At 66.1% G+C, this 113,658-nt stretch carries 109 protein-coding genes and 1 tRNA gene (2 of these 110 only partly in view); 50 read left to right on the forward strand and 60 right to left on the reverse strand.

Annotated elements, in window-relative coordinates; genetic code table 11:
• The 16 genes from BLV92_RS11935 to BLV92_RS11995 all read right to left on the reverse strand — a co-directional run.
• Nucleotides 1-320, reverse strand: the beginning of a protein-coding gene (locus BLV92_RS11935) for a S49 family peptidase (RefSeq protein ID WP_090545120.1). It extends 568 nt beyond the left edge of the window; 320 of the gene's 888 nt are visible here — the first part of the coding sequence; its start codon is at nt 318-320; the stop codon falls past the left edge of the window.
• A complete protein-coding gene (locus BLV92_RS11940) occupies nt 317-1,969 on the reverse strand; it encodes a phage portal protein (protein WP_090545122.1) in 1,653 nt (550 codons plus the stop codon). Before BLV92_RS11940 ends, BLV92_RS11935 begins: the two co-directional genes overlap by 4 nt.
• Nucleotides 1,969-2,238, reverse strand: coding sequence for a gpW family head-tail joining protein (gene gpW / locus BLV92_RS11945; protein ID WP_090545124.1), 270 nt, complete (start codon nt 2,236-2,238; stop codon nt 1,969-1,971). The genes BLV92_RS11940 and gpW overlap by 1 nt, the downstream gene beginning before the upstream one ends.
• Before the next feature lie 2 nt (nt 2,239-2,240).
• Nucleotides 2,241-4,352: a terminase gpA endonuclease subunit gene (locus BLV92_RS11950; protein WP_090545134.1), complete on the reverse strand. Its 2,112-nt coding sequence runs from the start codon at nt 4,350-4,352 to the stop codon at nt 2,241-2,243.
• A complete protein-coding gene (locus tag BLV92_RS11955) occupies nt 4,345-4,920 on the reverse strand; it encodes a terminase small subunit (protein WP_090545136.1) in 576 nt (191 codons plus the stop codon). Before BLV92_RS11955 ends, BLV92_RS11950 begins: the two co-directional genes overlap by 8 nt.
• A 6-nt stretch (nt 4,921-4,926) precedes the next feature.
• A complete protein-coding gene (locus BLV92_RS11960; protein ID WP_090545138.1) occupies nt 4,927-5,718 on the reverse strand; it encodes a hypothetical protein in 792 nt (263 codons plus the stop codon).
• A gap of 171 nt (nt 5,719-5,889) precedes the next feature.
• A complete protein-coding gene (locus BLV92_RS11965) occupies nt 5,890-6,513 on the reverse strand; it encodes a hypothetical protein (protein WP_090730093.1) in 624 nt (207 codons plus the stop codon).
• Nucleotides 6,514-6,729: 216 nt separating this feature from the next.
• On the reverse strand, nt 6,730-7,152 hold the full coding sequence (locus tag BLV92_RS11970; protein WP_090545142.1) for a hypothetical protein: 423 nt from the start codon (nt 7,150-7,152) through the stop codon (nt 6,730-6,732).
• The gene (locus BLV92_RS11975; protein WP_167627030.1) at nt 7,149-7,496 is read right to left on the reverse strand and encodes a nuclease domain-containing protein; all 348 of its coding nucleotides are present in this window, start codon (nt 7,494-7,496) and stop codon (nt 7,149-7,151) included. The genes BLV92_RS11970 and BLV92_RS11975 overlap by 4 nt, the downstream gene beginning before the upstream one ends.
• Nucleotides 7,493-7,780, reverse strand: a complete 288-nt coding sequence (locus BLV92_RS32025; RefSeq protein WP_167627032.1) for a hypothetical protein — start codon at nt 7,778-7,780, stop codon at nt 7,493-7,495. Before BLV92_RS32025 ends, BLV92_RS11975 begins: the two co-directional genes overlap by 4 nt.
• Nucleotides 7,780-8,352, reverse strand: a complete 573-nt coding sequence (locus BLV92_RS31510; protein WP_143040674.1) for a hypothetical protein — start codon at nt 8,350-8,352, stop codon at nt 7,780-7,782. Before BLV92_RS31510 ends, BLV92_RS32025 begins: the two co-directional genes overlap by 1 nt.
• Nucleotides 8,349-8,882 (reverse strand): polynucleotidyl transferase, encoded by a 534-nt coding sequence (locus BLV92_RS11980; RefSeq protein WP_090545146.1) that lies wholly within the window; start codon nt 8,880-8,882, stop codon nt 8,349-8,351. Before BLV92_RS11980 ends, BLV92_RS31510 begins: the two co-directional genes overlap by 4 nt.
• Nucleotides 8,875-10,269 (reverse strand): replicative DNA helicase, encoded by a 1,395-nt coding sequence (gene dnaB / locus BLV92_RS11985; protein WP_090545148.1) that lies wholly within the window; start codon nt 10,267-10,269, stop codon nt 8,875-8,877. The genes BLV92_RS11980 and dnaB overlap by 8 nt, the downstream gene beginning before the upstream one ends.
• Nucleotides 10,270-10,303: 34 nt before the next feature.
• On the reverse strand, nt 10,304-11,383 hold the full coding sequence (locus tag BLV92_RS11990; RefSeq protein WP_090545150.1) for a replication protein: 1,080 nt from the start codon (nt 11,381-11,383) through the stop codon (nt 10,304-10,306).
• Nucleotides 11,384-11,386: 3 nt separating this feature from the next.
• Nucleotides 11,387-11,629, reverse strand: coding sequence for a hypothetical protein (locus BLV92_RS31515; protein ID WP_143040675.1), 243 nt, complete (start codon nt 11,627-11,629; stop codon nt 11,387-11,389).
• The gene (locus BLV92_RS11995) at nt 11,626-12,015 is read right to left on the reverse strand and encodes a hypothetical protein (protein WP_090545152.1); all 390 of its coding nucleotides are present in this window, start codon (nt 12,013-12,015) and stop codon (nt 11,626-11,628) included. Before BLV92_RS11995 ends, BLV92_RS31515 begins: the two co-directional genes overlap by 4 nt.
• A 257-nt stretch (nt 12,016-12,272) precedes the next feature.
• Between BLV92_RS11995 and BLV92_RS12000 the strand changes: the two genes are divergently transcribed.
• A complete protein-coding gene (locus BLV92_RS12000) occupies nt 12,273-12,557 on the forward strand; it encodes a hypothetical protein (RefSeq protein ID WP_090545154.1) in 285 nt (94 codons plus the stop codon).
• A 62-nt stretch (nt 12,558-12,619) separates the two neighbouring features.
• On the opposite strand, the gene BLV92_RS12005 is transcribed toward BLV92_RS12000, so the two are convergent.
• On the reverse strand, nt 12,620-12,877 hold the full coding sequence (locus tag BLV92_RS12005; RefSeq protein WP_090547026.1) for a hypothetical protein: 258 nt from the start codon (nt 12,875-12,877) through the stop codon (nt 12,620-12,622).
• 82 nt (nt 12,878-12,959) lie between these two features.
• On the opposite strand from BLV92_RS12005, the gene BLV92_RS12010 reads away from it, so the two are divergent.
• The 22 genes from BLV92_RS12010 (at nt 12,960) to BLV92_RS12100 (ending at nt 28,358) form a co-directional block, all read left to right on the forward strand.
• Nucleotides 12,960-13,757 carry a S24 family peptidase gene (locus BLV92_RS12010; protein ID WP_244283787.1) on the forward strand — a complete coding sequence of 266 codons (798 nt, stop codon included), beginning with the start codon at nt 12,960-12,962 and terminating at the stop codon, nt 13,755-13,757.
• Between the two features lie 425 nt (nt 13,758-14,182).
• Nucleotides 14,183-14,404 carry a hypothetical protein gene (locus BLV92_RS31520; protein ID WP_143040676.1) on the forward strand — a complete coding sequence of 74 codons (222 nt, stop codon included), beginning with the start codon at nt 14,183-14,185 and terminating at the stop codon, nt 14,402-14,404.
• A gap of 385 nt (nt 14,405-14,789) precedes the next feature.
• Complete coding sequence (locus tag BLV92_RS12020; RefSeq protein WP_090545159.1) at nt 14,790-15,068, forward strand: KTSC domain-containing protein; 279 nt, start codon at nt 14,790-14,792, stop codon at nt 15,066-15,068.
• Between the two features lie 234 nt (nt 15,069-15,302).
• Nucleotides 15,303-15,599 carry a hypothetical protein gene (locus tag BLV92_RS12025; RefSeq protein ID WP_090545161.1) on the forward strand — a complete coding sequence of 99 codons (297 nt, stop codon included), beginning with the start codon at nt 15,303-15,305 and terminating at the stop codon, nt 15,597-15,599.
• Between the two features lie 118 nt (nt 15,600-15,717).
• Nucleotides 15,718-15,954 (forward strand): hypothetical protein, encoded by a 237-nt coding sequence (locus tag BLV92_RS12030; protein WP_143040677.1) that lies wholly within the window; start codon nt 15,718-15,720, stop codon nt 15,952-15,954.
• A 173-nt stretch (nt 15,955-16,127) separates the two neighbouring features.
• Nucleotides 16,128-16,985: an ERF family protein gene (locus tag BLV92_RS12035; protein WP_090545165.1), complete on the forward strand. Its 858-nt coding sequence runs from the start codon at nt 16,128-16,130 to the stop codon at nt 16,983-16,985.
• Nucleotide 16,986: 1 nt separating this feature from the next.
• Complete coding sequence (locus tag BLV92_RS12040) at nt 16,987-17,634, forward strand: HNH endonuclease signature motif containing protein (RefSeq protein WP_090545167.1); 648 nt, start codon at nt 16,987-16,989, stop codon at nt 17,632-17,634.
• Entirely contained in the window at nt 17,631-19,247 is a 1,617-nt protein-coding gene (locus BLV92_RS12045; RefSeq protein ID WP_090545169.1) for a YqaJ viral recombinase family protein, read from the forward strand. Before BLV92_RS12040 ends, BLV92_RS12045 begins: the two co-directional genes overlap by 4 nt.
• Nucleotides 19,248-19,274: 27 nt before the next feature.
• Nucleotides 19,275-19,928 carry a hypothetical protein gene (locus BLV92_RS12050; protein ID WP_090545171.1) on the forward strand — a complete coding sequence of 218 codons (654 nt, stop codon included), beginning with the start codon at nt 19,275-19,277 and terminating at the stop codon, nt 19,926-19,928.
• A 102-nt stretch (nt 19,929-20,030) separates the two neighbouring features.
• Complete coding sequence (locus BLV92_RS12055; RefSeq protein WP_090545173.1) at nt 20,031-20,213, forward strand: hypothetical protein; 183 nt, start codon at nt 20,031-20,033, stop codon at nt 20,211-20,213.
• A 94-nt stretch (nt 20,214-20,307) separates the two neighbouring features.
• Nucleotides 20,308-20,646 (forward strand): hypothetical protein, encoded by a 339-nt coding sequence (locus tag BLV92_RS12060; RefSeq protein WP_090545175.1) that lies wholly within the window; start codon nt 20,308-20,310, stop codon nt 20,644-20,646.
• 39 nt (nt 20,647-20,685) lie between these two features.
• On the forward strand, nt 20,686-22,299 hold the full coding sequence (locus BLV92_RS32030; protein WP_167627033.1) for a DUF6745 domain-containing protein: 1,614 nt from the start codon (nt 20,686-20,688) through the stop codon (nt 22,297-22,299).
• A 2-nt stretch (nt 22,300-22,301) separates the two neighbouring features.
• Nucleotides 22,302-23,207: a hypothetical protein gene (locus BLV92_RS12070; protein ID WP_090545177.1), complete on the forward strand. Its 906-nt coding sequence runs from the start codon at nt 22,302-22,304 to the stop codon at nt 23,205-23,207.
• Entirely contained in the window at nt 23,207-23,350 is a 144-nt protein-coding gene (locus BLV92_RS31525; RefSeq protein WP_373681873.1) for a hypothetical protein, read from the forward strand. The genes BLV92_RS12070 and BLV92_RS31525 overlap by 1 nt, the downstream gene beginning before the upstream one ends.
• Nucleotides 23,347-23,904, forward strand: coding sequence for an HNH endonuclease (locus BLV92_RS12075; RefSeq protein WP_090545179.1), 558 nt, complete (start codon nt 23,347-23,349; stop codon nt 23,902-23,904). Before BLV92_RS31525 ends, BLV92_RS12075 begins: the two co-directional genes overlap by 4 nt.
• Nucleotides 23,880-24,887, forward strand: coding sequence for a DNA cytosine methyltransferase (locus tag BLV92_RS12080; RefSeq protein WP_090545181.1), 1,008 nt, complete (start codon nt 23,880-23,882; stop codon nt 24,885-24,887). The genes BLV92_RS12075 and BLV92_RS12080 overlap by 25 nt, the downstream gene beginning before the upstream one ends.
• A gap of 21 nt (nt 24,888-24,908) precedes the next feature.
• Complete coding sequence (locus BLV92_RS12085) at nt 24,909-26,789, forward strand: hypothetical protein (protein WP_090545183.1); 1,881 nt, start codon at nt 24,909-24,911, stop codon at nt 26,787-26,789.
• The gene (locus BLV92_RS12090; protein ID WP_090545185.1) at nt 26,773-27,222 is read left to right on the forward strand and encodes a hypothetical protein; all 450 of its coding nucleotides are present in this window, start codon (nt 26,773-26,775) and stop codon (nt 27,220-27,222) included. The genes BLV92_RS12085 and BLV92_RS12090 overlap by 17 nt, the downstream gene beginning before the upstream one ends.
• Nucleotides 27,219-27,437: a hypothetical protein gene (locus tag BLV92_RS12095; RefSeq protein ID WP_090545187.1), complete on the forward strand. Its 219-nt coding sequence runs from the start codon at nt 27,219-27,221 to the stop codon at nt 27,435-27,437. Before BLV92_RS12090 ends, BLV92_RS12095 begins: the two co-directional genes overlap by 4 nt.
• A 7-nt stretch (nt 27,438-27,444) precedes the next feature.
• Nucleotides 27,445-27,777 carry a hypothetical protein gene (locus tag BLV92_RS31530; RefSeq protein WP_143040678.1) on the forward strand — a complete coding sequence of 111 codons (333 nt, stop codon included), beginning with the start codon at nt 27,445-27,447 and terminating at the stop codon, nt 27,775-27,777.
• A 1-nt stretch (nt 27,778) separates the two neighbouring features.
• Nucleotides 27,779-28,018: a hypothetical protein gene (locus tag BLV92_RS31535; protein ID WP_110332664.1), complete on the forward strand. Its 240-nt coding sequence runs from the start codon at nt 27,779-27,781 to the stop codon at nt 28,016-28,018.
• A gap of 121 nt (nt 28,019-28,139) precedes the next feature.
• A complete protein-coding gene (locus BLV92_RS12100) occupies nt 28,140-28,358 on the forward strand; it encodes an AlpA family transcriptional regulator (RefSeq protein ID WP_090545189.1) in 219 nt (72 codons plus the stop codon).
• A 163-nt stretch (nt 28,359-28,521) separates the two neighbouring features.
• Here BLV92_RS12100 and BLV92_RS12105 read toward each other — a convergent pair whose 3' ends face one another.
• From BLV92_RS12105 to acs, 3 genes are all read right to left on the reverse strand, one after another.
• A complete protein-coding gene (locus tag BLV92_RS12105) occupies nt 28,522-30,540 on the reverse strand; it encodes a sodium:solute symporter family protein (protein ID WP_090545192.1) in 2,019 nt (672 codons plus the stop codon).
• The gene (locus BLV92_RS12110) at nt 30,537-30,833 is read right to left on the reverse strand and encodes a DUF4212 domain-containing protein (RefSeq protein ID WP_373864007.1); all 297 of its coding nucleotides are present in this window, start codon (nt 30,831-30,833) and stop codon (nt 30,537-30,539) included. The genes BLV92_RS12105 and BLV92_RS12110 overlap by 4 nt, the downstream gene beginning before the upstream one ends.
• A 195-nt stretch (nt 30,834-31,028) precedes the next feature.
• Nucleotides 31,029-33,011 (reverse strand): acetate--CoA ligase, encoded by a 1,983-nt coding sequence (gene acs, locus BLV92_RS12115; protein WP_090547028.1) that lies wholly within the window; start codon nt 33,009-33,011, stop codon nt 31,029-31,031.
• A gap of 335 nt (nt 33,012-33,346) precedes the next feature.
• Between acs and BLV92_RS12120 the strand changes: the two genes are divergently transcribed.
• The 9 genes from BLV92_RS12120 (at nt 33,347) to BLV92_RS12160 (ending at nt 40,955) form a co-directional block, all read left to right on the forward strand.
• Nucleotides 33,347-34,252: a DMT family transporter gene (locus BLV92_RS12120; protein ID WP_090545196.1), complete on the forward strand. Its 906-nt coding sequence runs from the start codon at nt 33,347-33,349 to the stop codon at nt 34,250-34,252.
• 236 nt (nt 34,253-34,488) lie between these two features.
• A complete protein-coding gene (locus tag BLV92_RS12125; protein WP_090545198.1) occupies nt 34,489-35,088 on the forward strand; it encodes a TIGR00645 family protein in 600 nt (199 codons plus the stop codon).
• 52 nt (nt 35,089-35,140) lie between these two features.
• Entirely contained in the window at nt 35,141-36,664 is a 1,524-nt protein-coding gene (locus BLV92_RS12130; RefSeq protein WP_090545200.1) for a fumarate hydratase, read from the forward strand.
• A 219-nt stretch (nt 36,665-36,883) separates the two neighbouring features.
• Nucleotides 36,884-37,363: a bacterioferritin gene (gene bfr / locus BLV92_RS12135; protein ID WP_090545202.1), complete on the forward strand. Its 480-nt coding sequence runs from the start codon at nt 36,884-36,886 to the stop codon at nt 37,361-37,363.
• A gap of 76 nt (nt 37,364-37,439) precedes the next feature.
• Entirely contained in the window at nt 37,440-38,294 is an 855-nt protein-coding gene (murI, locus tag BLV92_RS12140; protein WP_373681872.1) for a glutamate racemase, read from the forward strand.
• 238 nt (nt 38,295-38,532) lie between these two features.
• Nucleotides 38,533-38,778, forward strand: a complete 246-nt coding sequence (locus tag BLV92_RS12145; RefSeq protein ID WP_090547029.1) for a (2Fe-2S)-binding protein — start codon at nt 38,533-38,535, stop codon at nt 38,776-38,778.
• Nucleotides 38,779-39,016: 238 nt separating this feature from the next.
• Nucleotides 39,017-39,754 (forward strand): energy transducer TonB, encoded by a 738-nt coding sequence (locus BLV92_RS12150; protein WP_090545206.1) that lies wholly within the window; start codon nt 39,017-39,019, stop codon nt 39,752-39,754.
• Nucleotides 39,755-39,800: 46 nt separating this feature from the next.
• Nucleotides 39,801-40,520, forward strand: a complete 720-nt coding sequence (locus tag BLV92_RS12155; protein ID WP_090545208.1) for a MotA/TolQ/ExbB proton channel family protein — start codon at nt 39,801-39,803, stop codon at nt 40,518-40,520.
• Nucleotides 40,521-40,535: 15 nt separating this feature from the next.
• A complete protein-coding gene (locus BLV92_RS12160; RefSeq protein ID WP_090545209.1) occupies nt 40,536-40,955 on the forward strand; it encodes an ExbD/TolR family protein in 420 nt (139 codons plus the stop codon).
• 385 nt (nt 40,956-41,340) lie between these two features.
• Here BLV92_RS12160 and BLV92_RS12165 read toward each other — a convergent pair whose 3' ends face one another.
• Nucleotides 41,341-42,378, reverse strand: a complete 1,038-nt coding sequence (locus BLV92_RS12165; RefSeq protein WP_090545211.1) for a LysR family transcriptional regulator — start codon at nt 42,376-42,378, stop codon at nt 41,341-41,343.
• 124 nt (nt 42,379-42,502) lie between these two features.
• Here BLV92_RS12165 and BLV92_RS12170 point away from each other — a divergent pair, with 124 nt between their 5' ends.
• The 4 genes from BLV92_RS12170 (at nt 42,503) to hemP (ending at nt 44,871) form a co-directional block, all read left to right on the forward strand.
• Nucleotides 42,503-43,375, forward strand: a complete 873-nt coding sequence (locus tag BLV92_RS12170) for a pirin family protein (RefSeq protein ID WP_090545213.1) — start codon at nt 42,503-42,505, stop codon at nt 43,373-43,375.
• A gap of 132 nt (nt 43,376-43,507) precedes the next feature.
• Nucleotides 43,508-43,906, forward strand: a complete 399-nt coding sequence (locus BLV92_RS12175) for an OsmC family protein (protein ID WP_090545215.1) — start codon at nt 43,508-43,510, stop codon at nt 43,904-43,906.
• Nucleotides 43,907-43,961: 55 nt separating this feature from the next.
• Entirely contained in the window at nt 43,962-44,444 is a 483-nt protein-coding gene (locus BLV92_RS12180; RefSeq protein ID WP_090545216.1) for an SRPBCC family protein, read from the forward strand.
• A 163-nt stretch (nt 44,445-44,607) separates the two neighbouring features.
• Nucleotides 44,608-44,871 carry a hemin uptake protein HemP gene (gene hemP, locus BLV92_RS12185; protein WP_090545219.1) on the forward strand — a complete coding sequence of 88 codons (264 nt, stop codon included), beginning with the start codon at nt 44,608-44,610 and terminating at the stop codon, nt 44,869-44,871.
• A 287-nt stretch (nt 44,872-45,158) separates the two neighbouring features.
• On the opposite strand, the gene BLV92_RS32035 is transcribed toward hemP, so the two are convergent.
• The 6 genes from BLV92_RS32035 to uvrB form a co-directional block, all read right to left on the reverse strand.
• Nucleotides 45,159-45,335: a hypothetical protein gene (locus BLV92_RS32035; RefSeq protein ID WP_167627035.1), complete on the reverse strand. Its 177-nt coding sequence runs from the start codon at nt 45,333-45,335 to the stop codon at nt 45,159-45,161.
• A 36-nt stretch (nt 45,336-45,371) separates the two neighbouring features.
• Complete coding sequence (locus BLV92_RS12190) at nt 45,372-46,790, reverse strand: 4Fe-4S binding protein (RefSeq protein WP_090547031.1); 1,419 nt, start codon at nt 46,788-46,790, stop codon at nt 45,372-45,374.
• Nucleotides 46,787-47,626, reverse strand: a complete 840-nt coding sequence (locus BLV92_RS12195; RefSeq protein ID WP_090545221.1) for an FTR1 family iron permease — start codon at nt 47,624-47,626, stop codon at nt 46,787-46,789. The genes BLV92_RS12190 and BLV92_RS12195 overlap by 4 nt, the downstream gene beginning before the upstream one ends.
• Before the next feature lie 50 nt (nt 47,627-47,676).
• Nucleotides 47,677-48,009: a cupredoxin domain-containing protein gene (locus BLV92_RS12200; RefSeq protein ID WP_090545223.1), complete on the reverse strand. Its 333-nt coding sequence runs from the start codon at nt 48,007-48,009 to the stop codon at nt 47,677-47,679.
• Nucleotides 48,010-48,118: 109 nt separating this feature from the next.
• A complete protein-coding gene (locus BLV92_RS12205) occupies nt 48,119-48,667 on the reverse strand; it encodes an iron transporter (RefSeq protein ID WP_090545225.1) in 549 nt (182 codons plus the stop codon).
• Between the two features lie 301 nt (nt 48,668-48,968).
• Nucleotides 48,969-51,053 (reverse strand): excinuclease ABC subunit UvrB, encoded by a 2,085-nt coding sequence (gene uvrB, locus BLV92_RS12210; RefSeq protein ID WP_090545227.1) that lies wholly within the window; start codon nt 51,051-51,053, stop codon nt 48,969-48,971.
• Nucleotides 51,054-51,458: 405 nt separating this feature from the next.
• Between uvrB and BLV92_RS12220 the strand changes: the two genes are divergently transcribed.
• Nucleotides 51,459-52,658 (forward strand): amino acid aminotransferase, encoded by a 1,200-nt coding sequence (locus BLV92_RS12220; RefSeq protein ID WP_090545231.1) that lies wholly within the window; start codon nt 51,459-51,461, stop codon nt 52,656-52,658.
• A gap of 159 nt (nt 52,659-52,817) precedes the next feature.
• On the opposite strand, the gene BLV92_RS12225 is transcribed toward BLV92_RS12220, so the two are convergent.
• Both BLV92_RS12225 and BLV92_RS12230 read right to left on the reverse strand, forming a co-directional pair.
• Nucleotides 52,818-54,107 carry a DUF3734 domain-containing protein gene (locus tag BLV92_RS12225; RefSeq protein WP_090545233.1) on the reverse strand — a complete coding sequence of 430 codons (1,290 nt, stop codon included), beginning with the start codon at nt 54,105-54,107 and terminating at the stop codon, nt 52,818-52,820.
• 15 nt (nt 54,108-54,122) lie between these two features.
• Nucleotides 54,123-54,926 carry a 3-hydroxybutyrate dehydrogenase gene (locus tag BLV92_RS12230; RefSeq protein WP_090545235.1) on the reverse strand — a complete coding sequence of 268 codons (804 nt, stop codon included), beginning with the start codon at nt 54,924-54,926 and terminating at the stop codon, nt 54,123-54,125.
• 210 nt (nt 54,927-55,136) lie between these two features.
• On the opposite strand from BLV92_RS12230, the gene BLV92_RS12235 reads away from it, so the two are divergent.
• Both BLV92_RS12235 and BLV92_RS12240 read left to right on the forward strand, forming a co-directional pair.
• Complete coding sequence (locus tag BLV92_RS12235; RefSeq protein WP_090545237.1) at nt 55,137-56,108, forward strand: potassium channel beta subunit family protein; 972 nt, start codon at nt 55,137-55,139, stop codon at nt 56,106-56,108.
• A gap of 135 nt (nt 56,109-56,243) precedes the next feature.
• Nucleotides 56,244-57,089 carry a 23S rRNA (adenine(2030)-N(6))-methyltransferase RlmJ gene (locus tag BLV92_RS12240; protein ID WP_090545239.1) on the forward strand — a complete coding sequence of 282 codons (846 nt, stop codon included), beginning with the start codon at nt 56,244-56,246 and terminating at the stop codon, nt 57,087-57,089.
• A 15-nt stretch (nt 57,090-57,104) separates the two neighbouring features.
• Here BLV92_RS12240 and BLV92_RS12245 read toward each other — a convergent pair whose 3' ends face one another.
• The 3 genes from BLV92_RS12245 to cueR form a co-directional block, all read right to left on the reverse strand.
• The gene (locus tag BLV92_RS12245; RefSeq protein ID WP_090545241.1) at nt 57,105-57,467 is read right to left on the reverse strand and encodes a hypothetical protein; all 363 of its coding nucleotides are present in this window, start codon (nt 57,465-57,467) and stop codon (nt 57,105-57,107) included.
• 210 nt (nt 57,468-57,677) lie between these two features.
• The gene (locus tag BLV92_RS12250) at nt 57,678-57,824 is read right to left on the reverse strand and encodes a DUF3563 family protein (RefSeq protein WP_090547032.1); all 147 of its coding nucleotides are present in this window, start codon (nt 57,822-57,824) and stop codon (nt 57,678-57,680) included.
• A 302-nt stretch (nt 57,825-58,126) separates the two neighbouring features.
• Nucleotides 58,127-58,552 (reverse strand): Cu(I)-responsive transcriptional regulator, encoded by a 426-nt coding sequence (gene cueR, locus BLV92_RS12255; RefSeq protein WP_090547034.1) that lies wholly within the window; start codon nt 58,550-58,552, stop codon nt 58,127-58,129.
• A gap of 150 nt (nt 58,553-58,702) precedes the next feature.
• Here cueR and BLV92_RS12260 point away from each other — a divergent pair, with 150 nt between their 5' ends.
• Together BLV92_RS12260 and BLV92_RS12265 are read left to right on the forward strand one after the other, a co-directional pair.
• Complete coding sequence (locus tag BLV92_RS12260) at nt 58,703-58,909, forward strand: heavy-metal-associated domain-containing protein (protein ID WP_090545243.1); 207 nt, start codon at nt 58,703-58,705, stop codon at nt 58,907-58,909.
• Nucleotides 58,910-58,923: 14 nt separating this feature from the next.
• Entirely contained in the window at nt 58,924-59,853 is a 930-nt protein-coding gene (locus BLV92_RS12265) for a dTDP-4-dehydrorhamnose reductase family protein (RefSeq protein ID WP_090545245.1), read from the forward strand.
• A gap of 27 nt (nt 59,854-59,880) precedes the next feature.
• Here the strand turns inward: BLV92_RS12265 and BLV92_RS12270 are convergent, their stop codons facing one another.
• The 4 genes from BLV92_RS12270 to sixA all read right to left on the reverse strand — a co-directional run bounded on the left by BLV92_RS12270 (nt 59,881) and on the right by sixA (nt 66,469).
• Nucleotides 59,881-63,324, reverse strand: coding sequence for an error-prone DNA polymerase (locus BLV92_RS12270; protein WP_090545247.1), 3,444 nt, complete (start codon nt 63,322-63,324; stop codon nt 59,881-59,883).
• A gap of 5 nt (nt 63,325-63,329) precedes the next feature.
• Nucleotides 63,330-64,988 carry a Y-family DNA polymerase gene (locus tag BLV92_RS12275; protein ID WP_143040679.1) on the reverse strand — a complete coding sequence of 553 codons (1,659 nt, stop codon included), beginning with the start codon at nt 64,986-64,988 and terminating at the stop codon, nt 63,330-63,332.
• Complete coding sequence (gene imuA, locus BLV92_RS12280; protein ID WP_090545249.1) at nt 64,870-65,730, reverse strand: translesion DNA synthesis-associated protein ImuA; 861 nt, start codon at nt 65,728-65,730, stop codon at nt 64,870-64,872. Before imuA ends, BLV92_RS12275 begins: the two co-directional genes overlap by 119 nt.
• 277 nt (nt 65,731-66,007) lie before the next feature.
• Entirely contained in the window at nt 66,008-66,469 is a 462-nt protein-coding gene (gene sixA, locus BLV92_RS12285; RefSeq protein WP_090545251.1) for a phosphohistidine phosphatase SixA, read from the reverse strand.
• Nucleotides 66,470-66,623: 154 nt separating this feature from the next.
• Between sixA and BLV92_RS12290 the strand changes: the two genes are divergently transcribed.
• Nucleotides 66,624-66,700, forward strand: a tRNA-Pro gene (locus BLV92_RS12290).
• 490 nt (nt 66,701-67,190) lie between these two features.
• On the opposite strand, the gene BLV92_RS12295 is transcribed toward BLV92_RS12290, so the two are convergent.
• The 3 genes from BLV92_RS12295 to BLV92_RS12305 all read right to left on the reverse strand — a co-directional run bounded on the left by BLV92_RS12295 (nt 67,191) and on the right by BLV92_RS12305 (nt 69,162).
• Nucleotides 67,191-67,412 carry a hypothetical protein gene (locus BLV92_RS12295; RefSeq protein WP_090545253.1) on the reverse strand — a complete coding sequence of 74 codons (222 nt, stop codon included), beginning with the start codon at nt 67,410-67,412 and terminating at the stop codon, nt 67,191-67,193.
• 282 nt (nt 67,413-67,694) lie between these two features.
• Nucleotides 67,695-67,898: a cold-shock protein gene (locus BLV92_RS12300; RefSeq protein WP_090545255.1), complete on the reverse strand. Its 204-nt coding sequence runs from the start codon at nt 67,896-67,898 to the stop codon at nt 67,695-67,697.
• 439 nt (nt 67,899-68,337) lie between these two features.
• Nucleotides 68,338-69,162, reverse strand: coding sequence for an AraC family transcriptional regulator (locus BLV92_RS12305; RefSeq protein ID WP_243842647.1), 825 nt, complete (start codon nt 69,160-69,162; stop codon nt 68,338-68,340).
• Nucleotides 69,163-69,352: 190 nt separating this feature from the next.
• Here BLV92_RS12305 and BLV92_RS12310 point away from each other — a divergent pair, with 190 nt between their 5' ends.
• Nucleotides 69,353-69,757, forward strand: coding sequence for a hypothetical protein (locus tag BLV92_RS12310; RefSeq protein WP_090545259.1), 405 nt, complete (start codon nt 69,353-69,355; stop codon nt 69,755-69,757).
• A gap of 258 nt (nt 69,758-70,015) precedes the next feature.
• Nucleotides 70,016-71,023: a LysR family transcriptional regulator gene (locus BLV92_RS12315; RefSeq protein ID WP_090545261.1), complete on the forward strand. Its 1,008-nt coding sequence runs from the start codon at nt 70,016-70,018 to the stop codon at nt 71,021-71,023.
• 78 nt (nt 71,024-71,101) lie between these two features.
• On the opposite strand, the gene BLV92_RS12320 is transcribed toward BLV92_RS12315, so the two are convergent.
• Nucleotides 71,102-71,971, reverse strand: coding sequence for a LysR family transcriptional regulator (locus BLV92_RS12320; protein ID WP_090545263.1), 870 nt, complete (start codon nt 71,969-71,971; stop codon nt 71,102-71,104).
• Between the two features lie 79 nt (nt 71,972-72,050).
• Between BLV92_RS12320 and BLV92_RS12325 the strand changes: the two genes are divergently transcribed.
• Both BLV92_RS12325 and BLV92_RS12330 read left to right on the forward strand, forming a co-directional pair.
• Nucleotides 72,051-73,517 (forward strand): MFS transporter, encoded by a 1,467-nt coding sequence (locus tag BLV92_RS12325; protein ID WP_244283788.1) that lies wholly within the window; start codon nt 72,051-72,053, stop codon nt 73,515-73,517.
• A 432-nt stretch (nt 73,518-73,949) separates the two neighbouring features.
• Complete coding sequence (locus BLV92_RS12330) at nt 73,950-74,819, forward strand: DMT family transporter (RefSeq protein WP_090545267.1); 870 nt, start codon at nt 73,950-73,952, stop codon at nt 74,817-74,819.
• Between the two features lie 103 nt (nt 74,820-74,922).
• Here BLV92_RS12330 and BLV92_RS12335 read toward each other — a convergent pair whose 3' ends face one another.
• The 5 genes from BLV92_RS12335 to BLV92_RS12355 all read right to left on the reverse strand — a co-directional run bounded on the left by BLV92_RS12335 (nt 74,923) and on the right by BLV92_RS12355 (nt 83,825).
• Nucleotides 74,923-77,310, reverse strand: a complete 2,388-nt coding sequence (locus BLV92_RS12335; protein WP_167627037.1) for a TonB-dependent siderophore receptor — start codon at nt 77,308-77,310, stop codon at nt 74,923-74,925.
• A gap of 241 nt (nt 77,311-77,551) precedes the next feature.
• Nucleotides 77,552-78,541 (reverse strand): FecR domain-containing protein, encoded by a 990-nt coding sequence (locus BLV92_RS12340; protein ID WP_090545271.1) that lies wholly within the window; start codon nt 78,539-78,541, stop codon nt 77,552-77,554.
• 24 nt (nt 78,542-78,565) lie between these two features.
• Nucleotides 78,566-79,072, reverse strand: a complete 507-nt coding sequence (locus BLV92_RS12345; protein ID WP_090545272.1) for a sigma-70 family RNA polymerase sigma factor — start codon at nt 79,070-79,072, stop codon at nt 78,566-78,568.
• 213 nt (nt 79,073-79,285) lie between these two features.
• Entirely contained in the window at nt 79,286-80,989 is a 1,704-nt protein-coding gene (locus tag BLV92_RS12350) for a Na/Pi cotransporter family protein (protein ID WP_090545274.1), read from the reverse strand.
• Nucleotides 80,990-81,023: 34 nt separating this feature from the next.
• Nucleotides 81,024-83,825, reverse strand: coding sequence for an HAD-IC family P-type ATPase (locus BLV92_RS12355; RefSeq protein ID WP_090545276.1), 2,802 nt, complete (start codon nt 83,823-83,825; stop codon nt 81,024-81,026).
• Nucleotides 83,826-84,217: 392 nt separating this feature from the next.
• On the opposite strand from BLV92_RS12355, the gene BLV92_RS12360 reads away from it, so the two are divergent.
• On the forward strand, nt 84,218-88,012 hold the full coding sequence (locus BLV92_RS12360; RefSeq protein WP_167627039.1) for an autotransporter domain-containing protein: 3,795 nt from the start codon (nt 84,218-84,220) through the stop codon (nt 88,010-88,012).
• 194 nt (nt 88,013-88,206) lie between these two features.
• On the opposite strand, the gene BLV92_RS12365 is transcribed toward BLV92_RS12360, so the two are convergent.
• A complete protein-coding gene (locus BLV92_RS12365) occupies nt 88,207-88,410 on the reverse strand; it encodes a hypothetical protein (RefSeq protein ID WP_090545280.1) in 204 nt (67 codons plus the stop codon).
• Between the two features lie 186 nt (nt 88,411-88,596).
• Entirely contained in the window at nt 88,597-89,337 is a 741-nt protein-coding gene (locus BLV92_RS12370; protein ID WP_166676673.1) for a replication initiation protein, read from the reverse strand.
• 423 nt (nt 89,338-89,760) lie between these two features.
• On the opposite strand from BLV92_RS12370, the gene BLV92_RS12375 reads away from it, so the two are divergent.
• Entirely contained in the window at nt 89,761-90,783 is a 1,023-nt protein-coding gene (locus tag BLV92_RS12375) for a DnaJ C-terminal domain-containing protein (protein ID WP_090545284.1), read from the forward strand.
• A gap of 114 nt (nt 90,784-90,897) precedes the next feature.
• Here the strand turns inward: BLV92_RS12375 and fliG are convergent, their stop codons facing one another.
• Nucleotides 90,898-91,896, reverse strand: a complete 999-nt coding sequence (gene fliG, locus BLV92_RS12380) for a flagellar motor switch protein FliG (protein ID WP_090545286.1) — start codon at nt 91,894-91,896, stop codon at nt 90,898-90,900.
• A 533-nt stretch (nt 91,897-92,429) separates the two neighbouring features.
• Here fliG and BLV92_RS12390 point away from each other — a divergent pair.
• Nucleotides 92,430-93,182 (forward strand): hypothetical protein, encoded by a 753-nt coding sequence (locus tag BLV92_RS12390; protein WP_143040680.1) that lies wholly within the window; start codon nt 92,430-92,432, stop codon nt 93,180-93,182.
• 39 nt (nt 93,183-93,221) lie between these two features.
• The gene (gene tssA, locus BLV92_RS12395; protein ID WP_090545292.1) at nt 93,222-94,784 is read left to right on the forward strand and encodes a type VI secretion system protein TssA; all 1,563 of its coding nucleotides are present in this window, start codon (nt 93,222-93,224) and stop codon (nt 94,782-94,784) included.
• Between the two features lie 55 nt (nt 94,785-94,839).
• On the opposite strand, the gene BLV92_RS12400 is transcribed toward tssA, so the two are convergent.
• The 12 genes from BLV92_RS12400 to tssG form a co-directional block, all read right to left on the reverse strand.
• Nucleotides 94,840-98,784: a type VI secretion protein IcmF/TssM N-terminal domain-containing protein gene (locus tag BLV92_RS12400; RefSeq protein ID WP_090545294.1), complete on the reverse strand. Its 3,945-nt coding sequence runs from the start codon at nt 98,782-98,784 to the stop codon at nt 94,840-94,842.
• A complete protein-coding gene (locus BLV92_RS12405) occupies nt 98,781-99,485 on the reverse strand; it encodes a DotU family type IV/VI secretion system protein (RefSeq protein ID WP_090545296.1) in 705 nt (234 codons plus the stop codon). The genes BLV92_RS12400 and BLV92_RS12405 overlap by 4 nt, the downstream gene beginning before the upstream one ends.
• A 1-nt stretch (nt 99,486) precedes the next feature.
• Nucleotides 99,487-100,875 carry a type VI secretion system baseplate subunit TssK gene (tssK, locus tag BLV92_RS12410; protein ID WP_090545298.1) on the reverse strand — a complete coding sequence of 463 codons (1,389 nt, stop codon included), beginning with the start codon at nt 100,873-100,875 and terminating at the stop codon, nt 99,487-99,489.
• An 8-nt stretch (nt 100,876-100,883) separates the two neighbouring features.
• Nucleotides 100,884-101,606, reverse strand: a complete 723-nt coding sequence (gene tssJ, locus BLV92_RS12415) for a type VI secretion system lipoprotein TssJ (protein ID WP_167627042.1) — start codon at nt 101,604-101,606, stop codon at nt 100,884-100,886.
• Nucleotides 101,607-101,655: 49 nt separating this feature from the next.
• The gene (locus BLV92_RS12420) at nt 101,656-102,426 is read right to left on the reverse strand and encodes a hypothetical protein (RefSeq protein ID WP_090545302.1); all 771 of its coding nucleotides are present in this window, start codon (nt 102,424-102,426) and stop codon (nt 101,656-101,658) included.
• 16 nt (nt 102,427-102,442) lie between these two features.
• Nucleotides 102,443-102,838: a DUF4150 domain-containing protein gene (locus BLV92_RS12425; RefSeq protein WP_090545304.1), complete on the reverse strand. Its 396-nt coding sequence runs from the start codon at nt 102,836-102,838 to the stop codon at nt 102,443-102,445.
• A gap of 10 nt (nt 102,839-102,848) precedes the next feature.
• Nucleotides 102,849-103,523, reverse strand: a complete 675-nt coding sequence (locus BLV92_RS12430) for a DUF3540 domain-containing protein (protein ID WP_090545307.1) — start codon at nt 103,521-103,523, stop codon at nt 102,849-102,851.
• 18 nt (nt 103,524-103,541) lie between these two features.
• The gene (locus BLV92_RS12435) at nt 103,542-104,543 is read right to left on the reverse strand and encodes a pentapeptide repeat-containing protein (protein WP_090545309.1); all 1,002 of its coding nucleotides are present in this window, start codon (nt 104,541-104,543) and stop codon (nt 103,542-103,544) included.
• Nucleotides 104,544-104,566: 23 nt separating this feature from the next.
• Nucleotides 104,567-107,281 carry a DUF2169 family type VI secretion system accessory protein gene (locus BLV92_RS12440; protein ID WP_090545311.1) on the reverse strand — a complete coding sequence of 905 codons (2,715 nt, stop codon included), beginning with the start codon at nt 107,279-107,281 and terminating at the stop codon, nt 104,567-104,569.
• Nucleotides 107,282-107,284: 3 nt separating this feature from the next.
• Nucleotides 107,285-110,020, reverse strand: coding sequence for a type VI secretion system Vgr family protein (locus BLV92_RS12445; protein ID WP_090545313.1), 2,736 nt, complete (start codon nt 110,018-110,020; stop codon nt 107,285-107,287).
• A gap of 89 nt (nt 110,021-110,109) precedes the next feature.
• Complete coding sequence (tssH, locus tag BLV92_RS12450; protein ID WP_090545315.1) at nt 110,110-112,746, reverse strand: type VI secretion system ATPase TssH; 2,637 nt, start codon at nt 112,744-112,746, stop codon at nt 110,110-110,112.
• Between the two features lie 45 nt (nt 112,747-112,791).
• On the reverse strand, nt 112,792-113,658 hold the 3' portion of the coding sequence (gene tssG, locus BLV92_RS12455; protein ID WP_090545317.1) for a type VI secretion system baseplate subunit TssG. The gene runs 117 nt beyond the window's last position; only the last 867 of its 984 coding nucleotides appear in the window; its start codon lies off the right edge, out of view; its stop codon occupies nt 112,792-112,794.

Raw genomic sequence — 113,658 nt, forward strand, 5'->3', positions numbered from 1 at the left:
ATGCCGTCGTAACCCGTCATGCCGGAGTACGGCCGCAGCGTGCCGAGTTTCTGCACGAGCGTTCCCTGCACAGGAATGATGGCGATCCCCTCGCAGACCTCGTACGGCTTCCACTGGGCCGGCTCAGCGTCCGCGTCCATGTCTTCGAGGAACGCCTGAGCGCCGCCGCCCGCAAGCTGGATGACATGCCCGTCGGGACGGAAGAACTTCGCAATGCCGAAGCGATCGGCCAGCGCCGCCATGACGATCTCGGCCTTCTGTGGCGCGATGGCGATCGGCACATTGAAGAGCCGCGTCGCGAGATGGGGAAAGTTCGTCATGCTGCCTTCGGTTCCTCGGGAGGTTCATCGGTCCGCGACGCCAATTCCTGGCCGCCCCAGTCCGGCAGCGGAATGTCGCGCCGGCGAAACGCCTCGATCTCGATCTGCCGCTGGTCGAGCATTTCCTCCCAGTCAAAGCCCTGCTCGGCCGCTTCCTGCTCGAGCGTCGTGAGCGCCGCGTCCATCTTCAGGATCGAGCCCTGCGGTTCCTTCACGGGATCGACCCAGCCGCGCGCCGGCCCAAGCCATGAACACGCCGCATAGGCGGTCTCGGCTTCCAGATAGTCGGGCGCGCCGTTCGGCAGCGGCAGTTCGCCGTTCTCCATAACCTCGCGCAGCCACACCGCGTACATCGGCGTCGCCGTGCCGGCCGAGAACTCCAGCCGCCGGCGCACGAGCGTCTTCCAGCTTTCGAGGAGCGCAGCGCGCGCGCTCGAATAGGTGGTACGCGTCCAGTCGCCGGTGATCTGCTCGATCGAGACGCCGAACTGCGTCGCGAGCGCGCCGAGCATCTCGTGCGCGAAGTCGACGAAGCCGCTGTGCGGATGCGCGGCTGTCACCGTCTTGATGTCTTCGCCGGGCGCAAGCGCGGGAATGCGTGCGCCGTTGAACATTGCCGGCCGTTCTTCATTCCAGGTCGAGCGCAGCGACTGGTAGAAGCCCAGTTCGTGATCGTCGCCGAGCGCATCCTGAACTTCCGACGGGTCGTACGGACTCGTCACATAGGTGCCGATCGTCGCCGCCAGCGCCGCGGCCTGCAGCTCGATGCCGTAGTAGCGCGCGAGCATCTTCGCGTGCGCGAGCACCGGCGCGAACGCGCTCATGCCCCGGTTCTGGCCCGCGCGATCGCGCTCGAAATCGTGGATGACACGGCGCCAGCCGTCTTCATCCTCGCGCAGCACGCGCTCCCACTCCATGCTTTCGACGGCGTTGTACCAGTCGTTCTGGTGCGCGCGACGGATGTGATACGCGAGCGGCACGCCGTCGTCGTCGATCTCGACGCCGCCGCGCAGGTGCTTCGTGTCGACCATCTGCATCGGATTCGACAGGCGGTCCGGATCCACGACGAGATAGCTCGTCGCGTACCGCGCAGCGCCCGCGCCGATGCGCTCGGGCATCCAGTAGTTCACGACGAGCGCTTCGCCGTCGACAAGCTTGTGACGCAGCGCGAGACGCAACTGCTGCGAGACGGTCAACTGACGCGTGACGTCGTTGTAGCGGCCGAGGTCGTTCGTGTACATGCGCCAGCGCGCTTCGACCTCGCTGCGAAATTCAGCAGCCCACTTCATGTCGAATGCCGCGCCGCTGAGATAGCGCAGCGCGCGGTAATCCGGCTTTGCCATCAGGCGCAGCGATGCGCCGACGGTGTTGTCGAGGATCCGCGTGATGCCGCCCGACGAGCGACCGTCGTTGCGCACCTGATCGCGCGCCCGCGCGACGATGCGATCGCGGAACTGCGTGATTTCCGCGTCCGGCGAGCGGATCCACGGCAACCACGCGCCCATCTCCTGCGTCTGCCACTCGGCCGCCTGGTACGGGAAGTACCAGCGCCCGACGCCACTGGCAAGCGGCATCCCGTTCGGATACTCGCCGCGCGCCCGGCGCAGCGGCTCGCCGCGCGAGTCGACGATGGTGATCGGTTTGCTCATCAGAAGACCGGCCGGACGAAGCGCCTGCGGTTGATCCGCAGACCGGGATTGAGTGCTGCCTGGAGATCCTGAATCCACAGCCGCAGGCCGGCGAGATCGGCCTGCTGGAACGTGGCGCTGCGCGAGCCGCCACCCTGCGCATACGAGATCGACACGACCTTCCTGCCACTGCGCAGCTCGGCGTAAGCCTTCTGGGCATCAGCGAGCGCCGCCTGCAGCTGCGCGGTCGTCATGCCGTACAGCGGCGAGGAGATGTCGGTAACGGTCATGGCTATCGGAATTTCTGGATCCACGATTTGGGCTTGGCGGCCGCCGTCGGCGCAGGTTCGCGCGCGAGCTGCGTTCGCTGCGCCGGTGCTGGAGGTTGCGGCTCAGCGCGGACTTCGACTTCCGGTTTTGCCACCGTGATCGAGGTGTTCGATTCCCACGGTGCGGCCCATCCCGGCGGCCGCGCCCAGTCGATCGCGGCAAGGCCGTGCAGATGCGCGAGCACGTGCGTCATGACCATCAGGTCAAGCGCTTCATTGCGCCGCCCGCGGCTCACCTTCTCCCACCGCCCGGACTTCGTGCGCGTCTCGGCAGCGAGCTGCTCGAACCACAGATGCGGTTCCTGCTTCGAGCGCAACTCGGACGGGAAATGCACGTACCATTCGCCGGGCTCGCCGCGCTGCAGCTGGCCCGCGAGGTCATCCTTGAACAGGTTCGGGTTGAACTGCGCCTGCGGAACCGCGCCGCGCGCCGCCGCGCGGTTTGCCTGCCGGAACGTATCCGGGTAGGTCACGATGAGCCGCGGCGCGTCGAGCAGCTTCGCGCCTTTCATCGTGATGACGGTCCATGTATCCCGACCGCCGATGCGACCGAGACGACGCACCGGCGTGCGTTCTCTCGCGCGCCAGCGGCGCCATGCCATGTACGCGTGAGCTGTCACGCCCGGCAGCCCGTTCGCGTCGAAGCCGAACGCGCGGACCGGCATACGCCGACCCGATCCGTCCGACAGTGGAAAATCGACCATCAGGAGCGCGAGCAGCGCGTCCCAATCGTCCGCGGAATTGGCCGGATCGCCCGGAAGGCGACCCTGCGCCACGATCCAGCTCTCGCCGTTCACACCCCAGCCGCGCACGAGCCAGTCCCAGTGCGAGATCTGGCAGTCGGCGGCAGCGGTAATGAACCGAACGCCTTCGGGGACAGCGCCGAGCTTCAAATCAGCCTCCGCGCGCTCGGCGACCGCGTTCGCGTCGATCGAACCGACGGCCCGACGCTTCGTGTACGGAAATCCGAACTGCTTGACCGTGACCTGTCTGAGCGTCAGGTCTTCGCCGGTCGAATCGAATTCGCGGTCCGCCTTCGCTTTCGCACGCGCCAGACCGCCGAGGCCGCCAAACACGAACGGCGACATGGCGCCGACGATCCAGAATCCGGCCGTCGTGGAGTATTCGAGCTCGCCGGCGACGCGGCCGTCCTCGTCGATCTCCTGGCCGCGGCCTATCCAGCGGCCGTGCAGGTTCATGCCGTGCCGCTGGTGGTCATGGACGATGCAGCCGTTGACCGGGCAGACGAGATGCGCCTCGCGCTCGATGACGTCGAGCGGCGCGTCCTCGGGATAGCTCAGCGCCATCACCCGTTGCGCGATCGGCACGGGACTGGACCAGGCGCCGCATTCCGGGCACGGCCAGTACCAGACCCTGCGGTCCGAGTCGCCGTAGATCGCCATGATCCCGGCCGCCCAGTCCGTCTCAGGATTGAGGCCTTCGGCGCGGTCCGGGTGGCTCAGCGCGAGCAGCTTCGATTGCCGCCCGTACGTCTGGCGCCGCACGTCGAAAAGCGCGCGGATGTCGCCGATCTTGAGCTGGTAATTGTCGACCTCGTCCGCGACGATGCGCGGCGCCGACTTGTTGATGAGCGTGCTGTCCGTCGCCGAAAGGAATTCGGCCGACATGCCGGCGAAGCGCTTGAAGTGCAGCGAATTGTCGACAGCCCGCTGCCCGACCTTCGATGCCATCGCCTCGTGGGCTTCGATCATCGGGTTGATGCGCGTCTTGACGAACGCCTCGACGCCTGGGTCGGTCTGCATGTACCAGAGCAGGTTCGCCGGATCGACGTCGACCGAATGATGCAGCCAGTTCTGTGCGATCTCGGTCTTTGCGGACTGACCCGGGCCGACGACGGCGATCGTCTGGTACTGCAGATCCGTCAGGCATTCCATCGGCTCGACGACATACGGCACCTTCTCATGCCGCCAGCGACCGACATAGCCGCCACCGGTGTTCGCCAGAAACCTCTTCTGCCGCGCGTGCTCGGCGACCGATACCCGCTCGATCGGCACAAGTGCACCGAGTGCGTCCGCCGCGATGCTCGCAGCCGACGCGTACGGGAAATCAGCCATCGATGGGAGCGTTGAGCAGTCTTCGGAGATCGCGCACCGACGTCTGGCGCAACTCGTCGATGAGTTCACGAATCACGACGCCATGCTCGGCCGGCAGCCGCAGGCGCGAAACGATCGTGTCGCCCAAACCTTCGAGGCCTTTACCGAGCTGAGTCAGCACCGTAGTGAGCGTCAGCCGCACCTCTTCGGCGTCGACGAGCTCGCCGCGCGCGACGCGCAGCTTGTCCTCGAGGAGCGCTGCCTGCGCGGCGTCGCGGCGCTGCCGCTGCGTCAACTCGGCCTGCGTGAGCTTCTCGCCCTCTTCGGCGGCGTCGTCAGTTCGCGGCTTCGGCGGCCGGCCGGGCTTCACCGGATCCGCGGCGCGAGGCAGCAATTTCACGCCAGCGAGATACGACTGGACCGCCGAGACGTCGAACTCCCACTTGGCCCCCCTGCCGCCGCGGCGCCGCACCGGGAAACCGGCGTCCTTCGACAGCCGCAGATCGAGCGTCGGGCGCGACCATCCGATGATTTCGCACAGCTCGGCCTTCCCGACAAAACGGGGCGCCGACTCCTGTTCGTTCGCCATGGCCGGTCACCGTTTCGCAGAAGCGATGGCGCGCGCGAACTGCTCGCTCAGGATCTCATCGAAGCGCGACTTCACGCGCTGCTCGACGATCTGGCCGAACGGCAGACGCTCGACGTAACTCGGGATGCGTACGAAGCGGATCACCGGCTTGATATCCGAGCCGTGCGTGCCCGTCTTGCTATAGATGCCCGCCGGCAGATGCAGGTTGCGGCCGGTGCCTTTCGAGACGAAGTAGGCAACGCCGGCGATTTTCTTGTAGCCCTTCTCGCTGACGACGATGTTGTGCAAACGCTTCCTGCGCTTGTCCGTCATGTTCGCGCGGTAGCCCTGCTCGCCGAACGCCGCCAGGTACGACAGCAGCTGGACGAGAAAACTGCCCGGAATGTTCCCGGAGGCGTCGAGTGGCGCGCCCGCACCCGGGACGGCGTATGTTCCGGAGGGCATCAGGCCGCGCGCCTGCAATGCGCGTTCGAAACGCTTGTGGTGCCGTGGGCCGCCAAGAATTTCCGCCGAAAGCCATTTCTCCGGCGGGATTCCCTTGTTCGGCTCGTCGTCAATCCAGACCGTTGCGCGCAGGCTCTGCTTCGTCGCCTTCCCCACGCGCACGCTGTTGATCGTGCGCGGCACCGGGTTGTCGAAGTCGCTGCGCATCGCGTCCTGAACCGCGCCGCGCGACTCCCACGCCATCGCGTTCAACGACTGCACCGTGGCGAACGGAATCTGTTTGCGGACCCAGTCGTTCAGGCCGCGCTCGAACTCCCGCACGTTCGTCCGGACGGAGATCTCGATCGCAGCCATGGGAATAAAAAACCCGGCAGCGCCGGGAAGCCGACCACCCGCATGGTCGAGAGGAGACGGAAACGAAAAAGCCCCGCTCGGTGCTAACCGGCGGGGCTTTCGTAAGGGACACTTACCACGATTGCGAAAAAGGATAGTCTAACTGCCCCAAACAGTCAACCGCTGAAAGGTTTAACTGTAAGATTTCTCTCCAACCGCAATCAATCCGTCGCGTTCCCACTCTGGGGATAACCGCTGGATCGCCCTATTCTCCAGACTTTCGGCCGTCGTCCGAATGGTCGCCGCAGCCAGCCGTAGCGTCTTCACGCTGATCGAGTATGCTTTGGCGATTTCCTCGTACGACAGACCTTGCCGACGCCAACGCTCGTTCGTTCGGCCATACACGAGCGCTTGAATCGCCTCGATCTCGCCAATGCGCAGCAGCGGCGCGCAGTATTCGGCAAGCCCCTGCACACCCACGCTTTTCTCGCCTTCCGGCCCGGTCCTGACGCCCCATCGTGACCAGACCGCGTAACATTCCGGTCCTGGCAGGACATTGCGGATGCGATCGGTGATCTGCGCACACTGACCGCGGTATTCATCCATCGTCAACGATTCGGCCGGATCGATGTAATCGCTGCTGTGCGCGCCACCCAGGTATTCCAGCATCGCTTCCTGCTTCGTCGTACGACTCGGCAATTCCTCGAGGACGTGTCGCAGCATCTGCGCGAACGCGTTCGGTTGGCGCGCATCGACCGACATCACCAGATACGCAACATGGATGGCCTGCTCGGCCGAATTAAACATGCCTTCCATTCTTCACCTCTGCTATAGCCTCATCGTCATAAAACCTGCACCGCCGCATCTCTTGAATGTCCGTGGATGCTTTCTGCTTACCCCGGCGGCATACGAATTTCCGCGTGCCGAGATAGGCCTGTACCGTGAGCAAAGCGCAGCCGGCGCATGTGCGCTCCTGTTTGCGTTGCAGCACTAAGCACGGATCGTCGGCGTCGCGCCAGTTTCGACTCATGCTTAGTCCCACTCCACACCTTGATGCGCAGCCCATACCTGCACGCGCTGAATAAGATCGGCATACTCGCCGGCCGTGATCTTCCCGCGCGCCGTCGAGCGCCGCGTGCGCCGGATCTTTCCGCTCGCGCTCGTCGTCTCGGTCATGCCCAAGAATTCGAGCACGAGCTTTTCGTGCCACCACGCGACCGGCCGCAGTTCGCCCGTCTCTTCGTCCGGTATCTCGTCGGCGATGCGCGGCAGCATCACGCCGTGCCAGTACGCGCGCTGGCTGTCGGTCGCGTCGTGCTCCTGGGAGCAGATGATCACCATGAGCGGCTTGTCCCGGTCGATGAACGCGCGTGCGTGCGCCTTCACGACTTCGACGACATGGCGCCAGACGCCCGGACCGGTCAGCAGATAGGAGCGGTACAGACGGTCGCTCATATCACCCCCTTTGCATGTAGTCGCACGATTGAACGGATGTGGCCTTCATGCCAAGCTGCAACGACGTCGGCATACGTCATGCCGGCCGGCGGCGGTTGCTGACCGTCATACGCTGCGTCGCACGCCGTGCAAGCGTACGCACCGCAAAGATCGTCGGACTTCAACGCCCCACCTTTGCCCCCGGCGCTGCCGCGGTAGTGACTCCAGATCGTCGCGGCCGTACCGTGCATGCAGATGCCCGGCAAACGAACGAGGCATTCTTCGTCGCGCGCCGACTCGCGAATACGCTTGTTACGATAGGTGAGCGCCTTCGGGATGCCGAGGCCTGAAATTCGCGCCGTCATCGCTTCGCTCCGCGCGCGGCTGCGCAGTGCCGGCACGTAAGAAACGCGCCCGGTTCCATGAGCCGCGCTGTGCGGAATTCGAACCGCTCGTGACCGCATGCTGTCGTGACCGGCGTGATAAGCGTCAACATCCCGTCGAACGAGCAGACTCGCGGGACGTCGCGCGTGAAGTAATGGGCGGCATCGCCGAAGCCGGGCAGTACGGCAAATCCCTCCTTCCAATCGGCGCTAACAGGCGCGCCGCTGTTGATCGGAGCTGGGCGGCCGAGTGCCAAGCGTTCCATTACGCCACCTCCAGGTCATCGCGCACGTCCATCGATTGACGATAGACGCGCCCGTTACCGGTGGTCGGCGCGACGACATGACCTTTTGCTAGCGCGAATGGATCTCGGCCGACGCCGCGGCGCGTGCAACGATGCTTCCATTTTTCGGCAGGGCTGAATGGTTCCGGCATCGGCACGTTTTCGCCAGGTCCGATAGCGTAAATTGCTACCGGCTTACCGCCAGTCGAACGCTTACGCCATCCGATGATGTGAATTGCGCCGTCTGGTCCCGGATTGGCTTTGCGCAGGTGGCCACAAACAGGAGCCATACTCAGACCGGTTCGCTTGATCAACTCCGGTGCAGTGCCAGGATGTTTCTCCAGTTCGGCCTTAATCGTTGGCCATGCATAGGCCACGCGACCGCGTGCCGTCTTCGGTCGGGAGCCAAGTTTGAGCACTTTCTTCGCGTGAGACATGATCGTGCTGTACGAGCGATCACCGAGCGCCTTGATATGGCGCTTGATGCTTTCGCCAGTAGGCCAGATGTCTCGAAGCAACTGTTCCTGCTCTGGCGTCCATGAGCTGTCCATCATCGTCCCTCCATGGCAAGCGCCAGATGCAGAATCGCCAGTGCATCGGCAGTGTCGTCCTCCTCGGCCGCAACCTTGAATCCGCGCCGGCGCGCTTCGGCGATCATCAAATCCTTCTTCGCAGCGCCGTTGCCGGTCCACGACTTCTTCACCTGTCCAACGCCGAGCGGCACGAGGCGCACGCGCTGTACGTCGCACCACGCTTCGAGGTGGGCCACAAAACCGCCGTACACGTGGGCTGCGATCGTATTCGGCTTGTCCTTCGGGCCGTGAGCTTTCACGTCCTCGTAGTAGACGGCGTGCAGTTCGCCCGCAGCGTTATAGTGGTTCGCGAGCATCGCGCGGAACTTGAGCCAACGCTGGCCGGCGCCGTCGCCCTTGCGCGCACTGAGGTTCTTCGTGCCGTAGGTCAGCACGCCACCGCGCGACAAAGCGAATCCACAGTGCGTTCCGAGATCAAGCGCAAGCACATTCACCGTCGGCTCGGCCACCACGGGCGACGGCGTGTCGAATTCGGTCACGAGGTCAGTCATCGCTGAAGCCCCTCGCCTTCGTCGGCGCCGTGCGTGGCGTTGGCACATATCCCATCGCGAGATCCGCGAATTTCGCCTGTTCGTGGATGAATGTCATGTACGCAGTGCCGAGCGCGCCATTGCGTTGCTTGCCGATGATTGCCTCAGCGACGCCCTTGTCCGGCGAGTTCTCGTGATAGACCTCGTCGCGGTACAGGAAGATGATCGTGTCGGCATCTTGCTCGATGGCGCCGGAATCGCGCAGGTCCGACATCATCGGCCGCTTGTTGGGCCGCTGTTCGAGGCCGCGATTCAGTTGCGAGAGTGCGATAACCGGCACGTCGAGCCGTTTGGCAAGTTCCTTCAGGCCGGCAGAGTAGCTGCCGATACGCAGGTCATGGCGCTCATTCGGGCCGCCCGTCATGAGCTGAAGGTAGTCGACGATGATCAGCTTCAGACCGTGCTTGCGCTTCACCGCGCGGCTACGGCTCGCGATCTCCACCAACGACAGGCCCGGCGTGTCATCGATCAGCAGATTCATCTCCGACAGAACCTGAGTCGCATGGGTGAGTTTTGGCCATTCGGAGTCGCTCATACGTGAGCCGTTGCGCAGCATCTGCAGCGCCATGTCGCCCTGCCGCGCGAGCGCGCGCTGGGTAAGTTGCGCGCCTGGCATCTCCAGCGAAAACGCGCATGCGGGCCCGTGCGTCTCCGCGACGTGCTCGCCGATCGCCATCGCAAGGGCAGTCTTTCCCATCGACGGCCGGCCGGCCAGAATGATCAGATCACCGCCGTTGATGCCACCACCTAACTTGAAGTCGAGGTCTCGCAGACCGGTTGAAATCGCCTGCGGCGCCTCTCCGTGGTATTCCTGATCGATGCGTTCGATCACCGGTGTGAGGAATTGACCGATGAACCTCGGTCCTTCAGCGCGACCTTCAGACAACGGTTCAAACTTTTCCTGAGCGAAAGTGATCAGTTCTTCGGCAGTCTTGCCGTTCCGATGGAAAACTTCGGTCTGCACTTCGTCAGCCGCCGAGATCAGCTGCCGCAGCTTCGCGCGGTCGACGACGATTTGCGCGTAGCGATTGATGTTCGCCGCCCCCGGCGTGTTGCCCGTGATGGAATTCAGGTACTTGAGGCCGCCGGTCTGATCGAGTCGCCCTGACGACGACAGGGCTTCGTGGACCGTCATCACGTCCGCCGCGCGATTCGACATGATCAGCTTCGCGAGCGCCTCGAAGATGATGCGGTGCTCGTACCGGTAGAAGTGCTCCGCGCGTAATTCGCCGATCCGGTCAATCGCTTCGTTGTCGAGCATCAATGCACCGAGTACCGACTGCTCCATCTCGATGCTATGCGGCGGCACGCGCAAGTTGTTTTCGTCGAAGGTTTCGGGCACGTTCATGCTGCCTCCCGGTGGTACTTGTTCTCGAGGATCTTCATGCGGCATTCCTTGTGAATTGGCCGCCTTTCACCTTCGTAAATCCATCGCGGCCAATGAGCCAATCGAATCCACAACGCGGCGGGACATCAACGTTCTCAGCGACCCACGGAAAATAGCGCTGCCAGAAATTGGGGTCCTTGCGGCTGAAGGTCAGAAAGTCGTCGATCAAACTCGCGCGGTCTTCGACGAACACGACCAAATCGACGTTGCCGAGCCGCTCGCCCAGTGCGGCGTTGAACGCCTCGATGACGGAAATCTGCCGGGGTGTGTAGTCCACGACCAGTTCGTCCTGCCAGCAAGCCTTGTTGAGCCACACCGAGGCGTGCTTGATGAACCGTTTGACCCTCCACTGCGGCGAGCGCTTCGCTACCTCAAGGCCAGCAAGGATCTGCTCAAACAGGTCATCGTCAGGGTTCAGCTTCGTGAACGCCTTTAGGGCATCCTGCTTGTCCGTTTTACGCGGGTAAGCAGACCAGAAAATATCGAAGCGTTCGCGAAGCGAGCGCGGGAAGGTTTTTGTCTTTTGGTGGTTGTCTTTTGAAGGGTTGTCTTTTGTGGTTACCGATTCGGTAACGGGGGGGGTTACTGATTCGGTAACCCTGGGGTTACCGATTTGGGAACCCCCTTGGGGGGTCTCTAGGGTTACTGATTCGGTAACCCCAGGCATATCCGGAATATCCGGACTAGCGGCCTCTACGGTTACCGATTCGGTAACCCCTTGGGCCTCAGGTTGATCCGCTTTTGGGGTTACTGATTCGGTAACCCCCTTCCACGTTTTGTACCGCTTGTTGATACCGAGACGATGGCCGAATTTGCCCGCTTCGCGCGTCATGATCTGACGATCGACGAGGTCGCGAACTGCGACGCTTACGTGCGCTTTTGCTATGCCAGTCATTTCAGCGATCTGAGACAAACCGATGTCATCCTCTTTCTTGTTGAAGCCATATGTCTTTCTAATCACAGCCATTGCCACGGCCCATTGGCGGGCCGTGAGCCTGGCGGCGATGAGTGCGTCGAGAATCTCGTTCGCGATGCGCGTGAAGCCGTTTTCGAGCTGCGGAGATACGTCTTCCACACTTCAGTCTCGGTTGCGTTCCAGATCGAAGGAGATGTAGTTCCGCAGATACACCAGTGCGTCTCCTGCCATCCAACGGGCCGTGTCAAGCGTTTTTGCCTCGCAAATCCGATGCAACAACTCGGAGACTTCAGCGAGCCTCGGGTTCTGAATTGGGGCGTCTCCGCGCGCCGATTTCAGTCTCAGCAGACGCTCATCAAGCATCTGAGCGGTCGCGGTAGCAGCAGCTTGGGAACGGGGTTTCAAGCGGCACTCCTGTATTTGGCGAGTTCAGCCTCAAGGCGGGCGATCTTTGCGGCCGGCGAATCGATCAACTCCGCGAGCTGGCTCTTGCGCATCTCCGCGTATTGGCTGATGGCCCAGTTCGAGCAGAGATGCTGGAGAACAAGCTCCTGGTCGGTTGTGAGATACCCCTGACCGTTCTTGACCTTCGTCAGGTGTGGCGCGCTGAAGCCGAGGTATTCGGCGATCTCACTCTCGCGGACGCGCCGGATGCGCTTATCGAGGCATAGACGGATGGCGTCCCCGTAGTCGTCGCAACTCTCGACGAGCCCCTCTTCGAGCAGCCGCGGCTTCGGTATCTCCATCAATACCGGGAGCGCCAGCTGCATCAGGTCATTGAAGTTTTTCATCACCGTTAGCCATTGTTGGCCGTTGCATTAACCATTGATGCGCTGCGAAATTAAAGGCGTCCGAAGACGCCACCTAATCGCCATGTACTACTTCGATCGCCCGCTTATCGCAGACGACTTATGCATAAAGAAGCCCAGCCCGCAGGCCGGGCAAACCACGCGCGCGGGGACGCGCGAGGAGACCACCGAGATGCAAGCCGCCATCGTGGGAGAATCAGAGCCTCTGACCTCTCCAATCCACGCACAACGGGGCTCGCATGACCGAAAAAATCGAATACCTCACCCGGCGGATCGAGCAATTGGAAAACGAGAGTCGCGTGCTCGATTTCGTTCTGACCATGCTCATCGGCTATCTCGACGGCGCTCAGGTTCTGAGCGCTCAGGATTTCGTGAATCATCTGGAGACGATGCGGCAGTCGCATCGCTTGCTAAAACGGCGCCCTCTGCTAAGCGAGGAGTGCGACGAACTCCTGCAAGGCTTTCTCGGAGTTCTTGTAGGCATTCCCGGACGGTCTCGCGATACCGATCTTCCCCCGGTGTAGCCGTGTCGCCATCGCGTCGGCGACGGCGCGCCCTGATGCGTTCAATGTCGAAACGCGCCATATCACTCCCCCTCACCAGCAACGTCACCGACTGGCGGCTGCGTATCGTCGGAGGATTTCGCGCGATCGATGAGGTCAGACAAGAAAAGCTCTGGGTGCTTGACCTTTACGTCAGCCGGAATGCCGCGAAACTTCCAGTTGTGAACGCGTTGTGCGCCCCCCTTTTCGGGATAGCCAAGAAGCCTGGCGACTTCCGATGCGCCGCCAAGGCGCTCGATCATCTGCCAGTCCGGGTGCGGAGTAGGGTCGTTGGTGTCCATATCCCCCATTAAACACCATGTTTAGCCATTAAGCAAACACGGCGTGTATCAACAAAGCGTTTACTCGCGAGAGAATCGCAGCATGGAAAAAACGATGCATGAGTCGGCGCGCCGTCTTTTTGAGGCGGCGAGAAAGGTGCGCCCGGAAATCGAGGGCCCTGCCGATCTGGCACGCGCACTCAATCAGAGCGAGCAGGTGATCAACAACTGGTCACGCAGGAAAACGGGTGTCTCGAAGGAGGGAAGACTGCTTGCCCAGAAATTGCTCGGGGTCAGTGCTACATGGATCGAAGATGGGACCGGATCAATGTTGGCGGCCGAAGGGCATATTTCGGGTCAACATGGTGTGTCGGACAAAGGTCAACGAGACGATCTGATCTCCCGTTTGCTGCCCGCCGAGAAGGGTAACGTCGTGGCTTGGGAGCGGCCAGAAGATCTCGAGCCCGATGAAAACCGGGTATGGATCGACCGCTACGACTATCATTTTTCGGCGGGGACGGGGTTGATCCAATGGGAAATCAGGCAGAAGAAGGCCCTGCCGTTCGATATAGGGTTCTTCAAGTCACTCGGCTCGAAGCCTAAAGATTGCAAGTTGCTTACCGTGCGAGGCGACAGCATGGAGCCATTTCTGTTTAATCGCGACATGATGATGGTCGATTCGAGCAGGGTGAATGTGCGCGACGGGCAGGTATATGCGATCTATTTCGAGGATGAGCCCTTGGTGAAGCAGATATTCAAGCAGGTTGGCGGCGGCATCGTGCTGCACTCATACAACGCCAAGTATCCCGACCGCTTGGTACCGCCGGCAAGCATGGAGCTGATCAAGATCATCGGCGAGGTGATCTATCGGTCTGGCTCGGCAATGGCCGGCGGAAATTAACCGTGGACCGATGGCCGAAGGATACAAGTCGACTGTCTTTACGAAGGCGCTGCGGTAGCATGCCCGGCTCGTCAGATGTTGGATAAAACGACGGCGTCGGATGCTTCTAGTGCCCCGTCGTTGGTATCGAGTAGGGGCTCCTGCTCCGCGATGCCACCTGGCGTGCGCATGCATGTGATCTCGTCAAGCCACGGTGCCACACAATTCAAGTTCTCGAATTTCCCCAGTGCGGAGTCATGTGAATAACGGTAAACACCGTCGCTAACTGACGTTCCTCTCGTCCGTCTGAAGCCCGCCATGAGCGGGCTTTTTTTCGTCCCGGCATTCCTGCCTAAACAAAAAAATAAACATGGTGTTTGACTTCTTCATAAACGTGGTGTTTAATGAAGTCCAGAGCAGCACACAACACCGCGCGGGAGCGAGCCATGTCAAAGCTGAAAGTCCGGCCCAACGATTTCGCCATGTGGCTGGGCGCGCGCCTGCTCGCTGAATCGAACATCGACGGGGAGCAACCGTGCAACGCGCCCGAAACGACAATGACCTCCTCCGCGCCGCGCGGCCCGCGCTCGTTCGCGTCCGGATTGCGGTTTGCCTTGGTGTCGTCGCATGCGGGCTCGCGTACGGCTGGCTCTTCGCGCAATAGCTGACCGCCATGAAGCACTTCGAATCTAGGCGGCACTGGGAAATCGTTCTCCTCGCCACGAAGATGCTCGAGCTCGTATGCGTGAACCCGTGCGAGCCGAATCCGCTTCGCCGTGTCTGGAAGATCGCTCGAGAAACGGATTACTCGCGCATTTGCCTTCAGTAGCTGGAGGGCCCCATGCATCCGATCCTGTACGTAATCGCGGCATTTGGCCTTGTGTTTTCTTGGGCACTCGGTTGGGCCTGCGGTCGATCGACTGCACCGAATGCTCGATCAAGGATCGGTGACTGAGTTTTCGCATGCCGGACGTAGTGACGAACGTCGCGAAATCGAAACGGTTAGCGCCCTTCGGCAAGGCGGCATTCCAATCCACCCGAGAGGCAGACGACATGAACACCGCAACGCCCCTGCAGATCGACCTGAAGGAAGTCGAATCTTCGCAGATCCACTCGATCGGCTACGACGCTGCATCGAAGACGCTCGCTATCCGCTTCCGCAACCGTTCGACCGGTGCGCCGACGACGCTCTACCACTACGCGAACGTCACGCCGGAGGACTTCGTCGCGTTCGACGAAGCCGAGTCGAAGGGCTCGCACTTCGGCAAGCACATCAAGCCGTACGACGTGAAGTTCCCGTTCCAGAAGATCAACGAGAGCGCTACGGCATGAGCCGGCGTGCCGGCGCGGCCGGCACCTTCAGTGAATGGTTTTGTGCGGCGTGGAAAGACGGAGACACGCGCGGAAGGGAACCCCTCTGCGGGGCCTGAGTTGAGAGCCGGTAACGATCCGCGAGAACGCGGGGGACCCGGAGCCGCGGCAGGACAACTCTGCCAGAAGCCGGGTAGCGTCCGGCCACAGAACCATTCACTGAGGGCAAGTTCCCTGTTTAGTTTGGAGTACGTGATGGACGATTCGAATTCGAGCGAACAAAAATCAAGGCCGGCAGCCGGCTCGTGGCATGCCGAGTATTGGAGTTGCCATGCCAAGACTACCGTTCTCACGATCGATCCTACCGCAAATGTCACTGGGAAGCGTGTTATCGCCGAGTGCGACACCGAAGAAGACGCACGCCTCATCGCTGCTGCGCCGGATCTTCTCGCACTGCTCATCGAGCTTGTCGACATCGAGGGTCCGCTCCCCGGTAATGCCCAATGGAACGGGAAGGTCCGTGATGCTATCGCCATGGCAACGGGTGAATGATGGCCATCCCAACCAACAGGCACCTGGAATACGTGTCCGCGCTCTATGGCGTGCTCGTCGGCGCCAGTGCGACCCTAATCGCGGTTCTCAGCCTGTACGTCTATTTCGGAGCACCCACATGTCCCTGATCAATATCGATCTTCGCCACGTGCGCACTGGAGTGCGACTGACGCACGCGGAAATTGCCGAGGCCGCATACCTGGCGCTTTGCATCCGGACTGCGAACCGCCAGCGCGCCGCAAAAGAAGCGCTGAACCGGCGAGGCATCACGCCGCGCACTCCCATCGGCACCGGTTACGTGCCGCCGGCCGTCGCACGCGTCTTCACCCATTCGAACGTGCGGGGACTGGCGTGATGCGCCGATTCGCAAAGTGGGCGGACCGCAACCCGCTTCTGGCCGTCTGGCTCGGGCTGATCGCATGCCTCGCGCTGGTGCTTTTCGCGCACGCAATGCTCGACACAGTTCCACAGTCGTCGCGCGTTTCCGTATCCACGTCCAGCGCTACCTGAATCACCATGGAACAAGTGATGAACTCCGCCACGTTCGCCGACGTCGTCGACGTCGAAGCTGCCGAAGCTCCCGCAGTATCGGTACCGGCGCTGAATGCCAGCCGCACTGCGATTGCTGTCGCCACGCCGGCCGATTTACTCCGAATCGCAGTCGAGAACGGTGCCGATCTCGATCGCCTCGAAAAGTTGATGCAACTGCAGGAGCGCTGGGAAGCGCACGAGGCACGCAAGGCGTTCGTTACGGCCATGGCTGCCTTCAAGCGCGAACCGATCGAAATCTACAAGCGCAAGCAGGTCGGCTACAAGACGAAGGAAGGTGACTTCGTCGGCTACAAGCACGCTGAACTGTCGGACGTGACAGACGCGATTGCGCCAGTCATGGCGCGGCACGGCCTCAGCTTCGACTGGGATATCCACCAGGCAAGCGGCTCGATTACCGTCGACTGCATCGTCACGCATGTGCTCGGCCATTCGAAGAAAGTCACGATGACCGGCGCGCCCGACACCAGCGGGAAGAAGAACCTGATCCAGCAGGCGGCGAGCACGATCACCTATCTCCAGCGCTACACGCTGCTCGCGGTGACCGGGATGTCAACGAAGGATGAGGACGACGACGGCGCCGGCGGTGCCGATGAGCAGTCGGAAGATACCGCGCAGGCACAACGTGCCAACGAGCGCCCGGCCGCGCGCGCAGCGCAGTCTCAATCCGCCCCCTATGACCAGAAAAAATTCGACGCGAACAAGGACCAGTGGCGCGAATTCGTGAAGTCCGGCCGCAAGACGCCGGCGCAAATGATCAAGTTCATCGAATCGAAGGGCGCGAAGCTCACGGAAGATCAGCAATTGACGATTGATAGCTGGGCGCACGAGGACTGAGATGGCGAAGACTTCTCGACACGCTGGGGTCTCGTGGAACACCGCTATGTCCAAATGGGCCGCGCAAGTTCGCTTCAGGCGGGATCTTCACCACTTGGGATTCTTCGAGAATGAAGAAGAGGCTCATCGGGTTGTAGTCCGCTTCAAGGTAGACAACAAGATCGTCAAGGCGGATGGCTCGCGGCCTAGCGTTCTTGAGGCTTTCCGATACGACGACGGCCGTCTTGTCTGCCAATACAACCTGATGAAGCACTCCGTTGGCGACATTGTCGGGTATGTCGAGCCTGAGACCGGCTATGTGCAGATCGGGTACGGATCGCAGTCATACCGAGCCCATCGCCTTGTGTGGCAAATGATGGTCGGTCCGATTCCAGCCGGCAATGAGATTGACCATATCAATGGGGACAAGGCCGACAACCGAATTGAGAACTTGCGCATCGTGTCGCGGGCAGAGAACGCAAAGAATCTCAGTTTGCAGACTCGGAACAAGACGGGCGTTCCCGGGGTTGCTTTCATCAACAACCATTACCGGGTGACGATCGGATCGGAATATCTCGGCTACTTCGATTCTCTCGACGAAGCGGTCCAGATTCGCAAATCCGCCGAAGCCAGACTCGGCTATCACGCAAACCATGGACGGACGAAATGATTGAACGCATCACCCACGACCTTGTTCAGGGGTCTCCCGAATGGATGGAGTTCCGCCTGAAACACTTCGGCGCGAGCGAAGCCGCAGCAATGCTTGGCCTCTCGACGAAGGTCAAGCGCAACGAACTGCTGCACATGAAGTACACCGGCACGCCGAAGGAGTTCAGCGATTGGGTGCAGGAGCACATCCTCGACAAGGGGCACGAAGTCGAAGCTCTCGCGCGTCCGATCGTGGAAGAGATGCTCGGCGAGGACCTCTATCCGATGGTCTTTTCCCTCGGCCGGATGTCTGCGTCGTGCGACGGCCTGACGATGATTGAGGACACCGCCTGGGAAAACAAGCAGTTCAACCAGAGCCTGTACGCGTCGATCGAGAACGGCGTACTGCCGGAAGAGCACATGCCGCAGGCGCAACAGGTGCTGTTCGTGACCGGCGCCAAGCGACTGATCTTCACGTGCTCGGACGGCACCGAATCCGGCACGGTCTGGATGGAAGTGCTTCCGGACGCGATGTGGTTCGATCGCCTGTGTGCCGGCTGGGCACAGTTCGAAAAGGATCTCGCGACCTACGAACCGCGTGAGATTAAAGAGAAGCCGCAGGCAGAAGCGATCATGGGCCTGCCGACACTTGCCGTCCAGATCAAGGGCGAAGTGGTCGCGAGCAACCTGCCGCGCTTCCGTGCGGCGGCCGAGACGTTCATCGCGAACATCAAAACCGACCTCCAGACCGACGAGGATTTCGCGAACGCCGAAGAGACGGTGAAGTTCTGCGAAAAAGCCGAAAAGGAACTGGAGGTCGCGAAGAACGCTGCGATCGCTCAGACAGCCAGCATCGACGATCTGATGCGCACCCTCGACCATATCAAGGCGCAGTTGCGAGACAAGCGCCTTGGCCTCGACAAGTTGGTCAAGAAGCGGAAGGACGAGATCAAGACCGAGATCGTGCAGGACGGCCGTAAGGCGTACGCGGCGCACGTCGACGCACTGAACGCGGAACTCGGTGCCGTGAAGCTCGACATCGCCGCGCCGGACTTCATCACTGCGGCCAAGAACAAGCGCACGCTCGCGAGCCTGCACGAGGCGATCGACACCGCAGTTGCGAACGGCAAAATCGCCGCCGATGCCGCCGCGAAGGACCTGCGCGCGAAACTGCAATGGTTCGCCGCGCACGATGAGCACGCGTTCCTGTTCCGCGATCTGCAAACGCTTATCCAAAAGCCAGCCGACGATTTCCAACTCGTCGTGACGTCGCGCATCGCCGAGCACAAGCGGCAAGAGGCCGAGAAAGAAGATCGTCGCAAAGCCGCCGAAGCAGCGGAAGCACAACGCGTAGCTGCCGCCGCCGAAGCGGCAAAGCAGGTACAGGCGGAAGCCCCGGCCGTCGAGACGTCCAGCAAGCCCGCAGAAGAGTCGGTGGCCGCCACGCTCGCCCCGACCGCCCGCGACGGCGCAAAGGCTGCCAGCGCTCCCGCGCGCCGCATTCCGCGCCCGACTGCCGCAGACATCCTCGACGTCCTCGCCGAGCACTACGGCGCGACGCTGCAACAGGTCGCCGCCCTCCTGTCGACGATGGACTTCAAGGCCGAACTCGCGCGCTTCGAAGCGACCGCCTAAACCCCCTTCACACAAGGAATCTGCGTCATGTCCGAGTTTCGATTCTTCAAAATCAAGATGAAGGTCACCAGCGTGAATGTTCGACAGGAGTTGCACGGCGACGAGCATCGCCTCGCGATGGACATCGGTCTGGAGTTCAACCAGTCGAACCGCTCGCTCGACAAACTCGACGGCCGGCTCGTCCAGACCTTCTACTGGAAGAATCCGGCCGGCGCGCAGCAGGAAGACCTCGAAGGCGTCGAGCGCGTCACCGATTACCCGAATCTCCGCTTCGAGCACCTCGCGATGCCGGTGAAGTGGCTGGAGGAGTTCTCCGAGGGTGCGTTCCGTATCCACCACGGTGACGATGGCGCGAACGACATCGTTATGCGCGACGTCGACATCAACAACATCCGCTTCTCGGCGAAGGAAGGCGGCACTACGACGTACAGTGTGCGCATCCAGTGTCATCCCGATGAAGCGGATGTGGCGCGCGTCTGCACGGTTCTCCAGAGCGAGGTCACCGGCACGATCGATTCCGATCCCGACGATGAAGAGCCGGATACGGCGCCGCTAACGGCTAAAGAGCCGACGAAGTCCAACGCGCCGAGACGGGGCAAGAAGAGCCAGCAGGACGCCTTCGACGCTCAGCGAGTGCAGGACATCAAGAACGCGATGACGTCCCTCGACGCGTCGCAATGACCGAACGCTCTGCCGCCAGCCACGGTGTAGCGGGATGCCCCCTCCCGTACGGATCCCGGTAAGCGCTGAGCGGTAGAGCCTCATTCAAGAACGAGTGAACCTATGACCACGCAAGACGCTATCTGGAAAGCGCTGACGCGGCTCGAACACGCCGATCTGTCCAGCGTCGACCGCGAACTGCTCCGACCTGCGTTCGCCGCCATGCACGGCGCTCAGGCCATCCGTATCCCCGATCGCGTCGTCGCGCGCATCCGGCATCTGGATGCGACGCAGCCGCGCGAGTGAGAAGTCCCGTGGCGCAGCTGCCCGAGGCTGCGTCGCGTGTGTTTGGCCGCGCCTGTATGGGCGGTCCTTTTTCGCAGTCCTTTTGGAGATTGAAATGCAAAACCAGTTTCGCCAAGGTGATGTCCTCATCGAGCGCGTCGACGCGCTGCCCGATGCGCCGCTGACTGAAGTTCTCGCCGATGGCCGCGTCGTGCTGGCATATGGTGAAGTTACCGGCCACGCGCACGCGATCTATCCGGAAGCGGGTGTGCTGCCCGCAAAGCTGTGGGATGCGGACGCCGAACGCTTCCTGCAAGTGATGGAGCGCACGTCGATCCGGCACGAAGAGCATGGCGCGATCCCGCTCGAGCCCGGCATCTACCGTGTCTCCAAGTTCGGTGCAGGCACGCAGCGCGAATACAGCCCCGAGGAAATCCGCAGCGTCGCCGACTGATCGGCGCTCGACCCGACACCCCACCACCACGAGGCAATCATGTCCAAAATCGAAAAATTGACCGATGCACAGCGCGCGCGGTTCGGCGAATGGGTCGAGCGGTACATCCAGATCGGCCTGAGCACGGAACCGGCCGATTTCGACCGTGCGAACGCTGCGGCGCTGCGTGCGTACGAAAACGTCAACCTCAAAAAACCGATGATCGTCCTGCGTGTCGGTTCGCCATATGCGTGCGCGGTTGGCGGCGCGCTGGCTTTCTGGATGCTGCAGCAGTTGAAGTCGGCGAAGCCGACGAGCGTGGCTCAGGTCGGGGATCAGGTCGGGGATCAGGTCCGGGCTCAGGTCGGGGATCAGGTCGGGGATCAGGTCGGGGCTCAGGTCGGGGATCAGGTCGGGGATCAGGTCGGGGCTCAGGTCGGGGATCAGGTCGGGGCTCAGGTCTGGGATCAGGTCGGGGATCAGGTCGGGGCTCAGGTCCGGGCTCAGGTCCGGGCTCAGGTCCGGGATCAGGTCGGGGCTCAGGTCCGGGCTCAGGTCCGGGATCAGGTCGGGGCTCAGGTCTGGGATCAGGTCCGGGCTCAGGTCCGGGCTCAGGTCCGGGATCAGGTCGGGGCTCAGGTCTGGGATCAGGTCGGGGCTCAGGTCGGGGATCAGGTCGGGGATCAGGTCTGGGCTCAGGTCGGGGATCAGGTCCGGGCTCAGGTCCGGGCTCAGGTCGGGGATCAGGTCGGGGCTCAGGTCTGGGATCAGGTCGGGGCTCAGGTCGGGGATCAGGTCGGGGATCAGGTCCGGGATCAGGTCTGGGATCAGGTCGGGGCTCAGGTCTGGGATCAGGTCGGGGATCAGGTCTGGGCTCAGGTCGGGGATCAGGTCTGGGCTCAGGTCCGGGATCAGGTCGGGGCGCTCGCGCGCGATGGCCTCTACAACCAGTTCGGCGGCTCGATTTACGACGCCGAGTGGTGCGCCTTCGTCACGTTCATGCGCGACGTCGTCGGCGTGAAGGTTGATGCGAAGTTCAACGTCCACGACGAGCTGCACAAATCCTGTGGCTGGGTGTGGTGGCACCAGAACATCCTCGCGATCTCCGACCGGCCGGCCGTCATCAATCGTGATGCGCGAGGTCGCCTTCATTGCGAGAGCGGCCCGTCGATCGCCTATCGGGACGACTGGAAGCTCTACCACGTGCACGGCGTGCTGGTGCCAGCCGACATCATCGAGGATCCGACTTCAATCACCGTCCAGCGTATCGAAGCCGAAACGAACGCCGAAGTGCGGCGCGTGATGATCGAGCGGTACGACACGGCGCGCTACCTGCTCGACTCCGGTGCGCGCCAGCTGCAACGCGACGACTACGGCGTGCTGTACCGGAAGGAATTACCCGATGATGAGCCGCTCGTGATGGTGCGCGTGCTCAATAGCACGCCGGAGCCCGATGGCGAACTCACGCGCGAACAGGCGGCCGAGGCGTTCGGCGAAGCGGCGGTGCAATCGCGACTCGACACGATGCGCACGATCGGCATGCGCATCGACGTTGAGCCGCGGTTCAAAACGTATTTCCTTCGCGTGCCGCCCGATACGCGTAGTGCGCACGCCGGCGTTGCGTGGAGCTTCGGTAAGACGCCGGAGACCTATCGCCCGGTCATCGAGAGCTGATCATGTCGAAGTTCGGGGAATGGAAACACGACGATCTGTCTCATGATCTTGCCGCCCACCTGCGCGGCATGACTGATCGCCGCGTCTGGGTCGATATGCAACTGGGGCCGGTCGGCAGCACACGGCCCGATGTGTACACGATACCGTGCAGCTTCACGCGTTTTACGCCGCTCGCATACGAGTGCAAGGTGTCGCGCTCCGACTTCCTGCAGGACGTCACGAAGGGCAAGTATCTCGACTATCTGCAGTTCGCGAGCGGCGTGATATTCGCGGCGCCCGCGAACATTCTCCGAAAAGACGACATTCCACGCGGCGCTGGTTTGATGGTTCGGCATGCAGACCGCTGGAATGTGATCAAGGCTCCGACGCTGGCGAAATGCCCAGAGTTGCCGCGACAACTTTGGCTGAAGTTGCTGATGGACGGCGAGCGGCGCGACCATGAACGCGAGGCATACATGCTGAATGCGGGTCGGCGTGATCTGAACGAATGGGCTGCGGCGGCCAAACTGCGAGAGAAGTTTGGCGACGTAGTAGCCGCCGCAGTTCAGGATCACCTCAATCGCACCACAAATCGCCTCTCCACGCTTCGCGCGCAATACGACGCGGAGATCGAGCGTATGGAGCGCCGCATTCGCGACGTCCAGGCGCGGCGCGATACCGAGTTGAAATCGCTCGACAGCATCGCCAGTCAGTCGATTGCGAAACTCGCTGCTGTGGTGGGTGCCGACGCGAATCCCGAAAACACCTACGACATGCGCGAACGCCTCAACGCCATGATCGCACTCGCACAGGCTGATACGACTGTGCGCGAGTTGCGCAGCATTGTTCGATCGATGGCTGGCGCATTTCGGCGTTTCGCGGAACTCGAATCGGCATTTGATGAGCATGCCGACGAAGAGGTGCTGTGATGCAGGTCGCGAACTCCTATTTCGGGCTGCTACGGCAGGCGAGCGCCAGCCATCACGACCGCGCGATGCTCGCGAACGTCGTGCGCGACCGCGGCCGCGCTGTCGATGCGGCGTTCACGAAGACCTATCGAGGTAGCGCGTGACGGCTTATTACAACGAGATCGACCCGTACTGCGCACAGTGGCTGCGCAGCCTGATCGCCGCCGGTCATATCAATGGCGGCGACGTTGACGAAAGGAGCATTGAAATGCCAGCACCGAGGAAGGATTACACAAGAGCGGTTGACCTTTATAAAGCCGGTCTTTCGCTTGCCGACGTAGCCGAACAGTTTTCGGTGACTCGTCAGGCGATGCACAAGATCCTCGCGCGCCGCGGCGTTGAAATGCGACAGCCTAATCTGCAGCCGGTAGTTGAATGGCGTGGACGAAAGTTTACGCGTCGAGAAAACGGCTATTACGCAGAAACAACTGGTGATCGCGAATATCTGCATCGTGCGATGTGGACTGAAGCGCACGGCCCGATTCCAGAAGGTTATGAGGTTCATCACAGGAATGGCGACAAGGAAATCAACGAGCTTGGAAATTTCGAGTTGCTCAGCAGCGTAGAGCATGGGAAAGCGCACGGTTTCGCTGGAAATCAATACGTTCCGTCAACAGGCAAGAGGCCGGTTAAATGCGAGCTTTCTACAACGAAATAGACGCGTACTGTTGCGACTGGCTGAGTAATTTGATGGATGCCGGACATATCACTCCAGGCGTCATTTGCGATAAATCTATTGAGGACGTGTTTCCAGATGAGCTACGAGGATTCGACCGCTGTCACTTCTTCGCCGGGATCGGCGTTTGGGACTACGCGCTCAACCTGGCCGGATGGGGAGAGAGACCTGTTTGGACCGGTAGTGCGCCGTGCCAACCTTTCAGCGCGGCAGGCAAAGGACTTGGGTTTGCTGACGAGCGGCACCTTTGGCCGGCGTGGCACCACCTCATCAGCGAGTGCCGCCCTCCAGTTATCTTTGGCGAGCAGGTTGCGAGCAAAGACGTCGATCCTTGGATCGACCTTGTTTTCGATGACCTGGAAGCCATGGAATACGCCTGCGCAGCGAACCCTTTCCCGTCTGCGGGCCTCGGTGCGCCGCACATCCGAGACCGTACTTTCTTCGTGGCCCACGCCCACGATGCGCGATCACAAGGACGGCACGGAGTGCGCGAACGTTCCATTGAACGCATTGCTCGGACGAGTGGTGTGGCTGGCATCGTGGCCGACGCCTCAATCACGGGAAGGGGACGGCCGCGGCGCGACGCCACAAACAGCGCTGAAACGGTTCGCCAAGGGCAAGCGCAATCTGGACGATGCGGCACAACTAGCGGCGTGGCAAACGCCAACGTCGATCGACAGCCGGCGCGGGGATTATCAGTACGACCAAGGGCGGAAAGACAGGATGCGCTTCTCGAATCAGGGCGTAATGCGGACCGCCTTCCCGGCCCGACTAACGGCTTCTGGCGAGTTGCTGATTGGCTCCTCTGCCGGGATGGAAAGTGGCGGCCAGTTGAACCCGGCACATTCCCGCTGGCTCATGGGGCTCCCGCCCGAGTGGGACGACTGCGCGCCTACGGCAACGCCATCAACGCGGAAGCGGCGGCAGCGTTCATCGCAGCAGCCGACGAAGCCCTGACCGCCTGACTACCGCATAGAGGAACCACCATGGACAAGAAATACGGCGGCTACACCGCCGCAGAACTGCGCGAGTTCATCGAGCACAGCGAGAACAACGGCGAGGGCATCGACGCGATCACCGGAGACGACGACTGCACGAGCGCGACGGTCATCCGTGACCTGCTCAAGGAAGTTGATACCCTGCGCGAGGCCGCGAAAGGCGCTGCGGTAATCGCCAACACGGCCGGTGCGGAAATCCGCGATCTACGCGCCGCGCTCTCCGCTCCCGCAGAGGCGACGCAAGCTGTAGCGGCGACGGAAGGCTGGAAGCAAGGCGTTGAGGCTGTGGCGAAGTTGCTCGACAAAAAGGCCGACGACTACGCGCAGCAGTACGGCCACGACGACATGGGATCGCTGTCGTTCGGTTCCGGCGCGCACGCCGCCGCAAAGCGCGACTACCATTGGTCGCTGATCGAACTGGCCGAGGAAGTGCGCGCCATGCTCGCCGCCGCTCCGCAGGCTCCAGTAGCAGATGCTGCGCGGGCCGAGCCGGTCTGTGATTGCGGCGTTCAATGTCGCGATTACGGGCAGAACACTTGCCGCTATCACACGGAAGACGTGCCGCGCGCGGTCAACGCCCCCGCCTGCTGCGCCGGAGCGTCGGGCGCCGAACGCGCAGCGCTAAAGCGCGCGATGGATTTGCTCGACGCAAAGCTCGGCGATACAGACCCGAACATTGAAGGGATGACGCAGGAAGAAGTCGAAAATACGTATCCTGTCCTCGCTGCAATGCAACTCCTATCGAGGCTGTATACCGCAGCCCATCCCGTCGCCGACGCTGCGGTAGCGCCGTCGATGGCGAAGGACGACGATTTCGTGCTGGTCGAGCGCAGCCTCTTGGGGGCGGCCTGTTCGGCAATCGACAAGAAGCGCGATGCGCCCGTTGTGCTCGCCAAGCTCCGACAAGTTGCCATGTCGCATGCCGCCCCTTCGCCTACCGTCGCAGCAGATGCGGCAGCGCATAGCCTGACCGTAGAGGACGTGGAGCGCCAATATCGGGACGGTGTACATATCGGTAGCGGCCTGCCGCGCGCGACGTGCCCCTGTGGTTTCTGCATGACGCATCGACACGGCTTCAATCAGGGTGACTCCGCCCCTACGGCCCCCCACGCCGCCGATACAGGAGCGTCAAGCAGCGTGGAAAGGCTTTTCGCCATCCAGCGCGGATTTGCTGCGCTCGCAGATGCTGCCGCGCAGCCCGACGAGCGCGCGGCGTTCGAGCAGTTGAATGGGCGGTGGCAGTCGATGACGCCGTTCGATGTGTTCTGCGCTGGCTGGCAAGCCCGCGCCACCGCACCGCAAGCCACGGTGATGGGCAATGGATGCAAGCCCGGGGGTTGCAGCGCCATCGGGTGTGATGGCGGCCACTACTGCTTTCCGCGCGCAGCAGTAGCGCAAGCCGGTGCGACTCAGTGGGCCGCGCTCACAGACGAGGATCGGCAGGCTGCGTTCGAATCGCTTCCCGACATGCTCGAAGGTTTCATGAAGAAGTGGGGATGGCTGAACTTCGCAAAGGAGATCGAGCGGCGATGCAGGGCGAAAAATGCTCGTCCGGCAGAACTGACAAGAAGTGTGACGCTGACGAAAGAGCAACTTCGGGCCATCCACGATTGCGCCGACCGGCTCGAAGGCTGCATTTCCTACGGACAGAGCAGTTTCGATTCTCCGCCGGAGCCGCAGAGCCAATGGGACTATGAGTCCATGCAGGTTGTGATGGAGGTGCGCACCATTCTCGCCGCCCATCCCTCTACCGGAGAGGGTGAGCCGCGAGAGAACGTCCAGCACCCCGAGTCCGAGCCGCGCCAGCCCTACGAATGGCGCGACACCGGGCCGCTCGAAACGGGAGGCGACCATGCCGATCAAGCCTGAGAACCGTGGCCGCTATCCGGCGAACTGGGGCGAGATCCGGGCACGCATCCTCGCGCGAGCCGGAAACTGCTGCGAGCAGTGCCGCGTCGCCAATGGTGACCTGATCGTCCGCGGCATCGACAAAGACGCCGGCACCTTCCAGCGCTTCGAGGGCGACGGTGAAGTCTATGCGGCCGACGACGGCCGGCTGCTCGGACGTTGCAGGGCATCCGAATACTGCGGCAACCGCTGGACGCGCGTCGTGCTGACGATCGCCCATCTCGACCACGTACCCGAGCACTGTGACGACGGCAATCTGAAGGCGTTATGCCAGCGGTGCCATCTCGCATACGACGCCGAGCACCACGCTGCCACTGCGCGTGAGACGCGTCGGTCGCGCAAGGCTATCGGCGACCTGTTCGCAGGGCCGCTCGAAACAGGAGAGGCGGGATGACCCGACAACTGAAAGAAGCGCTTCCCGACGGCGAATACTGGGCCACATGCCGCGAGCGGAACGAAATCGCCGCGGCCCTGAACGGACACAGCAAAGTCTTTCCGCAGGCACGTGTGATCGTCAAAGACGGTTGGGCGAGCTTCTATCGCGATGGCGTTGAAGTGTGGGCATGCAATCCGGTGTATGCGAAGTCGAACTTCATCATTCAGGCGTAGAAAGACCATGACTGACAAAGAAATCGATGCAGTGGTTGCGGCTCTCCGAAATATGGCAGAACAATCGCAACGTCTAACGCAAACCGATGTGCACGTTGTCGGAAGCGTCGAACTGAAGGCGATCGACGCTATCGCTGCGCTGCGCGCTCGAATCACCGATCTTCAGCAGGATGCGGCGCGGTATCGCGTTTTGCGAAAACCCGGCGCTCCTGAAAACGGAACTGTTTTCGCATGCGTCTACGTCCATGCGCCCGGAACAATTCCGAGTCAGAAGGTCGTGGTGAATGAGGAACTTGATCGCGCGTGCGATGCCGCCATCGACGCCATCGGAGCAAAGTAGCATGAGCACCCGCACCCTTCTAGAAATCAATCACGACTTCCTGCACAACCTGCGACGGCATCCCGAGATTCTTGGAGAAATCATGGCCGAGTTGGTCGGGAGCGTACATGGTGCGGCGCTCAACGAGGCGAATAGCCGTGGCCATGCGCTTGACCTCGGACACGGCGTGCGGCTCGTGTTGCAGCGGCACCACTCAAATGACGCGAGCGTCAAGACAGAATACGCCGAGGTGAGACTGTGAACGAATCCCCCATCCTCTTCAGCGGACCGATGATCCGCGCGATCCTCGACGGCCGCAAGACGCAGACGCGCCGCGTCGAACTGAATGCGGCGCTTGCCGCGGCTGAACGGGAGCTAACGCCATGAAAGCCATTCGCATCAAGCAGGTGATCGAGAAAGTCAGCCTGAGTCAGTCGACGATCTACAAGATGATCGCCGAGGGCGGCTTTCCGAAACCCTTCCAGCTCGCGCCGAACCGGGTGGGCTGGCTCGAGGAGGATATCGACGCGTGGCTGGCGGTCAAGGCCGGACGGAAGGCGGAATCGGAGGATTTGCGGGTCGCAGAATCGGCGCCGGCATAAACAGGGGTGAGAACTGGGGTCGGCCGCAAATCCGCGTGGGGGATTCAAACCCAGCAAGGCTTTGCGGCCTGCGTCGGTCGTCCCGTCTCTCCGCCAGAAAAAAGAAGTCCCGCAAGCTTGTCGCTTCGCGGGACTTTTCATTTTCAGGCAAGCCGCGTACCCCTCACGGATGCCGAATATAATCCACCAGCGCGACCATATACCGGTCCGGCTTCCGGTCCGCGAGACTCACCGCGATCGCCGCCAGGAACCCCGCCGGCACCCCGAACACGCCTGAACTGATCGGCTCGATCCCGAACCACCGCCGCCCTTCGAACCCGGTCAACTGCGTGAAGAACGGATACGTCGAAACGATGTAGTACACGCAGACTCCCAGCCCCGCGACCATCCCCGCCACCGCGCCGAGCCGCGTCGTGCGCTTCCAGAACACGCCGAGCACCAGCACCGGAAACAGGCTCGACGCCGCCAGCGAAAACGCCGCGCCGACCAGGAACAGGATGTTCCCCGCGTTCAGCGACGCCACCCACGACGCGAACAGCGCAACCCCGAGCAGCAGGATCTTCGAGATCGTCACGCGCCGCTGGCTCGACGCCTTCGGATCGACCATGTGGTAATACACGTCGTGCGACAGCACGTTCGAGATCGTCAGCAGCAGTCCGTCCGCGGTCGACAGCGCCGCCGCCAGCGCCCCCGACGCAATCAGCCCCGACATCACGTACGGCAGCCCGGCAATCTCCGGCGCGGCGAGCACGACCATGTCCGGCTGCATCTGGATGTCGCTCCAGCGCACGAGGCCGTCGCCGTTCACGTCCGCGATGCTGATCAGGTACGGCTCGATGCGCCGCCACTGCATCACCCAGTGCGGCAGGTCGTCGAACCGCTGGCCGACGAGATGCGCAAGGATCTCGTACTTCATCAGCACCGCGAGCACCGGCACGGTCAGATAAAACAGCGCGACGAAAAACAGCGTCCACCCGACGGAGCGCCGCGCGGACGCCACCGATGTCGTCGTGTTGTAGCGCGTCAGGATGTGCGGCAGGCTCGCGGTGCCGAGCGACAGGCACAGCAGCAGCGACAGGAAGTTGCGCAGGTGGATGCGCCGCGCGTCCGCGCTGTCGTCCGGAAACGGCTCGTGCATCGGCACGGGCGGCGACGCGCGTTCGAGCAGGTCGTCGCGCTGCTGCGTCCACGCGGCCCGCGCGGCTTCGGCGTCGCGCGGAAAGGCGGCCAGTTGCCGCTCGACGGAATCGATGTCGCGCAGCGGCCCGTTGCGCCGTCTCAGGTCCACGAGCGTATCGGCAAGCCGCGTCTTCTCTTCGACATACGACTGCGGCAGCGTATCGAGCTTCGTCTGCCACGCGGCCGCGCGGCGCCGGTAGGCGTCGCGCACGTCGTGTTCGGCGGGCGCGTCGCGCACGGTGCGCTCCAGCGTCTCGACCCGCTGCATCAGATGCCCGTAGTTCAGTTGCGGCAGCCAGCCCAAACCGTCGCGATGCGCGATCAGCGACACAGGGATCAGCATCGCGGCGATCAGGATGATGTACTGCGCGACCTGGGTCCACGTGACCGCGCGCATCCCGCCGAGGAACGAGCACACGAGAATGCCGGCGAGTCCGCAGAAGATGCCGATCGCGAAGTCCACGCCGATGAAGCGCATCGCGATCAGCCCGACGCCCTGGATCTGCGCGACGAGGTACACGAACGAGCAGATGATCGTCGCGAGCACGGCGAGCGCGCGCACGAGGTTGCTCGAAAAGCGCGTGCCGAGAAAATCGGCGATCGTGTAGCGCGCGAGCTTGCGCACGTAAGGCGCGAGCAGGAACGCGACGAGGCAGTAGCCGCCGGTCCAGCCCATCAGGTACGCGAGTCCGTCGTAGCCGCTCGCGTACAGCGAGCCGGCGAGGCCGATGAACGACGCGGCGGACAGCCAGTCGGCGGCGGTCGCCATGCCGTTGAACACGGACGGCACGCGCCGTCCGGCAACGTAGTATTCGACGAGGTCGGACGTGCGCGACAGCAGCCCGATCACCGCATAAACGGCGATCGGCACGAACAGGAACACGTAGCCGATCCACATGCCCGGCCCGGTCTTCAGTTCGATGCGCCACATCACGAACACGAACGCGAGGAAGCCGAGCGCATAAAACGCATACGAGCGGATCAGCCGATGCGCAAGCCTCATCGCTGCTGTGCCTGGCGGACGGCGTGGTCGGCGTCGAGCGCGGCCTGCAGCACGCGGTCGGCGCGCTGCATCAGCACGATATAGAGGGCGACGAGCGCGACGTACACGAGAATCGCCCCCTGCGCGCCGATGTAGAACGGCAGCCGGAAGCCGCCGAAACGCACGTCGCCGAGCCGGTGCGCGACGAGCGGCACGACAAACGACACGACGAAGCCGATCGTCATCAGCACGGCGATCAGCACGAGATTGAAGCGCCAGTAGCGCCGATGCGCGAGCGCCATCGCGTCGCTCACGAGCGGCGGCTCGGGCAGGGGATGGGGATTCTGGTCGGGGGATGCGTGCGGCGCGGCCATGCGCCTGTTTAACAAAAACGCGTGGGGCCGGCAATCAGGATTGTCACTGCGGGGATGGCCGCCGCGAAAAATATCGCGGCGGCGGCCTGCATTGCGCGGCTCTGCGCGGCGCGAAGCCGCGCAGAGCCTCAACCGTTACAGCGATTCGCCGAGCTGGTCGAGGATCGCCGGGTTCTCCAGCGTCGACACGTCCTGGGTGATCGCCTCGCCCTTCGCGAGCGAGCGCAAGAGGCGGCGCATGATCTTGCCGGAGCGCGTCTTCGGCAGGTTCTCGCCGAAGCGGATGTCCTTCGGCTTCGCGATCGGCCCGATCTCCTTGCCGACCCACGCGCGCAGTTCGTTCGCGAGCTTCACCGCGTCGTCGCCGACCGGCCGCGCGCTCTTCAGCACGACGAACGCGACGACGGCCTCGCCGGTCGTGTCGTCCGGGCGGCCGACCACCGCGGCCTCCGCGACGATCGGATTCGAGACCAGCGCCGACTCGATCTCCATCGTGCCGAGCCGGTGACCCGACACGTTCAGCACGTCGTCGATGCGGCCCATGATCGTGAAGTAGCCGGTCTCCTTGTCGCGCACGCTGCCGTCGCCGGCGAGGTACAGCTTGCCGCCGAGTTCGTCCGGGAAATAGCTCTTGCGATAGCGGTCCGGGTCGCCCCACACGGTGCGGATCATCGACGGCCACGGCCGCTTCACGACGAGGATGCCGCCCTGCCCGTTCGGCACGTCCTGGCCGGTCTCGTCGACGATCGCGGCCATGATGCCCGGCAGCGGCAGCGTGCACGAACCCGGCACCAGCGGCGTCGCGCCCGGCAGCGGCGTGATCATGTGGCCGCCGGTTTCGGTCTGCCACCACGTGTCGACGATCGGGCAGCGCGAACCGCCGACCTGCTCGTAATACCAGATCCACGCTTCCGGATTGATCGGCTCGCCGACGGTGCCGATGATCCGCAGCGACGACAGGTCGTAGCTCTTCGGATGCACCTTCGGGTCCGCGTCGGACACCTTGATCAGCGAGCGGATCGCGGTCGGCGCGGTGTAGAACAGCGTGACCTTGTGCTTCGCGATCATGGCCCAGAAGCGCCCCGCGTCCGGATACGTCGGCACGCCCTCGAACACGACCTGGGTCGCGCCGATCGTCAGCGGGCCATACGCGATGTAGCTGTGGCCGGTGATCCAGCCGATGTCGGCGGTACACCAGAACACGTCGTCCGGCTTCCAGTCGAACGTCCACTTCATCGTCTGCGCGGTCCACAGCAGGTAGCCGCCGGTGCTGTGCTGCACGCCCTTCGGCTTGCCGGTCGAGCCGGACGTGTACAGGATGAAGAGCGGATGCTCGGCGCCGACCCATTCGGGCGCGCAGGTCGCGGACTCCGCCTCGGCCGCTTCGTGCATCCACACGTCGCGCCCTTCGGTCCAGCCGACCTTGCCGCCGGTGCGGCGATAGATGAACGCGGTGTGCACCGCTTCGCAGCCGCCCATGGACAACGCTTCATCCGCGATGCTCTTCAGCGGCAGCGCCTTGCCGCCGCGCATCTGCTCGTCGGCGGTAATGAGCGCGACCGCGCCGACGTCGACGATCCGCTCGTGCAGCGACTTTGACGAGAAGCCGCCGAACACGACCGAGTGCGTCGCGCCGATCCGCGCGCACGCCTGCATCGCAACGATCCCCTCGATCGACATCGGCAGGTAGATCACGACGCGGTCGCCCTTCTTCACGCCGCGTTTCTTCAGCGCGTTCGCGAAGCGCGACACGCGCGCGAGCAGGTCTTCATACGTGACCTTCGTAACGGTGCCGTCGTCGGCCTCGAAGATCACCGCGACGCGCGCGCCGTTGCCGGCCTCGACGTGGCGGTCGAGGCTGTTGTACGACGCGTTCAGCCGGCCGTCCTCGAACCACGTGTAGAACGGCGCGTTCGATTCGTCGAGCACCTTCGTGAACGGTTGCTGCCAGCTCAGCGTTTCGCGCGCGAGCCGCGCCCAGAAACCTTCGTAATCGCGCTCCGCTTCGGCGGCGAGCGCGCGGTAAGCGTCCATGCCGGACACGGTGGCACCCGCCACGACCTGCTCGGACGGCGCGAATACGCGGCGTTCCTGAAGAACCGATTCAATCGCAGACATCGACAACCCCTTGGTGAAGATGAAACGTAAAACGTGCAGGCCGCGCTGGCAGCGCGCTGTCTCCCGGGTGCCGCCGAGGCCGGCGGCACTTCTGTTCTCGAACGCCGGGCCGTGCGGCGGGCGCAGCGGGGCGGCGTTCGGCATGGCGCGCGTTGCGGCGATGCAGCATGCGCGCGGGACGCAGCATGTCCCTGTCACGAAGAGTAAGCGTAGCAACTTACCGGCCACTTACGCGCGCGAACTGGCCCGAACTGGCCAATACGAGCCGGCGCGCGGTGGCAAGCAGATAAGCGGACATTTAGAATGCTAACTGAACTCAGCGTCCGGATTCCAGCTTGAATCGCCATTCCCTGTTACTCATTGCGTCGATGCTGCTCGTCGGCAGCAACGTCGGCATCGGCAAGTCGATCGTCGCCTTCCTCCCCGTCCCGCTCTTCGCCTTGTTGCGCTTCGTGATCGCGCTCGCGGTGCTGTGGCCGCTGTTCCGGATCGCGAAGATGCGGCGCGTGAAGCGCGGCGAATGGATCAACCTGTTCCTGCAGGCGCTGTTCGGCACCTTCGGGTTTACGCTGCTGATGCTCGGCGGCGTGCATCGCACGAGCGCGGTCGCGGCCGGCGTGATCACGAGCACGATTCCGGCGATCGTCGCGCTGTTCTCGTGGCTCTTCCTGCGCGAGCGGCCGGATGCGCGCGCGTTCGCGTCGATCGGCCTCGCGATCGCCGGCATCGCGGTCATCAACGTCGCTCATGCGGACAACGCGGCGGACACGGCGGCCGGCGCGGCCGGTTCGCTCGTCGGCAACCTGATGGTGCTCGGCGCGGTCTGCTGCGAATCGCTGTACGTGATCCTGTCGCGCCGGCTCACGCAGACGCTCGCGCCGATCGACATCTGCGCCTACACGCATCTGTTCGGCTTCCTGCTGATGCTGCCGGTCGGGTTGCCCGCCGCACTGTCGTTCGATTATTCGACAGTGCCGGCCGGCGTCTGGGGGTTGGCGCTGTGGTACGGCCTGTCGGCGAGCATCTTCTCGTTCTGGCTGTGGATGAAGGGCATCCGCCACGTGCCGGGCAGCGTCGCGGGCGTGTTCACCGCGGTGCTGCCGGTCGCGGCCGCGCTGTACGGGATCGCATTCCTCGGCGAGCGGCCGACGCCCGCGCACGGCATCGCGCTCGCGTGCGTGCTCGGCGGCATCGCGCTCGCGAGCCTGCGGACGAAGCGGGTGCCGCCGGTCGCGTCGTGACGGAGCCTCTGCCGCGGGCATCGTCCGCCGCGCTGCCGTTCGGCGCGGACAACGCTGCCCGCGTCGCGACGGAACCGCCGGCTGACGCTGTACAATAGCGCGCGCCCGGTTCGTGCCGGCGCGCACGGCGCGCCGCAACCCCACGCGAGCCGGACCGAGCGCCGGGAACCGGGCGCAGGCGCGGACCGCGCCGCGACCGCCGGCGACGCCCTGCCCGACCCTGTCATCAGATGCCTATGACCGCTGCACGCCCTCCCTCCGCCGGCCCGGCACGCCGCCGGCTGCGACCGCTGCCCGCCGTGATCTTCATGAGCCGCTGGCTGCAGGTGCCGCTGTATCTCGGGCTGATCATCGCGCAGATCGTCTACTGCGTGCTGTTCGTGAAGGAGGTCTGGCACCTCGTCACGCATTCGCTGACGCTCGACGAAACCAACATCATGCTCGCGGTGCTGAGCCTGATCGACGTCGTGATGATCTCGAACCTGCTCATCATGGTGATCGTCGGCGGCTACGAGACGTTCGTGTCGCGGCTCGGCGTCGAAGGCCATCCGGACGAGCCGGAATGGCTCGATCACGTGAACGCGGGCGTGCTGAAGGTGAAGCTCGCGATGGCGCTGATCAGCATCTCGTCGATCCATCTGCTGAAGACCTTCATCAACCCGGATCAGCAGACGACGCACACGATCGTGTGGCAGGTGAGCATCCACGGCGCGTTCCTCCTGTCGGCGCTGGTGATGGCGGTGATCGACCGCCTGACCACGCATACGCATCCCGAGCATTACCACGACCTCGCCGCGCGGCATCCCGCGCCGGACTCGCCCGTCCCGCACGAGTGAGCCGCGCGCGCGGCCGACAAAAACAGAATCCAGTCCCCACTGAAGCCAAGCCATGACCGTCATTAAACAGGAAGACCTGATCCAGAGCATCGCGGATTCGCTGCAGTACATCAGCTACTACCATCCGCTCGACTACATCCAGGCGCTCGGCCGCGCATACGAACTCGAACAGAGTCCGGCGGCGAAGGACGCGATCGCGCAGATCCTCACGAACAGCCGCATGTGCGCGGAAGGCAAGCGCCCGATCTGCCAGGACACCGGCATCGTCACGGTGTTCGTGAAGGTCGGCATGGACGTGCGTTGGGACGGCGCGACGATGGGCGTCACCGACATGATCAACGAAGGCGTGCGCCGCGGTTATACGCATCCGGACAACGTGCTGCGCGCGTCGATCGTGAGCCCGCCCGAAGGCGCGCGCAAGAACACGAAGGACAACACGCCGGCCGTGATCCACTACGAGATCGTGCCGGGCGACAAGATCGACGTGCAGGTCGCCGCGAAGGGCGGCGGCTCGGAGAACAAGTCGAAGTTCGCGATGCTGAACCCGTCCGACTCGATCGTCGACTGGATCCTGAAGACCGTGCCGACGATGGGCGCGGGCTGGTGCCCGCCGGGCATGCTCGGCATCGGCATCGGCGGCACCGCCGAAAAGGCGATGCTGATGGCGAAGGAATCGCTGATGGACCCGATCGACATCCAGGAGATCATTGCGCGCGGTCCCAGCGACTGGATCGAGGAACTGCGCGTCGAACTGCACGAGAAGGTCAACGCGCTCGGCATCGGCGCGCAGGGTCTCGGCGGCCTCGCAACCGTGCTCGACGTGAAGATCATGGCCGCGCCGACGCACGCGGCATCGAAGCCGATCGCAATCATCCCGAACTGCGCGGCCACGCGCCACGCGCACTTCGTGCTCGACGGCTCGGGTCCGGCGAAACTCGAAGCGCCGTCGCTCGATGCATGGCCGAAGGTGCAGTGGGAGCCGAACACCGAAACCAGCAAGCGTGTCGACCTGAATACGCTGACGCCGGAAGAAGTCGCCGCGTGGAAGCCGGGCCAGACGCTGCTGCTGTCGGGCAAGATGCTGACCGGCCGCGACGCCGCGCACAAGCGCATCGCGGACATGCTCGCGAAGGGCGAGAAGCTGCCGGTGGACTTCACGAACCGCGTGATCTATTACGTCGGCCCGGTCGATCCGGTGCGCGACGAAGTCGTCGGTCCGGCCGGCCCGACCACCGCGACGCGGATGGACAAGTTCACCGAAACGATGCTCGCGCAAACGGGCCTCATTTCGATGATCGGCAAGGCCGAGCGCGGCCCGGTCGCGATCGAGGCGATCCGCAGGCACAAGGCCGCCTACCTGATGGCGGTCGGCGGTGCGGCGTACCTCGTGTCGAAGGCGATCCGCGGCGCGAAGGTGCTCGCGTTCGAAGACCTCGGCATGGAAGCGATCTACGAGTTCGATGTGCAGGACATGCCGGTGACGGTCGCGGTCGATTCGACGGGCACGTCGGTGCATCAGACCGGCCCGAAGGAATGGCAGGCGAAGATCGGCAAGATCCCGGTCGCGACGGCCTGATTCGGTTCGCCACGCGATGAAGAGCCGGGGCTGCCGCCCCGGCTTTTTTGTTTTCGACGCAGCGTGTCGCACGGGCCGTGATGCGACATTGCGCGCACCGCAGAGGCCGCCTGCGACGGTGACTGAGACTGAGTCTTATCACGCCCCGGCAACCTTGGCTTTTGCGGGCGCAGCGTTTATTGTTGGAAACCAGAACTCCGCCCCACAAAGGAAAAAATCATGCAAGGCGACAAGAAAGTCATCGAATATCTGAACGCGCAGCTAAAAAACGAGCTGACCGCCATCAACCAGTACTTCCTGCATGCGCGCATGTACAAGCACTGGGGCCTCGACAAGCTCGGCAAGCACGAGTACGACGAGTCGATCGGCGAGATGAAGCACGCGGACTGGTTGATCGAGCGCATCTTCATGCTCGACGGGCTGCCGAACCTTCAGGACCTGCACAAGCTGCTGATCGGCGAGGAAACGAAGGAGATCCTCGAATGCGACCTGAAGCTCGAACAGATCTCGCAGAGCACCTGCAAGGAAGCGATTGCGTATTGCGAATCGGTACGCGATTTCATTTCGCGCGAGATCTTCGTGAAGATCCTCGACGACACCGAAGAGCACATCGACTGGCTCGAAACGCAACTCGACCTGATCGACAAGGTCGGCATCCAGAACTACCAGCAATCGGGCATGGGCTCGGTGGACGAGTAAAATCCGGGTCACCGCATTGCCCGCACGCGTAACAGTGCGGGCGTCCTTTCGCCACTAGCCGTTTCCCTTGCACGCCGTGACGTCCTCTTCCCGCGATGCGCCGGTCGGAATCTTCGATTCCGGCCTGGGCGGCCTGTCCGTGCTGCGCGCGGTGCGCGCGCAGTTGCCGGCCGAACGTGTGATCTATGTCGCGGACTCGCGCCATGCGCCGTATGGCGAACGCGACGACGACTTCATCGCGGACCGCACGCTCGCGATCGGCGAATGGCTGGTGTCGCAGGGTGCGAAGGCGCTCGTCGTCGCGTGCAACACCGCGACCGCGCAGTCGATCGCGCTGGTGCGCGAGCGGCTCGCGATTCCGCTCGTCGGCGTCGAGCCGGGTGTCAAGCCGGCCGCGCTCGGCTCGAAGTCGCGGGTCGCGGGCGTGCTCGCCACACAAAGCACGCTGCGCAGCGCGCGTTTCCAGGCGCTGCTCGAACGCCACGCGGCCGGCTGCCGGATGCTGTGCCAGCCGGGCCTCGGGCTCGTGCAGGCAATCGAGCGCGGCGACGTCGGTTCGCCGGAACTGCTCGCGCTGCTGCGCGGCTATCTGCAGCCGATGCTCGACGCGGGCGCGGACACGCTGGTGCTCGGCTGCACGCACTACCCGTTCCTCGACGCGGCGATCCGCTCGATCGTCGGCGACCGGATGACGCTGATCGACACCGGCGTCGCGGTCGCGCGGCAATTGCAGCGCGTGCTCGACGACCACGGCGTGCGCGCGGATGCAACCGCGGACCGCGCGACGCCGGACGCGGTGCGGCTGTGCTCCACCGGCGACGGCGCGCAGCTGCGCGCGCTGGCCGCCGCGCTGCTGCAACTCGACGCGCCGGCCGAGCAGGTGCGGATTCCGTCGCGCCGGACCGCCGACATCGACGCCGACGCCGCATAACGTCGCCTCACGGCCCCTCCTCCCCTGCTTGCCGGCGTCGATCGCTCCCCGATTGAGCGACGCCTTTCCATCCCGAAAGCCCCGCCAGACGCCGGTCCGAGCCGTTGGTCGACCGGCCGAATCGACCCAAGACCCTGCTAACCATCCGGTTTTGTTAAAAAAATCCCGTTTTGGGGTTGCCAAACCCACGCTACAAAATGATAATAATTCGCATTAACGTTAGCTATTGCGCTCCATCATGATTGTCTGCGTGTGCAAATCGGTGTCGGATCGGACGATCCGTGCCTCCATTGCCGATGGCATGGAGTCGTTCGACGAACTCCAGTTCGAACTCGGCGTTGCCACCTGCTGCGGCCGGTGCGAGGAATCCGTGCGCGACGTGATGGCGCAAAGCGGCGTCTGCGCGAGCCGTTGCGGCGTCACGCAGCCGGCGACCGCGCCGGTTGCCGTGCCGCTGACGTTTTACGAGCGCAAAGCGGCCTGAACGCCCGTGCGCATGCGAGTCCCGATGAACCGCGTGCGCGCCGCCTCACCCCGCCGACAGCAAGCCAGTTTCGCGACCAGCCAGCTACCGCTCGTTCCCTCTGATGGAGGTCGGGATGGAATTGCTGATCGGATTCGTAACCACGCTGTGCATCTCGCTGTTGATCTTCCGCAAATGAAGCTGTCTGATCCGACGCGCCGGCCCGCCGGCGCGTCTTCTGCTGGTTCCCCACGTTAACATGCAGGCTTCTCATTCTCCCGTCGGCCCGTTGCCGATTCCCGCTGTCCGAATGAATCGCCGCGTCGTAACCGCCGCCGCCGTCGTCGTGGCGCTGCATGCCGCGCTGATCGCGATCGTGCTGACGAAGCGCGACACCGCGACGCCGGTCGCGCTCGAATCGCGCACGATCACGGCCGAGCTGTTGCAGCCGGAGCCGGTCGCCGCGCCGGCCGCGATCCAGTCCACGCCGACTCCGCCGCCGCCGAAGCCGGTTCCGCACGTGACGCGGGAAAAACCGAAGGTCCAGCCGAAGCCGAAGCCCACGCCGACCCCGCTGCCGGTCGCGGAAGCGCCGTCGCAGCATCAGATCGAGACGCCGGCTCCCGCCGCGCCGACGCCGCCCGCTCCGGCGGCCCCGGCGCCCGCGCCAGCCGCCGCCGCGCCCGCCCAGGGCAAGCCGGTCATGGCGATGAGCGCGCCGAAGAACGTGTCGCACCTCGACTGCCGGATCGTGCAGCCGGACTACCCGATGCTGTCGAAGCGTCGCGGCGAGACCGGCACCGCGTACGTGCGCTTCGTGGTCGGCCTCACCGGCCAGATCGAGAACATCGAACTGAAGAAGAGCAGCGGCTACAGCCGTCTCGACGACTCCGCGCTCGCCGCGATGCGCGACAGCTCGTGCAAGCCGTACCTGGAAAACGGCGAGCCGGTGCGCGCCGCGTACACACAGCCTTTCGACTTCAGCCTGCACGATTGAGCACGGCGGAAGCTACGGGTTTCATGAATTAAAAAGAGGAATGGCAATGCAGAACTACGGTATCGCCCACGTGTGGGCGCAAGGGGATTTCGTGACGCGCGGCATCGCGCTCGCGCTGTTGATCATGTCGGTGCTGTCGTGGTGCGTGATCGTCGTGAAGGGCTGGAACGTCATGCGCCTGAACCGTCTGACGAAGAACGCCGAACGGGCGTTCTGGCATTCGGACGATTTCGCCGACGGCGTGAAGAATCTCGGCCGCGGCACCCGCGAGGACAACCCGTTCCTCGCGCTCGCGCTGTCGGGCCAGGAAGCCGCCGAACATCATCACCAGACGCAGCCGCATCTGCACGACCGGATGGACGTGTCGGACTGGATCACGCGCTGCCTGAAGGACACGATGGACGACGCGGTCGCGAAGATGCAGAGCGGCCTCGCGGTGCTCGCGTCGATCGGCAGCACGGCGCCGTTCGTCGGCCTGTTCGGCACGGTGTGGGGCATCTATCACGCGCTGCTGACGATCGGCGCGACCGGCCAGACGTCGATCGACGCGGTCGCGGGTCCGGTCGGCGAGGCGCTGATCATGACCGCGTTCGGCCTGTTCGTCGCGATTCCGGCGGTGCTCGGCTACAACGCGCTGACGCGCGCCAACAAGGCGATCGTCACCAAGCTGAACCGCTTCGCGCACGGTCTGCATGCGTTCTTCGTGACCGGCACGCAACTGTCGTCGTCGAAGGGCAACCTGCGGGTCGCCGCGCGCGGCCAGTAACGACGGAGGTTTTCGATGGCGATGAGCCCTTTTGCCGGCGACGATGACGACGGCCTGATGAACGAGATCAACATGACGCCGCTCGTCGACGTGATGCTGGTTCTCCTGATCGTGTTCATGGTGACGATCCCGGTGATTCACCACGCGGTGAAGATCGACCTGCCGCACGCGAGCAGCCAGAAGGAAGATGCGAAGCCCGCGCAGATCAACGTGTCGGTGCAGGAAGACGGCACGGTGCTGTGGGACGGCGCGCAGGTCGATGACGCGGCGCTGCGCGCGAAGATCGCGGCCGCGGCGCAGACGACACCGCAACCCGAGCTGCATCTGAACGCGGACCGCAAGGTCGCGTACGAGAAGGTCGCACAGGTGATGTCGGCCGCGCAAAGCGGCGGTCTCACGAAGATCGGCTTCGTCACCGATCCCGCGCATCAATGAAGCGCGCATCGCGTGACGTGGAGACGGCTTAAAAAGGCGGTTTCTTCAGCGCAAAGTAAAAGGCCTTCATCGTCGGATGAAGGCCTTTTTTCGTGCGCGCTCGGCGCATTCGGGCGGCGGTGACGTTTGCCGTCGACCGGCTTGCGTCATCGCATGCGACATGCCGTGATCGACACGGACCGCGCGTTCAGCCCTGAAGGCTCGCTATGATAGCGGCCATCGATTCCCGCACAAGCCTGGCGCCTGGCGAGAGGGATTTCAATATAGGCTGTGCACGGAATGCATTCAAGCGTACGGCCATTGAAAGTAATGATCGCCGGCGACGCTTAAATGCGAAAAAAAATGAAGCGAGGCCATCACGTGTGGCGGGTGGCGCGCGCGGCGTTTAAGCCGTTTGCGCATTGCGGCCCGAAGCGGCTTGCGCGGCTGCCTCGCGTTCGCCGTCCAACGTCTGCGAACGCGAGGCCATGGCCGCAACGACGTCCTCGCGCAACGGGCACTCCGGCTGCGGACTCGTATCGCCGTGCAGCACTTCGACGAGGTAATCGACGAACGCGCGCACCGCGGGCACCATCCCCTGCCGCGACAGGAACACCGCATAAAGCTGCGGCGCGGGCAGCGTCCAGCCCGGCATCACCGGCGACAGCTTGCCGGAACGCAGCGGCGCGCCGTACATCATCTCCGGCAGCGCGGCGATGCCGAGACCGTCGAGCACCGCTTCGCGGACCGTCGTCAGGTCCGCGGTAATCAGGCGCGGCTCGTGTTCGTGCGCGTGCCGCGTGCCGTCCGGCGCGATCAGATGGAACACGTGGCGGCCGTCGCTCGTCGGCGTGTCGAGCGTCTCGAAGCGCGCCAGGTCCGCCGGCGTCAGCGGCGGCGCGTTCTGGCTCAGCAGCGACGGCGAGCCGACCAGCATCTGCTCGGTGCGCCACAGCGGCCGCACGACGATGTTTGCATTCTCCGGCGGCTCCGAACGCACGCGCAGCGCGACGTCGACCGAGTCCTCGAACAGATCGATCACGCGGTTCGTCACGCGCATCACGACGCGCACTTCCGGAAACCGATGCATGAATTCGGGGATCACGCGCGACAGGATCGTCTGCGACAGCGTGACCGGCACGCTGACGCGCACCGTGCCGCGCGGCGACGAGCGCAGCGACTGCACGACGTTCACGGCCGCCTGCGCCTCGGCCAGCATCGCCTGGCAATGCTGGTAGAACAGGTCGCCCGCCTCGGTCAGCGCGAGCTTGCGCGTCGAGCGTTGCAAGAGCCGCACACCGAGCGACGCTTCCAGCTCGCTGACCCGCCGCGACAGACGCGACTTCGAAATGCCCAATACCCGCTCGGCGGCGGAGAAACCGCCGTGCTCGACGACCTGCGAAAAGTACATCAGGTCGTTCAGGTTATGCGAATCGATTTTCATGTCGTCGTTTCACCACCAGGACAATCCATTGCGACGGAGCCATCAAATACGCCGAATCGGCTCCCTATAATAGCCGTTTTGTTTCGCCAACCCGCGCAATCCCTTTCTTTTCAGGGTGACATCCATGGCTACGACCCGCACGATCGAACGCGTTTTCCCCTCCGTGCGCACCACCGAGGGCGGCGGATTCGTCGTTCATCGGCCGTTTCCGACCCGCACGCTGATGGACTTCGATCCGTTCCTGCTGCTCGACGAAATGGGACCGGTCGATTACGCGCCGGGCGCCGCGAAGGGTGCGCCGGACCATCCGCACCGCGGCTTCGAGACGGTCATGTACATGCTCGAAGGCCGCTTCGGCCACAAGGATTCGGCCGGCCATTCGGGCACGCTCAATCCGGGCGACGTGCAATGGATGACGGCCGGCGCGGGCGTGATCCACAGCGAGATGCCGGACCCCGAGTTCACGCGCGCCGGCGGCCGCATCCACGGGCTTCAGTTGTGGGTGAACCTGCCGCGCCGCGACAAGATGATCGCGCCGCGCTATCAGGAGGTGCCGAACGAGCGCATTCCGGTCGGTCGCACGGCGGACGGCAGCGTGTCAGTGAAGGTGATCGCAGGCGAGGCGCTTGGCGTGAAGGCGGCGATCGACACGCGCACGCCGATCCTGTACCAGCACTTCACGCTCGCGCCCGGCGCGCGGATCGAGCAGCCGGTGCCGGCCGACTATCGGGTGTTCGCGTACGGGCTGTCCGGCGCGGGCCTGTACGGCGCGCAGCGCGAGCCAGTGCCCGCGCAGCAGATGGTCGTGTTCGGCAACGACGGCGATACGGTCGCGCTCGCGGCTGGCGACGAGCGGCTCGACGTGCTGCTGATCGGCGGCGTGCCGCTCAACGAGCCGGTGGTCCGCTACGGCCCGTTCGTGATGAATACCGAGCAGGAGATCCGCGACGCGGTGCTCGATTATCAGGCCGGCCGGATGGGCCGCATCGCGCACTGAACGGCGCGCGCGGGAATCGGACGTCTACGGGACGCCTACCCGGACGTCTACCGTTTCATCCAGTTTCCGTCACAATAGGGCCTCGTGCCGCGCGCCGCGCGGCGAACCCCGTCCCCCGCCCACGAGGAGCGCATGGCCGACACCGTAGTCACCGCCCAGATCGGCTCGACCGACTATCAGGTTCAATTCGACGACGGCGCCCATACGTGGATCGCCGACGAACCGCCGTCGCTCGGCGGCGGCGATCGCGGCCCCACGCCCTATTCGCTGCTGCTGTCGAGCCTCGGCGCGTGCACGTCGATCACGCTGCGGATGTATGCACAGCGCAAGGACTGGCCGCTCGAAGGCGTCCGCGTGAAGCTGTCGATCGAGGACGGCCCGGAAGGCGCGACCATCGACCGCCAGATCGTGCTCGAAGGCGAGTTGTCCGGCGAGCAGCGCGAACGGCTGTTGCAGATCGCGAACGCGTGCCCGGTCCACAAGCTGCTCACGCGCTCGGTCACGATCCGCTCCGGGCTCGCCGTCGCGTGATCCCACGGATCGCACGACGTCGGAAGGACGGGCATCTACACAGGAAGCCGTCGACTTGAATTTCGAACACCTCATCCAGATCAACGACCCGTTGAACCCGCTCGTCCCCTCGATGACGCGCGACCAGTTGTGGGAAGGCCTCGTGCTGCGCGCGGAGCAGCCGCAACTGTTCGTGCTCGGCCTCGATAGCTGCACGATCCTGTCGCGCACCGGCAGCACGATGGAGCGCGAACTGCACTACGGCAACGCGACCGTGCGCGACCACGTCACGCTGACGCCGAACGAAAGCGTGCGCTACGACATCATGGCGACCGAGTCGTACGTCGGCGGCTCGCTGACGATGACGATCGAGCAGCCGGACAACCTGCAACTGTTCCTGCGCTTCGAATACCGGACCACGCTGCCGACCGCCGACAACGAGGACGTGCGGCAGACCTCGGAGATCGTGAAGTCCGCGTACCGCGAGTCGGACATCGACACGGTGCGGCTGATCCGCCAGTTCGTGCTCGGCGACAATCGTCCCGAGATGGTTCACTGAACGCACGGCGCGCGGACCCGCGCGCCGTCGTCGTCCCCACCCCGCACAGCCGACGCAACACGCAGACTATCGGCGCCCGATTCCGATGAATATGTCGTTGTTGAAAATAGGAACGATTATCATTTAGAATCAATCCATCGAATCGACAAACCCCCGTTATCTCATGCGCGATCTGAACCGCTCTTCCACGCTTACCGTGCGGCGTCCCGCCGGCCCGGCATTGACCGCGTCGCGCAACGGCACGGGCACCGGCTCTGCCGCGCCGGCGCACAAGCCAGCGGAACAACCGGCTGCGCCGGCCAGCAACGAGCGCGTGGTGCGTAGCGACGCGCTGCTGCAAGGGCGCAACTACGTGAACATCGTGCATAACGGGGAAACCTATCAGTTGCGGGCCACGCGGCTCGGCAAACTGATCCTGACCAAGTAGGACGTACCGGGTATTGTGGGGACCACCTCCGCCAGGGAGGTGTTAGGCACTAGCCAGTCACGACGGCTTGCACGCGAGATCTAGACCCCTTCGTGCAGATATTTTCAAGCCGGCCGTCGCAGCCAGCCACGCCATTTTTTTGTTCTCACCATGATTGCGGCAGCGCGTAAAAGACGCGCTGCCAGCAGGACGAAGGCCGCGAGGATCGGAAGATCCCGCGGCCTTCGTCCTTTTGATCTTGGCGTGTTGCTTCGTTTTGCGTGGCCAGGGGGCACCGCGATCGACCGTCAGCCGGTCCCGAGCGCCACGATTCCCGCGCGGGCAACCGCCGCATCCTGCTCCGACTTCACGCCCGACACGCCGATGGCGACCGTCACGCTCCACCGGTTCGCCACCGCGTGCGCGACGGCCGCATCGGTCATCTTCACGACGTCCTCGTCGGTCAACGCAACGCTCGTTCTCACTGGACGCTCCTTTTCAGCCGAAAGAAAAATCAGCCGTCAGTGCGCCCAACCCCAGAACATCAGCCACCACGCGCTGTCGACCACCGCGAGCGCGGCGACGAAACCCGCCATCGCGAGCCCGCGCCGCCAGAGCCGCGCACTGTACCGGCCCGTCACGCGCCACGCGAGCCACGCGCTCCACGCGTTCGAGATCACCAGAATCGCGATCCGCACGTCCGCCGCCCAGTCGAGCGGCACGTGTTCCGCGCGCAGCAGCGACAGCGTCGTCGCCGACAGTCCGAGGAACACGCCCGCGCCCGCGAGCGGCACCAGCGCCTGCGCGAAATGATGCAGCCGCCGCAGTTCGAAGCGGCCGAGGAAAGCCGTACCGGCCGCGAGCAGCGCGAACAGCGCGGTGCCGTACACGATGCCGGTCGTCACGATGTAGCCGACGATCATCGTGCCGTCGAGCCACGAGAACACGTCGTTCTGTTCGGGGTAGTGCGTGAGCAGGAACCATGGCGCGTTCGTTTCGAGCGGCCAGGTGATGTCGCGGTCGATCAGCCACCCGGCGACCGACTGCTTGATGTCGATGAACCACGGCGAGCCGGTCCAGTGGAACGCGCCGATCGCGATGCCGAGCAGGCCGTACAGGACCAGCGCGGTGTCCCAGCCGCTCGCCTGCCGGTCGCCGAGTTCGACGACTTCGTCGGACGGCGAGCGCCACGTCAGCGCGATCGCGTCGCGATGGCCGCTGCAACGACCGCACATGTGGCATGCCGCGGCGCCCTTCATGTTGCGCAACGGCACGAGCGGCGCGCAGTTGACCGGAATCACGCGATGCCCGCCGTGCTCGCCGGCCGTGTACGAGCGCCGCCACGCGTCCTCATCGACCTTGTAGTGGAACGGCGCGAGCCGCGCCAGAAGCGAAAAAACCCCGTTGACGGGGCACAGGTACCGACACCAGATGCGTTTCTCCCGACCGTACAGGAAGCCGATTATCATCGCGCCGACGGTCGATCCTCCCAGCACCAGCAGCACCGCCTTCGGATACTGGTACACGCTGACCATCTGTCCGTAGATCGTCGTCAGCCCGAACGCGACGAACGGCCAGCCGCCCCACCGCATCCAGTGCGGAATCGCGCCGCCCCGCCCATGCCGGCTCGCGAACTCGGTCAGCGCGCCTTCCGGACACAGCACGCCGCACCACACGCGCCCGAGCATCACCATCGACAACAGCACGAACGGCCACCAGATGCCCCAGAACACGAACTGCGCGGCCAGCGTCAGATTGTTCCAGAGATGCGCGGTGTCGCCCGGCAGCGGCATCACCGCCGGCACGAGCAGCAGCAGCGCATACACCGCGACCACGACCCACTGCACGCCGCGGATCGCCGCGCCGTGACGCTGCATCCACTGGCCGGCGGCGGCCAGCTTGCCGCGGCGCGTCGCCGGCGCGGCCTGTACGCAACTCATGCCGCCCGCCCCGCCGCGGCCACCGGCCGGTTCACGCGCCGCGCGAGCAGCCACACGACGATCCAGTACGCGGCATACGCGATCAGGTTCATCAGCGCCGGGTGCGCGCGGTAGCCGGTCAGCGTCGCGACCAGCGAGCCGAAGGTGCTGGAGTCGTCGAGCAGCGCCGACGAATTCCACACCTGGTCGACGATCGTCGGCAGCAGTTCCTTGTCGATCAGCTTGTCGACGCCGGTCTGGAACAGGCCCGCGCCGAGGAACAGCAGCATGATCTCGGTGACGCGGAAGAAGTGCCGCCACGAGAACAGCTTGCCGCCCAGTTGCAGCACGTAGAAAGTCAGGAACGCGAGCGCGAGGCCGAGCACGACCGCGAGGATCTGGCTGCCGTCCACGTGGCCCGACTGGCCGAAGCCGAGGCCGTACAGGAAGATCACCGTCTCGCTGCCTTCGCGCGCGATCGCGAGCGCGACGAGCAGCGTGACGCCCCACCAGTTCGCGTTGCGCGTGCTTTCCGCGAGCGACTGCTCCATCTCGCGCTTCAGCGTGCGCGCGTGCTGCTTCATCCACAGCACCATCTGCACGATCAGCACGCACGCGACGAGCACCATCGCGGCCTGGAAGTAGTCCAGCGCGTCGCCGGACAGCACCTCGGTGAAGCCGACCAGCGCCGCGCCGAGCGCGATCGCCGCCAGCACGCCGAGACCGACGCCCGCCCACAGATACGGCAAGCCGCGCCGCGCGGCGGCGTCGCCGTTCTTCAGCCACGCGTACAGGATGCCGACGACCAGCAACGCCTCGACGCTTTCCCGCCACACGATGAACAACACCTGACCCATTCAGACTCTCCCGAGGCCGCCCGCGCATCGCGCGCGGCGCGCCGACTGCATTACTTCGCGACGATCACGCCCTGCGCCTGCTGGTGGAAATCGTCGAAGAACTTGTATTCGCCCGGCTCCAGCGGCGCGATCACGACGAACGACTCCGCGCCCGGCGCCAGCACCTTTTCCTTGCGCAACTGGACGCTCTCGAACTCGACCGCGCCCTTGCCGGTGTTGCGCACTTCGATCTTGATCCGCTGCCCCGCCGGCACTTCGATGCGCGCCGGGTTCAGCTTGCCGTCCGCCATTTCGAGCTGGAACGTCGGCAGGTCCGCCGCGTGAGCGATGCCAACGAACGCCGCGCACAGCGCGAATGCCGCAATCTTCCTGTTGACTGTCATCTATCCGGTTCTTCCTGCCGTATCCGGCGAACTGATGCCGAACGGCGGGCGCCTTCCGGCACCCGCCGCGTTGCGCGGCCACCCGATCCGGGCCGCCGCGTATTGTCCATCAATAACCGCCCTTCTTGCCGATACCCGCGAACGGGAAGTCGTATTCGAGCGTGAACGGCTTGAACCACGGGCCTACGCCGGTTTCCTTGTCGACGTGGCGGCCGAACGCCATGTGGCCGGTCTGCATCGGCGGTTCGACGATCATCTTCAGGTGATACTTGCCCGGGCCGGCCAGCTTCACGTTGTCGCCATAGTGCGGGCCGTCGTTCGCGACCATCGCCATCAGGTCGCCCTTCTGCGAGTAGCTCGAACCCGGCTTCGTCAGTTCGTAGTGAACCTGCAGGTACGGCATCCAGTCGCCTTCCGCGAAGCCCGTCGGGTTGTTCTTGACCGCATGGATGTCGGTTTCGAGGTGGATGTCCGAATCCGACGCCTTGCGCATCATCCCTTCGGGCTCCATCGTGATCGGCTGCAGATAAACCACGCCGATTTCCATCCCGCTCTGGATCTGCTGCTTGCTGATCGGATATTCGGCAGCCGTCGCCGCAAAAGCGGCACTCGCGGCAGCGACCGCTACCGCACTACGCAAAAGAAATTGGACCCGCATCGAAACTCCTTGTTTTTTTATAAAGAGACAGAAGAGCCAACCCGCCGCACCAGCCACACAAACGCTAATGCGAACAATTCTCATATAGATCGCAGTGTATCACGTTAGCGGCGAGGAACAAGTGAAAAAAGTGCGGAAAGCCTTGTCGCAGCAAGGCTTTCCGGCGGCTTGCAGTGGCGTTTGCGGAAATGAAAGCAGGGGTTTCGACGGCGCCCGACACCGGCAACAGACGGGTCGCGGCACGAAGAGCGCGCCGCCGGGGCCGCCTGAGCGCCGGCCCCGGCGACTGCGGCGAAAAGCGTTACACCGGATGATCGCCGACGTTCGCGCCGAACACGCGCTCGCGCAGCACGGCCAGCTGGTCGCGGGCCTGCGCGGCCTTTTCGAATTCGAGGTTCTTCGCGTAGTCCATCATCTGCTTTTCGAGGCGCCTGATTTCCTTCGAAATCTCCTTTTCGGACATGTCCTCGAACTTCGCGCGCTCCTGCTCCTCGCGCAGTTCGGCGCGCGCATCGTCGACGTTGTACACGCCGTCGATGATGTCCTTGATCCGCTTGACGACCCCGCGCGGTGTGATCCCCCGCTCCGCGTTGAACGCGATCTGCTTCGCGCGGCGGCGCTCGGTCTCGTCGATCGCCTTGCGCATCGAGTCGGTGATGCGGTCGCCGTACAGGATCGCCTTGCCGTTCACGTTGCGCGCCGCGCGGCCGATCGTCTGGATCAGCGAGCGCTCGGCCCGCAGGAAACCTTCCTTGTCCGCGTCGAGGATCGCGACCAGCGACACCTCCGGAATGTCGAGCCCCTCGCGCAGCAGGTTGATCCCGACCAGCACGTCGAAGGTGCCGAGCCGCAGGTCGCGGATGATCTCGACGCGCTCGACCGTTTCGATGTCGCTGTGCAGATAACGGACCTTCACGCCGTGGTCGGAGAGGAATTCGGTCAGCTGCTCGGCCATCCGCTTCGTCAGCGTCGTGACGAGCACGCGCTCGCCCACCGCGACGCGTTCGTTGATTTCCGACAGCACGTCGTCGACCTGCGTCGACGCCGGCCGCACCTCGATGACCGGATCGACGAGGCCGGTCGGCCGCACCACCTGCTCGGCGACCTGGCCGGACACCTTCTTCTCGTAGTCGGCCGGCGTCGCGGACACGAAGATCACCTGGCGCATCTTGCGCTCGAACTCCGCGAACTTCAGCGGCCGGTTGTCGAGCGCGGACGGCAGCCGGAATCCGTAGTCGACGAGGTTCTCCTTGCGCGCGCGGTCGCCGTTGTACATCCCGTTAAACTGGCCGATCAGCACGTGCGACTCGTCGAGAAACATCATCGCGTCCGGCGGCAGGTAGTCGACGAGCGTCGGCGGCGGCTCGCCGGGCGCGGCGCCCGAAAAGTGCCGCGAATAGTTCTCGATGCCCTTGCAGAAACCCAGTTCCTGGAGCATTTCGAGGTCGAAGCGGGTGCGCTGTTCGAGCCGCTGCGCCTCGACCAGCTTGTTGTCGCGATGGAAGAATTCGAGCCGCTCGCGCAGTTCGAGCTTGATCGTCTCGACCGCGCGCAGCACGGTCTCGCGCGGCGTCACGTAGTGCGACGACGGATACACGGTGAAGCGCGGAATCTTCTGCCGCACGCGGCCGGTCAGCGGATCGAACAGTTGCAGCGTCTCGATTTCGTCGTCGAACAGTTCGACGCGCACCGCCATTTCGGCGTGTTCGGCCGGGAAGATGTCGATCGTGTCGCCGCGCACGCGGAACGTGCCGCGCTGGAAGTCCTGCTCGTTGCGGTTGTACTGCATCGCGATCAGCCGCGCGATGATCTCGCGCTGGCCGAGCCGGTCGCCGGTCCGCAGCGTCAGGATCATCTGGTGATACTCGGACGGATTGCCGATACCGTAGATCGCGGACACGGTCGCGACGATCACGACGTCGCGCCGCTCCAGCAGGCTCTTCGTCGCGGAAAGCCGCATCTGCTCGATGTGCTCGTTGATCGACGAGTCCTTCTCGATGAACAGGTCGCGCTGCGGCACGTAGGCTTCCGGCTGGTAGTAGTCGTAGTACGACACGAAGTACTCGACCGCGTTGCGCGGGAAAAACTCGCGGAATTCCGAATAAAGCTGCGCGGCGAGCGTCTTGTTCGGCGCGAACACGATCGCCGGGCGGCCGAGCCGCGCGATCGCGTTCGCCATCGTGAAGGTCTTGCCGGAGCCGGTCACGCCGAGCAGCGTCTGGAACGACAGGCCGTCCCCCACGCCTTCGACGAGCGTGTCGATCGCCGCCGGCTGGTCGCCGGCGGGCGGATACGGCTGGTAAAGCTGGAACGGGGAACCTTCGTAGCTGACGAACTTCGACTCGTCGAGCACCTCGGCGACGCCGGTCACGGAATGTTCTGACATGGGGCGGCATCCTCTGCCTGGAGCAAAGGACCATTCTAGCGTCTTGCGAAAACCCGGGCGGGGTGCGCCGGGAAGCGCGGTGCGGGCGGAACGGGGCGGCGGGCGGCGTGGTTTCGCTCGTTGCATCGCGATCGCGGCGGCACGCCGGGCGGCGGCGGAGCGAAGTCAGGCCGGCATCCGCCGCTGCGGCGTTCGGGCTGCGCGAGCGCCGCGCGCCGGATCGCGCCACGGCGAACAGCCCCGAAATGGACCCGCGGATCGCGCCCACGGCCGAAAACGCCAACGGGATTCGTTACAATAGCGTGTTGCGTGGCCATCGTCCGCGCCGCCTGCCGCGGCGTCCGCGCTTCGTGTGATTCCGGCCATGCCAGCATTTCTCCCTTGACTCTTGCTTGCCGAACCATCATGTCCCTCTTTTCCGCCGTCGAACTCGCCCCTCGCGACCCGATCCTGGGTCTGAACGAAGCCTATAACGCCGATGCGCGCCCGACCAAGGTGAACCTCGGCGTTGGCGTGTACACCAACGAGGAAGGCAAGATTCCGCTGCTGCGCGCGGTGCGCGACGCGGAAAAGGCCCGCGTCGAGGCCGGCCTGCCGCGCGGTTATCTGCCGATCGAAGGTCTTGCCGCCTATGACGCGGCCGTGCAGAAGCTGCTGCTCGGCAACGATTCGCCGCTGATCGCGGCGGGCCGCGTGGTCACCGCGCAGGCGCTCGGCGGCACCGGCGCACTGAAGATCGGCGCTGATTTCCTGAAGCGCGTGAACCCGGCCGCGAAGGTTGCGATCAGCGATCCGAGCTGGGAAAACCACCGCGCGCTGTTCGAAAGCGCGGGTTTCGAGGTCGTCGCGTACCCGTACTACGACGCGGCCACCCACGGCGTGAACTTCGACGGCATGCTCGCCGCGCTGAACGGCTATGCGCCGGGCACGATCGTCGTGCTGCACGCGTGCTGCCACAACCCGACCGGCGTCGACCTGAGCACCGACCAGTGGAAACAGGTCGTCGAAGTCGTGAAGGCGCGCGAACTGGTGCCGTTCCTCGACATCGCGTATCAGGGCTTCGGTGACGGCATCGACGCGGACGCCGCGGCGGTCCGCCTGTTCGCGGCAGCCGAGCTGAACGCGTTCGTGTCGTCGTCGTTCTCGAAGTCGTTCTCGCTGTACGGCGAGCGCGTCGGCGCGCTGTCGATCATCGCGGCGAACAAGGACGAAGCCGCGCGCGTGCTGTCGCAACTGAAGCGCGTGATCCGCACGAACTACTCGAACCCGCCGACGCACGGCGGCTCGATCGTCGCGGCGGTGCTCGGTTCGGCGGACCTGCGCGCGACGTGGGAAGCGGAACTGGGCGAGATGCGCGACCGCATCCGCGCGATGCGCGGCGGCCTCGTCGAGCGCCTGAAGGCGGCCGGCGTCGAACGCGACTTCGGCTTCGTGAATGCGCAGCGCGGGATGTTCTCGTACTCGGGCCTGTCGGCCGCGCAGGTGGAGCGTCTGCGCGAAGAGTTCGGCATCTACGCGGTGAGCACGGGCCGCATCTGCGTCGCCGCGCTGAACACGCGCAACATCGACGTGGTCGCGACTGCGATCGCGACGGTGCTGAAGTAAGCGTCAAGCCAGGGCCGCCCGACGGCGGCCCGCGCGGATCACGTCGATCCGTCACGCGAAAACGGCGCCCACACTCACGTGTGGGCGCCGTTTTCTTTTTCGGCGCGGCCGTTCAGGTCACGCCACCCGCATCAGCCCTTCCCCGTTCGGCCCGGCCGATCAGCCCTTCGGCTCGATATCGCCGCCCTGCTCGTGCGTGGCTTCGTGCACGCGTCCGTCGCGATGAATGTCGTGCGTGACGAAACCCGCATCGTTGTCCGGCTTGTCGAGCCAGCCCGGCTGGCCGAGCGACAGGCGGATGTCGTGCAGCCCGCCCTGCCAGTGCTCGCGCATCGTCGACACGCCGAACTGGAAGTCCTTGTAGTGGCCTTCGTACTCCTTCTGCCGGTAGATCAGGTGGATCACGTTGTACTTCTTCGAGCACGACAGATCGTCCGCGAGCCGGCACCATGGATCGTCGCGATGTTCGGGCGCGACGCGGTCCAGCACCTCGCGCAGCGCGTGGCGGAACCGCTGCGAGCGTTGCAGCATGTCGGTCACCATCCGCGTGCGGCTCGAATACTGGATGTCCTTCATCCGCCCCTGCACGTCGGTGATGTTGTCCGGCACCGGCCCGCGCGCGCTCCACAGATCGACCTGGAACGCGAGCGTGTCGCGGCGCGGCGTCGTCTGCACCACTTCGTAGAGCGGCGTGTTCGACATCAGCCCGCCGTCCCAGTAATACTCGCCGTCGATCTCGACCGCCGCGAAACCCGGCGGCAGCGCGCCGGACGCGATGAAGTGCTCGGGCCGCAGCTTCGTCGTCGTGTTGTCGAAATACACGAAGTTGCCGGTGCCGACGTTCACCGCGCCGACCGACACGCGGGTCTCGCGCGAATTGATCCGGTCGAAGTCGCATAGCCGTTCGAGCGTCGCCTTCAGCGGCTTCGTGTCGTAATAGCTCGCTTTCTCCGGATGCCCGGACGCGTGCGGCATCGGCGGCGGAAAACGCGGCACGAAAAAGCCCTTCTGCCCTTCGACGAGCGCGCCGGCCGCCTGCATCGCGGTGAACGCCTTGCGGACCGACTCGCCCGAATTGAACAGCGCATGCTCGATGAAACCCGGCAGCGGCACGCTGAACGCGGGCTGGCAGATCGTCTCCCAGAACTCGCGTAGCCGCGCGACGCGATGCTCGGGCGCGTTGCCGGCGATCAGCGCGGTGTTCAGCGCGCCGATCGAAATGCCGGCGATCCAGTCCGGCTCGATGCCGGCCTCCGAGAGCCCCTGGTAGACGCCGGCCTGATACGCGCCGAGCGCGCCGCCGCCTTGCAGCGTCAGTGCGACCGTCTCCCAGTGTCTGCCCGCTTCGCCGCACTGGCTCGCACGCGGCCGCGGCACGGTGCCGGCACGGGTGCCGGCTTCGTCGTCGACCGCGCTCGATTGCGGGCGTGCTGTCCTGCGTTGCGCCATGACCGCGCCTCCGTGTTACTGCATGAACCAGCCGTGACTGACGACGAACGACTGCCCGGTGAACGCGGCCGTCGGGAACGCGGACAGGAACAGCACCGTCTGCGCGACGTCCTCGACCGTCGTGAACACGCCGTCGACGGTGCCGCCGAGCATCACGCGCTTCACCACGTCCTCTTCGCTGATGCCGAGTTCCTTCGCCTGCTCGGGAATCTGCTTGTCGACGAGCGGCGTGCGCACGAACCCCGGACACACGACATGCGAGCGCACGTTGTGCTTCGCGCCTTCCTTCGCGAGCACGCGCGCGAGGCCGAGCAGCGCGTGCTTCGCGGCGACGTACGCGGACTTCAGCGGCGACGCCTCGTGCGAATGCACCGAGCCCATGTAGATCACGACGCCGCCGCGATCGTCCTTGTACATGTGCTTCAGCGCGGCCTTCGTCGTGAGGAACGCGCCGTCGACGTGGATCGCCTGCATTTTCTTCCAGTCGGAAAACGCGTAGCTTTCAATCGGATTGACGATCTGGATGCCGGCGTTCGAAATCAGGATGTCGACCGAACCCAGTTCGGCCGCCACGCGGTCGATGCCCTGGTTCACCGCGTCTTCGCTGGTGACGTCCATCGCGACGCCGATCGCCTTGCCGCCCGCCTTGTTGATCTCTTCGGCAACCGCGTTCGCGCCGTCCTGGTTCAGGTCGGCGATCGCGATGGCCGCACCGGCCTGCGACAGCGTAAGCGCGATCTGCTTGCCGATGCCGCTTGCCGCGCCGGTGACGACCGCGACCTTGCCATCGAGTTTCGAATTCAGGGTGAGTGACGACATCGAGACCTCCTTGCGATAGATGGGATGACACCTCGACGCGCGCGCGCCGTCAACCTGGCCGGTCAGCCTATGCCGTCCGGTCGAATGCCGCGCCGCGGCCAACCGCGCTATTGTGCATGAAGCGACCCGCATCCTGCGTGAATCTCTGCCGACGAACGGCAAACGGCGGACAGCGGCGGTACCATCGGGCTTCATCTCAAGGAGGCGTTCATGAATTATCGGAGACTGGGCCGCTCGGGCCTGCAGGTAAGCGAACTGTCGATCGGCTCGTGGGTCACGTACGGCAACCAGGTCGACCGGAGCGTGGCGCGGGAATCGCTGGCGGCCGCGCGCGACGCGGGCGTCAACTTCTTCGACAACGCCGAGGTGTATGCGGGCGGCCAGTCGGAAGTCATCATGGGCCAGGCGCTGAAGGATCTCGGCTGGCCGCGCATCAGCTACGTCGTGTCGACGAAGTTCTACTGGGGCTTGAACCAGGCGCCGAACCAGTATCACACGCTGAACCGCAAGTATCTGCTAAACGCAATCGACGGTTCGCTGCAGCGGCTGCAACTCGATTACGTCGACCTCGTGTTCTGCCATCGGCCCGACCCGGCGACGCCGGTCGAGGAAACCGTGTGGGCGATGAGCGACATGATCGCGCGCGGCAAGGCGCTGTACTGGGGCACATCGGAATGGAGCGCCGACGAGATCCGCGCCGCGTGGGAAATCGCGGAACGGCATCATCTGCACAAGCCGGTGATGGAGCAGCCGCAATACAACCTGTTCCACCGCCGCCGCGTCGAGCAGGAATACCGGCGGCTCTACGAGGACATCGGCCTCGGCCTCACCACATGGAGCCCGCTCGCGTCGGGCCTGTTGACCGGCAAGTATCGCAGCGGCGTGCCACAGGGCAGCCGCGCGCAGTTGCAGGGTTATGACTGGCTGCGCAACGAGTTGACCAACGCGGACAAGAACGAGATCGTCGGCAAGCTCGCGGGCATTGCGGACGCGCTCGGCTGCACGGTCGGGCAACTGGCGATCGCGTGGATCCTGAAGAACCCGAACGTCAGCACGGTGATTACCGGCGCATCGAACGTCGAGCAGATCGCGCAGAACATGAAGGCCCAGGAAGTCGCCGACAAGATCACGCCGGACGTGAAGGCGCAGATCGAACTGGTCGTCGGCGACGCGGACGACTGATCCGGGCGCCGCGCCAACCCGGGCCGCCGGTTGCGTAGCGTACGGTCGCGTACAATACGCGGCCTCTCCGGCGCGGCGGCCATCACCGCCGCGCGACGGCGTCATCCGTTCATCCCGACACCCGGTCCTGCCATCATGCTGAGTTATCGCCACGCCTTTCACGCAGGCAATCATGCCGACGTCCTGAAGCACGCCGTCGTCGTGCAACTGCTGCGCTATCTCGGCAAGAAGGACAAGGCGTACTGGTACATCGACACGCACGCGGGCGCGGGCGCGTATGCGCTGCACGAGGGTTACGCGACCAGGACCGCCGAGTTCGAAACCGGCATCGGCAAGCTGTGGGCGCGCAACGATCTGCCGCCGGCGCTGGCCGAATACGTGGACGAAGTCGCCGCGCTGAACGCGGACGGCGAGCTGCGTTTTTATCCTGGCTCGCCGTATCTCGCATGGCGGCTGATGCGCGAGCAGGACCGCATGCGGCTGTTCGAACTGCACAGCACGGAGATCGACGTGTTGCGCCAGCGTTTTCATGACGCGGGCCGGCGCGTGATGCTGTACGCGGGCGACGGCTTCGAAGGCATCAAGGCGCTGCTGCCGCCGCCGCCGCGCCGCGCGCTGGTGCTGATCGACCCGTCGTACGAGGACAAACGCGATTACGCGCACACGCTCGCCTGCGTCGAGGAATGCCTGAAGCGCTTCTCGACCGGCACGTATGCGATCTGGTATCCGCAGGTCACGCGGCCGGAATCGCAGCGTTTTGCAGATCAGCTAAAACGCCTGCAGGACAAGAACTGGCTGCACGCGACGCTGACCGTCAGCGAGCCGCCGAAGGACGGCTACGGGCTGTACGGCAGCGGCATGTTCGTCCTGAATCCGCCGTACACGCTCGCGGCGACGATGAAAGAAACGCTGCCCTGGCTCGTCGACGCGCTCGGGCAGGACAAGGGCGCGCAGTTCAAGGTCGAGTACCGCGGCGACTGACGGCCGCCCGCCCCGTCACTGCGGCGGCGTGGGCCGCGGACGCGGGCGCGAATGAGATGGCGACGACGGAGACGACGGTTTCGTCGGCCGGCCGCCGCCCGCGCCCGGCACTTCGACATAAGGCGCAACGATCAGCGGCGGCGACGCATCCGGCGCGAGTTCCGCCGGTCGCGCCGCACGCTGCGCTTCGACCATCGGCGCATGCGACAACGGCGCGTTCTGCAGCACCACTCCGGACTGCCCGTCGCTGATTCCGTGCTGCGTATCGAGCACGAGCGGCTGACGATCCGCCGCGCTGACGGAACTGAACGCAGCCCCGCACGCGATCGTACAAACCGCGAGCGACATCACGCGCGACACACAACGGATCGAGATCATCGGCAAGCCCCGTGGATGGCGCCGTCATCGGGTGGACGGCTCTTGTCTCAAAAAGCACTTTACCTTACCGCAGTGGCAAGCTTCAGACTTTTGCGTGACGCTTCGGGGTCCACAAGGCCCGGAACGCGGGTACCGGAAACGACAAAGCCCCGCAATGCGGGGCCTGGGCGGTGAAACGGCCGCACCGGGGGGTGCGGCTGGACTGCCGGATTACAGCGAGAAGCCGCTCGATTCGAGCGAGCGGATACGCTGTTCGAGCTGCACGATGTCGGTCGACGAGGCGAGCCACGCTTCACGGCGGCGGGCTTCGGCGGTTTCGAACCAGGTGCTCAGCTTTTCCAGAACGTACGCAAACATGATGAGGTTCTCCAAGGACCAATAGGCATCCCCGGGCGATTCGGACTTCGTATCAGGGATTTCCCTAATCAGGGATAACCCGAAGTATAGCGATCCAGGCACGATTTGCCAGTGAATTGCCCGAATGGAGTGCATTCCAAACTGGAATGGTGCATGCGCCCACGGAAGGCAATCCACTGATTCGACAACGAAAATCGGCGTCGCCCGCCAGCAGGCACCCGGATCGCACACTCATTTGCACCAATATGACGCATCCCGCCCATCCAAACTGTTGCAAGGACCCCTCGCTTCCGCCGACGGTGTCACGCATGCGCCGCGTGCCGGTCCTTTTCGACCGGCTCGGGATCGGCGAGGCGTTCGATGATCGGGCAGTCCGGCCGGCCGTCGCCGTGGCAATGGGACGCGAGATGCGAGAGCGTGTTGCGCATCTGCGTCAGTTCCGCGATCCGCTGGTCCAGTTCCTCGACATGCTGAAGCGCGATCGCCTTCACCTCCGCGCTGGCGCGCGACCGGTCGTGCCACAGCGCGAGCAGGCGCCGGATGTCCTCGACCAGAAACCCGAGCCGGCGCGCCTGGCGGACGAAACGCAGCGAATGCACCTCCTCCATCCCGTACACGCGATAGCCGGACGCGGTGCGCCCCTTCGGCGTCAGCAGCCCGACGCTCTCGTAATAACGAATCATTTTCGCGGTGACGCCCGACGCGCGCGCCGCTTCGCCGATGTTCATCGTGTTGCCCTCTGCGGTTGGACCGATGCGGCGATCGTACACCTTCCCATCATGGGAAGCTCCAGCGCCTCGCCGGCAACCGGCTGGCATAATCGGCTACGCTCGCCATCGCGCGCTGCGTAGTCACTTACTTTCAAAGGAAGACCAACGATGATCCAGTTCAACGTGGAAGGCATGAGCTGCCAGCATTGCGTCGCGGCCGTCACGCGCGCGATCCACGAACGCGACGCCGCCGCGCAGGTGCAGGTCGATCTGCCTGCCGGCCGCGTGAGCGTCGAGTCGAGCCAGTCCGCCGACGTGCTGAAGGCCGCGATCGACGACGCCGGTTACACGGTCGTCGGCACGGCCGGCGCGTGAGCGGCGGCCCCGCCATGTTCAAGGTCGCCGTGATCGGCGCGTCCGGACTGCTCGGGCGCGCGATCGTCGACGAACTGGCCGCGACGACCGGCTGGCAACTCGCGCAGACTGCGTTCCGGCGCGCCGGCCCGCATCAGACGACGCTCGACGTGCGCGACGCGCAGGCGGTGTCGCGTTACGTCGAGCACGAAGCGCCGGACGCGATCGTAATCGCCGCAGCGGAACGCCGGCCGGACGTCTGCGAGCAGAACCCGGACGCGGCGCGCGCGCTGAACGTCGACGCGGTGCGCAGCATCGCAACGGCCGCGCGGCAACGCGGCGCATGGGTGCTGTCGATCTCGACCGATTACGTGTTCGACGGCACGCAGCCGCCCTATCGCTGCGACGACACGCCGAATCCCCTCAACGCGTATGGCCGCAGCAAGCTCGAAGGCGAGCGCGCGCTGCTCGACAGCACGGACGCCGGCCTGGTGCTGCGCCTGCCGCTGCTGTACGGACCGATCGTGGACTGGAGCGAATCGGCGGTCACGAGCCTCGTGCCGGCGATCGCCGCATCCGCTCGCGCGAACGCCGCGCCGGCCATGATGGACGCATGGGCGACCCGCTACCCGACCTTCACGCCGGACGTCGCGTTCGTGATCCGCGAACTGCTCACGCGATATGCGGACGGAAACCCGGTCTGCGGCATCGCGCAGTGGTCCGGCGACGAGCCGATGACGAAATACGACATCGCGCAACAACTCGCCGGTGCGCTAGGCCTGAACGCGCGACTCGTTCCACTGCCGGCGCCGGCCGACGCGACGCCGCGCCCGCGCGACTGCCATCTCGACGCGAGCCGGCTCGAAACGCTCGGCATCGGCCGACGGACGCCGTTTAACGTCGCGATCCGCGCGGTGCTCGACGCATTTCCGTGGCGCGGCGACGCGCCGACCGCCGAAGGCTGAAGCCGCGAACGCGCGCGAACCGCGCGTTCAATGAAAATTCCGGCTCTCCGTCGCGAGCCGCCCCAACAGCCGGCTGTGATCCTCCAGCCGCTGCGCGACGAGGTGAACCACTTCGCCCTCGCGCTGCACGACGCCGGCGACCGCCATCAGCGACGCGCCCAGCAGTTCCTTGCGCTGCGATTCGACGAGCGCCTCGCGCACGATCACGTTGACCGAGCCGGTTTCGTCCTCCAGCGATACGAAGATCGTGCCGTTCGCGGTCCCCGGACGCTGCCGCACGGTGACGATCCCGCAGACCCGCGCGAGCGTCCCGTGACGGCACTTCGCGAGCTGCGCCGAGGTCTTGAAGCGCTGCTTCGCGAGGCCGCGCCGCAGCAGTTCGAGCGGATGCCGGTTCAGCGTCAGACGCAGGCTCGCATAGTCGGCGACGATCTCCGCGCCTTCGGACGCGCGCGGCAGCGCAAGCGGCGCCTCCGCAATCGGCGCGTCGCGCAGCAGCGCCGGCACCGCGTGCTGCGCGGTCACCGCCCACCATGCCTCGCGGCGATGGCCGGCGATGCTCGCGAGCGCGTTCGCCGCCGCCAGCGCTTCGAGTTCGCGACGCGTGAGCGCCGCACGGCGCGCGAGGTCGTCGACGTCGATGAACGGCGCGAACGCGCGCGCCTGCATCACGCGCTGCGCCGCTTCTTCCGAAAACCCTTTGACGAGACTGAAGCCGAGCCGCACCGCCGGGCCGCCGCGACCATAACGATGCGGCGGCAGCACGACGCGCGCGCGCAGGACGCGCCGAACGTTCGTCACGAGGCGCGGCTTCGGACCGGATATCGCGGCACGCCAGCGCAGCATCTTTTGCATGGCTTCGGCCTGGCGCATACGCGCAGCATCGGCAGCGATACGCACGCCCGGCGCCTCCGGCTGTTCGAGCGTCGATTCCCAGTCGCTGATCGCGATGTCCGGCGCGAGCACCTTCACGCCATGCCGTTTCGCGTCCTGCACGAGTTGCGACGGCGAATAAAACCCGAGCGGCTGACTGTTCAGCAGCCCCGCGAGGAACGCGGCGGGCTCGTAACGCTTCAGCCACGCGCTGTTGTAGACGAGCAGCGCGAAACTCGCCGCATGGCTCTCCGGGAAACCGTAGTCGCCGAAACCCTCGATCTGCTTGCAGATACGATCGGCAAACTCCTCTTCATATCCCTTCTTCATCATCCTTCGCTTCAGGTCCGCCTGATACGGACGCAGATCTCCATCGCGCCGCCATGCGGCCATCGCGCGACGCAGCTTGTCCGCCTCTTCGCCTGAAAAATTGGCGGCCACCATCGCGAGGTGCATCACCTGCTCCTGGAAGATCGGTATGCCAAGCGTGCGTTCGAGCACTGGCCGCAACTCCGGCTTCTCGTACACGACGTCTTCGAGCCCCTGCTTGCGCTTCAGGTACGGATGCACCATGCCGCCCTGGATCGGCCCCGGCCGCACGATCGCCACTTCGATCACGAGGTCGTAATACTTGCGCGGCCGCAGGCGCGGCAACATGCTCTGCTGCGCGCGCGATTCGATCTGGAACACGCCGACCGTGTCCGCGTGACAGCACATCTCGTAGACGGCCGGGTCTTCGGCCGGAATGTCCTGCACGCGAAACGCCGGCAGTCCGCGCCGCAGCGCGACGAACTCCAGCGAACGGCGGATCGCGGACAGCATCCCGAGCGCGAGCACGTCGACCTTCAGCAGACGCAGCGCGTCGATGTCGTCCTTGTCCCACTCGATCACGTAGCGGTCCGCCATCGCCGCATTCTCGATCGGCACGAGCCGCGACAGCTTGTCCTTCGCGATCACGAAACCGCCGACGTGCTGCGACAGATGCCGCGGAAAACCGCGCAGTTCACGCGTGAGCCGCACCAGATGCTGCGTCACGTGCGAGTCCGGCGAGAAACCCGCCTCTTCCAGATGATGCGCGACCGCATCGGGTCCGTCCCACCACTGCTGCGCCTTGCCGATCCGTTCGATCAGCGCCGCGTCGAGCCCGAGCGCCTTGCCGACGTCCTTCACCGCGCTGCGCGTGCGATACGTGATCAGCGTCGCCGCGAGCGCCGCGCGGCGGTTGCCGTATTTCCCGTAGATGTACTGGATCACCTCTTCGCGGCGCTGATGCTCGAAGTCGACGTCGATGTCCGGCGGCTCGTTGCGCGCGCGCGAGATGAAACGCTCGACGAGCATGTTCATCCGCACCGGGTCGATCTCCGTGACCTTCAGGCAATAACAGACCACCGAGTTCGCCGCGGACCCGCGCCCCTGGCACAGAATCCCCTGGCTGCGCGCGAAGCGGACGATGTCGTGCACGGTCAGGAAGTATTTCTCGTACTTCAGTTCCGCGATGATTCCCAGTTCCAGGTTGATCTGCTTTTCCCGCTTTTCGTTCAGACCATCCGGCCAGCGTTCGGCCGCGCCCTGCATCACGAGCGTACGCAGCCACGTGGCCGGCGTCTCGCCCGCCGGCACCAGTTCCTCCGGATACTCGTACGCCAGTTCGTCGAGCGAGAACGTGCAGCGGCGTGCGACTTCGAGCGTCTCCCGCAGCGTGTCGTGCGGATACAGCGACGCGAGCCGCACCCGCGCGCGCAGATGCCGCTCCGCGTTCGGCTCCAGTTCGCGGCCGCATGTGGCGAGCGGCCGGCCGACGCGGATCGCGCTCAACGTGTCCTGCAACGGCTTGCGCGAACGCGCATGCATCAGCACCCCGCCCGTCGCGACGAGCGGCAGGCCGCTGTTCCGCGCGATCAGCCGCAGCGCGTCGATCTGCGTTTCGTCGCTGCCGCCGCACCATAGTTCGAGCGCGAGCCACGCGCGATCCGCGGCAAAACCCGCGAGCCAGCGCGCGCCGCGCAGCGTCTGCGCGAACGTCGCCGCGCGCTGCGGCACCAGCAGCAGCACGCAGTCGCGCAGATGCCGCAGATGCTCGAACTCCGGCTCCGGCGCGGTGAAGTCGGCCGGATGCAGCCGGTAGCTGCCCTTCGCCGCGCGCGAACGCGCGAGCGTGATCAACTCGCACAGATTGCCGTACCCTTCGCGGTTCATCGCGATCGCGACCAGCGTGCAGAACGGTTTGCCATCCTGATCGACCAGGCTCAACTCGCTGCCGATCAGCAGATGCAGCGCCGGCGCGAGCGGCGCAATCGCGGCGGCGGCCGCTTCGCCGCCCTGCTCGCGCGCCGCGTTCACCGCGTCCGCATGCGCGTTGCGGCGCGCCGCCTCATGCTCCTTCAGCGCGCTGTGCGCGCGAACCACGCCGGCAAGCGAGCATTCGTCGGTGATCGCGAGCGCACGATAACCATGCTCGCTCGCCTGCTCGATCAGTTCGCCCGGATGCGACGCGCCGCGCAGGAACGTGAAGTTCGTCAGGCAATGCAGCTCCGCGTAATCGGGCAGCCCCCCGAACGACGATGACGGCGCGGCGCGTGGCGGATCGGATAAGGACATGACGGTCAGCCGAACAGCCCTTGCAGATACCACTGCCCGCCGATGCGCTCGCGGTACACCCAGAACATGCGGCCCTGATCGTCGGCGGCGACGTAGTAGTCGCGGCCGACGCCGTCGCCGTCCCACCAGCCCGACTCGACACGCTCGGCACGCGTGAGCGTCTTCAAGGGACGTCGATAGACCGGCCGGTCGCCGCGCGTCGCGAGCTTCAGCGGCCGTTCGAGCAGCCACGCCGGACGCGGCTGCGACGGCAGCGGCACGTCGGGCAGATCGAGCGTCGTTTGCATCGGCGCGGCGGCGGCCGATGAATCATCCTTCGCGTCTTTCGCCTTGCGGCGCGTGCCGGCGCGCCCGCGCCGCGCCGGCGCGCGCCACGCGTCGGCCTGCATCGCATGCTCAGGCCGATGGTCGTCCACGAGCGACAGTTGCAGCACGTTCTGCGGGCCGAGCCGCGCGCCGATGCGCTCGAACAGTTGCGCGAGCGACGCGTCCGACGCTTCGGGCAGCGGAAACAGCGTATCGGTCGGCGCCGCGTATTCGCGCACCTCCGACGCGACGAGCCTCAGCCCGATCACCGGCGCGGCCAGTTCGGTCTGGTTCAGCCGCTCGCGCAACAGCCACAGCAGATGGTCGGCGTCGCGCGACGGCGCGGCCCAGCCGATCGTCAGGCTCGACGTGCGCGCGCCCCCGAGGGGATCCGCATGCCGCGACGCCAGTTCGTGTTCGAGCCGCAGTTCGAACGCGCTGACCGCCGCATGCTGCGCGGCGAGCCAGCCGGCCAGTTGCATCACGAGCCGGCGCGCGGCGAACAGCAGCGCCTCCGCGCTGTCGACGCGCGCCTGCAATTCGAGCGCCGCCTGGAACGACGGCGGCGCGCGGAACGATTCGCGCGGATCCGGATGCTCGCCGTACGCCTGCGCGAGCCACGTCAGCACGCCGTCGCCGAAACGCCGCACGACGCCCTCGCGCGGCAGACGCCGCAAATCCGCGAGCGTCGCGCAGCCGATCTGCAGCAGCGCGTTATCGTGCTGCGCCGCGAACGGCGCGAGCGATACCGGCAGCGCATCGAGCACGCGCGGCAGCGTCTTGTCCTGCACCACATGCCAGCGACGCGGCGTGCGCTGCGCGTGCGACTGCGCGAGCAGCCACGCGCCCCAGGCGGTCGGCGCGCACGCGATCCGCGCCACGTGCCCGCAATCGGCCACCGTCGCCGCGACCTTCGCGAGCAGCGCGCGTATGCCGCCAAAGAGACGCAGCCCGGAGCCGACTTCCAGCAGCAGCGTGTGCGATTCCGCGAACGACAGCTTCGGCGTATACGCGAGCAATGCGAGCGCGAGCGCCTCGAATGCCTGCTGCTCGCGAGCCGGATCGGGATTCAGCAGCACCAGATCCGGCGCGAGCGCGAGCGCATGCGAGCGCGTGCAGCCCGCGCTCACGCCGAGGCCGAGCGCGTCCAGATCGGGGATCAGCACGCGCGACGGGTCGGCCAGCGCGTAGCAGCGCGGCGCGGACGGCACGGCGCACCCGGCGTGCGCGCCGGATGCGTCAGACGGGAACCCGTGTTCCGGCGAGGCCGGCGACGACATCGGCGACATCGAATGCGGCACTGGCGGCCTCACGGCCTCCAGCGGCAACAGCGGCAAGGTGACGGCGATCCACAGCATGATTGGTCCCGGACGGCGGCCGCTCGTCGGACGATGCGGCCGGGTCCGGCAGCACCGCGTCCTGCAGCGGCAGCATGACGTTGAGCGGTTGTGCGAGCGGCGGCCCGCGGCGCTTGAAAATATCGACGGACAACGCGGTGTGCTGCATCCATCGACGCCGGCTGACCGTGCCGTCGGCGGGCGGCGGCACCGGTGTGCAGACCATCCGCAGCGGCGCCGGCGACGACTGGCCGCGCGCGGCCGGCGGCCGGATCAGGAACGCGAGCGCCTGCGAATCCTGCGCGACGACCTGCAGACGCCGCACCGCATCCGCGCGCGCCTTCGGCAGCCAGACCAGCACCGCGCCGATGCCGTCCTGCTTCAGCGCCTGCTCGGCGACCCACGGCGCGTCGCCGTCGCCCGCGCGAACCCAGACCACCCGGTCGAGCGCGATCCCCCACGCGTGCAGTGCGCACGCGTACGGCTGCCACGGCGGCGCGACCAGCAGCGCATGACGGCCGGACTGCGCGGTCAGCACCTTCAGCGCGGGCGCGAGCAGCCGCATCTCGCCGATGCCGCCGTGCTCGACCAGCAGTTCGGTCAGGCTGCCGGCGGGCCAGCCGGCGCCGGGCAGCAGCGCGTCGAGCGCCGGATGCCCGCTCGACACCGCGCGGGCGCCCGCATGGGCGAGCTGGTCGCCCTGCCAGACCCGGCTTTGCAGCCGGGACGGAAGCGTGGTCGCAAGCTGGATTGCCGCCGCCATGATTGCGTTCTGTCAAAAAGGGAATAACCCGCCGTCCCCGCGATGGAAAACGGGGTACGACGGGAGTGTCAGCCGGCGCCGTATACGACGTCGGAAGCTGTATATTTATACAGTATTTTGTGAGGGTTCGGGAAGGAAGATTCGGCGGGGTCGGCGGGGAGCCCAACGGCGCGGACGGTGTCCTGGTTCGCGTGCCTGGCGCAGCGGCGTGGGCGTCGCTCGCGCGCCGGCCGGCGTGCCGATGGACATGGCGGCGGCGCGCGGCGCGACTGGTTCGTTAGACGAGATCCGGCGACATCGCGGCCAGCAGCACCGCCGTTTCGTCGCCGTGGTGCTCCCGGCTCGCGAACCACCACAGCGCGCCTTTCTTCAGCGACAGGCCGCGCGTGGCGTCGCCGTGCAACAGCCGCGCGGCAACCTCGCCCAGCGTCGGCTGATGCCCGACCACGACGACCGTCGGCGCAACGCCGTGCGACCAGCCGGCCGCGGCAAGCACCTGATCGGCGCTCGCGCCGGGCGCGATCTCGCGGACGACGCGGTACTGGTCGGTCAGCGCCTCGGCGGTCTGGATCGTGCGCGCGGCGGGGCTGACGAGGATCACCGCGTCGTCTTCGAGACGCGGGCGCAGCCACTTCGCGACGTGCTGCGCCTGCTTGCGGCCTTTGGTCGTCAACTGACGGGCGAGATCGTTGGCGGCGGTGTCTTCGGCTTCGGCATGGCGCCAAAGAATCAGGTTCATCGACGTCTCCTCGGAAGATGCGGTACGGCGCGACACAACACGGCCGCGCCCGCTCAGAGCCACCCGCATGTTGCGCGCCCGGCCGACGCTCCGCAAGCCGGCGCGACGCCGATTTGACTGGAGATGCTCTGCCCCGATACAATCCCGGATTCGTCGGAGCGTAGCGCAGCCTGGTAGCGCATCTGATTTGGGATCAGAGGGTCGTAGGTTCGAATCCTATCGCTCCGACCAGGGAATCGAGGGGTTACAAGCCATAAACTTGTAACTCCTTTTTGTTTCTTACTCGGGCCCAACTCGATCAACGCAACGTGTGTGGGCTACAACACCGCACGTTGCGCAAATAACATTGGAAGCAGTTGGAAGCAGCCAAAGGCGCTCGCTTTCGCAAGAAATTGCGCGCTGCCAGATCTTGTCACGATAGAGACGCGATCCTCGTTCGCCCTTCAGTGATCCAGCCAGTTTCAGACGGTCGAATGCCGGACTGACGCCCGATGCGAACGACGGTTGATGGCCAGGCAGCGGCCGATGGGTAATCGCCGTCCGGCCGCGCCTGCGTTCACACTTCGGTCTGCCCTGCCCTCTCACGCGCGTCGTCGACTTCGATGACCGGAAGGTAACGCATCGACCGTGCATGATGTTTGGGCGCATTTTGTTGCGCGCGCCCTGATGCCTCATATGCGGTAGAGGCCTCGTGCCCGGGCTTTGCCTGCCGGCGTCGCCTTTAACCGCGCGTGTCGATCCAGTTGCGGGCCCAGCGTGTCGAGTGCTGCAGCGCCTGCTCTTCACTCGTGAAGTAATCGAGCGAATAGAACTGGTAGCGGCCTTCGGCGCGCGCGTCAGTGCGTTCGAGCAGCAGGTTGGATGAAAAACTACCGTCGGGCGAACGATGCGCCGATGGCTGGACGGCATAGCCGTTGTATTGCTGAATCGGGTTGTTCTGCATTTTAATTTTTAATTTTAATGATGTTCGAGTGCGCGCGCGCCGTGCGAAATGAGCATGCGTACGCCGATTCAAAGCCATTGCAGGCCGAATCTGAAGCAGTCGGAAACGAAAAATGGGCGTTGCCGCCAGGGGGGAGTGAAGCGCAACGAGGCGTGTGGCGCCTGGCAAGCTGCTGAATAAACAGACGCCGCCAGCAGCCATCACGCCCACTTTGGGAGACAAGGCTCCGCGAGGGTGTCGCTGCAACCCGGCGTCCGTCGCGGGAGGCCGGGTCCTTCAAACTTACAGCGGCGTGATGTTAGCCGCTTGCAGACCCTTCGGGCCTTGCTTCGTTTCGAAGCTTACCTTCTGGTTTTCTGCCAGCGTCTTGAAGCCGTCGGACCTGATTTCGGAGAAGTGAGCGAACAGATCGTCGCCGCCCTTGTCCGGGGTGATGAAGCCAAAGCCCTTGCTGTCGTTGAACCACTTGACGGTACCGGTATCCATGAAAAATCCTTGAGGAAAAAATTACGAAGATTTGCTCTGTTGAAGAGCGCGTGAAGTGTCAAGGAGAGAGAGGACAACGAATACCGCTGAGAAGCGAGCAATTGATGAACAGCAATCGAACTTCTTGAACTTCAGACGACACAGTAATCGTCGGATGGTACCAGCGTCAATAGCTATCTTGTAACTGTTTCGCCAGGCGGTCAGTTTTGCGGACGAAACGATGCGGTCCTGCCAGGCCGCGCGCCCTGTCTGGCAGGGTGCACGGGTTAGACAGCCTTATGCGGTCGGTGACGCTGAATGCCTCGTTGTCATCATTCGAGTCGTAGTGATGTCAATGTACTTTCCCGAATCCAACGGCCAAAGATCCTTCAGTCGCGGAGCGTGCACACCGCATATCGACGCCCGGCCCGCGACAGCACAACCACCGTCCCGCGTGGACTCATCCCCGATCCGGCAACGTGATCGCCGGCACCCCCGCGGACTGCCGGCCGGCCGCATCCGCGCTTCGCTCGGAAAGATAACGCGCCGGCGGCTTGCCGACCGCCTTGCGGAACATGGTCACGAACCCGCTCGCGCTTTCATAGCCGAGGTCGAGCGCGACGGTCTGCACGCTGTCGCCTTTCGTCAGCCGCTGGAGCGCGAGGATCACATGCATCTGCCGACGCCAGTGGCCGAAGCTCATGCCGAGTTCCTGGAGCAGCAGCCGGCTCATGCTCCGCTCGCTCATGCCGATATGGCTCGCCCATTCGCCCGACGTGGACTTGTCGGCGGGATCGGCCAGCAGCCGCTGCGCGAGCCGCCGCAGCCGCCGGTCGCGCGGCATCGGCAGGTGCAGGTCTTCCACCGGCGCCGCCGCCAGTTCGTCGAGCAGCGTGGCGACCAAACGGTCCTCGCGTCCGCCCTGCGGATATAACGCGGGCAAACCGGCCGCCGCCATGAGCAGTTCCCGCAGCAGCGGATGGATGGCGATCGTGCAGCAGCTTTCGGGCATGTCCGGCGCGGCGTCCGGTTCGACGAACAGGCAATGGCATTCGGTCTCGCCCGACCCTCTCGCCGAATGCGGGACGCCGCCCGGAATCCACACCGCACACTGCGGCGGCACGATCCACACGCCGTCTTCGATCTCGCAATTGAGCACGCCGCGCACCGAATAAAGCAGTTGCGCCTTGCGATGCTTATGCCGCGCGCGCTCCCAGTCCTTCGAGACCGCCACGCCAGTGAGGGCGAAAACCGGCCGGGGAACGCCGTCGACGTCGTCGTCCATCGCGGGGTCAACAGGAATATCAGTAGGGATAGCGGTACGCATCGGGCAGGTTCGGGTCCGGGAAGTCGCGTGGCCTGGCTGAAATGAAAAATATTATGACCAGGTTGTGCAATGACGTCGAGCCTTCCGCTCGGTATCGTGGGCGCTATCGAACCCGTCGTCCGCCTCACGATTATCAGGAATCTGAACCATGCTGATCGATCCCGCCGATTTCCCGTTTGTCTGGATGCGCATGAACGCGCAACCCATCGACCGCACGACCTACGCATTCGCCGCGTTCGACGCCCTGCTCGCGCGCCGGCGGCCGTTCGTCTTTCTGAACGACGAAGGGCTTGGCGACAGCCGGCCCGAACGCTCGCCCGACGAACTGAAAGAGGCGTCGCTGTGGATGAAGCAGCACCGGAGCGACCTGCAAGCCTTCGTCAAGGCGGCGATTTTCATCGAGCCGGATACGGAAAAGCGTCGGGCGAACGAGCCGTTCACATCGGTCTACGAGCGGTTCTGGGGATATCCGATGCGCATCGTTGCATCGACCGACGATGCAATCGGTATTGCGCGGCAATTGCTGAACGAAGCGAGCGGGCATTCCGGCTGAGCCGAAGCGCTGAATCGCGGCTCCTCATCCCGCAACGGGCAAACGGTTTTGCTCGTCCGTTGCGGCGCGCTTCGCCCGTCGTCCGGCGGCCCAACGCCGCGCCAGCAAGCCGCGGTTCGATAAAACAACCGCCAGCAAGCCCGTCACCCCGCCGTCCCCTGGCACCGCTGGGCTGACGGCGAATGCCGACCGCCCCGAAAGCCGCTCGACAACCCCAACGCACTTTTGCGCATCACTTCGCGCACCAGGAGATTCGCCATGGACCGGTTCCTGGCCATGCAGGTATTCACGCGCGTCGTCGACGCCAGCAGTTTCACGCGCGCCGCGGAAGCGCTCGACATGCCGCGCGGCTCCGTCACGACGACCATCCAGCACCTCGAAGCCTGGCTCGGCGTGCGGCTGATGAACCGCAGCACGCGGCGGCTGTCGCTGACGCCGGACGGCGCGGCGTATTACGAGCGATGCGTGCGCATTCTCGCGGACATCGAGGAAACCGAAGCGAATTTTCAGAGCGGCAGCGGATCGCCTCGCGGCAAGCTGCGGATCGCGATGCCCGGCTCGATCGGCAGGCTGCTCGTCATTCCTTCGCTATCCGCGTTCCATGCGCGTTATCCGGACCTCGACGTCCAGCTCGACCTGACCGAACGCGCGGTGGACCTGCTGCAGGAAGGCGTGGATTGCGCGGTGCGCGTCGGCGCGTTGAAGGATTCGTCGCTGGTCGGCCGCCGCCTTGGCCTGCTCGACGGCGTCACCTGCGCGTCGCCCGATTATCTGAAGCGCGAAGGTTGCCCGCGCGCGCTCGACGATCTCGCGCATCACTATTGCGTCGGTTATTGCCCGCACCGCGGCGCACGTGCGCCCAGTCTGTCGTTCCTGGTCCGCCGCGAAGAAGTCGAGGTCAAGATGAACGACAGCCTGTCGGTCAACGATTCGGACGCTTATGTCGCGTGCGGACTCGAAGGGTTCGGCATCATTCAGCCGCCTCGCGTCGTGGCGCTGGGCCATCTGCGCACCGGCGCGCTCGTCGAAGTGCTGCCGGAGCTTCGGCCGGTGCCTGCGCCGGTTTCGATCGTTTATTTGCGCGGCAGGCATCTGCCGCCGAAGGTGCGGGTTTTCGTGGACTGGATCGCGGATCTGTTCGAGCGGTGTCCGCTGTTGAACGGTCGCACGGGCCTCGAAAAAACCGTCCGCCCTGCAACCGCGCTCGATGAACGCGAACGTGAATCGCGGATCGATACGCCGGCGGCCAGCGAACTGTTCGTTTGAGCGATCGACGCATAGGGCAATCACACTGATCCGAGGCGATCGCTGCCGCCCGCTCTCATCGCCCGTCGCATCGAGCGACTAGCGGATTCCCAGTCCAGGCTCGTTTTCGAAAGACTCCGCGAGATAGTCCATCACGGCGCGCACGGTGGTCGAGCGTTTCAGGTCGCGATGAGTCACGAGCCAGATATCCCGCGAAAAGCCGCTTTCCCCGTGATCCAGCCTGACCAGATCGGCATGCGCATCCCCGAGGAAGCAGGGCAAGCCCGCCACCCCGGCGCCTGAACGGACCGCAACGAGGTGGCTGCCGATATCGCTGAGTTCGCAGCCGACCGCGCGTCCGCCCGCCATCCCAAGCAGCCAGTGCTGCTGCGGCATGCTGGCGAACCGCTCGTCGTACGCGATGAAGCGCCAATGATCGGGCGTCGCGAGCACCGGGTAGTCGCGGCTCGCATACAACGCAAACGGCATGCGGCCAATACGGCGCGCAACGTTGCTGGCGTCGGTCGGCCGCGCATGGCGCAGCGCGATGTCGGCCTCGCCGCGACTCAACGAAATCTGCCGCGCCTCCGCCGTCACCGACAGTTGAATACCCGGATACCGGGCCTGGAAATCGGCCATGCGCGGCGCCAGAAAAAACGACGTCAACACCGGCGACGCACTGAGCGTCACCCGGCCGAGCAGCGTGGTCTGACGCGCCTGACTCTGGCGCTCGATCGCGAACGCAGCCCCCTCCATCAGCCTGGCCTGTTCAAAGACCTGCATGCCGGCGGCCGTGATCCTGCACGAACGAGGCAGCCGCTCGACCAGCGGCACGTTCAGTTCCGCCTCCAGCGCCGCGACTCGCCGGCTCACCGTGGCATGGTCCACGTGCAGCGCCCGCGCCGCGCCGGACAGCGTGCCCGCGCGCGCTACGGCAAGGAAGTGCCGGAGATTTTCCCAGTCCGCCATCTGTGCATTTTCTCAACGATGATGTGCGATCTTACGGAATTTACGCGTATCACGCGCCGCTCCACCATCGAGGTTGTTCGTGCTTGAGGAATGGAGCGATATGAAGATGCGACGGGTTTCGCCGCAAGGCACCCTGGTGGCCGCGGCATTCGGGTTTGTCGTCGTGCTGCTCGATGTCAGCGTGGTCAACGTGGCGCTCGATGCGCTGCGCCGGCAATTCGGCACCGAGGTAGCGGGCCTGCAATGGGTGGTTAACGCATACACGCTGGTCTTCGCGGCGCTGCTGCTGAGCAGCGGCGCATTGGGCGACCGCCTGGGTCCGCGCAGAATGTTTCTCTGCGGCCTTGCGCTGTTCACGCTGGCGTCCGCCGCGTGCGGCGGGGCTGCGAGCCTGCGCGTGCTGGTGGCGGCGAGGCTGTTGCAGGGCATCGGTGCGGCGCTGCTGGTGCCGAATTCGCTCGCGATGCTACAGCGCGCGTTCCCCGACAAGGAACGACGCAGCCGCGCCGTCGGCTGGTGGGGGGCGATCGGCGGCATTTCGCTGGCGGCCGGCCCGGTAGTGGGCGGCGCGCTGGTCACGCAGTGGGGCTGGCGCAGCATCTTCCTGATCAACCTGCCCATTGGCTTCGTGGGCATGGGGCTGACCTTGCGTTACGTCCAGACCGACGGCCCAGGCCATGATCGCAGCCTTGACTGGCCCGGGCAGCTCGCAGCGATTCTTTCCCTGGGCGCGCTGACGGCAACGCTCGCGGAAGCCGGCCGCGTCGGGTGGACCAGCGCGTGGGTGACGGGAGGATGGGCACTGACGGTCGCGTGCGTCGCGGCATTCGTCTGGATCGAGTCGCGCGGTCGCTCGCCGATGCTGCCGCTGGAGCTGTTCCGCGCGCCCGGCCTCGCGATTGCGTCGTTATGCGGCGTCATCGTGAACTTCGCATACTACGGGTTGATCTTCGTTTTCAGCCTGTTTTTCCAGATCCAGCAGCACCTGTCGCCGCAACTGACCGGTCTCGCCTTCTTGCCGATGACCGTCGTACTGGTCGCCGTCAACGTGCTGGCGGGCCGGATGATCTCTCGAATCGGCGCGCGGCGATTGATGACGTGCGGCCTCGCGGCCGCGGCTTTCGGTTATCTGTTGCTGCTGCCGGTCCGCGCGGACGGCGCTTATGCGTGGCTCGTCGCGCCAATGCTGCTGGCGGCGAGCGGTATCGCCCTGATCGTGCCGACCATGACCAACGTCACGCTATCGTCGGTGGATGCCACGCGCGCGGGGATCGCTTCCGGCGTGCTCAACGCGGCGCGCCAGGTCGGCGGACTGCTGGGCGTCGCGGTGTTCGGTTATCTGGTGCGCAACACGGACAACCGTGCGTTCATGGCAGGCATGCATCGATCCATCGGCCTCGCTGTCGCACTGCTCGCGATGGGCGCGCTACTCTGCGGGTGGCGACTCGGAGCGGACCAGCAGGCGAGCGATGGAATGCCGAAACAATCACGTCGGCTTCGCCCAGCGAAAGCCGCCACCCCGCTCGAAGAAACGAACCGCCAATGACGATCGGGGAGTTTTGAATCCGCTGCCGATGGACGTGAACCGAATGGCCAGGACAGGCCGCGGATTCAACCGGCCACCCACCCGCTCCATTGACATCGACAGACCCGCATGTCAAAGTGGCCCAGCCCCGTCGAACCAGACGGTCAACCTGAATACGTCCTCCATGTCCCAGGCCACACACCGCGTAATCGCCACCGCCGCAGCATCGCCGGCGGCCGCTCGCCCGTGTGCGCCCGCGTTCTCCGCCGCCACGCCGACGATCCGCATCGTCGGCGGCGTCGCGCCTCCTCCGCCGGCCGCATTCGTCCAGGACTAGTTCGGTCCATCCGGCGGTTTCCGCGCGTCACCTGCCTGCCCTTGATCGTTACGGATCACGGATGCTCGCGCATCCGCGCGGAAGCCTGTTCGTTTCTTCGACAGGTAATCGACATCATGTTCTTTTTCAGAACGGGCTGGGCTTCGCGCAGCTCGACGACTCTTTTCGTGCTGCTCTGGAGCAGCGGAGCGATATTCACCTCGTGGGGGCTCGCTTATGCGTCGCCGCTGGCGTTTCTCGTGATGCGCTTCGCGCTGGCGTTGCTGATCATGCTCGGCGTCGGCATGCGCCGGCGACGATGGCTGCCGGCCAGCGGCACGCGGCTTCGGGTCGGCGCGTCCGGCGCGCTGATGGTCGGCGGCTATTCGATCAACTACTTCATGGCCCTCGCGCACGGCGTCAATCCCGGCGTGATCGGCGTCGTGCTCGGCGTGCAGCCGGTCTTGACGCTTCTGCTGCTGGAGCGGCGGTTTTCGTATCGCCGCGCGCTGGGCCTCGTCGCGGCGCTGGCCGGACTCGTGCTGGTACTGCCCGGCAGCTTCGACCCAACCCACCTACTCGGCGCCGGCACCGGCTTCGCACTGGGCGCATTGCTCTGCATCACCTTCGGGGCGATCCTGCAAAGAGGCATACGGCAGGCGCCGGCGGACGTGCTGCCATTGCAATACGGCATCGCGCTGCTGATGTGCGTCGTGTGCGCGATGTTCCAGCCGTTCACGTTCGAGTGGAACTGGAATTTTATCTGGCCGCTGCTGTGGCTGGCGATCGTCATATCGGTCGTCGCGCAACTGCTGCTCTACGAGCTGATCCGGCATGGCAATCTGGTCAACGTCACCAGCCTGTTTTATCTCGTCCCGGTGGTCACCGCGTTGATGGATTATGTGTTCCTCGGCCATCGGCTGACCGGGTCGGCGCTGGCGGGAACGGCGGTCATTCTGGTCGCGCTGATATCGGTGTTGGCGAAGCCGAAGCCGGCAGCGGACTGAGCGATACCGGGGCCGTTTAGCTAAAAGGCCCGAACCGGCGTCGTGCCGGTTCGGGCTTGCCGCATGGCGCGGACACATTCGGCCGCCGACCCGCTACTGCTACTTACTGCATCGCATATCGCAGCGTGAACAACACCTGCCGCGGGTTGCCGTAGAACGCGCTCCCGGTCCCCTCTATCGACGCGAAATAACGACGATCGAACAGATTGGTCACGTTGACCGCCGCCGACAACTGCCGGTTGACCTGATAACCGAATCGCAGATCGACCGTGGCGAACCCTCCCTGCCTGAGCGTGCCGGTGCCGTCGGTCGCCGAGATGCCGCTCGAAACGTAGGCGCCACCGCCGACGCTGAACGGATGCAGCCTGCCCGGCAACTGATAGTGGGTCCACAGCTTGAACAGATGCTTCGGCGCGATGCTCGAAAAACCGATGCCGGTCGGATTCGTGCTGTTGTCGAGATACTCGGTCTGCGTATAGGTATAGCCGCCGAACACGGACCAGTCGTTCGTGAGCTGCCCGGTGGCCGTCGCCTCGAAACCCTTGCTGCGGGCCTTGCCGGCGGCGATCGAAAACCCTTCGCCGGGGAAGCGCGGATCGGACAGCGCCCGGTTCTTTTCGGTGAGCTGGAACAGCGCCAGCGCGGTGTTCAGCTTGCCGCCGAAATACTCCCCTTTCACGCCGACTTCGTACTGCTCGCCCTCCAGCGGCTTGAGCAGGTTGCCGCTCATGTCGTACGTGCTCTGCGGCTGGAAGATGCTCGTGTACCTCGCGTACACCGAATAGTTGTTGTTGATGTCGTAGATGAGGCCGGCATACGGCGTCACCCGTCCCGAGACGTCGTTATGCCTGCCCGGATCGCCCCAATAGTTCGCGTCGGGGTTCGGCGTGAAGTTCGAGTTCCACCAGCTCACGCGCGCGCCGACGACGAGCGTCAGCGGGTCGGCCAGACTGATCCGCGCGTTGCCGTAAAGGCCGTACTCGTTGCTCGTGGTCGTTTCGTCCGACACCGGGCCGTCGAAGGAAGGCTCGGGCAGGTTCGAAAAGACATTCGCGGGGGAACTGCAGAACGGGTTGTCGGCGGAGCAATAGTCGTTCACGACACGCAGGTTTTCGTGCCGCCAGCTCGCGCCCACGGTCAGTTGATGGGTGCGCCCCAGCAGCCGCACCGGACCGCTCAGCACGGCATCCAGCGACTCCTGGTCGTCCGACTGATGCCACTTCGTGCTCGACGCGGTTCCGTCGTTGGTGGCGGGATCGAGCGGGCCGCCGACCGTTCCGTTCAGCACGTCATCGCGGCTGCCCAGGTAGTTGAACGCCAGCCGCGCATTCCAGCCGCCCGCCAGCTTCTGGTCCAGTTCCGCGAAGGCGGTCGTGTTGAAATAGGTGTTGTCGTTCCACGGCGCGCCCAGATAGGTCGAGCGCGGGAAATCCGGCAGCGTGTAATTCGAATACGACGGCAGCCCCGTCCACATCGCCTTCTGGTCCATTTCGCTGAAACTCGCGCCGACCCGCAGCAGCGTGTCGCGCGTCAGGTCCGCTTCGAGCGTGCCGTACAGCAGCTTGTCGTGCCGCCACGTGCTGTCCTGCATCAGATGCTGGGTCTGCACGTCGCCGACCACCCGGCCGCGCAGCGTGCCGGCTTGATTGAGCGGGCCGCCGACGTCGAGCATCCCGCCGAAGTCGCTATACGTGCCGCCGAACAGCTCGGCATTCGCGCTGAACGTGGACGGCGCGCGCTTCCTGACCAGATTGACCGCGCCGCCCTCGCTGCCGAAGCCGTTCAGAAAACCGTCGGGACCGCGCAGCACTTCCACGCGGTCGAACATCGCGAGATTCGGCGCGACGGACGTGAGGTTCTGCACCGTCGGCACGCCGTCGAGCAGCCACGACGTGACCGGAAACCCGCGCGAATAGAACGTCGTGCGCTCCGAGTCGTCCTGCGCGATGCTGATGCCCGGCGTCGCGCGCATCGCGTCGTTCAGCGTCTGCATGTTCTGCTGCTGGATCTGCTGCTGGGATACGACCGTGACCGACTGCGGAAGCTCGCGCTGCGAAACCGGGAACTTCGAGCCGACCGTCGTCGCCGGATTGACCGAAGCGGCTGCGCGATCGCGTCCGGCGGTGACGGCGACCGGCGCCAGCGTCTGCTCGCCCGCGACCGTCGCCGAAGCGGACGGCTGCGCCACGCGGCGCAGCGACCAGCCGTTGCCCTTGTCTTCCGGCGCGTAGCCGGTGCCGTTCAGCAACGCGTCGAACCCTTCCTGCACCGAATAACGGCCCGACAGCCCCAGGCTGCGGATGCCTTCGAGCGCGGACGGATCGAACGACAGCGGCACGTGCGCCTGCGCGGCGAACTGCGCGAGCACGTCGCCGAGCGGCCCCGGTGCAATCGCGTACGACGCCCGGCCGCTCGTGCCCGCCGGCTGCGCGTGCGCCGCGCCTGCCGGCAGCAGCGCGGCGAGCGTGGTCGCCAGCAGCGCCGACCGCATCGCGACGCCCGCCGTCCTGCGCCATCCGGGCGTCGCCGACGGCTCCGATGAACGGCGCGCCGAACGCGTACGGTTACGGCGGACGGTGCTGGGCCGGATCGAGGTCATGCTGGTTTTCCTTTCGTCAGTGAGCGTGCGTGAAAGCGTGTGGACAGGGCGCGGTTTGCGCGCCTCTATCCGGTACACCGGACGAAACGGAAAAAGGTGTCATGCGGGCCGCCGCTTCTTGGCGGCATGTGGTTCAGCGCGGTTCGACGGTAATCCAGTACGGAGTCAGCGACGCGAGCCTGACCGGCAGCGTCCTGGTGAGCAGCACGAGGCTCGCGTCGGTGTCGTCGACCGGGAAGGCCCCGGACACGCGCAGGTCGGCCACGGCGGGATCGCAGCGCAGCACGCCGCTCCGGTAGCGGGCCAGTTCGCCGATCAGATCGGCGAGCCGCACGTGCCGCGCGACGAACATCCCCTGCTCCCACGACGACGCGGACGGATCGGCGGCTCGCACCGCGGATACGTCGGTCTCGCGGAAATCGGCTTCATCGCCGGCGCGAAGCAGTTGCCGATCGGACGACCGGGCCGGGCGGATCGCCACCGTGCCGTCGAAAACGGCTACGCGCGTCGCCTCGCCGTCGACGCGCACGGTGAAGCGCGTGCCGAGCGCCTGCGCAATACCTTGGGCGGTCTGGACGACGAAAGGCCGATAGCGCGCAGCGGACGGATCGTGTCCGGTCGTCACCAGGATCTCGCCGGCGACGAGCCGCAGCCGGCGCTCGCCGGCGCTGAACGCGACGTCCACGGCGGTCGCGGTGTTGAGCACGAGTTGCGTGCCGTCCGCCAGTTCGATCCGCTTGCGCTCCCCGGCCGCCGTCCGGCAATCGGCGGTCCATTCGGACCACGGCATCGCGCGCCACGCGAGCCAGGCCGACGGCGCGCCGATCAGCAGCGCGCCAAGCCCGCGGAGCACCTGCCGGCGCCGGCCGCGCAGTTGCCGAAGCGCATCGCCGCTGAACGGCGACGGCACCCGTGAGAACGTGGCGAGCACCTGGGTGGCGCGGCTCCATGCGTCCGCATGCGCGGGACTCCGGTTGCGCCAGCGCTCCAGTTCGGCGCGCTCGTCCGCCGTCAGTTCGCCCGACTGCATGCGGACCAGCCAGTCGGCCGCCTCGGCGACGACGTCGTCGGCGAGGCGGCGGGTCCGCGCACGCCGCGTCTGCGGATAAGCGCGATCAGCCATGACGGCGCGCGCCGGCCGCCGCGCTCACAGCGCGACGATGCAGGCCGCGAAACCAGCGCGCATGTGGCGCTTGACCGTCGCGAGCGAGATGCCGAGCCGGGCCGCGATCTCCGCGTAAGTCAGGCCGTCGAGCTGCGCGAGCAGAAACACCTCGCGCGTGGCGGCCCGCATGGTGTCGAGCATCGCGTCGATCCGGCACAGCGATTCGAGGATGAGCTGCCTGACTTCCGGCGACGGCACTTCCGGCTCGGGCAGATGCGCGATCGTCTCCAGATAGAGGCGCTCGACTTCCTGGCGTCGCCAGTGATCGACGACCAGCCCCTTCGCGATATGCGCGAGCAGCGCGCGCGGCTCGGTTCGCAGGTCCAGCGCGCGGCGCGACGCGATGATCCGGACGAACGTGTCGTGCGCGAGATCCGCCGCGTCGAACGCGTTGCCGACCCGCTTGCGCAACCAGCCCTGCAACCAGGGGTGATGGTCGTGGTAGAGGGCGTGCATCTCCTGCTGCACGGGAGGCTGGGCGGCGGTCATGGGGCAACCTTTCGGAACTCGGGACGCGCAAATAGGAATGATTTGCATTTATACCCGAACCGTCCAGGCTGCGCAACCGTTCGAACGGGCGGGGTCCGCGGTGGTCCCGCGGCCAGTTCGCGCCGCGCCAGCACGACATCGGACACTCCGCGATTCCGCCCGGTTTCACGATCGCCGGTCGATGCCGCCCGAAACCCCGGCCGCCGATCGCCCCTATCCGAACTCCCGTACCGTCTTCGAAATCGCCTTCGACAACTGCGCGATCTGCCGGAACTGCTCGATCAGATCGACCACCAGCTGGTAACTGACCACGTCCTTCCGGTCCGCCAGCCGCAGCCGGCCGAACACGCTCTGGCGCGCGGTCGCCGCCAGCGCCTGGATCTTCTCCTTCACCGGCGGCACGTCGGTCTCCAGCACGTCGTCCGCGTCGTCGCCGGGCTCGCCGATCACGCCGATCGCGCGTTCCAGCCGCAGCACCACCGCGTCGACGAAACGCGACGTCGCGTCGTCGCTCAACGGCGTGAAGCTGCCCGGCTCCGCGCTGCGCCGCTGGCTCACCGCCGCAAGATTCGTCCCGGTGATCCCGCTGATGCTCGCGAGAATGCTCGCGATCCGCGCGAAACCGACGATCCGCTCGCCCTCGACCGCCGAATGCTCGACCTGCGACAGCCGCCCGATGTACTGCAGGATCGCGGACGCGAGGCGGTCAGCGTCCTGCTTCCGGTCGAGCAGATGGCTGATGTCGTCGAGGTCGCCGTCCGCGAGCAGCCGCGCGCTGTCGCGCACGATGTCGAGCACCTGCTGCCCGAGCCGCGCGAGTTCCAGCCGGACCCGCTGCAACCCGAGCGACGGCACCGTCAGCGACGATTCGTCGAGATAAACCGGCTCGCCCGCCGGCTTCACCAGCGGTCCGCGGCGCGGCGCGATCAGTTGCGCGAGCTTCGCGATCGGCCCGGTGAACCAGATCAGCACCAGCGTGTTCACGACGCTGAAGATCGTGTGGGTGTTCGCGACCTGGCGCGGCGTCTCGGCCGCGAGCCGCGCGAGCCCCTGCAACTCTGGATGCGACGGCGACACGTAACGCGCGAGGTCGGCCATCTGCGGAATGAAGAACACCCAGAACAGCACGCCGACGACGTTGAACAGCAGATGCACGATGCCGACCTGCACGGCCTCCGCGGACTTGCCGATCGCCGCGAGCAGCGCGGTGCCGCAGGTGCCGACGTTCGCGCCGAGGATCAGCGCGATGCCGGCCTCCAGCGGCATCAGCCCCTGGCCGCCGAGCGCGATCACGATGGCGAGCGTCGCGGCCGAACTCTGCACGATCGCGGTGAAGATCGCGCCGACCACGATGCCGAGCACGGGGTTCTCCATGTCCTGCATCGCGTCGATGAACGGCTGATAGGTGCGCAGCGGCCGCATCGCGTCGCCCATGAACTGGATGCCGAGAAACAGCAGCCCGAGCCCCATCACCGCGCCGCCGATCTGCTTGACGAGCCTGCGCGACGAAAACGCGTGCAGCAGAAAGCCGGCCGCGAGCATGAACGGCGTGAGCTTCGACACATCGAACGCGATGATCTGCGCGGTCACCGTCGAACCGATGTTCGCGCCCATGATCATCGGCACCGACTGCGCGAGCGTCATCAGCCCCGCCGACACGAAACCGACCATCAGCACGGTCGTGATCGTCGACGAGTTCAGCAGCGCGGTCACGAGCGCGCCGGTCAGCACGCCGCGAAAGCGGTTCGCGGTCAGCATCCCGATCAGCGTCTGCAAGCGGTTGCCGGCGATCGCCTTCAGCCCGGCGGTCATGAACTCCAGGCCGAGCAGGAAGAGCGCCAGCCCGCCGAGCAGCAGGCCGAGCATCAGCACGAGGTCGAGCCGGTTCGACGCGAGTTCCGCAAGGTAGGGCGTCATCGCGGGTCTCCCTGCTTCGCCGCGCGGCCGGGTCTCATCGATCCCCCTGCGCCGTGTCTGCCGTGTCTGCCGCGTCCGCCGTATCCTTCGCGCCGCGCCAGCGCCGTATCACCCACTTCTCCGCCTCGACGACGAGGAAAAACACCGCGCCGCCCGCGAACAGCCACGGCCACACGCCGGCCGGCAGCGCGGCCGTGCCGAACAGTTCCTGCAACGGCGGCGCATACGTGAACAGCAACTGAAGCACGATCACCGCGCCGATCCCCATCAGCAGATAGCGGTTGCGCAGATGCGCGCCGATCGACAGCGACGACTCGATCCGGTAGCGCGTGTTCAGCAGATAGAAGATCTGCCCGATCGTCAGCGCGTTGACCGCGACGGTCCGCGCGAATTCGATCGGCACGCCCTGTCCGTAGGTCCAGAAGAACGCGGCGAGCGTCAGCGCAAGCAGACCCAGCCCGACGAAGATCACGCGCCAGATGCCGAAGCCGGTCAGGATCGGGCGGCCAGTCTTTGCCGGCGGGCGGCGCATCACGTCCGGCTCGTGCGGCTCGAACGAGATCACGAGGCCGAGCGTCACCGACGTCACCATGTTGACCCACAGCACCTGCGGCGTCGTGATCGGCATCGTGAAGCCGCCGAAGATCGCGGCCATGATGACGACGCCCTGCGCGACGTTCGTCGGCAGCATGAACAGGATCGCCTTCTCGATGTTGTTGTACACGGTCCGGCCTTCGCGCACGGCCGCGGTGATCGACGCGAAGTTGTCGTCCGCGAGCACCATCGCGGCGGCCTCGCGCGTGACCTCCGTGCCCTTGATCCCCATCGCGACGCCGATGTCCGCCTTCTTCAGCGCGGGCGCGTCGTTCACGCCGTCGCCGGTCATCGCGACGATCTGGTTGTTCGCCTGCATCGCCTTCACGAGCCGCAGCTTGTGCTCGGGGCTCGCGCGCGCGAACACGTCCACCTGCTTCACCGCGTCCTGCAACGCGGCCGTGTCCATCGCCTCGATCTCGACGCCGGTCAGCGCGGTCTTGCCGTCGCCGATGCCGATCATCCGCGCGACCGCCGCCGCGGTGATCCGGTGGTCGCCGGTAATCATCGTCACGCGGATGCCGCCCGCATGGCACTCCCTCACCGACTCGATCGCCTCCTTGCGCGGCGGATCGAGCAGGCCGATCAGCCCGAGCAGGACCAGCGTCGCCGGCAGGTCGGCCGGCGCCAGATTCGCCTTTCCCAGGCGGGGATCGTCGAGCCACGCGAGCGCCAGCACCCGCTCGCCCTGCGCCGCGAGACGGTCCGATGCCTGCTGGAAAAATGCGGCGTCGAGCGGCCGCGGACCGTCGCGCGTCTGCTGCCGGTCGCAGTGTTCGAGGATCACCTCGGGCGCGCCCTTCACGAGCAGACACGACGCGCCGTGCGCGTCCTCGTTCAGCGTCGCCATGAAGCGGTGCTCGGACTCGAACGGGATCACGTCGACGCGCCGGAACGCGGCTTCGAGCGCATCGCGCGCGACGCCGATCTTCGCCGCGAACGGATACAGCGCGCCTTCGGTCGGGTCGCCCTCGACCTTCCACACGCCGTCCTGCTGCCGCAGTTCCGCGTCGTTGCACAGCACCGACACGCGCGCCATCAGGTCGAGCACCGGGTCCGGCCCGGCCGGCTGGCCGTCGCGCAGCACGCGGCCTTCGGGCGCATACCCCGCGCCGTCGAACTCGTACGCGGCGTCGGCGGTCGCCGCCGACACGACCATCATCTCCATCAGCGTCAGCGTGCCGGTCTTGTCCGAGCAGATCCGCGACACCGAGCCGAGCGTCTCGACGGCCGGCAGACGCCGGATGATGGCGTTGCGCTGCGCCATCCGCTGCACGCCGATCGCGAGCGTGATCGTGATGATCGCGGGCAGCCCCTCCGGAATGATCGACACCGCGATGCCGACCACCGCCTGGAACAGTTGCACGAACGGCAGTTCCTCGATCCAGTGCCCATAGGCGAACACCAGCGCGCTGACCAAGAAGATCGCCACGGTGATCGCATAGCCGAACTTGCGGATCTGGCGCAGCAGCGGCGTTTCCAGCGCATCGACGTTCGCAAGCATCTGGTTGATGCGGCCGAGTTCGGTGTGGCTGCCGGTCGCGACGACCACGCCGGTCGCGCGGCCCGACACGATCAGCGTGCCGGAGTACGCCATGCCGTGGCGGTCGCCGACGGTCGCGTTTTCGGCGGCGGGCGCGACGGACTTGTCGGTCGGCACCGACTCGCCGGTCAGCGCTGCTTCTTCCGCCCGCAGGTTCTTCACGTCGACGAGCCGCAGGTCGGCCGGCACCTTGTCGCCCGATTCGAGCAGCACGATGTCGCCGGGGACGAGGTCTTCGGAAGGAATCATCCGCGTTTCGCCGCCGCGCAGCGTGCGCGCTTCCGCGGACAGCATGTTGCGGATCGAGTCCAGCGCCTTCTCGGCCTTGCCTTCCTGCACGAAACCGAGCAGCGCGTTGATGACGACGACGCCGAAGATCACCGACGCATCGACCCACAACCCGAGCATCAGCTTCACGAAACCCGCGCCGAGCAGCACGTACACGAGGATGTTGTGGAACTGGCCGAGGAACTTGCGCAGCAGGCTCTGCCGGCCCGCTTCCGGCAGCCGGTTCGGCCCGTGCTGCGCGCGGCGCGTCTCGACCTCCGCCGCGCTCAGGCCCGACGCGAGGTTCGCGTCCAGCCGCGTCAACGCTTCTTCCGCGGTCGCCGCATGCCAGGCCGACGAATCGGCCGCCTGAGCAGCCCCGTGAGCGGCCGCATGCCCTGCCGCATGACCCGCGCTAGTCGCCTCGTTCATCGCTCACTCCACAAGGGGTTGCGGACGCAATGCTGAAAACGATGCCTGCATTTTCCAGACCCGTCGATTGTAGAGGGCTTCCGGAAAACGGAGCCGATTGTAGCGCGGTATGCGGGACGGTACGGACGAAAGCGATCATCCCTGCGGCGCGCGAACACCGCGCCGCAGCGCCGCAGCGGCGATTGAACACGCGTGAAGCAACACTGCGGCGCATCGTTTCGCATTGGCAACGACCCGCGGCGACGCCTCGCACGTTAAGAACGCCGCGTCGACCGATGGGATACGATGCGCCATCGTCCGGTTTCCCCGCCCCGACTTCGTCGCCCAGACAACGAATTCGCGCAACCCGGCGACACGGTCGCCGACGCCGTACCGATGATGGAGGTTCGATCATGCAAAACAACAGAGCTTCGATCCGGAAACTGTGCGCCGCGACCTGCACGCTGGGCGCGTTCGGCGTGACCGAAAGCCGGGCCGCGCCCGCGTTCATCGACGGCGGCCAGGTGGTGACGGTGCCCGGCACGCAGACGTCGCCATGGGCCATCGGCGATCAGTTGTACGTCGGATATACGAGCGACGGAACGCTGCACATCGACAGCGGCGGTTCGGTCAGCGCGACCGACGCCATCGTGTCGAACGTCGCGAGCGCGGTCGGCACCGTCACCGTCACGGGTCCCAACGCGACGTTCACGACCAACTCGATCAGCGTCGGCGACGAGGGAGCCGGCAACCTGTCGATCGCCTCGGGCGGCACCGTGACCAACAGCACGGCCATCGTCGGCCGCGACGCCGCCTCGTCGGGCTCGATCACCCTCAGCGGCGCCGGGTCCACATGGCATAGCACCGCGGTATTCGGCGTCGCCGATGCGGGCGCCGGCTCGCTCGACATCGTCGACGGCGGCGCGCTCGTCAGCGCGGACAGCTACCTGAGCTTCCGGCCGACCGGCACCGGCACGATCACCGTGAGCGGAGCCGGCTCCTCGTGGGTCAACAGCGGCACGCTGTACGCCGGCTACGCGGGCAGCACATCCGTTTCGATCCTCGCCGGCGCGAAGCTGCAAAGCGCGACCACCTATCTCGGCAACCTCGCGGGCAGCGCCGGCACCTTGACCGTGTCGGGCGCGGGGTCCACGTTCGTCAACGGCGGCGCGCTGGTGGTCGGCAACGGCGGAACCGGCACGCTGAACGTGCTCGGCGCGGCGACGGTCACCAGCGCGTCCGGCGACATCGGGGCGACGGCGGGCGCGAGCGGCGCCGCGACCGTCAGCGGCACAGGCTCGACATGGACCACGACCGGCGAACTCGACGTCGGCGACGGCGGCAGCGGCTCGCTCGCGATTGCCGACGGCGCACAGGTGACCAGCGCGACCGCGAGCGTCGGCAAGCAGTCCGGCTCGACCGGCGCCATCACGGTCAGCGGCGCGGGCTCGACATGGACCACGACCGGCGAACTCGACGTCGGCGACGGCGGCAGCGGCTCGCTAGCGATGGCCGACGGCGCACAGGTAACCAGCGCGACCGCGAGCGTCGGCAAGCAGTCCGGCTCGACCGGCGCCGTCACGGTCAGCGGCGCAGGCTCGACATGGACCACGACCGGCGAACTCGACGTCGGCGACGGCGGCAGCGGCTCGCTCGCGATAGCCGACGGCGCACAGGCGACCAGTGCGACCGCGAGCGTCGGCAAGCAGTCCGGCTCGACCGGCGCCGTCACGGTCAGCGGCGCGGGCGCGAACTGGACCAGCACGTCGGGCCTCGTGGTCGGCAATGACGGCGCCGGCACGTTGAACATCGCGAGCGGCGCGACCGTCGTCGCGCCGGCCGGCCTCGTCGTCGCCGCGAACGCGGGCAGCGCCGGCACGCTGAACGTCACCGGCGGCGCGACGTTGCAGACGCAATCGCTGGCGGCCGGCGGCGGCGCAACGCACGTCGCTTTCGACGGCGCGACGCTGATCGCGACCGGCGCGAACGCGAGCTTCATCAGCGGGTTCACGTCGCCGCTCGTCATTTCATCCGGTGGACTAACGATCGACGACGGCGGCAACCCGATCGGCACCGACACGTCCGCGTTCGCCGGCAGCGGCGCGCTGACGAAAGCCGGCAGCGGCACGCTCGTGCTCGTCGGCGACAGCACGTACACCGGCGGCACCACGATCACGGCCGGCACGCTGCAACTCGGCAACGGCGGCGCGACCGGATCGATCGCCGGCGACGTGTCGAACGGCGGCACACTCGTGTTCGACCGCTCGAACGCGTACACGTACGACGGCGCGATCTCGGGCGCGGGCAACGTCGTGCAGAACGGCGGCGGCGTGACGACGCTGACCGGCGCGAGCACGTACACCGGCGCAACGACAATCGCGGCCGGCACGCTCGCGCTGGCCGGCGCAGGCAGCATCGCCGCGTCGAGCCGCGTGATCGCGGACGCGACGTTCGACATATCGGCCGCGGGCGCGACCGCGAACATCCGGAGCCTCGCGGGCGGCGGCACCGTGAACGTCGGCGCGCAGCACCTGAACCTGACGAACGCCGCCGACACGTTCGACGGCGCGCTGACCGGCACCGGCCAGTTCTCGCTCGCGGCCGGCACCGAGTTCCTCGCCGGCGACAGCGGCGCGTTCGCCGGCCGCACGACGGTCGACGGCGGCACGCTCGGCGTGACCGGCACGCTGGGCGGCACGCTCGACGTGAACAGCGGCGGCAGCCTGATCGGCACCGGCAGCGTCGGCGCGACGACGATCCACGCGGGCGGCGCGGTGTCGCCGGGCGTCGCTTCGCTCGGCACCCTCCGCGTGAACGGCGACCTGGCGTTCGAACCCGGCTCGACCTACTTCGACCTGAACATCACGCCGGCGCTGCAAAGCGACCTGATCGCGGTGACCGGCGGCGCCGCGCTGCACGGCGCGAGCGTCGTCGTGAACCAGGGCAGCGGCATCTATCTGCCCGGCAGCGAATGGCGCGTGCTGACGGCGGCCAACGGCGTCAGCGGCACGTTCGGCTCGCTGGCGCAGGGGTATCCGTACATCGACCTCGGCTTTCGCTACGACGCGAACAACGCGTATCTGGTTGCGATCCGCAACCAGCAGCCGCTGTGCCAGCCGGGCATGACGGCCAACGAATGCTCGACCGCGCGCGGCGTCGAAAGTCTCGGCGAGGATGCGACGCTCGCGCGCGAGGTCGCGTCGCAGCAAAGCCTTGCGGACGCGCGGCGCGCGTTCCAGTTGCTGTCCGGCCAGGTCTACGCGTCGACCCGCAGCGTGCTGATCGAGGACAGCCACTTCGCGCGCGACGCGATCCTCGACCGGCTGCGCACCGCGTCCGGCCCCGAACGGCCCGCCAGCGCGCCACCGGCCGAACTCGATCCCGGCCTGTGGATCCAGCCGTTCGGCTCGTGGAGCACGCTCGGCCGCACGTCGGACCGCAACGCGGCCACGTTCGACCGCAGCGTCGGCGGTTTCTTCGCCGGCGCCGACGACGAACTGAACAGCCACTGGCGCGTCGGCGGCCTGTTCGGCTACAGCCGCACGTCGTTCGACGCGGACGACGTGCAGTCGTCCGGACACAGCGACGACTATCACATCGGCGCGTACGTCGGCTCGCAGTGGGGCGCGCTCGCGATCAGGAGCGGCGTGTCGTGGACGTGGCACGACGTATCGACGTCGCGTTCGGTGGTGTTCCCCGGCGTCGCCGATGCGCCGTCCGCCGGTTATCACGCGAACACCTTGCAGATTTTCAGCGAGGTCGCGTATCAGATGCAGATGAACGCGCTGCGGTTCGAGCCGTTCGCGAATCTCGCGTATGTCCGGCTGCATACGGATTCGTTCGCGGAGAACGGCGACGTCGCGGCGCTATCGGGCGCGGCCAGCACCGACGACGTCGGTTATTCGACGCTCGGCCTGCGGGCGTCGCTGCCGGTCGCGCTCGCGCCGAAGCTCGCATTGAGCGTGAGCGGCTCGGCCGGCTGGCGTCACGCGTTCGGCAACGCGACGCCGGCGACGACGATGGCGTTCGCGGGCAGTTCGCCGTTCACGGTGACGGGCGTGCCGATCGCGCGCGATGCGGCGGTCGTCACGGTCGGCATCGACAGCGCGCCGAACCAGAAGCTGAACGTGGGGATCGCGTACTCGGGGCAATACGGCGGACGCCTGCGCGACAGCGGCGTCAACGCGTATGCGAGCTGGAAGTTCTGAGTCCGCGTGAGGAGGGGCCGGCGAGGGTCCGGCGAGAAGCCCGCCGCACGCGAGGGCCGGCGCGCCGCCGCTTCGTCGAAGCGGCGACGTCCAGGGTCCGTCGTGACGCGAGCCGCGAGCCGCGAGTAGCCGGCCGCGCGCCGCGCATCGCTGATGGCGCGGCCCGCACGCCGAAGCAGCCTGCCGCGCAGGCGTTACACGCCCGGCGTGGTCTCCGGCGGCGCCGCGAGCGACGACGACAGCACCTTGATCGCTTCCCAGTGCGGATGCAGCAGCCGCAGCACGGACAGCACCGCGCGGTCCGTGTGCTCGTCCACGGTCACGAGGTCGCTCCCCGTCTGGACGGTTTTCCTTCCGTGCTGGCAATACTGATACTCGACGTGAACCGTCAACGACATGAACTACCTCCCCTTTGACGCTGACGTCCATCGTCGTGCAACCGCGAACGGCAAGCTCCGCCGTCCGCAGCGCCGACGCGAATGCGACAGCAGAAATATTCCGGTGTTGTCATCTTCGGGCGCGCGCCGCCACGCCGGCCACGCGCCTGCTTCCTTCACTGCCCGTCCCCGCGCCGCCGCGCGCGCTCACACATCGAGACGGCCCTGCGGACTGCGGCGGAACGTGAACTGCACCGCAACGGCCTTGCGGCCTTCCTTCACCGGCTGCCACGCGATCTGCCAGCCGTCCTTTTCGGTCAGTTCCTTCACGGCCGGCTCGATCACCTCGCGGCGCAGCCGCGCGAAGCTCGTCGCATAAACCGGCTTCACGCCCATCGCGTCGACGAACTCGTCGATCGTCATCTCGCGCGAGCCCACTTCCAGCAACGGCAGGAAGACTTCGAGCAGACTCCACGAGTGGATCGAGCGCAGGCCGGCCGCCTGCTTCAGCAGATACGCCGAGTAGTCGCCCTTCAGCGCGACCATGTACAGCGTCGCCTCGTGCGAGAAGCGCAGTTCCACCCACGCGTCGCGGTCGTGCAGCGTGATGCCGCTCGCCCAGTGGTCGAGATGCACGCGCACGCCGCGCCGGGTCTGCTCCTCGCGCCGCACGACGCGCACCAGCAGCGACTGCGCGACCGTCTTCAACTGCTGATACGCATCGGCCGGATCGAGGCCGAACGTGTCGGCGTACTCGGCCGCCGTCAGCTTGATCCGGCTGCGCCCCTGCTCGGAGCGCACCGAGCCGAGCTTCGCCATGCACGCGGCGACGATGCGCTCTTCCGCTTCCGTCTTCAAGCCATGGAACGCGCCGAGCAGATCGTTCAGCAGCAGCGCGTGTTCTTCCGTCAGGGCGGACGCCTCGGTCAGCGCCGTCGCTTTCGTCAACACCAGCCCCCCTTGTGCGGACGGCTGCCCGTTGGTGGATCGTTTGCGCGGCGGACGTCGAAACGGCCCGCCGCGTGCGCCGCGCGCCCCCGGACCTCGTCGCCGACCGGCCATGCGACTGCCGTCGCCCGCCGGACACCCCGCCACTGCATCTCGCTTTCAGCCGTACCCGTCATTCGGTCTGCATTCCCGTCGAACGTTGCCCGATTCCCCGCCCAGCCGGCGCGCATCGCGCGGTGACGCGCAGCAACGGGACATCGGGACCGTGTTGCACAGAGACAAAGTGGTCACGGATGCAATATCGGCACGCGCGCGCCGATCTTGAGGGTAAGCCCGCAATACCGATTCGACGCATGCACGAACCCGCAAAAGACGCCAGAATGCGCACATCGGTAAAAATGGCATCGGTGCCCGCACACAGGAATGAGGAACCCCTACCTGACACTCGGCGTCGCACGGAACGCGTCCCGTCGCGAGATCGTCGCCGCGTACCGGCGGCTCGCGATGAAATGGCATCCGGACCGCAACCCCGGCAACGAACGCGAGGCCGCGCGCCAGTTCAGAAAGATTCGCAGCGCATACGACGCGCTGTCGCGCGCGCAGCGCGACGGGGCGCACGACGAACCCCGCGGCGAAACCCACGACGGCGCGCGCGGCGGAATGCACGACGACCCGCACGACGAAGCGCGCGCCAGGCCGCCGCACACGCCTGCCCCCGACGTCGCCGATCCCGACGCGTATGTCCATCGCGCGTCGCCGGCCGCGCCGTTCGCGTCGCCGGCCTCGTCCGCGATCCGGCCGACCAACGTGCCCGGCGTGGACCTGCGGCGCGTGCTGTGCGTGCCGCTCGAAGTCGCGCTCGGCGGCGGCGAGGTGGCCGCGAGCTTTCGCGTGACGGAGCCGTGCGAGGTCTGCAAGGGCGCCGGCACGCAGGTGATCGAGCAGCGCTGCGATACGTGCGGCAACAGCGGCGAACTGGACGACGACACCTGCCACGCGTGCGACGGCAACGGCACGACCGGCCACGTCTGCGCGTGCACCGCGTGCCGCAGCGCCGGCAAGCGCGACTACAGCCGGCGCGTGGTCGTGGCGGTGCCGCCCGCCGCATGGGACGGGCAGACGCTCGTCGTGAAGGGAGAAGGCGCGCTCGGCTGGAGCGGCGGCCCGCGCGGCGACGCGGTGTTCAGCGTCCGCATCGTGTGTCCGCCCGAATGGATGCGGCTCGGGCCGAACCTGATGGGCGACCTGCCGGTCGACTACGCGACGGCCGCGCTCGGCGGCGCGTGCGACGTCGAGGTGCTCGGCCGCCGGATCGCCGTCGAGATTCCGCGCAACTGTCCGCCCGGCAAATGGCTGAGCCTCGAAGGCGAGGCGCTCGGCGGTCCGTCCGGGCAGCGCGGCTGCCTGTATCTGCGCGTGACGTTCTCGCTGCCGCAATACGGATGACACGAACGACGCGGCCGCACGACGTCGTCGTGCGGCCGCGTTCCGGATGTGTTGCAGGTGCGAGCCAGATGCGTTACCTGCCGCGCCTGGCCGTGCGAAAACGAGCGGCGGCGTTCAGGTGATGTACGCGTCTTCCTGCTTCTTGCCGATCACGATCTGGCCGCTCTCCGCGAGCTTGCGGACGACCTGGATCACCGCGCGCTGCTTCTCCTCCACTTCGGACACGCGCACCGGCCCGCGCGAATCGAGGTCTTCGCTGAACAGCTCGGCGGCCCGCTTCGACATGTTCGACAGGAATTTCTGCCGCAGGTCCGCATCGGCGCCCTTCACCGCGATGATCATCGTTTCCGCGTCGACTTCCTTCAGCAGCAACTGGATCGACGTGTTGTCCAGATCGAGCAGGTTGTCGAACGTGAACATCTTGTCGATGATCTGCTGCGCCAGTTCCGGGTCGTACTCGCGGACGTTTTCGAGCGCGCTCTGCTCGTACGGCGTCTGCATGAAGTTGATGATCTCGGCCGCCGCGCCCGCGCCGCCCATCGGGCTGCGCTTGATGTTCTCGCCGCCGGACAGCAGGTTCTTCAGCACGTCGTCGAGTTCGCGCAGCGCAATCGGCTGGATGCCGTCGAGCGTCGCGATCCGCAGCAGCACGTCGTTGCGCAGCCGCTCCGGGAAACTCGACACGACCTCGCACGCCTGATCCGGGTCCAGGTGGACCATGATCGTCGCGATGATCTGCGGGTGCTCCTTCTTGACCAGTTCGCCGACCGACTCGGCGTCCATCCACTTGAGGCCTTCGATGCCCGACGTGTCGTTGCCGCCGAGGATCCGCTCCAGCACCTGGCCGCCCTTGTCCTCGCCGAGCGCCGAGATCAGCACCGAGCGCAGGTAGTCGCCCGAATCGAGCGCGAGGCCCGTCTGCAACTCGGCCTCGTGCATGAACATGTCGAGCGTTTCGCTGACCTGCTCGCGCGTGACGTTTTTCATCCCGGCCATCGCCGCGCCGATCTTCTGCACTTCGCGCGGCCCCAGGAACTTGAATATTTCGACGGCCTCCTGCTGGCCGAGCGCCATCAGCAAGACGGCGCTTCTCTTGATGCCTTCAACGCTCATTGGACACCCGGTTCCTGATAACGATTGCGACCCACTCCGGACGGAGACCTGCGGGCCGCGGCGGACGCGGAACGCCGCGCCGTGCCACGGCTGGTCGGCGCGCGGCGCGCGCCGGCAGGCCGCGACGCAAAATCGCGCACGGCCGCACTGTGCCGATCATAGGGCAACGCGCGCTGATCCAAACGCGGTAATAGAGTACAAATGGCCCCTCAAATCGGGGCGATGGCGCCAGCCGGCGCTCCCGGCGCGGGACGCGCGGCGGTTGGGCGGAACGGGCGGAATTGCGGCGGCGGCAAGCCGTTGGACCGGCGCTTCAGGCTGGCGCGAACGAAACCCGGCGGCCGCCCAGGACCGGCGGCCTCATCGTCGGCCAAAACGGCCGACGGCCCGCTCGCCCGATCGCGCCGCAGGCGATTTACCCATCAAGCCGGCGCGTTTTTTTCCGATATATAGCGGGATAATCCTCATCCGCGCACAACCGTGCCCGGGCGCTCGCGCCGGCCGGATTTGCGCACCACGAATCCCGGCAGACGTTGCAGGAGCGTGACGACGAGTACGGCGATCGCCGGCAATGCCAGTATCAAAACCGTCCCAGCCAGAAGCTTGAGCGCCACGATGATCCATTGCATGTTCCTGTCGTCCTTCTCGCCATTCCCGCATCCGTCCCGTTCGGTCGAACGGACGTCCCCCGGCAGCCCTCGCATCATTGCCCGAACGGCGAGCGCGTGTCCATCGCCGCTGGCGGCCCGCATCGGCCTGACCGCGACGACGCGCCGGCCGCCGGCAAACGCCCCGCGATGAATCACGCGCGCGGTGACGCCGCTGCGCGCGCGGCGGCGGACGACTACGTGACCAGGCCGTTCTCGCTGCGCGAGGCGCGAGCGCGGATGCGCGCGGTGATGCGTCGCGCGGGCCTGTCCGCGGGCGCATCCCCGCAGGCACCGGTGACGCGCGGCAAGCATCCGCGTGCGCACCGCTTCGCCGGCTGGACGCTCAATCTCAATTCGCGCCGCCCGACGTCGCCGGACGATCAAGCCATCGTGCCGACCCATGCCGGGTTCGACCTGCCGGTCGTGCGCCTGAGCACGCCGGTCCGCATCCTGTCTCGCGAGCCGCTTCGGAAAAACACCCGCGCGCTCGACGACATCGACGGCCGCGCCATCGGCGTGCAGATCCCGCGACTGCGCCGCAAGCCCGAAGCGGACCCAGCCGGGCCGACCCTGCTGCGCGCCGGGCGCGGCGCAGGCGACTTTCCCGACGCCGACATCGAGCCGCTCTGGAACTGAGCGCCCCATCGCCAACCGACCACCACGGACCCCGACTCAATGAACGATCTCTCCGGCCTCGGCAAGCAGCCCATCAGCGACGCGCAGCCGTGCGGCAACGACGTGCGCGACGAACCCGGCTTCGAGCTGCTTCAGGACGAAATCGGCAAGCTGTCCAATCCGTTCGCGAACAGCAGCGTCGACTGGAACCGCGTGAGCGCACTGTCCGCCGCGCTGCTCGCGGACAAGGGCAAGGACATGCTGGTCGCGTGTTATCTCGCGGGCGGCCTGCTGCGGACCTCGGGGCTGCCCGGACTCAGGGACGGCCTGCAGGTGCTGGCCGATCTGCTGCAAACGCACTGGGACGGACTGTATCCGCCGTTGCAGCGGATCCGCGCGCGCCGCAACGCGATGCAATGGCTGATCGACCGCGTGAAGGCGGACGGCGACGAACGCGACTGGTCGTCGCTGCCGCCGCAGGACGCGGAACTCGTCGACGGCTTGCGCGGCGCGCTGAACGCCATCGACGCGATTCTCGTCGGGAAGGACGACGACGCGCCGTCGCTGCGCCCGCTGCTCACGCTGACGAATTCGATTCCCGTCGCCGAGCCGGTCAAGCCGCCGCCCGAAACGCCGGCTGCGGACACGGACGCGCCGACGGCGAACGGCAACGGCGCGAACCCGGCGCCTTCGGCGGCCGCTTCGACCACATCCGCGCCCGCGCCCGGACAAACGCCGCTGGACAGCGCGGAGAGCGTCGAAAAAGCGACCGGCGAGGCGCTCGACCGCCTCGCCGAAATCGGCGCGTGGCTGGCCGACGCGGACCCGCTCGCCGCGTCCGGATTCCGCCTGCGGCGCATCGCGGCGTGGACGGCGATCGAGGCCGCGCCGCCCGCGCACGGCGGACAGACCATGCTGCCCGGCCCGGTGCAACCGGTGCAGGATGCGCTGAAGGGGTTGCTCGGCCGCCTGGACAACGACAGCCTCATCAACTTCACCGAGGCCCAGTTGCAGACGTTTCCGTTCTGGCTCGATCTGAACTGCGTGGCCGCGCAGGCGCTCGGCCGGCTCGGCGAACGCGGCGAAGCCGCGCGGCGCGAAGTCTGCAACGAAACGGCGCGCCTGCTCGCACGGCTGCCGGGCGTCGAAGACCTGAAGTTCGCGGGCGGCATGCCGTTCGCGACTGCCGACACGAAGCAGTGGCTGCAAACGCTCGGCGCCGCCGCGAGCGGCGACGCCCCCGCCGCGCCCGACGCGCTGGAGCAGGCCTTGCAGCGCGCCCGCGCGCTCGCCGCCGACGACCTGGGCGGCGCGGCCGCGTTCATCCAGCAGGCGATCGCGCAACGCGACGCGCCGGCGTCGCGCCTGCGGCTGCGCATCGCGCTGTGCGAGCTGCTGTTCGAGCATCGCCCCGGCGCGCATCTGGACCCGTTCGCGCGCGCGTTGATTGCCGAAGTCGATCGTTTCGAGCTGGACGTGTGGGACGCGCCGCTCGCCATCGACGGGTTGCGCGCCGCTTACGCGATCCTCGCGCGCAACGACGAAAACCGCGCCGAAGCCGATGCGCTGCTCGCCCGCATCGCGCCGCTCGACGCGGCCGCCGCCGTCCTGCTCGTGACCTGAGCCGCGCGCCGCGCTTGATCCTGGCTCGATGCCGGCTTGATCCTCGCTTGATCCGCTACTGCCCCGCGACCGGCCCGGCCGACATCTGCAAGCCGGGCGGCAACGGCGGACGCGGCGGCAGCGGCGACGGAATCGCGTTCTGCTCCTGACCGGCGGCGCGCACGAGCCGCCGGATCATCGCGGACACGTCCGGCCGCACGCGGCGCTCGGTGGCGTCCGCATCGGTCGCCCAGCACTGGCCGATCGTCGGCGGCACGGCGGGCGTCCCCGGGTCGGCCGGCGCGAGGCTCGCCGGCAGCGGCACGGCGAAACCAGCGCCCTGCGCGGCGATCTTCTGCGCGAGATCCTGCTGCTGTTGCTGGAACTGCGCGTCCTTGATCTGCTGCGTGCGCGCTTCGCTGCTCTTCTGCAAAGCCGCGTATGCGCCGATGTCGTCGGCCGCGCCCAGCGCCGCGGACAATCCGTCGAAGTTGTAGCGCACCGTGAGTTGCGTCACGCCGAGCGCCGCCAGCGCGCTCCGCTGCGACGGAAAATCGTTCGGCACGAACGCATGGACGCCGTCGCGGAAATCCGTCATGAAACCCGCGAAACCCAACTGGCCCGTGTATTTGCGCGTCAGCACGAGGTCGCCGATCTTGATCTGCAACGTCGTGTCGCTGCATTGATTCGGCACCCAGACAAAACTGCTGCTGACCGGGAAGTTGTAGTTGTTCAGCACCTGCGCGCCGGCCGCGCACTGGATCGACAGGATCGTCGCGAACGGCCGCGCGTTCGCGTCCGGGTTCACGCCGGTCGGCTGCGCGCTGACGGTCAGCGGCAGCGACTGCGCCGACGCGGCATCGGCCTTCGCCTTCGCGGCGGCCAGCGCCGCGTCGATGCGCTGAAGCTCCTGCTGCCACTGAAGCTGCGACTGCTGCGCCTGCAACTGGTCGGACTGCTGCTGCGCCGCGCTGCGCTGCGCGTTCACGAGCAGCGCGACGCGCTGATCCACCGCGCCGTTCAGCATCGGCAGAAAGGCCTCGGTGAACGGCATGCTGTAACCGGTCGTCTGCACGACGCCGTAACGCATCGCGCCGCGCACGAGGAACGGCTTCGCCGGGCCGTCCGCGAAGGTCCACACGGAGCCCTTCGCGCCGAACAACTGGTCGTTCGTCGCCGCCTCGCCGGTCACCGTCTGCAGCGGCCACAGCACGTCGGCCTGCCAGTCCTTCTGAAGCTCGCACGACGCCTGCTGCTCGATGTAGCGCAGCAGGAAGTCCGACGGCGCCTGGGCCAGCCGCCAGATCGCCTCGGTCGACGCATCGTCGTCGCCGGTCAGCGAGCGCAGCCGCGCGAAGGTCTGCATCATGGCCTGGACCGGCGACGGCCTCGCCGCCGGGTCCGTCGACGCCTGATGGAAATCGACCGCGAGCTGGTAGGCCTTGCCCGATCCGGCCACGCTGGCAGCGCCGATCTGGCCGAGCGCGCCCAGGTACTCGCGCAGCGAGTCCACGGCCGCCACTTCCGTCCGGATCGTCTGGCCGCCCTGCTGCGGCTCGCCGCCGAGCGTCTGGCGCAGCGCCGTGCCGCCGGTCGCGTTGATCGCGCCCGCCCATTTCGCAACCGGTCCCATCAGCTTGCCCGCCGAACCGAGACCCGACGCCTGGTCGAGCATCGACGTGAACCGGCGCGTGAAACCCAGCCACGGCAGCGACTCGTCGGCCTCGCCCTGGAATTCCTCCGCCACCCGCCGGATGACCTCGAAGTACGGACTGCGCGCGCTGGTCATCTGCCCCATCGCCGCGCGCCAGTCGGCTTCGTTGGAGAGCGGCTTCGGCATCGCGAGGAAATCGTTGACGAACTTGCGCCACACCATCACGCGCCGGTCCTGGTACCAGTGCTCGAACGCCGCGCGCCCGGCATCGAACCGTGCTTCGTCGCCGGTCGCGTCGCGCACTTCTTCGAGGTATCCGTCGATCGTTTTCCGGCCTGCGCCCGTATAAACCGCGCTCACATAGGCCCCGTCGGTCGCGACGGGCTCGCCCGAACTGACGGCCACGCTGGTCGCCGTGGCCGCGCTCCAGAAATCGATGCCGCGCACCGGCGCGTTGGTGCCGGTATCGGTCACGAGGCTCGCTAGCCATGTCATCTGCGGGTCCGCATCCGAGATGTTCGACAGCAGCGCGTTTTCCATGTCCAGACGTTCGGCGAGGCGGCGGTCGTCCGGCGCGGACCACGCCAGATACGCACTGGCCAGCTCCGCGAGCTGCTGGTTCAGTTGCGCGTCGTAATGCGACGACGGCAGCGGCTGACGCATCGCCTCCAGCGCGAACCGGTCCGCGCCGTTGCGGCGGGCTTTGAGCAGGTTGATCGAGCGCACGATGTCGAGCGCGACCTCCGGCAGCGTCGTGCCGCCGGCCGCCGCGCGCTGGATGTCGCCGGCCTCGTTCTGGTCGAGGGTCGGCAGGATGCGCGCGCGATAGTCGCTGACGAAGCGGGCCTTCAGCCTCGCCTGCAGCGCCTCGTCCCCGGTGCCGGCGCCCACCCAGCGCGACAGCCAGCTACGGTTGTTGCGCTCGACCTCGATCAGCGTATCGCTCAGGCGGGCCAGCGTGGCGGCGTCCTGGTCCAGGCGGCCCGTGAACGCGAGTTGGCCCGGAAGCGTCTCGCGCACGAGTTCGATCGTGCGCATGTTGCCGACGAACGACATCGTCATCGCGATGCCGAGCGCGGCCAGCAGCAGCCAGCAGGCCGCGAGCCCGGTACGCCGCGTGACCCGCCGCCACGGGTTGACCAACATCGCGGGCCGCGCAATGCGGCGGTCCTGCGGCAGAATGCGATCGAAGAAATCGTGCAGAAAGAGGCCGGCGCTCGCGCCCGCGTGCGGCGGCACCGGCGGCACGCCTTCGCCGAGCAGCGCCGACACCGCGCCGCCCGCCTGCAACCCGCTGCTGAAGAACACGCCGCGCAGGAACGGCCGCTCGAAATACGGGTTGTCGGCGAGGCACGCATCGACGAACGCCTGCAACCCCGGCCGCAGGCTGTCGAGTTCGCCGGGGAACAGCAGCAGTTCGGGCGGGACCGACGTCTGACGCGCGACGAGCGCGAGGCGCAGCTTCTCCAGCCGCGCGCCGATGCTCGCAAACGCGCGTTCGACGAACTGCGCGGGCGTCCCTTCCGCGGCCTCGTCGGCCAGATACCCCATCGCCTGATCCAGCGCATGCGCGGGCAGCGCGTGCGCCCACGCCTCGAAGCCGTACAGCCGATCGCATTTCGTGACCAGCACGTAGACCGGAAAACGCTTGCCGAACATCCGGATCAACTGCTCGATGCGCGCGCGCGCCACGCGCCCTTCCTCGATCATCGCGTCCGGGTCGGGCGTCGTCAGCCGGTCGGCGCTGACCGCGAGCACCAGCCCGTCGAGCCCCTCCTGCGGCCGGTAGCGGCCGAGCAGATCGAGGCCCAGTTCCCATTCGCGGCGATCCTGCGTGTCGTCCCGCGCGTCCACGTAACGGCCCGCGCAGTCGATCACGACGGCGCGGTCGAAGTACCACCAGTCGCAGTTCGCCGTCTGCGCGATCTCGCCGATCTGGCTGACCTTCTGGATCGGCGACGACAGCCGCGCGCGCGTCAGCGCGGTGGTCTTGCCGGTCCCCGAGCGGCCGATCACCATGAACCACGGCAGCACATAAAGCGGATTGCCCTGCCGGCGCAGATTCGAATTGCGCAGCGTCGCGACCGCGGCCTTCCATTTGCGCGCCAGTTGCGTTTCGGGCGAGCCCGCGGCGGCGGCCGCTTCGCCCCGCGCCGCGCGGACCTGCGCGGCGAGCTTGCTGCGCGAGCGCATCATCACGGCGAGACGCCGGAGGTAGCGGACCAGGAACCACGCGCCGATCGCGCCGGCGAACAGCGCCACCGCCATCCACAGCGGCCAGCCGGCGTAAAGCGTGATCCCCCACGCCGCCACGGCCAGCACGAGCAGCGCGATCACCCAGACGACAATGCTGCCGATCGATTTCATACGGTTATTTGAGGCAGAAGCGCGCCGACCGACAACGCGATGACGAGGTGATAGACACCGAAGAGCACGAGCAGCACCGCGACCGGCACGAGGACCGCGCCGACCGTGAACGACAGCCGCCCGCCGCGCCCGCGCGGCCGCAGCCATGCGCGCCAGATGCCGCGCGCGGACGGCGCGGCCTGTTCCCGCAACGTGCTGTAACCATCGGGAAACAGCAGCTGGCCCGCTTCGCCCGGCAGACCGTCGTCGCCTTGCAGCAGCAGCGCGAAGTTGCTGCGCTTGATGTCGGTCAGCGCCTTCTGGTTGCAGTCATACGCATAACGGCCGCCAAAGCCGAGACCGAGGCACAGGCAATACACCTCGCGCACGTCCAGCCGCTGCGCGGCGAGCTGATCGAGCCGCGCGAAAAACGCGACACCCGCGTTGCTGACGTTGAAATAACGCCGCTGCAACAACTGCCGCTGCCATTGCGCGGCGCCGTCCCACGGCAGCGTCAGCAGCACTTCGTCGGCCCATGCGACGGCCGCGAACAGCGCGTCGTCGACATCGGTCTCGCCATAACCGGCATCGGCCGCCGCGAGACGAACCGCCGCGATCGACGCGTCGAGCCGCGCCGCCGCCGTCGCGGCGTCGCCCGACGGCTGCTGCGCGAACGCGCGCAACTGCGCGAAGAACGGAATGAAGCAGTTCAGGAGTCGCACGCTATCTCCGCAGAATCACGATCTCGGCCCGCAGATCGTCCGGCGCGTCGAGCCATTGCAGCGCGATGCCGCCTTCGCGCTCCACCTTGTCCCACAGGTCGCTCATCTGCTCGATCCGGAAATAGCACGATCCGGCCCGCCTCGGCAGACCCTGCGGCGCGACGGACAGATGAATCAGTTCGAGCCCCGGCAGCGCATGCGCGACGAGCCCCGGCATGTCCTCGTCCGAGGCGAGCCGCGCGTCGCGCAGCAGGCCGTCGACCAGCGCGTTCGGGTCCTGGTCGGAGCGCACGACCAGATAAAAGCGGTTGCGCCGGTCGAAGAAACTGCGCGGCAGTTCGCCCATGTAGACGCCGTCGCGCCCGGTCAGCGCGGCGAGGAACTCGGGGCCGACCGTGATCTCGTTGAGCAGGCCCGCGATCAACGCGCGCGCCCGCGCGAAGCAGTTTTGCAGCGCGACGTGCGAATACGCCGGCAAGCCGGGCGTGCCGTCCTGCGTCTCGCCGAACATGTCGATGCGCTCGGAGAACACGCTCAGTTCGCCGATCAACTGGCGCAGCGCGCCGTAGACGAGCCACGGATGCACGTGCGGCGTTTCGGTCATGTGAAACAGGTACGGACACGCGCGGGTCAGCGAGCGCAGCGCGAGCAGGAACACCGAATAACCCGGATCGGCGTCCGCCTTCTGGATCTCGCGCGGACTCTTCAGCTCCTGCAACTGGCGCACCCGTCCCGCGAGATCGTCGCGCAGGTCGCGCACCGTGCGCATCAACGTTTCGGAGCCGGCGAGCGTGTAGCACGGCGGAACGAACGAATCCGACAGCCGGATCGCGTCGCCGTCGCGCACCAGTTGCGCGATCGGGATCAGGTCGTAGCTGCCGAGATTGGCTGTCTCGTTCTCGAAGAAAATCCGCACCACGTGCAGCAGCGTATGCACCGGCGCGGACGGTCCGTCGGAATACAGGTCCGGCACGTCAACCGGCGCGCCGACGCTCGCATAACGGGTCGCGACGCCGCCCGCCTGCGCGGAGTCGCTGCACAACTCGACCTGCCGGCCCGGATCGTTCGCCTTCTTCAGCCCCAGATAAACCGTGACCGGCCGGTCGCTCTCGATCGAGGCCGGATCGAACGTGCGCGGCGCGATGACCGCGTTGCCCGGATATTCGATGTAGCTGCGGTCGGGAAAGATCAGCGTCGCGCCGCGTACTTCGAACGTGCGGTTCGCGACCGCCGCGTCGGTGATCTCAAGCGCGCCCACGCCCCAGAAATGCGGCAGCCCCGCGTCGAACACCGGCTTCACCCTGAACTGTTCGCAGCGTTCCGCCAGCTGGAAATGCTGCGGCTGCATGAACATGCCCTGATGCCAATAGATTCCTTTGCCCTCTTCCATGCGGCTACCTAGTCCCCGAGCTTGCGTAGTGTGGTGTTGAGTTGCGACAGGCAGTCGACGCAGTCGCCGCCGCTGCCGAGCTTCAGTTCCTTGCCGCCGCCGGCCAGCGGCTCCGCCGCCTGCAACTGCGCCGCGGTCGGCGTCTTCGCGAGCGGCCCGGCATTCACGATGCCCTGCGCGCCCAGATCGAGACGTAGCGCGAGCGGCCCCGGCGCGGCGGCATAAGTGGTCGTCAGCCATCCGCGCGTCGACATCACCACCGGCACGTCGAACAGCCGCGTCGGCACGGCCTTGCCGGCCTGCGCATAAGCGGCGACGATGCCGATGAAATGCGTGTTCTGCGCGCGGTCCAGAATCAGCATCGAATGCTGGCCCGGCGACACGACATAACGGGCGAACTGCGTGAAGCCCGGCCCGGCCGAGCCGGACTCCATGCTCTGGAACACCGCCAGCGGGTTCGCGGCGAGCTTGCGGAACGACGCCGCGTCGCTCGCTTCGTAGATGCCGAGCAGCAGCGTATGCGCCTGCCCCTCGTCGCGGTTCAGGTCCGGCGATGCGGCGATCTCCAGCATCACCGCGTCGGCGGCGAAGTCCCAGTTGAGCGCGGACATCGCGTCCTTGCGCGAATTGCCGCCGAACATCGAGCACGCGCTGCACGCGCAGGCCAGCAGCACAGCGGCCGATGCGCGGCTGACGAACGGCTTCAATCGCGAATGAATCCAGGCTGGCAAGTCGAAATCCTCCCTTGGTATCGGTCGATGCGCGGCATGCGGGCCGCGGTCAGCAAAGCCGCAGCACGGTCGCATCGGCGTCGCCGTCTTCCGCATACGGCATGAACAGCACGGCCTCGGGACACCCGTTCACGCGGACATAACAGGAACTGCCCGCGTCGATCCGGTTGCGGACCGCCCATGCGTCGAACGTCTGTTCGCCGGCTTCGAGCGTCAGGCCCTGCTGCGCGAATTCGAGCACCGTCTTTTCCGGCAGGCCGCCGGCCGGGCCGACCGCCTGGAAATCGATCCGCGCGTCCGCGCCGGCGATGCCGAACACGACGCCATCCCAGTCGCCGCTGCGCGGCCCGATTTCGAACCACTGTCCGAGGCGCTCGTCGCCGAGCACCGCGAACCGGAAGTCGGACGCAACCGGTGCGGCCGCCTTGTTGACCCTTGCAACGATCTTCGCCGCCCACGCGGACGTCTCGTCGAGCACCAGCGCGCCGTCCAGCAGCGGCGGCAACGCGGCGGCGGGCGCACCTTGCCATAACACCGCCGTCGGCACGTCCACGCCGCGCCGCTGACGCAGCACGGCGGCGAACAGCGACAACCCGTAGCGAACCGAAGGCAGCGCCAGTTCGGCCGGCTCCGCGAGGATCAGCCACAGGTCCGCGCGCGCCGCTTCGAACGCGTCCGCCGCCGCGCGCCATGCGAGTTTCGCGGGGTCGTCGGTCCACGCATGCCCGGCGGGTTGCAAGCCGTATTTGCGCAGCGTGGCCGCGACCGCTTCCACGCGCGCGGCGCTCTTGTTCAATGCACTGATCCAGACCGTTTTCATGGCGGGTTCCGAAGGGTCAACTCATGATCATCACGACCGGCTGGCTCGGGACGAGCACCGCGCCGATCGCGTTGCCGCCGTTGTGCTGGGTCGGCGCGCTCAGGCGCACGGCCGGATTGCCTTCCAGCATGACCGTCGTGCTGCCCATCGAAAATTGCAGCTTGCCCATGTCCGTGCTCGATACGAGGCCGCCCGCGACGCCGGGTTCGTCCCCCGACGACATCGGGATTTCGGACGCCTTCGTGAGCGCCGGCACGCCGACGATCAGCACCTTCTGCGTGACCGGGTTGCCCATCATCGGCATCGCGATGTTCGGGTACGGCACCGGGATCGGCGGAGCCGGCGGCGCGGGTGTCTTGCAGACGTCGGGCATGCCCATGCACTGGCCCGCTTCCTTGGTGACGGCAAACATAACGGGCTCCTTATCCGAGGTCGATCTTCGACGCGTCGATCTTCACCTGGCCTTCGGCCAGCACCGTCGCGTGCCGCGCCGACAGGTGAAACCGCTCGTCCACCTGCATCCGCACGCGGCCGGCGCGCGTCTCGTCCGTGTCGTCGACCCAGCGCAGGCTGTCGCGCGCCCGCACGATCAGGCGGCCGACCGTATGCGTGACCTTGTGCGCGAACGTGCGCACCGTGCCGACCCCCGCGTGCAACTGCTGTATGGCGGCATCGAAACGGGCGAACCGGATCTCGCCGCGCAGGCCCGACAGGCCGATTTCCGGCGCTTCCAGTTCGACGCGCCGGCTCGCGTGCAGATCGATCCGCGCGGCCTCGACCCGCAATGCGCCGGCCTCCGTATGCAGCGACACGTCGCCCGGCAGCACGAGCGCCGCGCTCGCATGCACGGCGCGCACGAGCACCGCGACGATGTACGACGACGCCGGGGCGTCCGCCGCGCAGACCAGCACCGTATCGCCGCATGCCGGCTCGATCAGGCAACTGTCGGCGCGCAGTGCGCGCGGTGCGCACGGCGGCGTCGCATCGGCGCGCTGGATGAAGAACCACGGGCCGGCGCGGCCGGTCACCGTCGCGTAGATCATTGCGACCGCGTAATCGCTGCCGGGGCGGGTCATCTGAACGAGCGTGGGATTCATGAGAGCCTCATTCGGTTTTTATTTCGCGCGGCGCGGCTGCCACTGCTCGGCGCGCGCCAGCACGGGATCGGTCTGCCGCGCGCCGTCGAGCTTCGCGCCGCTCCAGCGCGTGTCCTGCTGCACGGTGGCGTGGAGGTTCGCGCCGCTGAAATCCGCGCGCGAGCAATCGACGCCCGACAGATCCGCGTGCGACAGATCGCAGTCGTTGAAGCGGGCCGACGCGAGCGTCGCCGCGAGGAAAACGCTGCGGCTCAACACCGAGCGGGTCCAGCACGCGCCGTCGAACTTCGCGCCGCCGAAGTCCGCGCCGGTGGCATCGACGCCGTCGAAATGCGTGTCGCCGAGATCGGCCAGCTTCAGCGCCGCCTCGATCAACCCGACATACTGGCCGCGCGCGCCGCGCAGCACTGCGCCCTGAAGCTGCGCGCCGACGAAGCTCGTGCGGTCGAGCAGCAGGCCCGCCAGATTCGCGTTCTGCAACTGCGCGCCGTCGAACATCGTCATCGTCAGGTCGCAGCCGCGCAGGTCCTGACCGTTCAGGTTGCTGCCGCGCACGAACGCCTTCACGAGCGACGCGCCGGCGAAGCGCGCGCGGCTCAGGTCCGATTGCGGCGCGGTCCAGCGGGACAGGTCGGCTTTCGTGTAGTCGGTGTCGACGTGAACGCAGCCATACGCGTCGCTGCGCGCGAGCCGCGCGCCGGCGAACGACGCGCCGGTGAAATCGCAGCGGTCGAACGCGGCGAAGCTCAGGTCGGCCGCGCCGACGTTCGCGCCGCTCCAGTCCACGTCCTCGAAGCGGGCCTGGGTGGCCGTCATGCGTTCGAGCTGCGCGCCGGCGAAGCTGACCGCGCGGCAGTCGGCGTCGTCGAGCCGGGCCTCGCGCAGATTCGCGCCGGCCAGCGTGACGTGGGTCAGGCGGCAGCCGGACAGGTCGCAACCCGACAGATCCGCGCCGGACAGATCGACGTCGTCGAGCCGCCGGGTGCTCGCGAGCGCGGCGCGTGCGTCGTCGGCATCCATGCGCGTTTGCGGGTTCGCTGGGCTCATAGGACGGGCGGACGGAATTGAAGAATGGTGCGGTCGATGTTCGCGCCTTCGACGCTCGCGAGCGTCGGCTGGGCGCCGACGAAATCGACGCCGTAGAGGTTCGCGTCGAGCAGGCGCGTCCCGCTTAAATTCGCGTTGCGCAACGAGCCGCCGAACAGGTTGATGGCGCTCATCTCCGCGCCGCCGAGGTCCGCGCGATCGAAACGGGCGCCCTGCGCCGACGCGAGGCGGAACCGCGCGCCGGTCGCCTGCACATTGCTGAAATCGGCGCGATCGAGTTGCGCGCTTTCGAACGACGCGTCGCGTAGCTGCACGCCATCCCAGCATGCGCGGTCGAGTTGCGCGTGGATGAAACGCGCGCCGTCGAAGCAGGTATTCGCGTCGGCGCGCGACTGGCGCAGGTCCGCATCGGCGAAGCCGGCCTGCTTCGCGTCCGCGCCGTAGAACTCGGTGTGCTGGCAGACCGCGCCGGAGAAATCGCAGTTGGCAAGCACGCTTTCGTTGAAGCTCGCGCCTTCGACGCGGGCGCGGCCGAACTTCGCGCCGCCCAGGTCACAGCCCGTAAAGCTCGCCTGTTCGGCCTGGCATGCGGTCGCGTCCACGCCGGGCAGGCGGGCCTTGTCGAAAACAGCGCGTTGCAGTTCGGCCTGCGCGAGACACGCGGCGGAAAAGTCCGCGCCGGTGAAGTCGCCGTCGGCAAGCTGCGCGCCACCCAGATCGGCCTGCGCAAACGTGCTGCCCGCCGCGCTCACCTGCGCGAGCCGGGCGCGCTTCAGACCGGCCTTGCCGAAGTCGGTCCCGCGCAGCAACGCGCGGTCGAAAACGGCCCCGTCGAGCCGGCTGCCGGCAAAAGACGCCTTGTCGAGCGTGGCGTTCGAGAAATCGGCGCTGGACAGATCGAGGCCGGATAGATCGAGGCCGGTCAGGTCGTGGGCCGCGAAGCTTGCCCGTATCGCGTGGCGTGCGATCACGTCCTCGCGCGTGAGTGAAGCGGCGGCGATCTCTTCGGGAAGCGCCTGCATCGGGGGAATGTCGATCGGCGGCGGCTTCGGCGCGGGCGGCGGCGCGAGCAGCGTGCCGAGCGCGGTGAAGTCGGCGGACGGGACAGCGGGCAACGAAGCGCCGCCGAGGTTTTGCATCACGTCCGGCGGTAATCCGCGTGCAAGATCGGCGTCGGTCAGGTTGTGCTTCTGCATCAGTTCGCGCGTCCTCGCCTCCATGCCGGCCAGCATCCGGTCGACGTCGCCGAACGACGCCGGGGTTTCCGGCTCCGGCCTGGGTCTGTACCTGTCGAAGTCCGCGTCGGTCAGCTTGTGCTTCTGCATCAACTCTTGCGCGTCGGCATCCAGCCGGTCCACGAGCTTGTGCAGTTCCGCGACCGTCAGCGGCGGCTCGCCCGGCTCCGGCTTCGGCAGGTATCTGGCCAGATCCGCGTCCGTCAGGTTGTGCCTGAGCATCAACTCGTTCGTCTGGACGTTCAACTGGTCCGCAAGACCGTGCACCCGGACAAGCTCGGCGTCGGCCTGCGCGGCAGCCTGGGCGGCAGTCTGCGCGGACGCCGCGCCCGACTCCGCCGTGGACGACGCTTCGGCCGCCGTCGCCGCAACAGACGCGCCAGCCGCCGCTTCGGCCGGCGGCATGGCCGGGCCGGGTTGTTCCGCGTCGGCATCGGCGTCCGCAACCGGATCGATGTCCCGCAGGAATTCCGCGTGGTAATGCGCGAACGGCAACGGGACATCGTCGAGGCGCTCCCATGCGGCCTTGACGTGCTTCACGTCGATCGCGTCGCCGGCGCAGGCAACCAGCGCGCGATAAAGCACGACGCCGCATTCGGCCTCGGGGAAAAACCAGACGGTTTCGGCATGCGAAGCGACTTCGCTGAATACATCGCCATCGGCCGTCTTCACGTTGACGAAACAGCGCGCGCGCAGACCGGGCAGCCTGCCGCGCAGCAGGCTCGTGTGCGGATGCAGGTTGCCGATCTCGAAGGATTCGTTGCCCGCGAAATAACCGGACGGCAGACGCTGGTCGGGAGCGGCGCTCATGAACAGTTCCGCGCGCGTATCGCCCGGCAGATGCGGCCACTCGTGCTTGAGCCAACGCTCGTCGCAACGGCCGAGATGCTGCTGGCGCAGCGGCGCGGCGATATCGAACGCCCAGAAGCCCGCGGGCCGCCCCGGGTCGCCGCGATTCGCGATGCGACGCGATTCGTATTCGACGTTGGGCAGCGGCCACCCGCGCGTGCCGTCCGGGTTCTGCGCTTGCGCGTGCCCTTTGCCCTGCACGTTGTCGGCAAAAGCCGCGCCGCCGAATGCGGTAGGCCGCCCGATCGGCATGCGCGCGAACGGCTTCGGCGCGGAAATCAGGCCGAGCGCGTTGAAGTGCCGGTCGCCCGTGACGATCAGATGCTTCGACAGCGCGCCGACGCGCACGCTCACGCGCTGCGATTCGATCGTCCTGCCTTCGGGAGCGTAGGCCGCGCCGTACAGCATGTATTCGCCAACGGGTTTCGGATAACCTTCGTCCAGCAACGCCGTCTTGCCGAGGATCGGCTCGATGAGCGGCCATACGGCCGTGTCGTCGAGCAGCGAATCGAGGCAGGGATGCTCAAAACCGAACGCGGCATACACGCCGATCGCCAGCAAATGCCGACCGGCAAGTTTCAGGCTTCGATACTGCACGGAAGCATTATCCGGCTTGATGATTTTCATGCGTCATCCCATCTTGATCGACGGTGCACTGATCGTCACGCTTGCCGTTGCCTGGATCCCCGCCTTCTGATGAACTATTTGCACCCCGCCCGGCGTTATCGCGACGTATTGGGCATCGCTGACCTTCAGCATGGCCTTGTTCGAAGCCTGCGCGATCACCTCTCCGCCCGCTGCGGTAACGGTTCCGTGCTCGATGGTCAGACAGGGATTACTCGGCCCGACCGCATTCGGCCCAGCCGCGACAGCCAGCGCAAGTCTGGTTTTGGCGTCGATTGAAATCGAATCCCCGCTGACATTGACATTCGCGGTCCCGCAAACCGCCACGTTGGTTTCCGAGTTGATGGAGAAGTCGGCTGCCGACTTCAGCGTCGCCGTCCCTTTGGACGTGACCGAATACTGGCTGCCGGCCGCGACGGAAACTTCGCCCGAGCCGCCCATGCTCATATCGGCCAGTTTGAGATTCATATAACTGCCGGCATTCTCGACGATAACCTGACCGTCCTCCTCGATCACTTGAGGAACGGCATTGGCGATCAGGCTGATGCCGCTTTTGTCGAGCCGCATGGTGCTCGTGTACGGCGAACTCTTCAGCGCGGTGTCGAGCGCCTTTGACGCGCTGTAAAGCGTATTGGCGATCCCGAGCCCGCTGATCAGACTGGCCGACGACTGCACGACCGCGGGAGACCATGCCCACGGATTGTCCTTATCGACGCTCATCTTGCCGGTCTTGCTGACGCCGGAAGCATCGGCGCCCTCGGCGACGGCCAGCCCCGCCTGGCCGGCTATCGCCGCATTGGCCAGGTTATAGCGCTTGAATGCGCGATTCAGGTTGTCGGTTGCCTTCGCGATGGCAACGCCCACGCCCGGCTCCAGTCCGGCGGTCAGCGTTATGAAATCGGAACCCAGCGTCTCGGCCTTCTTCGCCAGGCTCACCGCCGCGGCCGAATTCAGGCTGACCGACTTTCCAGCGGACCACGACGCGCTATAGCCGTAAGAAGCACTGAGATTCATGCCGAGCGCAAAGCTCGAACCCGTGGAGACCGTCAGCGCATTCGACGGCCCCACCGTCACCTTGTTCGACGGCCCGATCGCGACGGAATTGCTCACGCCGAGCGACACGCTTTCGGAATTGCCGGCCGTCGTCGTCATCAGGCTCCCGCCGCCGTTCGGGTCGATGGAGCCGATGCCGATCGTGCTGTTGTGATACGGCGAATGCAGCCACATCACCTCCTTGTCCTTGCTATCCCCCAGATAAATCTGATTGCCGCCGGCCGACTTGATCCGGTTTTCATGCGCATTATTCTGCGTCACGACGTTCGCGTTCTCCGAGTTCGGCAGACTCCCGACGATCACCGGCTGGTCCGGATCGCCGTCGATGAACGACAGCAGCACTTCCGCATCCTTGTGCAGCGGGAAATGCATCCCGTGGTCGGCGCCCGCATAAGGCGTCGCCATCCGCAGCCGCGCCGAGCCCTTGTTCGCGTTCTTGTCGGTCTTGTCGAACGGCAGTTGCACCTTGTACTGCCCGTATTCGTCGAGGTCCGCGTATTGCCCGCTGCCCTCGCTGTCGATCGTCGCGTTCATCGTGCCGGCCACGCGCGGTTTCGCGGTCACGCGCTCGGCGCGATACTGGACCTCCGCCGGTATCGCGCGGAAGCTGTTGCGATAGACGATCTCGCCGCCGCGCGCGCCGTCGCCGCGCGCACTGCTCACGCCGCTCAGCAGCGCGCCGGCCTGCGACCCTTCGTGATGCACCTCGGTCACGAGGTAGTCGCCGTTGAAGCTCTCGCGATAATGATGCGCGAGCCGCATCCGGTAGCCGCTGCGCACGCCCACCGCCGTTCCGTCGCCCGAGAACACCTTGCCGCCGCAGACGATCTCCTGCGCGCGCAGCTTCGCGTACCGCTCGCCCTCGGCCAGGTCGCGAAAGTTCTCGCCGTACAGCATCACCTCGCCGATCCCGGTTTCGGACACGGCCGCGCTCGCCTTCAGCGGCAGCGTCGCCTTGCGGTAGTTGTAGTCCAGCAGCACCACTTCGCGCGGCAGCGGCTTCTGCCGGTACACGAGGTTGCGCACCGAATCGGCGGCCGCGCCGGTATCCAGCGAATCATCGGGCCGGTAGCTGAGCGGCAGCGCGTTCGCGTCGTGCATGATCCGGTCGTCGAGCACGATCAGTTTCTCGGCGTCGCCGGAATGATCGAAGTGGTAATAAAGGCCCTCCTTCTCCATCCAGCGCGACACGAAGTCGAGATAGGTCTCCTCGAACTGGCACACGAAACTGCGCGGACGGTAGCTGCCGGTCAGCCGGAACGCGTAGTCGGCCGACGTCAGCCGGCCGTTCTTCAGCACGCCTTCGAGGATGGCCGGAATGGTCTGCTCGTTCAGATAGACCTCCGAGATCCGGTACAGCGACAGCCGCCACAGCCGCGGCACCAGCACCGCGCGATAGAACACGTAACCGTCCGCGCGATGCAACTGCTCGAATTCGGCCAGCACGCCGTGGTACGGCGTGCGCATCGTCCCGTCGGGTCCGTAGATCGCGAAGGTCGCCGGATGGTTCAGCATCGTGTCGAAGTCGATCGACGCGTCGCCCGACACCAGCGTCAGCGTGAAGCGGAACGGCCGCGAGACCGCTTCGAAACCCTCCATCTCGACCACCGCGAACTTGTCGTCGCCGAACGCGGCCGACGTGAATTCGAACCGCCGGTTGGCGAGCGTCGTGCCGGAAGGGGAAGCCATGCTGATTCTCCGTGCGGGTTTTTCGTCAGGGTCGCGGTGCCGCGTCGCCGCGCCATGTCATTCAGTTGCGTTGGAAACCGGCTCGTGCGTCAGTCCGGAAACTTCACGACAAACTCGCTCTTTTCGTCCACGTCGAGCGCGATCCGTTCGAGCGGCTCGCCGCCGCTCATGCGCGACAGGATTTCCTGCGAGACGAGCGGCATCACGTTGCCGCGCAGAATGAAGTCGATGTTGCGCGCGCCGGTCTCGACCTCGGTGCAGCGCGCGGCGATCCGATCGACCACGGCGTCGCTGTACGAGAACGTCATCTTGTTGTTGCGCAGCAGGCGCTGCGCGATCTTGCCGAGCTTCAGGCGAACGATGCCCGCCAGTGCGTCGCGCGCCAGCGTGAAGTACGGGATCACCGTCATGCGCGCGAGCAGCGCGGGCTTGAAGTGGTTCGACAGGATCGGCCGCACCGCCGCGAGCAGCGAGTCGGCGTCGGGCCGTTCGCCGTCGGTCGTCATCTCGGTGATCACGTCGGTTGCGAGGTTCGAGGTCAGGAAAACGACCGTGTTCGAAAAGTCGATCTCCTTGCCTTCGCCGTCGGACAGCACGCCCTTGTCGAACACCTGATAGAACAGGTTCAGCACGTCGAGATGGGCCTTTTCGACTTCGTCGAGCAGCACGACCGAATACGGCTTCTGGCGCACCGCCTCGGTCAGCACGCCGCCTTCGCCGTAACCGACGTAACCCGGCGGCGAGCCGATCAGGCGGCTGACGTTGTGCTTCTCCTGGAACTCGCTCATGTTGACGACGACGGTGGACTTCTCGTCGCCGAACAGGATGTCGGCCACGCTCAGCGCGGTCTCGGTCTTGCCGACGCCGGACGGCCCGACCAGCAGGAACACGCCCATCGGCTGCTGCGGGTCCTTCAGGCCCGAGGTCGCGATCTTCAGCGTCTCGGCCACCGTGTGCAGCGCGTGGTCCTGGCCGCGAATCCGCGCCCGTAACGTGTCGCTCATGCGCATCACGCTGTCGGCCTGGTCGCGCAGCATCTTGCCGACCGGAATGCCGGTCCAGTCGGCAATGACCTTCGCGACCACGTCGGGATCGACGTCCACGCGCACCAGCGCCTGGTCGCCCTGGGTGCGCGCGAACGCGTCGCTCGCTTCTGCAATGCTCGCGGCGAGACGTTCAAGCTCGTCGTCCGACGCACCGTCGGCCTTCGCGTGCTGGCGCGCGGCGCGCGCTTCGAGCAGCGCCTGGGCCGCGCGCTGCTGGTCCTGCCAGGCGGCGCGCAATGCGTCCGCGCGTTCCCGCAGCGCCCCGAGTTCGACGTCGATCGCCGCGACCCGCGCGGCGTCCACCGGCTGCTGGTTGTCCGCGTCGCGCGCGAGACCGCGCTGCTCGCGTTCGAGCGCCTGGATCGCGCGCTCGGCGTCCTCCAGCACGTCGGGCTTCGCGCTTTGCAGCACCTTCACGCGCGCGCACGCGGTGTCGAGCAGATCGACGGCCTTGTCCGGCAACTGGCGGCCTGTGATGTAGCGGTTCGAAAGCTCGGCCGCCGCGACGATCGCGTCGTCGCGCATCACCACGCGATGCACGTCCTCGTATTTCTCCTTCAGGCCGCGCAGGATCAGGATCGCGGTCGGCAGGTCGGGCTCGTCGAGCTTCACGAGCTGGAAGCGCCGCGCGAGCGCCGCGTCCTTCTCGAAGTATTTTTTGTACTCGGCCCACGTGGTCGCGGCGACCGTGCGCAGTTCGCCGCGCGCGAGCGCCGGCTTGAGCAGGTTCGCCGCGTCCGACGTGCCGGCCTGGCCGCCCGCGCCGATCAGCGTATGCGCCTCGTCGACGAACAGGATGATCGGCTTCGCCGACGCCTTGATCTCGGAGATCACGCCCTTCAGCCGGTTCTCGAACTCGCCCTTCACGCTTGCGCCGGCTTGCAGCAGCCCCATGTCGAGGCCGAGGATCGTCACGTCCTTCAGCGATTCGGGCACGTCGCCATCGACGATGCGCAGCGCGAGCCCCTCCACCACCGCGGTCTTGCCCACGCCGGGATCGCCGACGCAGATCGGATTGTTCTTGCGCCGCCGCGCGAGGATGTCGACCATCTGGCGAATCTCCGCGTCGCGGCCGAACACCGGGTCGATGTCGCCGGCGCGGGCCTTCGCGGTGAAGTCCTCGCAGAAACGCGCGATCGCTCTGCCGTCGCCGGACGGCGCGCTCGCGGCCGCGCCGCCTGCCTCGCCGGCGCCCTGCGCGCCCGTCTCGATCGACGCGGCGCATACCGCCGCGAATCCGGTCAGCAGCGTCTCGCGGTTCAGCGCGCGCAGCGGCTCCGCGTAGTCGCCGGTCGCGTAGAACGTCACGCGCGCGAGCAGCGCGAGCAGCACCGCGCCCGAACGGATGCGCGACTCGTGCAGATTGACCGACGCGATCAGCCACGCGTCCTGCAACAGTTCGAGCAGCAGCGGCGAAAACGCGGGGCGCCCCGCATTGCCGGTCCGCATCCCCTCGATCGAGAAGTCGATCGCGCGCTTGACCTGCGCGGCGTCGATGTCGTGCTGGCGCAGCAGCAGCGCGATGTCCGCCTGATGGTCGTCGAACAGCTTCGCGAGCAGATGCTCGACCGTGATCTCGTAGTGGCTCCGGCTCACGCAAAGCCCGACGCCGTCCTCCAGCGCCTGCTTCGCGTAGGCGTTGAGGCGCCCCACGAGGGGCTTGAGTTCGACTAGCAGCATGACGGACCTCCAAAGGCTTCGAAAATGGAATGAATGGGCATGCGCTCAGAGCCGGAATTTCACGCGCGTCACCGGGTCGCCCGGCTGCGGCGCGAGCCAGGTGTCGAGGCCGACACGCGACCACGCGTTGCCGCCCAGCCGGGCCGGCTGCGGGTCGTCGGCGCGCAGCGCGATCTCGACTTCGACGAGCAGCGGATCGATCAGGTAAAAGCGCACGAGAAACCGCAACTGCGCGTGTCCCGGCATGCCCGGCAACAACTGGTGAAACAGCGCATGCGGCACGTCCGAGAAGCGGATGCGCAACTGGTTCGCGTAATCGTCGACCTCGGAACCGAGCCACGCGCCCTCGCCGAGCTGATGTCCCCGCACGCCGAGACGGCACCGCTGATCGTCGGGAATCGGCACGGCCTGCGGCACGCAGCACTCGATCCCGACGCGCACTTCCGGCCACGCGTCGGCCAGCATCGTGCGCAGGCCCGACGCGCTGCGCGGACGCTGGCCGAGCAGCGCCGCATAACGCAGCAGCAGCGCGCTGCCGGGCTGCAGCCGCGCGCGCAGGTCCGCGTCGTCCAGCCCGACGAACGCATACAGACGGCCGAGCACGGTGGCGTCGCCGTCCTCGACGACCCGCTGTTCGAGCCGGTACTTCGACCACGCATCGAACAGCAGCGGGTACATCGCGTAATGCACGATGTCGAGGAATTCGCGGGTCGCGTGCCGCCCTTCCCGCTCCTCGTCGAACAGGTCCTCGGTGTAGAAGGTCGGCAGCGGCGACGCGACGCCGTACAGGCCGAAGAAGTTCGCCGTGATGCGATGACGCCCGTCCGGCAGCGCGTCGATCGCAGCGATGTCGCTCTCGGGAAAATCGAGGCCGAGCTTGGGCCGCACGCGCGGTTCGCGCGGCTCGCCGCC

It is taken from the genome of Paraburkholderia caballeronis (assembly GCF_900104845.1).
Taxonomy (GTDB): domain Bacteria; phylum Pseudomonadota; class Gammaproteobacteria; order Burkholderiales; family Burkholderiaceae; genus Paraburkholderia; species Paraburkholderia caballeronis.

Excerpts from the sequence above, each read along its gene's own strand:
- BLV92_RS11940 (WP_090545122.1), bottom strand. The coding sequence starts at position 1,969 with ATGAGCAAACCGATCACCATCGTCGACTCGCGCGGCGAGCCGCTGCGC.
- gpW (WP_090545124.1), bottom strand. The coding sequence starts at position 2,238 with ATGACCGTTACCGACATCTCCTCGCCGCTGTACGGCATGACGACCGCG.
- BLV92_RS11950 (WP_090545134.1), bottom strand. The coding sequence starts at position 4,352 with ATGGCTGATTTCCCGTACGCGTCGGCTGCGAGCATCGCGGCGGACGCA.
- BLV92_RS11955 (WP_090545136.1), bottom strand. The coding sequence starts at position 4,920 with ATGGCGAACGAACAGGAGTCGGCGCCCCGTTTTGTCGGGAAGGCCGAG.
- BLV92_RS11960 (WP_090545138.1), bottom strand. The coding sequence starts at position 5,718 with ATGGCTGCGATCGAGATCTCCGTCCGGACGAACGTGCGGGAGTTCGAG.
- BLV92_RS11965 (WP_090730093.1), bottom strand. The coding sequence starts at position 6,513 with ATGGAAGGCATGTTTAATTCGGCCGAGCAGGCCATCCATGTTGCGTAT.
- BLV92_RS11970 (WP_090545142.1), bottom strand. The coding sequence starts at position 7,152 with ATGAGCGACCGTCTGTACCGCTCCTATCTGCTGACCGGTCCGGGCGTC.
- BLV92_RS11975 (WP_167627030.1), bottom strand. The coding sequence starts at position 7,496 with ATGACGGCGCGAATTTCAGGCCTCGGCATCCCGAAGGCGCTCACCTAT.
- BLV92_RS32025 (WP_167627032.1), bottom strand. The coding sequence starts at position 7,780 with ATGGAACGCTTGGCACTCGGCCGCCCAGCTCCGATCAACAGCGGCGCG.
- BLV92_RS31510 (WP_143040674.1), bottom strand. The coding sequence starts at position 8,352 with ATGATGGACAGCTCATGGACGCCAGAGCAGGAACAGTTGCTTCGAGAC.
- BLV92_RS11980 (WP_090545146.1), bottom strand. The coding sequence starts at position 8,882 with ATGACTGACCTCGTGACCGAATTCGACACGCCGTCGCCCGTGGTGGCC.
- dnaB (WP_090545148.1), bottom strand. The coding sequence starts at position 10,269 with ATGAACGTGCCCGAAACCTTCGACGAAAACAACTTGCGCGTGCCGCCG.
- BLV92_RS11995 (WP_090545152.1), bottom strand. The coding sequence starts at position 12,015 with ATGAAAAACTTCAATGACCTGATGCAGCTGGCGCTCCCGGTATTGATG.
- BLV92_RS12000 (WP_090545154.1), top strand. The coding sequence starts at position 12,273 with ATGACCGAAAAAATCGAATACCTCACCCGGCGGATCGAGCAATTGGAA.
- BLV92_RS12005 (WP_090547026.1), bottom strand. The coding sequence starts at position 12,877 with ATGGACACCAACGACCCTACTCCGCACCCGGACTGGCAGATGATCGAG.
- BLV92_RS12010 (WP_244283787.1), top strand. The coding sequence starts at position 12,960 with ATGGAAAAAACGATGCATGAGTCGGCGCGCCGTCTTTTTGAGGCGGCG.
- BLV92_RS31520 (WP_143040676.1), top strand. The coding sequence starts at position 14,183 with ATGTCAAAGCTGAAAGTCCGGCCCAACGATTTCGCCATGTGGCTGGGC.
- BLV92_RS12020 (WP_090545159.1), top strand. The coding sequence starts at position 14,790 with ATGAACACCGCAACGCCCCTGCAGATCGACCTGAAGGAAGTCGAATCT.
- BLV92_RS12025 (WP_090545161.1), top strand. The coding sequence starts at position 15,303 with ATGGACGATTCGAATTCGAGCGAACAAAAATCAAGGCCGGCAGCCGGC.
- BLV92_RS12030 (WP_143040677.1), top strand. The coding sequence starts at position 15,718 with ATGTCCCTGATCAATATCGATCTTCGCCACGTGCGCACTGGAGTGCGA.
- BLV92_RS12035 (WP_090545165.1), top strand. The coding sequence starts at position 16,128 with ATGAACTCCGCCACGTTCGCCGACGTCGTCGACGTCGAAGCTGCCGAA.
- BLV92_RS12040 (WP_090545167.1), top strand. The coding sequence starts at position 16,987 with ATGGCGAAGACTTCTCGACACGCTGGGGTCTCGTGGAACACCGCTATG.
- BLV92_RS12045 (WP_090545169.1), top strand. The coding sequence starts at position 17,631 with ATGATTGAACGCATCACCCACGACCTTGTTCAGGGGTCTCCCGAATGG.
- BLV92_RS12050 (WP_090545171.1), top strand. The coding sequence starts at position 19,275 with ATGTCCGAGTTTCGATTCTTCAAAATCAAGATGAAGGTCACCAGCGTG.
- BLV92_RS12055 (WP_090545173.1), top strand. The coding sequence starts at position 20,031 with ATGACCACGCAAGACGCTATCTGGAAAGCGCTGACGCGGCTCGAACAC.
- BLV92_RS12060 (WP_090545175.1), top strand. The coding sequence starts at position 20,308 with ATGCAAAACCAGTTTCGCCAAGGTGATGTCCTCATCGAGCGCGTCGAC.
- BLV92_RS32030 (WP_167627033.1), top strand. The coding sequence starts at position 20,686 with ATGTCCAAAATCGAAAAATTGACCGATGCACAGCGCGCGCGGTTCGGC.
- BLV92_RS12070 (WP_090545177.1), top strand. The coding sequence starts at position 22,302 with ATGTCGAAGTTCGGGGAATGGAAACACGACGATCTGTCTCATGATCTT.
- BLV92_RS31525 (WP_373681873.1), top strand. The coding sequence starts at position 23,207 with ATGCAGGTCGCGAACTCCTATTTCGGGCTGCTACGGCAGGCGAGCGCC.
- BLV92_RS12080 (WP_090545181.1), top strand. The coding sequence starts at position 23,880 with ATGCGAGCTTTCTACAACGAAATAGACGCGTACTGTTGCGACTGGCTG.
- BLV92_RS12085 (WP_090545183.1), top strand. The coding sequence starts at position 24,909 with ATGGACAAGAAATACGGCGGCTACACCGCCGCAGAACTGCGCGAGTTC.
- BLV92_RS12090 (WP_090545185.1), top strand. The coding sequence starts at position 26,773 with ATGCCGATCAAGCCTGAGAACCGTGGCCGCTATCCGGCGAACTGGGGC.
- BLV92_RS12095 (WP_090545187.1), top strand. The coding sequence starts at position 27,219 with ATGACCCGACAACTGAAAGAAGCGCTTCCCGACGGCGAATACTGGGCC.
- BLV92_RS31530 (WP_143040678.1), top strand. The coding sequence starts at position 27,445 with ATGACTGACAAAGAAATCGATGCAGTGGTTGCGGCTCTCCGAAATATG.
- BLV92_RS31535 (WP_110332664.1), top strand. The coding sequence starts at position 27,779 with ATGAGCACCCGCACCCTTCTAGAAATCAATCACGACTTCCTGCACAAC.
- BLV92_RS12100 (WP_090545189.1), top strand. The coding sequence starts at position 28,140 with ATGAAAGCCATTCGCATCAAGCAGGTGATCGAGAAAGTCAGCCTGAGT.
- BLV92_RS12105 (WP_090545192.1), bottom strand. The coding sequence starts at position 30,540 with ATGAGGCTTGCGCATCGGCTGATCCGCTCGTATGCGTTTTATGCGCTC.
- acs (WP_090547028.1), bottom strand. The coding sequence starts at position 33,011 with ATGTCTGCGATTGAATCGGTTCTTCAGGAACGCCGCGTATTCGCGCCG.
- BLV92_RS12125 (WP_090545198.1), top strand. The coding sequence starts at position 34,489 with ATGACCGCTGCACGCCCTCCCTCCGCCGGCCCGGCACGCCGCCGGCTG.
- BLV92_RS12130 (WP_090545200.1), top strand. The coding sequence starts at position 35,141 with ATGACCGTCATTAAACAGGAAGACCTGATCCAGAGCATCGCGGATTCG.
- bfr (WP_090545202.1), top strand. The coding sequence starts at position 36,884 with ATGCAAGGCGACAAGAAAGTCATCGAATATCTGAACGCGCAGCTAAAA.
- BLV92_RS12145 (WP_090547029.1), top strand. The coding sequence starts at position 38,533 with ATGATTGTCTGCGTGTGCAAATCGGTGTCGGATCGGACGATCCGTGCC.
- BLV92_RS12150 (WP_090545206.1), top strand. The coding sequence starts at position 39,017 with ATGCAGGCTTCTCATTCTCCCGTCGGCCCGTTGCCGATTCCCGCTGTC.
- BLV92_RS12155 (WP_090545208.1), top strand. The coding sequence starts at position 39,801 with ATGCAGAACTACGGTATCGCCCACGTGTGGGCGCAAGGGGATTTCGTG.
- BLV92_RS12160 (WP_090545209.1), top strand. The coding sequence starts at position 40,536 with ATGGCGATGAGCCCTTTTGCCGGCGACGATGACGACGGCCTGATGAAC.
- BLV92_RS12165 (WP_090545211.1), bottom strand. The coding sequence starts at position 42,378 with ATGAAAATCGATTCGCATAACCTGAACGACCTGATGTACTTTTCGCAG.
- BLV92_RS12170 (WP_090545213.1), top strand. The coding sequence starts at position 42,503 with ATGGCTACGACCCGCACGATCGAACGCGTTTTCCCCTCCGTGCGCACC.
- BLV92_RS12175 (WP_090545215.1), top strand. The coding sequence starts at position 43,508 with ATGGCCGACACCGTAGTCACCGCCCAGATCGGCTCGACCGACTATCAG.
- hemP (WP_090545219.1), top strand. The coding sequence starts at position 44,608 with ATGCGCGATCTGAACCGCTCTTCCACGCTTACCGTGCGGCGTCCCGCC.
- BLV92_RS12190 (WP_090547031.1), bottom strand. The coding sequence starts at position 46,790 with ATGAGTTGCGTACAGGCCGCGCCGGCGACGCGCCGCGGCAAGCTGGCC.
- BLV92_RS12195 (WP_090545221.1), bottom strand. The coding sequence starts at position 47,626 with ATGGGTCAGGTGTTGTTCATCGTGTGGCGGGAAAGCGTCGAGGCGTTG.
- BLV92_RS12200 (WP_090545223.1), bottom strand. The coding sequence starts at position 48,009 with ATGACAGTCAACAGGAAGATTGCGGCATTCGCGCTGTGCGCGGCGTTC.
- BLV92_RS12205 (WP_090545225.1), bottom strand. The coding sequence starts at position 48,667 with ATGCGGGTCCAATTTCTTTTGCGTAGTGCGGTAGCGGTCGCTGCCGCG.
- uvrB (WP_090545227.1), bottom strand. The coding sequence starts at position 51,053 with ATGTCAGAACATTCCGTGACCGGCGTCGCCGAGGTGCTCGACGAGTCG.
- BLV92_RS12220 (WP_090545231.1), top strand. The coding sequence starts at position 51,459 with ATGTCCCTCTTTTCCGCCGTCGAACTCGCCCCTCGCGACCCGATCCTG.
- BLV92_RS12225 (WP_090545233.1), bottom strand. The coding sequence starts at position 54,107 with ATGGCGCAACGCAGGACAGCACGCCCGCAATCGAGCGCGGTCGACGAC.
- BLV92_RS12230 (WP_090545235.1), bottom strand. The coding sequence starts at position 54,926 with ATGTCGTCACTCACCCTGAATTCGAAACTCGATGGCAAGGTCGCGGTC.
- BLV92_RS12235 (WP_090545237.1), top strand. The coding sequence starts at position 55,137 with ATGAATTATCGGAGACTGGGCCGCTCGGGCCTGCAGGTAAGCGAACTG.
- BLV92_RS12240 (WP_090545239.1), top strand. The coding sequence starts at position 56,244 with ATGCTGAGTTATCGCCACGCCTTTCACGCAGGCAATCATGCCGACGTC.
- BLV92_RS12245 (WP_090545241.1), bottom strand. The coding sequence starts at position 57,467 with ATGATCTCGATCCGTTGTGTGTCGCGCGTGATGTCGCTCGCGGTTTGT.
- BLV92_RS12250 (WP_090547032.1), bottom strand. The coding sequence starts at position 57,824 with ATGTTTGCGTACGTTCTGGAAAAGCTGAGCACCTGGTTCGAAACCGCC.
- cueR (WP_090547034.1), bottom strand. The coding sequence starts at position 58,552 with ATGAACATCGGCGAAGCGGCGCGCGCGTCGGGCGTCACCGCGAAAATG.
- BLV92_RS12260 (WP_090545243.1), top strand. The coding sequence starts at position 58,703 with ATGATCCAGTTCAACGTGGAAGGCATGAGCTGCCAGCATTGCGTCGCG.
- BLV92_RS12265 (WP_090545245.1), top strand. The coding sequence starts at position 58,924 with ATGTTCAAGGTCGCCGTGATCGGCGCGTCCGGACTGCTCGGGCGCGCG.
- BLV92_RS12270 (WP_090545247.1), bottom strand. The coding sequence starts at position 63,324 with ATGTCCTTATCCGATCCGCCACGCGCCGCGCCGTCATCGTCGTTCGGG.
- BLV92_RS12275 (WP_143040679.1), bottom strand. The coding sequence starts at position 64,988 with ATGCTGTGGATCGCCGTCACCTTGCCGCTGTTGCCGCTGGAGGCCGTG.
- imuA (WP_090545249.1), bottom strand. The coding sequence starts at position 65,730 with ATGGCGGCGGCAATCCAGCTTGCGACCACGCTTCCGTCCCGGCTGCAA.
- sixA (WP_090545251.1), bottom strand. The coding sequence starts at position 66,469 with ATGAACCTGATTCTTTGGCGCCATGCCGAAGCCGAAGACACCGCCGCC.
- BLV92_RS12295 (WP_090545253.1), bottom strand. The coding sequence starts at position 67,412 with ATGCAGAACAACCCGATTCAGCAATACAACGGCTATGCCGTCCAGCCA.
- BLV92_RS12300 (WP_090545255.1), bottom strand. The coding sequence starts at position 67,898 with ATGGATACCGGTACCGTCAAGTGGTTCAACGACAGCAAGGGCTTTGGC.
- BLV92_RS12305 (WP_243842647.1), bottom strand. The coding sequence starts at position 69,162 with ATGGACGACGACGTCGACGGCGTTCCCCGGCCGGTTTTCGCCCTCACT.
- BLV92_RS12310 (WP_090545259.1), top strand. The coding sequence starts at position 69,353 with ATGCTGATCGATCCCGCCGATTTCCCGTTTGTCTGGATGCGCATGAAC.
- BLV92_RS12315 (WP_090545261.1), top strand. The coding sequence starts at position 70,016 with ATGGACCGGTTCCTGGCCATGCAGGTATTCACGCGCGTCGTCGACGCC.
- BLV92_RS12320 (WP_090545263.1), bottom strand. The coding sequence starts at position 71,971 with ATGGCGGACTGGGAAAATCTCCGGCACTTCCTTGCCGTAGCGCGCGCG.
- BLV92_RS12330 (WP_090545267.1), top strand. The coding sequence starts at position 73,950 with ATGTTCTTTTTCAGAACGGGCTGGGCTTCGCGCAGCTCGACGACTCTT.
- BLV92_RS12335 (WP_167627037.1), bottom strand. The coding sequence starts at position 77,310 with ATGCGGTCGGCGCTGCTGGCGACCACGCTCGCCGCGCTGCTGCCGGCA.
- BLV92_RS12340 (WP_090545271.1), bottom strand. The coding sequence starts at position 78,541 with ATGGCTGATCGCGCTTATCCGCAGACGCGGCGTGCGCGGACCCGCCGC.
- BLV92_RS12345 (WP_090545272.1), bottom strand. The coding sequence starts at position 79,072 with ATGACCGCCGCCCAGCCTCCCGTGCAGCAGGAGATGCACGCCCTCTAC.
- BLV92_RS12350 (WP_090545274.1), bottom strand. The coding sequence starts at position 80,989 with ATGACGCCCTACCTTGCGGAACTCGCGTCGAACCGGCTCGACCTCGTG.
- BLV92_RS12355 (WP_090545276.1), bottom strand. The coding sequence starts at position 83,825 with ATGAACGAGGCGACTAGCGCGGGTCATGCGGCAGGGCATGCGGCCGCT.
- BLV92_RS12360 (WP_167627039.1), top strand. The coding sequence starts at position 84,218 with ATGCAAAACAACAGAGCTTCGATCCGGAAACTGTGCGCCGCGACCTGC.
- BLV92_RS12365 (WP_090545280.1), bottom strand. The coding sequence starts at position 88,410 with ATGTCGTTGACGGTTCACGTCGAGTATCAGTATTGCCAGCACGGAAGG.
- BLV92_RS12375 (WP_090545284.1), top strand. The coding sequence starts at position 89,761 with ATGAGGAACCCCTACCTGACACTCGGCGTCGCACGGAACGCGTCCCGT.
- fliG (WP_090545286.1), bottom strand. The coding sequence starts at position 91,896 with ATGAGCGTTGAAGGCATCAAGAGAAGCGCCGTCTTGCTGATGGCGCTC.
- tssA (WP_090545292.1), top strand. The coding sequence starts at position 93,222 with ATGAACGATCTCTCCGGCCTCGGCAAGCAGCCCATCAGCGACGCGCAG.
- BLV92_RS12400 (WP_090545294.1), bottom strand. The coding sequence starts at position 98,784 with ATGAAATCGATCGGCAGCATTGTCGTCTGGGTGATCGCGCTGCTCGTG.
- tssK (WP_090545298.1), bottom strand. The coding sequence starts at position 100,875 with ATGGAAGAGGGCAAAGGAATCTATTGGCATCAGGGCATGTTCATGCAG.
- BLV92_RS12420 (WP_090545302.1), bottom strand. The coding sequence starts at position 102,426 with ATGAAAACGGTCTGGATCAGTGCATTGAACAAGAGCGCCGCGCGCGTG.
- BLV92_RS12425 (WP_090545304.1), bottom strand. The coding sequence starts at position 102,838 with ATGTTTGCCGTCACCAAGGAAGCGGGCCAGTGCATGGGCATGCCCGAC.
- BLV92_RS12430 (WP_090545307.1), bottom strand. The coding sequence starts at position 103,523 with ATGAATCCCACGCTCGTTCAGATGACCCGCCCCGGCAGCGATTACGCG.
- BLV92_RS12435 (WP_090545309.1), bottom strand. The coding sequence starts at position 104,543 with ATGGATGCCGACGACGCACGCGCCGCGCTCGCGAGCACCCGGCGGCTC.
- BLV92_RS12440 (WP_090545311.1), bottom strand. The coding sequence starts at position 107,281 with ATGAAAATCATCAAGCCGGATAATGCTTCCGTGCAGTATCGAAGCCTG.
- BLV92_RS12445 (WP_090545313.1), bottom strand. The coding sequence starts at position 110,020 with ATGGCTTCCCCTTCCGGCACGACGCTCGCCAACCGGCGGTTCGAATTC.
- tssH (WP_090545315.1), bottom strand. The coding sequence starts at position 112,746 with ATGCTGCTAGTCGAACTCAAGCCCCTCGTGGGGCGCCTCAACGCCTAC.